At 70.1% G+C, this 112,114-nt stretch carries 113 protein-coding genes, 1 tRNA gene and 1 other RNA gene (2 of these 115 only partly in view); 76 read left to right on the top strand and 39 right to left on the bottom strand.

The features are described 5' to 3' along the window. Positions 1-47, bottom strand: partial view of a hypothetical protein gene (locus WQ56_RS00790; RefSeq protein WP_047135156.1) — the 5' portion only. The gene continues 454 nt to the left of window position 1, outside the view; only the first 47 of its 501 coding nucleotides appear in the window; its start codon is at positions 45-47; the stop codon falls past the left edge of the window. A gap of 220 nt (positions 48-267) precedes the next feature. Between WQ56_RS00790 and WQ56_RS00785 the strand changes: the two genes are divergently transcribed. Then, positions 268-756, top strand: coding sequence for a hypothetical protein (locus WQ56_RS00785; RefSeq protein WP_047135155.1), 489 nt, complete (start codon positions 268-270; stop codon positions 754-756). Positions 757-832: 76 nt separating this feature from the next. Here the strand turns inward: WQ56_RS00785 and WQ56_RS00780 are convergent, their stop codons facing one another. From WQ56_RS00780 to WQ56_RS00770, 3 genes are all read right to left on the bottom strand, one after another. After that, positions 833-1,201, bottom strand: a complete 369-nt coding sequence (locus WQ56_RS00780) for a hypothetical protein (protein WP_047135154.1) — start codon at positions 1,199-1,201, stop codon at positions 833-835. 9 nt (positions 1,202-1,210) lie between these two features. Further along, on the bottom strand, positions 1,211-1,510 hold the full coding sequence (locus WQ56_RS00775) for a hypothetical protein (RefSeq protein ID WP_047135153.1): 300 nt from the start codon (positions 1,508-1,510) through the stop codon (positions 1,211-1,213). Between the two features lie 214 nt (positions 1,511-1,724). Next, complete coding sequence (locus WQ56_RS00770; RefSeq protein WP_231583309.1) at positions 1,725-2,420, bottom strand: S24 family peptidase; 696 nt, start codon at positions 2,418-2,420, stop codon at positions 1,725-1,727. Positions 2,421-2,481: 61 nt separating this feature from the next. Here WQ56_RS00770 and WQ56_RS00765 point away from each other — a divergent pair, with 61 nt between their 5' ends. Next, positions 2,482-2,739, top strand: a complete 258-nt coding sequence (locus tag WQ56_RS00765) for a hypothetical protein (RefSeq protein ID WP_197076393.1) — start codon at positions 2,482-2,484, stop codon at positions 2,737-2,739. 74 nt (positions 2,740-2,813) lie between these two features. Here the strand turns inward: WQ56_RS00765 and WQ56_RS00760 are convergent, their stop codons facing one another. The 4 genes from WQ56_RS00760 to WQ56_RS00750 all read right to left on the bottom strand — a co-directional run bounded on the left by WQ56_RS00760 (position 2,814) and on the right by WQ56_RS00750 (position 4,589). Then, on the bottom strand, positions 2,814-3,065 hold the full coding sequence (locus WQ56_RS00760; protein ID WP_047135152.1) for a hypothetical protein: 252 nt from the start codon (positions 3,063-3,065) through the stop codon (positions 2,814-2,816). Positions 3,066-3,203: 138 nt separating this feature from the next. Beyond that, the gene (locus WQ56_RS18375; protein WP_156170158.1) at positions 3,204-3,548 is read right to left on the bottom strand and encodes a hypothetical protein; all 345 of its coding nucleotides are present in this window, start codon (positions 3,546-3,548) and stop codon (positions 3,204-3,206) included. A 76-nt stretch (positions 3,549-3,624) separates the two neighbouring features. Then, positions 3,625-4,107, bottom strand: a complete 483-nt coding sequence (locus WQ56_RS00755; RefSeq protein WP_047135151.1) for a hypothetical protein — start codon at positions 4,105-4,107, stop codon at positions 3,625-3,627. 179 nt (positions 4,108-4,286) lie between these two features. Beyond that, positions 4,287-4,589: a hypothetical protein gene (locus tag WQ56_RS00750; RefSeq protein WP_156170156.1), complete on the bottom strand. Its 303-nt coding sequence runs from the start codon at positions 4,587-4,589 to the stop codon at positions 4,287-4,289. 204 nt (positions 4,590-4,793) lie between these two features. On the opposite strand from WQ56_RS00750, the gene WQ56_RS00745 reads away from it, so the two are divergent. The 45 genes from WQ56_RS00745 (at position 4,794) to WQ56_RS00545 (ending at position 41,334) form a co-directional block, all read left to right on the top strand. Beyond that, entirely contained in the window at positions 4,794-5,405 is a 612-nt protein-coding gene (locus tag WQ56_RS00745) for a hypothetical protein (protein ID WP_052772746.1), read from the top strand. After that, positions 5,402-5,692 (top strand): MarR family transcriptional regulator, encoded by a 291-nt coding sequence (locus WQ56_RS00740; RefSeq protein ID WP_047135149.1) that lies wholly within the window; start codon positions 5,402-5,404, stop codon positions 5,690-5,692. Before WQ56_RS00745 ends, WQ56_RS00740 begins: the two co-directional genes overlap by 4 nt. Then, a complete protein-coding gene (locus WQ56_RS00735; protein WP_047135148.1) occupies positions 5,689-5,985 on the top strand; it encodes a hypothetical protein in 297 nt (98 codons plus the stop codon). Before WQ56_RS00740 ends, WQ56_RS00735 begins: the two co-directional genes overlap by 4 nt. Then, complete coding sequence (locus tag WQ56_RS17490; RefSeq protein WP_052772745.1) at positions 5,982-6,827, top strand: hypothetical protein; 846 nt, start codon at positions 5,982-5,984, stop codon at positions 6,825-6,827. The genes WQ56_RS00735 and WQ56_RS17490 overlap by 4 nt, the downstream gene beginning before the upstream one ends. A 13-nt stretch (positions 6,828-6,840) precedes the next feature. Next, entirely contained in the window at positions 6,841-7,446 is a 606-nt protein-coding gene (locus tag WQ56_RS00730) for a hypothetical protein (protein ID WP_052772744.1), read from the top strand. Beyond that, entirely contained in the window at positions 7,443-7,682 is a 240-nt protein-coding gene (locus WQ56_RS00725) for a hypothetical protein (RefSeq protein WP_047135147.1), read from the top strand. Before WQ56_RS00730 ends, WQ56_RS00725 begins: the two co-directional genes overlap by 4 nt. Next, entirely contained in the window at positions 7,679-8,203 is a 525-nt protein-coding gene (locus tag WQ56_RS00720; protein WP_047135146.1) for a hypothetical protein, read from the top strand. The genes WQ56_RS00725 and WQ56_RS00720 overlap by 4 nt, the downstream gene beginning before the upstream one ends. Next, on the top strand, positions 8,200-8,625 hold the full coding sequence (locus WQ56_RS00715; RefSeq protein WP_082132107.1) for a DUF1064 domain-containing protein: 426 nt from the start codon (positions 8,200-8,202) through the stop codon (positions 8,623-8,625). The genes WQ56_RS00720 and WQ56_RS00715 overlap by 4 nt, the downstream gene beginning before the upstream one ends. After that, positions 8,622-8,843 (top strand): hypothetical protein, encoded by a 222-nt coding sequence (locus tag WQ56_RS00710; RefSeq protein ID WP_047135145.1) that lies wholly within the window; start codon positions 8,622-8,624, stop codon positions 8,841-8,843. The genes WQ56_RS00715 and WQ56_RS00710 overlap by 4 nt, the downstream gene beginning before the upstream one ends. Continuing rightward, a complete protein-coding gene (locus WQ56_RS00705; RefSeq protein ID WP_156170154.1) occupies positions 8,836-9,273 on the top strand; it encodes a hypothetical protein in 438 nt (145 codons plus the stop codon). Before WQ56_RS00710 ends, WQ56_RS00705 begins: the two co-directional genes overlap by 8 nt. Further along, the gene (locus WQ56_RS00700; protein ID WP_052772743.1) at positions 9,266-11,251 is read left to right on the top strand and encodes a DNA cytosine methyltransferase; all 1,986 of its coding nucleotides are present in this window, start codon (positions 9,266-9,268) and stop codon (positions 11,249-11,251) included. The genes WQ56_RS00705 and WQ56_RS00700 overlap by 8 nt, the downstream gene beginning before the upstream one ends. Next, entirely contained in the window at positions 11,248-11,616 is a 369-nt protein-coding gene (locus WQ56_RS00695) for a hypothetical protein (RefSeq protein ID WP_047135143.1), read from the top strand. The genes WQ56_RS00700 and WQ56_RS00695 overlap by 4 nt, the downstream gene beginning before the upstream one ends. Beyond that, positions 11,613-13,340 (top strand): DEAD/DEAH box helicase, encoded by a 1,728-nt coding sequence (locus WQ56_RS00690; protein ID WP_047135142.1) that lies wholly within the window; start codon positions 11,613-11,615, stop codon positions 13,338-13,340. The genes WQ56_RS00695 and WQ56_RS00690 overlap by 4 nt, the downstream gene beginning before the upstream one ends. After that, positions 13,337-13,606, top strand: coding sequence for a hypothetical protein (locus WQ56_RS00685; RefSeq protein WP_047135141.1), 270 nt, complete (start codon positions 13,337-13,339; stop codon positions 13,604-13,606). Before WQ56_RS00690 ends, WQ56_RS00685 begins: the two co-directional genes overlap by 4 nt. Before the next feature lie 11 nt (positions 13,607-13,617). After that, on the top strand, positions 13,618-14,133 hold the full coding sequence (locus tag WQ56_RS00680) for a hypothetical protein (protein ID WP_156170152.1): 516 nt from the start codon (positions 13,618-13,620) through the stop codon (positions 14,131-14,133). Between the two features lie 40 nt (positions 14,134-14,173). After that, positions 14,174-15,043 (top strand): hypothetical protein, encoded by an 870-nt coding sequence (locus tag WQ56_RS18370; RefSeq protein WP_156170150.1) that lies wholly within the window; start codon positions 14,174-14,176, stop codon positions 15,041-15,043. Positions 15,044-15,174: 131 nt separating this feature from the next. Continuing rightward, positions 15,175-15,252, top strand: a tRNA-Met gene (locus WQ56_RS00675). Positions 15,253-15,550: 298 nt separating this feature from the next. After that, on the top strand, positions 15,551-16,081 hold the full coding sequence (locus WQ56_RS00670; protein ID WP_047135140.1) for a hypothetical protein: 531 nt from the start codon (positions 15,551-15,553) through the stop codon (positions 16,079-16,081). Then, positions 16,078-16,515 (top strand): hypothetical protein, encoded by a 438-nt coding sequence (locus WQ56_RS00665; protein WP_047135139.1) that lies wholly within the window; start codon positions 16,078-16,080, stop codon positions 16,513-16,515. The genes WQ56_RS00670 and WQ56_RS00665 overlap by 4 nt, the downstream gene beginning before the upstream one ends. Further along, positions 16,493-17,002, top strand: coding sequence for a hypothetical protein (locus tag WQ56_RS00660; protein ID WP_052772741.1), 510 nt, complete (start codon positions 16,493-16,495; stop codon positions 17,000-17,002). Before WQ56_RS00665 ends, WQ56_RS00660 begins: the two co-directional genes overlap by 23 nt. After that, on the top strand, positions 16,999-17,355 hold the full coding sequence (locus tag WQ56_RS00655; RefSeq protein WP_047135138.1) for a hypothetical protein: 357 nt from the start codon (positions 16,999-17,001) through the stop codon (positions 17,353-17,355). The genes WQ56_RS00660 and WQ56_RS00655 overlap by 4 nt, the downstream gene beginning before the upstream one ends. A 17-nt stretch (positions 17,356-17,372) precedes the next feature. Then, on the top strand, positions 17,373-17,546 hold the full coding sequence (locus WQ56_RS18365; protein WP_156170146.1) for a hypothetical protein: 174 nt from the start codon (positions 17,373-17,375) through the stop codon (positions 17,544-17,546). Then, on the top strand, positions 17,546-17,833 hold the full coding sequence (locus WQ56_RS00650) for a hypothetical protein (protein WP_047135137.1): 288 nt from the start codon (positions 17,546-17,548) through the stop codon (positions 17,831-17,833). Before WQ56_RS18365 ends, WQ56_RS00650 begins: the two co-directional genes overlap by 1 nt. Continuing rightward, on the top strand, positions 17,830-18,006 hold the full coding sequence (locus WQ56_RS18960) for a hypothetical protein (protein WP_197076392.1): 177 nt from the start codon (positions 17,830-17,832) through the stop codon (positions 18,004-18,006). The genes WQ56_RS00650 and WQ56_RS18960 overlap by 4 nt, the downstream gene beginning before the upstream one ends. 241 nt (positions 18,007-18,247) lie before the next feature. Next, complete coding sequence (locus WQ56_RS00645) at positions 18,248-18,766, top strand: DUF1441 family protein (RefSeq protein ID WP_047135136.1); 519 nt, start codon at positions 18,248-18,250, stop codon at positions 18,764-18,766. A gap of 22 nt (positions 18,767-18,788) precedes the next feature. After that, on the top strand, positions 18,789-20,840 hold the full coding sequence (locus WQ56_RS00640) for a terminase gpA endonuclease subunit (RefSeq protein WP_231583308.1): 2,052 nt from the start codon (positions 18,789-18,791) through the stop codon (positions 20,838-20,840). Between the two features lies 1 nt (position 20,841). Next, complete coding sequence (locus WQ56_RS00635) at positions 20,842-21,057, top strand: hypothetical protein (RefSeq protein ID WP_047135134.1); 216 nt, start codon at positions 20,842-20,844, stop codon at positions 21,055-21,057. Continuing rightward, positions 21,057-22,586, top strand: coding sequence for a phage portal protein (locus WQ56_RS00630; RefSeq protein WP_047135133.1), 1,530 nt, complete (start codon positions 21,057-21,059; stop codon positions 22,584-22,586). The genes WQ56_RS00635 and WQ56_RS00630 overlap by 1 nt, the downstream gene beginning before the upstream one ends. Positions 22,587-22,607: 21 nt before the next feature. After that, positions 22,608-24,035: a S49 family peptidase gene (locus WQ56_RS17485; RefSeq protein ID WP_197076391.1), complete on the top strand. Its 1,428-nt coding sequence runs from the start codon at positions 22,608-22,610 to the stop codon at positions 24,033-24,035. Further along, positions 24,032-24,454, top strand: a complete 423-nt coding sequence (locus WQ56_RS00620; protein ID WP_052772739.1) for a head decoration protein — start codon at positions 24,032-24,034, stop codon at positions 24,452-24,454. The genes WQ56_RS17485 and WQ56_RS00620 overlap by 4 nt, the downstream gene beginning before the upstream one ends. An 84-nt stretch (positions 24,455-24,538) precedes the next feature. Then, a complete protein-coding gene (locus WQ56_RS00615; protein ID WP_047135132.1) occupies positions 24,539-25,567 on the top strand; it encodes a major capsid protein in 1,029 nt (342 codons plus the stop codon). A gap of 40 nt (positions 25,568-25,607) precedes the next feature. Beyond that, complete coding sequence (locus WQ56_RS00610; RefSeq protein WP_047135131.1) at positions 25,608-26,372, top strand: hypothetical protein; 765 nt, start codon at positions 25,608-25,610, stop codon at positions 26,370-26,372. Then, positions 26,369-26,713, top strand: a complete 345-nt coding sequence (locus WQ56_RS00605) for a hypothetical protein (protein ID WP_047135130.1) — start codon at positions 26,369-26,371, stop codon at positions 26,711-26,713. Before WQ56_RS00610 ends, WQ56_RS00605 begins: the two co-directional genes overlap by 4 nt. 16 nt (positions 26,714-26,729) lie before the next feature. After that, positions 26,730-27,155, top strand: a complete 426-nt coding sequence (locus tag WQ56_RS00600; protein WP_052772737.1) for a hypothetical protein — start codon at positions 26,730-26,732, stop codon at positions 27,153-27,155. Between the two features lie 68 nt (positions 27,156-27,223). Beyond that, the gene (locus WQ56_RS00595; protein WP_047135128.1) at positions 27,224-27,982 is read left to right on the top strand and encodes a hypothetical protein; all 759 of its coding nucleotides are present in this window, start codon (positions 27,224-27,226) and stop codon (positions 27,980-27,982) included. A gap of 5 nt (positions 27,983-27,987) precedes the next feature. Beyond that, complete coding sequence (locus WQ56_RS00590; RefSeq protein WP_047135127.1) at positions 27,988-28,449, top strand: DUF6631 family protein; 462 nt, start codon at positions 27,988-27,990, stop codon at positions 28,447-28,449. Positions 28,450-28,613: 164 nt separating this feature from the next. Next, on the top strand, positions 28,614-31,478 hold the full coding sequence (locus tag WQ56_RS00585; RefSeq protein ID WP_156170144.1) for a tape measure protein: 2,865 nt from the start codon (positions 28,614-28,616) through the stop codon (positions 31,476-31,478). Continuing rightward, on the top strand, positions 31,475-31,831 hold the full coding sequence (locus tag WQ56_RS00580; protein WP_047135125.1) for a hypothetical protein: 357 nt from the start codon (positions 31,475-31,477) through the stop codon (positions 31,829-31,831). Before WQ56_RS00585 ends, WQ56_RS00580 begins: the two co-directional genes overlap by 4 nt. Then, the gene (locus tag WQ56_RS00575; RefSeq protein ID WP_047135124.1) at positions 31,828-32,289 is read left to right on the top strand and encodes a DUF1833 family protein; all 462 of its coding nucleotides are present in this window, start codon (positions 31,828-31,830) and stop codon (positions 32,287-32,289) included. Before WQ56_RS00580 ends, WQ56_RS00575 begins: the two co-directional genes overlap by 4 nt. A gap of 10 nt (positions 32,290-32,299) precedes the next feature. After that, positions 32,300-32,695: a hypothetical protein gene (locus WQ56_RS00570; RefSeq protein WP_047135123.1), complete on the top strand. Its 396-nt coding sequence runs from the start codon at positions 32,300-32,302 to the stop codon at positions 32,693-32,695. Next, positions 32,682-33,071, top strand: coding sequence for a hypothetical protein (locus WQ56_RS00565; RefSeq protein ID WP_047135122.1), 390 nt, complete (start codon positions 32,682-32,684; stop codon positions 33,069-33,071). The genes WQ56_RS00570 and WQ56_RS00565 overlap by 14 nt, the downstream gene beginning before the upstream one ends. A gap of 85 nt (positions 33,072-33,156) precedes the next feature. Further along, a complete protein-coding gene (locus WQ56_RS17480) occupies positions 33,157-40,080 on the top strand; it encodes a host specificity factor TipJ family phage tail protein (RefSeq protein WP_052772736.1) in 6,924 nt (2,307 codons plus the stop codon). Beyond that, positions 40,077-40,373, top strand: coding sequence for a hypothetical protein (locus WQ56_RS00555; RefSeq protein ID WP_156170142.1), 297 nt, complete (start codon positions 40,077-40,079; stop codon positions 40,371-40,373). Before WQ56_RS17480 ends, WQ56_RS00555 begins: the two co-directional genes overlap by 4 nt. Next, positions 40,373-41,059, top strand: coding sequence for a hypothetical protein (locus tag WQ56_RS00550; RefSeq protein WP_047135120.1), 687 nt, complete (start codon positions 40,373-40,375; stop codon positions 41,057-41,059). The genes WQ56_RS00555 and WQ56_RS00550 overlap by 1 nt, the downstream gene beginning before the upstream one ends. A 53-nt stretch (positions 41,060-41,112) precedes the next feature. Beyond that, positions 41,113-41,334, top strand: a complete 222-nt coding sequence (locus WQ56_RS00545; RefSeq protein WP_047135119.1) for a hypothetical protein — start codon at positions 41,113-41,115, stop codon at positions 41,332-41,334. 643 nt (positions 41,335-41,977) lie between these two features. Here the strand turns inward: WQ56_RS00545 and WQ56_RS00540 are convergent. Beyond that, positions 41,978-42,475 carry a hypothetical protein gene (locus WQ56_RS00540; protein WP_047135118.1) on the bottom strand — a complete coding sequence of 166 codons (498 nt, stop codon included), beginning with the start codon at positions 42,473-42,475 and terminating at the stop codon, positions 41,978-41,980. A gap of 107 nt (positions 42,476-42,582) precedes the next feature. After that, positions 42,583-43,173 (bottom strand): manganese efflux pump MntP, encoded by a 591-nt coding sequence (gene mntP / locus WQ56_RS00535; protein WP_047135311.1) that lies wholly within the window; start codon positions 43,171-43,173, stop codon positions 42,583-42,585. A 387-nt stretch (positions 43,174-43,560) separates the two neighbouring features. Here mntP and ssrA point away from each other — a divergent pair. Together ssrA and WQ56_RS00530 are read left to right on the top strand one after the other, a co-directional pair. Beyond that, positions 43,561-43,913, top strand: a transfer-messenger RNA (tmRNA) gene (ssrA, locus tag WQ56_RS17825). Positions 43,914-43,966: 53 nt separating this feature from the next. Next, on the top strand, positions 43,967-44,278 hold the full coding sequence (locus WQ56_RS00530; protein WP_047135310.1) for a helix-turn-helix domain-containing protein: 312 nt from the start codon (positions 43,967-43,969) through the stop codon (positions 44,276-44,278). A gap of 44 nt (positions 44,279-44,322) precedes the next feature. Here WQ56_RS00530 and WQ56_RS00525 read toward each other — a convergent pair whose 3' ends face one another. Then, the gene (locus WQ56_RS00525; protein WP_047135117.1) at positions 44,323-44,544 is read right to left on the bottom strand and encodes a hypothetical protein; all 222 of its coding nucleotides are present in this window, start codon (positions 44,542-44,544) and stop codon (positions 44,323-44,325) included. Between the two features lie 309 nt (positions 44,545-44,853). Between WQ56_RS00525 and WQ56_RS17475 the strand changes: the two genes are divergently transcribed. Then, on the top strand, positions 44,854-47,073 hold the full coding sequence (locus WQ56_RS17475) for a CHASE domain-containing protein (RefSeq protein ID WP_082132106.1): 2,220 nt from the start codon (positions 44,854-44,856) through the stop codon (positions 47,071-47,073). A 15-nt stretch (positions 47,074-47,088) separates the two neighbouring features. On the opposite strand, the gene smpB is transcribed toward WQ56_RS17475, so the two are convergent. Beyond that, the gene (smpB, locus tag WQ56_RS00515; protein WP_047135116.1) at positions 47,089-47,589 is read right to left on the bottom strand and encodes an SsrA-binding protein SmpB; all 501 of its coding nucleotides are present in this window, start codon (positions 47,587-47,589) and stop codon (positions 47,089-47,091) included. Between the two features lie 38 nt (positions 47,590-47,627). Here smpB and WQ56_RS00510 point away from each other — a divergent pair, with 38 nt between their 5' ends. Further along, on the top strand, positions 47,628-48,062 hold the full coding sequence (locus WQ56_RS00510; RefSeq protein ID WP_047135115.1) for an SRPBCC family protein: 435 nt from the start codon (positions 47,628-47,630) through the stop codon (positions 48,060-48,062). Positions 48,063-48,069: 7 nt separating this feature from the next. Then, positions 48,070-48,336 carry an RnfH family protein gene (locus tag WQ56_RS00505; protein WP_047135114.1) on the top strand — a complete coding sequence of 89 codons (267 nt, stop codon included), beginning with the start codon at positions 48,070-48,072 and terminating at the stop codon, positions 48,334-48,336. 3 nt (positions 48,337-48,339) lie between these two features. On the opposite strand, the gene bamE is transcribed toward WQ56_RS00505, so the two are convergent. Beyond that, a complete protein-coding gene (gene bamE, locus WQ56_RS00500) occupies positions 48,340-48,723 on the bottom strand; it encodes an outer membrane protein assembly factor BamE (RefSeq protein WP_047135113.1) in 384 nt (127 codons plus the stop codon). Positions 48,724-48,851: 128 nt separating this feature from the next. Here bamE and fur point away from each other — a divergent pair, with 128 nt between their 5' ends. After that, on the top strand, positions 48,852-49,256 hold the full coding sequence (gene fur / locus WQ56_RS00495; RefSeq protein ID WP_047135112.1) for a ferric iron uptake transcriptional regulator: 405 nt from the start codon (positions 48,852-48,854) through the stop codon (positions 49,254-49,256). Between the two features lie 437 nt (positions 49,257-49,693). Here fur and recN read toward each other — a convergent pair whose 3' ends face one another. Beyond that, positions 49,694-51,364: a DNA repair protein RecN gene (recN, locus tag WQ56_RS00490; RefSeq protein WP_047135111.1), complete on the bottom strand. Its 1,671-nt coding sequence runs from the start codon at positions 51,362-51,364 to the stop codon at positions 49,694-49,696. A gap of 117 nt (positions 51,365-51,481) precedes the next feature. Between recN and hrcA the strand changes: the two genes are divergently transcribed. From hrcA to WQ56_RS00415, 15 genes are all read left to right on the top strand, one after another. Continuing rightward, complete coding sequence (hrcA, locus tag WQ56_RS00485) at positions 51,482-52,567, top strand: heat-inducible transcriptional repressor HrcA (RefSeq protein ID WP_047135110.1); 1,086 nt, start codon at positions 51,482-51,484, stop codon at positions 52,565-52,567. A 111-nt stretch (positions 52,568-52,678) separates the two neighbouring features. Further along, positions 52,679-53,209: a nucleotide exchange factor GrpE gene (gene grpE / locus WQ56_RS00480; protein ID WP_082132105.1), complete on the top strand. Its 531-nt coding sequence runs from the start codon at positions 52,679-52,681 to the stop codon at positions 53,207-53,209. Between the two features lie 116 nt (positions 53,210-53,325). Continuing rightward, positions 53,326-55,254 (top strand): molecular chaperone DnaK, encoded by a 1,929-nt coding sequence (gene dnaK / locus WQ56_RS00475; RefSeq protein ID WP_047135109.1) that lies wholly within the window; start codon positions 53,326-53,328, stop codon positions 55,252-55,254. Between the two features lie 120 nt (positions 55,255-55,374). Further along, positions 55,375-56,499, top strand: a complete 1,125-nt coding sequence (gene dnaJ / locus WQ56_RS00470; protein ID WP_047135108.1) for a molecular chaperone DnaJ — start codon at positions 55,375-55,377, stop codon at positions 56,497-56,499. Between the two features lie 1,063 nt (positions 56,500-57,562). Continuing rightward, a complete protein-coding gene (gene dapB / locus WQ56_RS00465) occupies positions 57,563-58,297 on the top strand; it encodes a 4-hydroxy-tetrahydrodipicolinate reductase (RefSeq protein ID WP_082132104.1) in 735 nt (244 codons plus the stop codon). Positions 58,298-58,429: 132 nt separating this feature from the next. Beyond that, positions 58,430-59,551, top strand: coding sequence for a glutamine-hydrolyzing carbamoyl-phosphate synthase small subunit (carA, locus tag WQ56_RS00460; RefSeq protein WP_047135107.1), 1,122 nt, complete (start codon positions 58,430-58,432; stop codon positions 59,549-59,551). A 1-nt stretch (position 59,552) separates the two neighbouring features. Then, complete coding sequence (carB, locus tag WQ56_RS00455; RefSeq protein ID WP_047135106.1) at positions 59,553-62,837, top strand: carbamoyl-phosphate synthase large subunit; 3,285 nt, start codon at positions 59,553-59,555, stop codon at positions 62,835-62,837. Beyond that, complete coding sequence (greA, locus tag WQ56_RS00450; RefSeq protein ID WP_047135105.1) at positions 62,834-63,310, top strand: transcription elongation factor GreA; 477 nt, start codon at positions 62,834-62,836, stop codon at positions 63,308-63,310. Before carB ends, greA begins: the two co-directional genes overlap by 4 nt. A gap of 4 nt (positions 63,311-63,314) precedes the next feature. Next, positions 63,315-64,268 carry a hypothetical protein gene (locus tag WQ56_RS00445; RefSeq protein WP_047135104.1) on the top strand — a complete coding sequence of 318 codons (954 nt, stop codon included), beginning with the start codon at positions 63,315-63,317 and terminating at the stop codon, positions 64,266-64,268. Beyond that, positions 64,265-65,992, top strand: a complete 1,728-nt coding sequence (recJ, locus tag WQ56_RS00440) for a single-stranded-DNA-specific exonuclease RecJ (RefSeq protein ID WP_047135103.1) — start codon at positions 64,265-64,267, stop codon at positions 65,990-65,992. Before WQ56_RS00445 ends, recJ begins: the two co-directional genes overlap by 4 nt. A 139-nt stretch (positions 65,993-66,131) precedes the next feature. Further along, positions 66,132-67,466 (top strand): hypothetical protein, encoded by a 1,335-nt coding sequence (locus tag WQ56_RS00435; RefSeq protein ID WP_052772734.1) that lies wholly within the window; start codon positions 66,132-66,134, stop codon positions 67,464-67,466. Between the two features lie 105 nt (positions 67,467-67,571). Further along, a protein-coding gene (prfB, locus tag WQ56_RS00430) for a peptide chain release factor 2 (protein ID WP_156170140.1) occupies positions 67,572-68,700 on the top strand; the annotation gives its coding sequence in 2 pieces (ribosomal slippage) (positions 67,572-67,646 and positions 67,648-68,700; 1,128 coding nt in all). Between the two features lie 190 nt (positions 68,701-68,890). Further along, positions 68,891-70,411 (top strand): lysine--tRNA ligase, encoded by a 1,521-nt coding sequence (lysS, locus tag WQ56_RS00425; protein ID WP_047135101.1) that lies wholly within the window; start codon positions 68,891-68,893, stop codon positions 70,409-70,411. 163 nt (positions 70,412-70,574) lie between these two features. Continuing rightward, complete coding sequence (locus WQ56_RS00420) at positions 70,575-71,627, top strand: two-component system response regulator (RefSeq protein ID WP_047135100.1); 1,053 nt, start codon at positions 70,575-70,577, stop codon at positions 71,625-71,627. A 10-nt stretch (positions 71,628-71,637) separates the two neighbouring features. After that, positions 71,638-73,770, top strand: coding sequence for an ATP-binding protein (locus tag WQ56_RS00415; RefSeq protein ID WP_047135099.1), 2,133 nt, complete (start codon positions 71,638-71,640; stop codon positions 73,768-73,770). An 18-nt stretch (positions 73,771-73,788) separates the two neighbouring features. Here WQ56_RS00415 and WQ56_RS00410 read toward each other — a convergent pair whose 3' ends face one another. From WQ56_RS00410 to WQ56_RS00395, 4 genes are all read right to left on the bottom strand, one after another. Further along, positions 73,789-74,706: a crotonase/enoyl-CoA hydratase family protein gene (locus WQ56_RS00410; RefSeq protein WP_047135098.1), complete on the bottom strand. Its 918-nt coding sequence runs from the start codon at positions 74,704-74,706 to the stop codon at positions 73,789-73,791. A gap of 168 nt (positions 74,707-74,874) precedes the next feature. Next, positions 74,875-76,554, bottom strand: a complete 1,680-nt coding sequence (locus WQ56_RS00405; protein ID WP_047135097.1) for a long-chain fatty acid--CoA ligase — start codon at positions 76,552-76,554, stop codon at positions 74,875-74,877. A gap of 156 nt (positions 76,555-76,710) precedes the next feature. Then, entirely contained in the window at positions 76,711-79,470 is a 2,760-nt protein-coding gene (gene acnA, locus WQ56_RS00400) for an aconitate hydratase AcnA (protein WP_047135096.1), read from the bottom strand. Positions 79,471-79,601: 131 nt separating this feature from the next. After that, a complete protein-coding gene (locus tag WQ56_RS00395) occupies positions 79,602-80,546 on the bottom strand; it encodes a LysR family transcriptional regulator (protein ID WP_047135095.1) in 945 nt (314 codons plus the stop codon). A gap of 108 nt (positions 80,547-80,654) precedes the next feature. Here WQ56_RS00395 and WQ56_RS00390 point away from each other — a divergent pair, with 108 nt between their 5' ends. The 8 genes from WQ56_RS00390 to acnB all read left to right on the top strand — a co-directional run bounded on the left by WQ56_RS00390 (position 80,655) and on the right by acnB (position 89,531). Then, the gene (locus WQ56_RS00390) at positions 80,655-81,764 is read left to right on the top strand and encodes a 4-oxalomesaconate tautomerase (protein ID WP_047135094.1); all 1,110 of its coding nucleotides are present in this window, start codon (positions 80,655-80,657) and stop codon (positions 81,762-81,764) included. A gap of 55 nt (positions 81,765-81,819) precedes the next feature. Continuing rightward, positions 81,820-82,845 (top strand): ABC transporter substrate-binding protein, encoded by a 1,026-nt coding sequence (locus tag WQ56_RS00385; RefSeq protein ID WP_047135093.1) that lies wholly within the window; start codon positions 81,820-81,822, stop codon positions 82,843-82,845. Between the two features lie 14 nt (positions 82,846-82,859). Beyond that, positions 82,860-83,693: an ABC transporter ATP-binding protein gene (locus tag WQ56_RS00380; protein ID WP_047135092.1), complete on the top strand. Its 834-nt coding sequence runs from the start codon at positions 82,860-82,862 to the stop codon at positions 83,691-83,693. Continuing rightward, positions 83,677-84,453 carry an ABC transporter permease gene (locus WQ56_RS00375; RefSeq protein WP_047135091.1) on the top strand — a complete coding sequence of 259 codons (777 nt, stop codon included), beginning with the start codon at positions 83,677-83,679 and terminating at the stop codon, positions 84,451-84,453. Before WQ56_RS00380 ends, WQ56_RS00375 begins: the two co-directional genes overlap by 17 nt. Positions 84,454-84,678: 225 nt before the next feature. After that, complete coding sequence (locus tag WQ56_RS00370; RefSeq protein WP_047135090.1) at positions 84,679-86,103, top strand: porin; 1,425 nt, start codon at positions 84,679-84,681, stop codon at positions 86,101-86,103. A 142-nt stretch (positions 86,104-86,245) separates the two neighbouring features. Beyond that, positions 86,246-86,500, top strand: coding sequence for an AbrB/MazE/SpoVT family DNA-binding domain-containing protein (locus WQ56_RS00365; protein ID WP_047135089.1), 255 nt, complete (start codon positions 86,246-86,248; stop codon positions 86,498-86,500). Continuing rightward, the gene (locus WQ56_RS00360; RefSeq protein ID WP_047135088.1) at positions 86,497-86,898 is read left to right on the top strand and encodes a type II toxin-antitoxin system VapC family toxin; all 402 of its coding nucleotides are present in this window, start codon (positions 86,497-86,499) and stop codon (positions 86,896-86,898) included. The genes WQ56_RS00365 and WQ56_RS00360 overlap by 4 nt, the downstream gene beginning before the upstream one ends. Before the next feature lie 41 nt (positions 86,899-86,939). After that, positions 86,940-89,531: a bifunctional aconitate hydratase 2/2-methylisocitrate dehydratase gene (gene acnB, locus WQ56_RS00355; protein ID WP_047135087.1), complete on the top strand. Its 2,592-nt coding sequence runs from the start codon at positions 86,940-86,942 to the stop codon at positions 89,529-89,531. A gap of 126 nt (positions 89,532-89,657) precedes the next feature. Here acnB and WQ56_RS00350 read toward each other — a convergent pair whose 3' ends face one another. The 21 genes from WQ56_RS00350 to WQ56_RS00250 all read right to left on the bottom strand — a co-directional run. Continuing rightward, a complete protein-coding gene (locus WQ56_RS00350) occupies positions 89,658-90,731 on the bottom strand; it encodes a chemotaxis response regulator protein-glutamate methylesterase (protein ID WP_047135086.1) in 1,074 nt (357 codons plus the stop codon). Beyond that, entirely contained in the window at positions 90,728-91,321 is a 594-nt protein-coding gene (gene cheD / locus WQ56_RS00345; protein WP_047135085.1) for a chemoreceptor glutamine deamidase CheD, read from the bottom strand. The genes WQ56_RS00350 and cheD overlap by 4 nt, the downstream gene beginning before the upstream one ends. Further along, a complete protein-coding gene (locus tag WQ56_RS00340; protein ID WP_047135084.1) occupies positions 91,318-92,187 on the bottom strand; it encodes a CheR family methyltransferase in 870 nt (289 codons plus the stop codon). The genes cheD and WQ56_RS00340 overlap by 4 nt, the downstream gene beginning before the upstream one ends. Positions 92,188-92,361: 174 nt before the next feature. Further along, positions 92,362-94,728, bottom strand: a complete 2,367-nt coding sequence (locus WQ56_RS00335) for a methyl-accepting chemotaxis protein (protein ID WP_047135083.1) — start codon at positions 94,726-94,728, stop codon at positions 92,362-92,364. A gap of 69 nt (positions 94,729-94,797) precedes the next feature. Continuing rightward, the gene (locus tag WQ56_RS00330; RefSeq protein WP_047135082.1) at positions 94,798-95,184 is read right to left on the bottom strand and encodes a hypothetical protein; all 387 of its coding nucleotides are present in this window, start codon (positions 95,182-95,184) and stop codon (positions 94,798-94,800) included. A gap of 116 nt (positions 95,185-95,300) precedes the next feature. Next, positions 95,301-95,768, bottom strand: a complete 468-nt coding sequence (locus WQ56_RS00325; RefSeq protein WP_047135081.1) for a chemotaxis protein CheW — start codon at positions 95,766-95,768, stop codon at positions 95,301-95,303. A gap of 107 nt (positions 95,769-95,875) precedes the next feature. Beyond that, positions 95,876-96,628: a flagellar brake protein gene (locus WQ56_RS00320; RefSeq protein ID WP_052772732.1), complete on the bottom strand. Its 753-nt coding sequence runs from the start codon at positions 96,626-96,628 to the stop codon at positions 95,876-95,878. Between the two features lie 64 nt (positions 96,629-96,692). Further along, entirely contained in the window at positions 96,693-98,876 is a 2,184-nt protein-coding gene (locus WQ56_RS00315; RefSeq protein WP_047135079.1) for a methyl-accepting chemotaxis protein, read from the bottom strand. Positions 98,877-99,059: 183 nt separating this feature from the next. Further along, positions 99,060-101,303 carry a methyl-accepting chemotaxis protein gene (locus WQ56_RS19430; RefSeq protein ID WP_047135078.1) on the bottom strand — a complete coding sequence of 748 codons (2,244 nt, stop codon included), beginning with the start codon at positions 101,301-101,303 and terminating at the stop codon, positions 99,060-99,062. 286 nt (positions 101,304-101,589) lie between these two features. Next, complete coding sequence (locus tag WQ56_RS00305) at positions 101,590-103,590, bottom strand: chemotaxis protein CheA (RefSeq protein WP_047135077.1); 2,001 nt, start codon at positions 103,588-103,590, stop codon at positions 101,590-101,592. Positions 103,591-103,627: 37 nt separating this feature from the next. After that, positions 103,628-103,993, bottom strand: coding sequence for a response regulator (locus WQ56_RS00300; RefSeq protein ID WP_047135076.1), 366 nt, complete (start codon positions 103,991-103,993; stop codon positions 103,628-103,630). Beyond that, positions 103,990-104,307 carry an STAS domain-containing protein gene (locus WQ56_RS00295; RefSeq protein WP_047135075.1) on the bottom strand — a complete coding sequence of 106 codons (318 nt, stop codon included), beginning with the start codon at positions 104,305-104,307 and terminating at the stop codon, positions 103,990-103,992. Before WQ56_RS00295 ends, WQ56_RS00300 begins: the two co-directional genes overlap by 4 nt. Positions 104,308-104,775: 468 nt before the next feature. Next, on the bottom strand, positions 104,776-105,528 hold the full coding sequence (locus WQ56_RS00290) for a chemotaxis protein CheW (RefSeq protein ID WP_052772731.1): 753 nt from the start codon (positions 105,526-105,528) through the stop codon (positions 104,776-104,778). After that, positions 105,525-106,304 (bottom strand): ParA family protein, encoded by a 780-nt coding sequence (locus WQ56_RS00285; RefSeq protein ID WP_047135074.1) that lies wholly within the window; start codon positions 106,302-106,304, stop codon positions 105,525-105,527. The genes WQ56_RS00290 and WQ56_RS00285 overlap by 4 nt, the downstream gene beginning before the upstream one ends. After that, positions 106,304-107,257 carry a flagellar motor protein MotD gene (gene motD / locus WQ56_RS00280; RefSeq protein ID WP_047135073.1) on the bottom strand — a complete coding sequence of 318 codons (954 nt, stop codon included), beginning with the start codon at positions 107,255-107,257 and terminating at the stop codon, positions 106,304-106,306. The genes WQ56_RS00285 and motD overlap by 1 nt, the downstream gene beginning before the upstream one ends. A 10-nt stretch (positions 107,258-107,267) precedes the next feature. Further along, on the bottom strand, positions 107,268-108,008 hold the full coding sequence (locus WQ56_RS00275) for a flagellar motor protein (RefSeq protein WP_047135072.1): 741 nt from the start codon (positions 108,006-108,008) through the stop codon (positions 107,268-107,270). A 50-nt stretch (positions 108,009-108,058) separates the two neighbouring features. After that, complete coding sequence (locus tag WQ56_RS00270; protein WP_047135071.1) at positions 108,059-110,023, bottom strand: chemotaxis protein CheA; 1,965 nt, start codon at positions 110,021-110,023, stop codon at positions 108,059-108,061. Positions 110,024-110,026: 3 nt separating this feature from the next. Beyond that, complete coding sequence (locus tag WQ56_RS00265) at positions 110,027-110,596, bottom strand: protein phosphatase CheZ (RefSeq protein WP_156170184.1); 570 nt, start codon at positions 110,594-110,596, stop codon at positions 110,027-110,029. Positions 110,597-110,643: 47 nt separating this feature from the next. After that, a complete protein-coding gene (locus WQ56_RS00260) occupies positions 110,644-111,036 on the bottom strand; it encodes a chemotaxis response regulator CheY (RefSeq protein WP_047135069.1) in 393 nt (130 codons plus the stop codon). A 22-nt stretch (positions 111,037-111,058) separates the two neighbouring features. Beyond that, a complete protein-coding gene (locus WQ56_RS00255; RefSeq protein WP_047135068.1) occupies positions 111,059-111,814 on the bottom strand; it encodes an RNA polymerase sigma factor FliA in 756 nt (251 codons plus the stop codon). Beyond that, on the bottom strand, positions 111,811-112,114 hold the 3' portion of the coding sequence (locus WQ56_RS00250; RefSeq protein WP_047135067.1) for a MinD/ParA family protein. It continues 548 nt past the right edge of the window; the window shows 304 of its 852 coding nt (coding positions 549-852); its start codon lies off the right edge, out of view — the gene reads right to left on this strand; the stop codon is at positions 111,811-111,813. Before WQ56_RS00250 ends, WQ56_RS00255 begins: the two co-directional genes overlap by 4 nt.

The following is a 112,114-nucleotide window of genomic DNA, read 5'->3' as shown; positions in this document are numbered from 1 at the left end:
AGCGCGGTGCGGCGCTGGCTGCGACGGAATGCGGACTGCTGGGACATGGACACCCTCCGGCCGATCAGGAGGGCGGCGGCGAGTCACCTCAGGGGGAAGGTGACTCGCCGGTCGCCCGTCGCTGGCGGGAGTGCCAGTCGACGAAGCCATTAAACGCAGCGTTTAAAAATAAGTCAACACCGTGTTTATAGGGTGCCTAGTAGAATTGAACTTGCGGCCGCGGCGTCGCGCTGGAGCTCCACCATCAACGGATCGCGAGGGGGAAGGATGAAGATGAAGATCGCCGCAGTTGTGATCGCAACTGCTGCCCTGACGGCATGCGCCTCGGCACCAGGCGTACGGCCAGTTTTTCCGGAGCACGAATACGCAGGGCTCGAGGCGCGTAAAGGAACGGCCGTGGTGACGGGCCAGGTCTTCCTTCGCACGCGGATCGGCGAGGTGCGCTATGGCGCGGGAAGCGAGGTCGCTCTGAATCCGGTGACCAGCTACAGCACGTTCTGGTACGAAAACTCGTATCTGGTGAACCGTGCTCTGTCGCCGGCTGATCCGAGGCTGCCGAAGTACATCATCACGACGCAGGCTGACGGCTCCGGTAACTTCAGGTTCGAAAACGTGCCCGCTGGGGCCTACTACCTCACGTCGCAGGTTGTGTGGGAGATCCCTGGCCCCTACGTATCGTCCCAGCAAGGGGGAGTGATCTCGACACGAATTGAAGTTCCCGAGGGGGGCGAGGTACGCCAGATGCTGACGCGATAGAGCCGCATTGCTCACGGCCTCAAACGAGAAAGCCCCGCTGATGCGGGGCTTTCTTCGGAACGACTTGAATGAATTGTTAGCCGCAAGCCGCAGCGCGCGTGCGTTCCATGAACGAATCAACCGGTGGGCTAGATTCGTCTGTCCTCTGGGCAGCGCGCATCTTGGCGTCCAGTTCGCTCACGATCTGCTGCACCTCTGACCGGGCAAACCTGGTCAGGAGATCACGGATCATAGGCTGGTAGGCGATCTCATGAAACGAGGCAATGGCCTTCAAGCTATCGATCAGCGGAATCGGCAGGCGGATTGAAACGAGCTTCATCGCAAGCGCTTCGTCAAGTTGGTTGTGAAGGGCTTCCGATGCCACTACCACATGCTCGTCGCTACGCCCGTACTCGCCGTTTTCCCACTTGGCGGTGATCTTGGGATCAAGGGTGTGCGTGGTCATTGATGTTCCTCAAAAGTCGATTGGAGTCCCGTGTTTCCGATAGATGGTCATTTCGACCTCGTTCGGCGGGAAGCAGGTGCGCACGTCGAAGTCCCCATTGTTAGGGACGTAGCACACTTTGAGTAAGCGCCCCTTATTCGTAGGCGCGATGAACCATACGGTTCGTGGGTCGGTGAGGTGCTGCTCGCGGTTGTCCTCAAGAAGCTTGCCGGTCCTGTTCGCAAAGCACTGCTCAGCCTCGGCGGTGTCTACGTCATGCTTCTCTTTCAGCTTCTTCTTGACCGCGTTCGAAAACCGGATCCTGCCCATCTACAGTCGCCCTCCTGGCGAAGCCGCCCATTGTAGTGCGGTACGTTTCGTATATACAAGCCCATATCGCTCTCCATCGGGTCTCGATGCGTTCTTGCGACCCTCTGTATATACGAATATCGGTCGCATGGTGTGAAACTTCAAGAGAGATGGCAAGAAGTGCGAGCGCAGTCACTCCGGCGTTCATGAATAGGCCAGCTGACGGAGCTAGCCACTAGTTCAGACGGTCTATCCTGTTCCGAACGTAGACCTTGCCGCCAATCACGGCCCCGGGAGGAATTGGGAAGGCTGGATACAGGCTAGTGTTGGCGCTCACTACGTAGATCGAGTCGCCTCGGTCCTGCAGCCCCTTGATCTGCTGCCCGTTGCCAGAGTTGATGAGGTAGACGCCGTCTCCCTCGTATGACTGCACGCCTGTGTCCACGATGACGACGTCGCCTGGCTGGATGATCGGAATCATCGAGTCGCCGCGACCGGTGACCAGGCACAAGCGGCCGGGCGGGGGCACGAACCCAATCACGCTGCGGATGTAGGCCTCGGCGAAATCCATCGATCGGACCACCTCCGGGTAGTCCTCGTTGATCCGTCCGTCTCCCATGTCTCCCTCGCCGTCCAATTGCTGCACGCGAAGGTAGTTACCGCCAGTCTCACGAGTGGCGACCCGGTGCGCCCCCTCGACCAGCATCGGCTCTTGACCTTGACGAATCCAAACGGCGCTGATGCCGTAGCGCGACTGAGCCTCCTGCGCGCCCTCCTTCGAAACGCCACGCTTCGGCCAGTTGTTCGCCATCTGCGCTGAACCGCCCAGGGCGTTGCCGACCTCGGTAGTGCCGGTGATGTCGCGGTCGAGCACTAGAGAGAGTGCTTCGCGAAGTCTCTGATAGGACGGGTGGGGCGCGTCTTTTGACATGTCCCATTGTCCGGCAGCTAAACGCCGCGTTGTTACACGTCGCGTTGACTCCTGATTACACATGGCGTTTAATCTCGCCATGACCACTAGTCCTAGCCCCCTCTACCACGACGACGCCAGCGTGATCGAAGCGCTTGGCGGCCCTGCAGAACTGGCCAGGAAGCTGGGGTTCGAGCTTCCACGTGGCGTCCAGCGCGTCCAGAACTGGAAGTACCGCGGCATCCCGGAGATTGAGCGACTCAGGCGCCCCGACATCTTCGGCGCGGTCGTTGACGACCCGGACGCGGATCGAATCGGGCCGCCCGTGGAGGTGGCCTGATGGCCGTCTTGGAAATCCGGTCCCGGTTTCCGTGGCCGGTCCGGGTCCGCGCCGTGCGCGACGGAGACGTAATTTCAGTTTTTGTCGATGGACCTGGGGCCTCGGGGCGCGAGGTCGCCGACCTCCATCTTGATGCTGACCAGGTCTCCGGCCGGGTTGATCCCGAAGTACCCGCCCGCGGGGACGGTGAACGTGATGACTGAGCCGCCGATCGTCTCCACCCGTAGTTCCCAGTTTCCGGTGCTCCGGTTGTTGAGTTGGGTCATGACGCCCGGCTTGAGCTCGATATCCATCGAGTCGCCGTCCCCCAATATCTTCTTGACCATGTCGCCCTCCTTGCGGGCTGCTCGTGTGGAAGCAGCAGCGTATCGCAGGGAGGGCGGCGCCTTTGCCTTCGGACTCTTGAGCGACAACCCCGACGCGAACCGCATCGGCCGACCGGTTGAGGTGGCCTGACATGCGCATCAGTGCTTACTTCCGTCGGCTGGGATCGGCAGTGGCCGAACCTCTGCGTGCTCTCGTGGCGCGCCCCACGCGGTCAGCATCAGAGCTGCCGGTGGTGTTCGCTGGCGAGCTTTCTCCAGCAGCGTCGATTCGATTGCATCCAAGCCGCGCGTCTGCCCAAGCGCATGCTGCCTGGCGGCTTGCGCGGGCCCAGGCAGGAACCGTTGGCTCAGGATCAGGTTTCGGGCGAGCACGTCAGCTGCTTGCACGTCTTCTGCAAGGCAGCACACCTCCGCGGTACCGCCTTGAACCTCTTCCGTCGGCGTTGCTGGCACGACTTCGTAGTGCAGGAAAAACGCCTTCATCGACCACACCCGTCGCGCGCCAGAGCGGGGCAGGCGTAGCCGCACCGCGTCTGGAGGAAGCCTGATGTCTTGCGCATCAGAACTGCGCCTGCAGCCACTCGGCGAAGCGGGGCATCGCCTGCAGCCCGGCGTCCAGTGCGCGCTCGGTGAGTTGGCCCAGCGCGACCGCTGGCGTCGCCTTCAACTGGTCGATCAAGCGCGCCTTGACGGTGTCGGGCTCGTCGGATGCACGGACGCGGGCGATCAGCAGGTCACGCACGGTGTCGGAGTGCAGCTTGACGGTCACCGTGCCGAGGATCGCGCCGAGGCCGCCATCGTCCGCGAGGAAGTCGACGCCCTTGGCGGTGATCTTGGGCCGGGTAGCGACCTTCGCACCCCTGCCGTACTCGCCGACCTCGCAATCGACCAGTCCGTGCTCCGCCAGGTAGGCCAGGTTGACGGCGATCGCGGTTTCCCCAGCGAGGTCGCGAAGCTCAGAGCTGTACTGGGTCGCTGGATAGCTCATGTAGAGGCGCTCCAAAAGTGCCCGCTGCAGCTCGCGGTTCAAAAGCTCGGCCATTTATTTATCTCCCGTTTTCGCGGCCGCGTGCCGCATTCCGTTGCTGTGGAGGTCGTCTGATATGCGCACATGGAACCCCCGCCTGTGGCTGCGCGACTGGCTCAACAACCCCACTCGCGCCGAGCTGCGGGCCCGCCGCCCCACAGACGAAGCGATCGCCGCTCTGGCAAACGCAGTCGCTACGAGTCCGATCGTGGAGTCTCTCCGGCGGCTAGCCGAACTCGTCGGAGGTAGTGGTCCGCAAACATCGTCACTGCGCGATGCACAGCCTGACTGCCCTCGATGCTCGCGTTCAGATCGAAGCCCTCGTCCATCAGCTGATGAGTCTGTGTGCTCAGCATGTGCTCGAAGAGATCGGCGACCTGCTCCGGCATCGGGTGCGTCGCGATGAGTGTGTCGAGAAGCACATCCACGACGAACGTTCGTCCGCTCAGCTCGAGCATCGTCGCTGTGAGTCGTTCCACGCGGTCTTCCATGTCCATGCCGGTCTCCGGTGCCGGTGAGGGTGGGTCGCACCTCCGAGCCTACACCGGGCCGGCACCCGATCAGCGGCCGCCAGAGCACGGCCACGACGCACCCCAGTCCGTCCAGGGAGCTGTAGCGCCGCAGGGCGGTGAGGGTCAGTCCTTCGATCCGGGGCAGAGCGTCCATGCCGCCCACGATCACGCATCCGAGGCACCCTGCCAATGACGCAAGAACGTCAGTACCGCGAGCCACGCGCCGCGGTCATCTTCCGCTTCACCACCGATGCCATCCGCAACAGCCGGCATACCGACGCGTCGTTCGCGAGCGCGGTCGCCGAGGCCTACATGGCCCAGGTCGCCCCGGCCGAGCGCACAACGCAGTTCCACGCGGGCACAGACGCCGACAGCATCGCCAAGGCCGAGAAGCTCAACGCGAAGCTGATCGAGCGGTTCCGCAATGGCACGGTCAAGCTGCCGGCGGATCTGGAGGAGGCCTGGGTGGAGGCGTTGCCGGAGCCCTGGCGCCTCGATTGCGCACGCGAGCTCGCGCGCCGCTACGGGTTCATCGGCGCGCGGGCACCGGATGCTGGCATTGCTGGCCAGCTGCTGTGCACCGCCCGCGTCGCGATCGAATTCGGCCAGGCGCTGCAGGCGATCGCCGAGATCAACGCCGACGGCGTCGTCGACGCGCAGGACATCCCTCGCCTGCGGCGAGCGCTGAGCGAGTACCGCGCGCTCGGCGCCGAGGTGGTCACCCAGAAGGCGACCCTGCAGGCCGTGCTCGACCGCATCGAGGCAGGTCTGCGCGGTGGGCCGGTAGGGGTGGTCGCGTGAAGCTGCACTCGAACACCGGCAGCGCGTCGCGCGAACTGATCGAGGTCGCGCGCTGGCTCTACGACATCGTCCCGCCGGAGTACCGCCCCGAGCTCTGCGATCGCGTGCCTGCGTGCCGCGTCATCGACACCGCGCGCCAACTGCGCACGCCGATCAGCCCCGCCCACCTGGTCGCGCGCCTGGACTGCAGCCGCTCGACGGCGTTCCGCCTCGTGGCCATCCTCGAAGAGCTGGGCGAGAGCGTGCGCCGCCATGCGCCAGCGGCGCGCCGCGGGATTTCGCCGTGAGCACGGAGGCCACCAAGTGGGCGTTCCAGCAGCAGGTGGGCGACCCGGGCCGAAAGCTGGTGCTCCTCGCCATGGCGCAGCTGGTCGACAAGGAGAACTGCTGCTTCCCCGGCCTGGGCTATCTGGCGACGTTGACTGAGCAGAGCGCCGGCAAGGTATCCGCCGACCTGGATGCGCTCGTCGCGCTGAACCTGATCGGAGACTCGGCTCGTCGCAAGGGCCGGCGGCAGAACACGGTCGTCTGGCAGCTGGCGGTCAACGGACCGGTGCAGCACTACAGGTCGCCGGTATGAGCAATGAGGCCATCACCTGGTCGCTGCGCATCAAGCTCCCGCCGGGCAACGCGCCGGCGAAGCACCTGCTGTTCGTCCTGGCGAACCAGGCGAACGGAGACCCGGGGCGCGGCGTGCCGATGCTGAGCCATCCGTCGATCGCGTACATCGCAGACGTCACCGGTATGGACCGCAAGACCATCGTGTCCGGCCTCCAGAAGCTGCGCGACTGGGGTCTCATCACGGACACCGGTCGACGCGTCGGGCGCACCGGCCAGGTGCCCGTCTACGAGCTGCACACCGGGCCGGATCTGCTCGACCCCATCGTCGCGGGAATTTCTAACAGTCCCGAAAACGGAACTGTTCCGAAATCGGGACCGTTGCGCGCGGTAACAGTCCCAAATACGGATGGAAACAGTCCCAAATACGGGACACGGAACCCAAGGAACCTAAAAGCAGGAGAGAGAGAAGGCGCGGGCACGCGCGCCGAGCCGATCTCCCCGCCGACCGAGGCCGGCCGGGCCTGCCTGCTGATGCGCGCCGCTGGCGCCAGCCACACGAATCCGTCCCACCCCGACCTGCTCGCGGCGATCGCCGAGGGCATCACCGGGGAGGTGCTCGCCGACACCGTCGGTGAGGCACTCGATGCCAGCGTCCGCAAGCCGTTCGCCTGGGCCATCGCCACCGCTCGCGACCGACACCGATCCGGTGCCCGCCCCATCGCCTCGACCTCGTCCACCGGAAGCCCCCATGCAGCACATCGGCCAACTCGCGAATCCCGCAGTGCGCGCATCCAGCGCCGCAACGCCCAGCTCGACGCCCTCGAATCCGGAGGGAGCGATCAGTTCGAACTGGCTCCGTAGGCTCTGGGAGCGCATGGGCGTGATGTACGGCGCGGCGTGGGAGAACGACAACGGCGACGCGCCCCAGGACGACAACGGCGCGCTGACGCTGGCGGGCGAGGTCTGGCGCGAGGGGCTGGTCGGCATCACCGGGCCGCAGCTCGCCCGCGGCCTGCAGCGGTGCATCCTCAGCCATCCCGAATGGCCGCCGCGGATCGGGCAGTTCCGCGCGCTGTGCATGGACGTGCCGACGCTCACGGAGTTGCGCCTGGAGCTGCGCGCGGATGCCACCGTCCGCTCGCCGTTCGCGCGGCTCGTCTGGGAGCACCTCGACCCGTACCAGTACCGCATGACGGACGCGCGCCATGCCGATCGGCTGCTCGCCGAGGCATATGCCGTGGCCCGCGAGCACGTGCTGCGGGGCGGAGCGCTGCCCGAGCCGGCTGTGGCGGCCATCGAGGAAGCCGCCGCCCAGCCGTACTCGGCGCCCTCGGCAGACCGCCGGGCCGAGATCCTGCAGAACGCGCAGCGCATGGCGGGGCTGTTGGACAGCGCGTTGCAGCCCGCTGGTGCGGCCGAGGAAGGAGCGATTGTCGACGAGCCGGACCGGAAGCGCGCCGCCGGAGGCCCGGACGCATGAGCTACCTGTTCGAGGGTCGCGAGTTCCGCGCGCTGCAGGACATCGCAGCGGAGTTTCCTGCGTACCGCAGCCGAGGCTGTACGGATCTCATCCGCGCCGGTGCCACGACGATCGCCGAGCTCGAGCGGCGCCTCGCCGCGCGCGACGAAGCCGCGCGGCGCAGCGTCCGAGCGCAAGCGCGTCGCCTGGGCTGCGCGACCTATTCGGCCGCGCGGCCGTTCCGGAGGACGTCATGAGCGAAGACCTGCGCGAGTACCGGCGCGAGCTGGCGCTGTACTGCATCACTCGGGAGACTAGGCCGGTCAGCGCGGCCGATCTGGCCGAGACGATGGGCACCCTCGCCATGCGCGAGGGGCATCCGAAGGCCTGTTTCGCGCGCCTCGATGGCGTCGAGGTCGCCGGCATCCTGCGGGTCTTGCGGTCCACGGGCCGAGTGGTGAACACAGCGGCTATCCACTCTTCCGCTCACGCCAGATCGGTCCCTATGTGGCGAGCCGCAGATGGTGAAGAGCGCTCCCCGATGCCGCTGCCGCCGGATGACGAAGACCTGGCGCCGTCGCCGCGCGTCTCGGCGCCGGCAGTGGACCTTCGGACCGAGGCGATGCTGACGGTAGGGGACATGACCGCCGCGTTCCTGGCACAGCAGCGCGCCGACCGCGAGGCTTTCGAGCGTGAGCAGCTGCGCAAGCACATGGAGTTCACGGCGCGCGCCCGCGACACCCTCGCGCGTGCCGGCGTGGAGGTGCCATCCGCATGAGCAAGGCGCCCAGGTCGCTCCGCTACTCGAGCGCGGCCGCCATGCCGGCCGGCATGCGCGCGCTGCACGATCGTCAGCACGGATACCGACCGGCCGCGCCGGCGGCGGCAGCCTCGCGCGAGCCGAGGAACAAGTACGGCGCGGTGCCCACTGTGGTCGACGGGATCCGGTTCGACAGCAAGCGCGAGGCGACCTACTACCAGCGGCTCAAGCTGCGCGTGAAGTCCGGCGAGGTCATCTACTTCCTGCGCCAGACGCCGGTGCATCTGCCCGGCGGCACCAAGTTGGTTGTCGACTTCGTCGAGTTCCTGGCCGATGGCCGCGTGCGCTACGTCGACGTCAAGGGTCGCGAGACACCCGTGTTCCGGCTCAAGCGGCGCGAGGTCGAACATCACTACCCGATCCGGATCGAGCTCGAATGATCCGGGAGATCTTCGAGCCGATGTCGCCGGCCGACGCCAAGCGCGCCCGCGAGCTGCAGGACCGGTACCCGGTCGAGCTGCGTCCGAACCCGGGCTACGAGTACCAGCTGCCCTATGAAACGGTCGTAGATGGCGTGCTGTGCGTCTCGATCGACGCCGGCGCGGCGTCGCTGGGCGCCCCGCTCGAAAAGGCGAGGGGAGGGCGCGGCCATGGCTGACGCGCGCACATCCATGCCGCGCCGCGTGCTCGAGGCCATCCGTCGGTGCCAGCCGATCAGGGTGTCTGCGGTGGTGCGCTTCCTCGCGCAGGACGACTTGAGCGCCGCGCGCGAGGTGCGCCGCGCGCTGCGCAAGCTGCTCGACGACCAGCGCATCGAGGTCGTCCCCGGCTCAGGCCCTCGGGAGCGTCGCGTCCTGCGTGTGGCCCCGCCCCAGGCGTCGCCAGTCCTGTCGGAGGGGGCGTCCCGCGCGAGCGCCAAGAAAGCCGTCCGGCGGCAAATCGAGGTCGGGCCGTATCGCCCGCCCATGCCGCGCGACATCCCGCGCAACCGCATCCCGCCGCCGGCCCTGCACCCCGCCTGGCCGGCCATCCACACCACCGCGGTCCTCGGGCCGCGCCTCACCTGCTCAGGGGCAAACCATGGCTGACGGAAGCCGCCAGATCGAATTCAACATCCCGCGCACCATGGCGGTCTCCGCGCTCAGGAAGGGCGAGATCGTGGTGGACCTGTTCGCCGGCGGCGGCGGCGCGAGCACCGCGCTTGAGCAAGCGCTCGGGCGGCCGGTCGACATCGCGATCAACCACAACCCGTGGGCGGTCAGCTTGCATGCCGCGAATCACCCGATGACCCGCCACATGTGCGAGGACGTTTGGGAAGCGGACCCGCGCCGCGAGACCGCGGGCCGGCCGGTCGGCTGGTTGCATGCCTCTCCGGATTGCACGCATTTCAGCCAGGCCAAGGGCGGACAGCCGCGGAATGGCAAGGTGCGTGCCCTGTCCTGGGTCGTGCCGAAGTGGGCGGGCACCGTGCGGCCGCGCATCATCAGCCTGGAAAACGTGCACCAGATCCAGAAGTGGGGCCCGCTTGTCGCCAAGCGCTGCAGCAAGACCGGTCGTGTCCTGACTCTGGACCTGGTCCCGGAGGTCGATCCCGACACCGGCGCGACGCGCATGGTCAACCGAGTGGCCGACCGCGGCGAGCGGGTGCCGGTGCAGAACCAGTACCTGATCCCTGACAAGCGGCGCGAGGGGCGAACCTGGCGCCGGTTCTGCAGTGTCATGCGTGGGCTCGGCTACGTGGGCGAGGCGAAGCGCCTGCGGGCGTGCGACTACGGCGCCGGCACGAGCCGCGACCGGCTGTTCGGCCTCTGGCGCCGGGACGGCGAACCGGTCATCTGGCCGGCTCCGACGCACGGCCCTGACCGAGCGCATCCGTACGTCACTGCCGCCGACTGCATCGACTGGTCGATCGGTTGTCCGTCCATCTTCTCGCGACCGAAGCCGCTCGCCGACGCGACGCTGCGCCGCATCGCGCGAGGCATCCACCGGTACGTATTGGAGGCGGCGGAGCCATTCATCGTGGGCGTCGGCGGCCGCATGGGCCAGACGCAGGAGCGCGGGACGACTGCACCGACCCAGACGCTCACCTCCAAGGCCGACAGCGCACTGGTGTCGCCCACACTGGTCCAGTGTGCCAACGCGAGCGCAGCTGGAATCGCGCCAGCAGACACCCCGTTGGGTGTCGTCACCGCCTGGCCGAAGGGCGGCGCCCATGCGCTGGCTGCGGCGACGCTGGTGCAAACGGGCTACGGGGAGCGATCCGGGCAGGCGCCGCGCGTGCCGGGCCTGGGCAAGCCGCTCGGGACCGTGGTCGACGGACAGAAGCATGCGGCCGTGACCGCCGCGCTGGTCAAGTTCCGCGGCGGCAGCGATGGCGCCGACGTGCAGGAGCCCGCTCCGACGATCACCAGCGGTGCAGGCGCTGCTCGACCGGCCGGTGCCGCCCACGCCTTGGGCGTCCTGACCGCGTTCCTCGAGCAAGCGGCCGGCGGCCCCAACAGCAACACCTCGCGACCGCGCGCCGCTGGCGAGCCGGTATCAACAATCTCGACCAGCGGCAGTCAGCAGCGGCTCTGCACCGCCAACATGGTGACGCTGCGAGGCGACAACGTCGGCGCGGCCGCGAGCGAGCCCGTCCGCACGTTGTCGGCAGGCGGCGAACATCACGCGGTGCTGGAGTGTCAGCTGAGCCCGGAGCACGAAGCCGGTGCTCTGCAGGTCGCCGCCTTCCTGCTCCGCTACTACGGAGAGGGCGGTCAATGGGGCGGGCTGACGGAGCCGGCCCACGCGATCACGACGAAGGACCGGCTCGCGCTGGTGACGGTCACGATCCGCGGCACGCCCTACGTGATCGTCGACATCGGTCTGAGGATGCTGCAGCGCCGTGAGCTGTTCCGCGCCCAGGGCTTCCCGGCCGACTACATCATCGACCGTACCGCGGATGGTCGGGCGGTGTCGGTGAGCCGCAGCGTCGCGATGGTCGGCAACAGCGTCAGCCCGCCGCCGCTGCGCGCACTGGTTGCGGCCAACCTGGAATCGGCGAGCTCGACGAGGCTCGCAGCATGACGCCGACCGTTCCCCGTCTCCAGCTGCTGCTGGGCCAGTACCGGTACCGCTTCGCCACCGAGGTCGACCTTCAGGAGGCGGTGGCGGAGGTGCTGACCTCGGCCCGCATCGCGTTCGAGCGCGAATGGCCGGTGTCGCGCTCCGACCGCCTGGACTTCTACCTGCCGGACACGCGGGTTGCGCTCGAGATCAAGGTCGCCGGCTCCGTCGACACCGCGCGACGTCAGGTGGAGCGTTACCTCGCGCACCCCGAGATCGACGGCGCTGTGCTCGCCGCGTCCAAGGCGTGGGCCCGGGGCGTGTACCCGACGCAGCAACTCGGCGGCAAGCCGTTCGCGATCGCATTCCTGATGAGGCCTCTATGATGACGACTTTCGGTAGCATCGCCCGCGCCGACGGGCGCTGGCAGATCACCTGCGAGGCACACGTGCGCGCCCGAATCCGCCGGGTGTTCCCGCGCATTCCGCAGTCGGGGGGCGTGATCCAGCTGTCCGACACCCCAGAGAACAGCCGCGAGCTCGCCTGGTTCCTGACCCGCTACCCGATGGAGCTGGCGCCAGCCGACGCAGGTCACCTTGAGGCCCAGACGGCGCGTCACGTCGACCAGGAACTACGCCTCGCGGAGATGGTCGCCGGGCGTGCCGAGCTGCTGCCGTTCAAGCTGGCCAAGCCGCCGCGCGACTACCAGCGCGAGCCGGGCACGCTCCTCCCGGTACGGGGCGGCCTGCTGCTGGCGGACGACGTGGGTGTCGGGAAGACCGTTTCGGCCATCTGCCCCATGACCCAGCCGCAGAACGTGCCGGCGATCGTGGTGGTGCCGGCGCACCTGCCGGGGCACTGGACCGAGAAGCTCCGCGAGTTCGCGCCGGCCCTGCGCGTGCACACGATCCGCAAGAGCCGGGTGTATCCGCTTGTGCGACAGAAGGGCCAGCGGCGCACCGATCTCTGGGACACGATCCCGGACGTCATCGTGGTCAGCTACCACAAGCTGCGCGGCTGGTCGGACACGCTGGCCGAGATCGGGCGGCTGGTGATCTTCGAGGAATGCCAGCAGCTGAGGCGCGATGGGACGGAGATCTACCGGGCGTGCCGCGACCTCGCCGGCGCAGTCCAGTTGAGGCTCGGACTGTCGGCGACGCCGATCTACAACTACGGCGACGAGTTTTTCAACGTGGTGCAGGTCCTGCTGCCTGGTGCGCTGGGCGAGCGCGACGAGTTCGTGCGCGAGTGGTGCTCGGCAGCTCCCGGCCAGGCCGCTCGCCTCCGCGACCCGGAGCAGTTCGGTGCCTACCTGCGCCGCGAGGGCATCATGCTCCGGCGCACGCGCCGGGATGTCGGGCGCGAGCTGCCGCCGGTGACCATTGTGCCGCACCTGGTGGAATCGGACAGCGTGGCGCTCGAGGAGTTGGGCAGCGATGCGGTCGCGCTGGCCCAGATCGTCCTGCAGCAGGGTGAGGCCTACCGCGGCCAGAAGATGCAGGCCGCCGGCGAGTTCGATGCCATGGTCCGGCAAGCCACCGGCGTCGCGAAGGCGCCCTATGTGGCCGAGTTCGTGCGGATGCTGGTCGAGTCCGGCGAGAAGGTCGTCCTGTTCGGCTGGCACCGCGAGGTGTACCGGATCTGGATGCAGCGGATGGCGGACCTGCGGCCGGTGCTCTACAGCGGTAGCGAGTCGCTGGCCCAGAAGGCGGAGGCGAAGCGCGCATTCGTCGAAGGCGACGCGCAGGTGATGATCATGTCGCTGCGGAGCGGCGCCGGCGTGGACGGGCTGCAGCACGTGTGCCGGACGGTCGTGTTCGGCGAGTTCGACTGGTCGCCGGGTGTGCACGAGCAGTGCCTGGGCCGTGTGGATCGAGACGGTCAGGCGGACCCAGTGATGGCCTACTACCTGGAGAGCGATGAGGGCAGCGACCCGATCGTCATCGACGTGCTGGGCGTGAAGCGGCAGCAGTCGGAAGGCGTGCGCAATCCGGGAGGGCCGCTGGTCGAGCGAGCCGACCTGGGCGAGGCCGCGCTCAAGCGCGTCGCCGCGGAGTTCCTGCGCTCCAAGGGCGTAGCAGTACCAGCAGCCGTGGAGCGCGCCGCATGAGCCAGATGCGGAGGCAGGACGAGGTCGACCTCTACGCCGCTCTGCGGCTGGCCGCGGCGGACTACCGGGACGCCGACGGCAACCGGGGGAATGGCTACTGGGGCGGCGCCGCCGTCGTCACGGGCCTGCTGTGTGGGCTGGGCATCAACGAGAAGCGGGGCTATTACCTGCTGATGAAGTGGAGCGCGAAGGGGTGGATCGATTTCGGGATGTGGGCGTGGGGCGGCTGGTTCACGGCCGAGGCGCCCGAGGGGCTGTCTCGGTGACGGCGCCGGCGATGCAGCGCGCGCTGGCGCCACACACGGACGAGCGGGATCCGCTCGAGCTGGTGGCCCGCATGCTGGTGCCGGGCGGCTACCGCGTGCCGGTGGAGGGGCGCAGCTCCCGGCCGACCCTCCAGTCCGGCGACGTCGCCGCCGCGGTGGCGCTGATGCGAGACCCGCTGCAGCGAGAGGCGGCGCTCGCCGTCGCCATGCGCGCCGAGCGTGGCGACTTGGTGCGCGTGATGGCGCGAGCCTACCGCGCGGTCGTGCGCGAGGTGCTGCTGCAGCGCTCGGCTCCGCTGGACCTGCAGGCTCCGGCCGACCGCTGGCGCCTGCGCCTGGTGACCTATGACGCCGTGCAGGACCTGGTCTGGCCGGAGCGCCGCGGCTCGTACAGCGCCCAGGCGCGCCAGGCCAAGATGCGCAGGTCGAGCTACGTCGAGGTTTACCGCTGCGCCACGCATGTATTGCAGCAGGCGCTGGACGGTGCGCGCAGGGACTTTCGGCGTCGCGTGTTCGAGGATCGTTAGTTGTATTGTATTGCTCGGCAACTAACGCAACGGGGGGGGTATGAGGCTGTTTGGATGGCAGATAATTCGATCGACGAGCCAAGTTCAGGATGAGGTCGAGAAGACTGAGAAAGCAATAAATGGAGGCGCGGATAGCGTCGTTGGGCAGTGGCTTGGATTCTTCCGTGTCATTGCGGAACCGTGGACTTTACTGTTGCTTGCGATTGTCCTGGTGCTTTTTTTCGTTGCACAGCGTCCTGATTTGTCTGGCATGGGGGCTGTGGTGCAGGGCCTCATGGCCGTGATATCAGGCGTGGTCGGTGGCAGGATTGCCAACAGAATGTCTGAGATCAGTAGTATCGGGGTTCTCGTCGCAAGGGGGCGAGTTGCGGTCAGGGGTCTTAAACTAATGGTCGTTCAGACGGGTGCGTTCGAGCGACGCTTGGAAGTGTTCCTCAGTCGCCGCGACCACATCGAGAGAAACCCTGAGGTCACGATTCGGAACTACGAGGAAACGGTTGAGTTTTGTCGGAGAATTTTGGAGGAGGCCAGTAGCGCAATAGAAACCTGGGCTGACGTGGTGCCAGGTCAAGATCTCTCCACTACGATCGGTGAGATTACAGCTGTGAAAGTGGCGCACGACGCTACAAAGGCGTTGCTCGATAAAGCGCGAAACGACTTAGAAGCAAATCGGATGGACGTCGAGAAGGCGGGTAGGCTGCAGCAGAAGGTTGCGGAGTTGGAAGCAGTGAGCGACGGCCAGCAAGTGAGGATCGAGATGTTGCGTTCGCGGCTCGAGGAGCAGTCTAGGGTGGGTATGCGCACTAGGAGTACAGTACGCGGAATTATTCAAGCAGATGGCACGCGTGGAGTCCCGATAGGGGCCGCTGCAGCTGCGCTAGCGAGCACGGAGCCGCGCTCTGAGTCATGACCGCTGCACGACTGGGGGTCAACTGGGGATATCTGCGCCGCCCCAGCTGGCCCCCAGTTGCATGGGACCGATCTTGCCCGCCTAATTGCTACCGTGGCGGCGAGTTTCGATAACGCGCTGCCAGCAGCTCCAGCAGCGTAGAGAAGCCGGCCAATCTCGCGTGGCTCATAACCACGAGGTCGCCCGTTCGAATCGGGCCGCTGCTACCACACACCCCACGATGAAGCCTGCCCCGGGCAACCGGGAATCCAGCGGCGGCACTCGGCCGTTCGGTAGGGCATAGAGGGCTAGGCCCGGCAGTTCACGCTGCCGGGCCTTTTTGTTTCCACGGATCGCGGCACCCCCACCGCGCGCTGCATCGGCCCCGTCGACGAGACGCTGCCGCAGCGCACGCCGGCGTGCGCGCTGGCTGAGCAGGTCCAGCGCGCGGCAGCGGGCGAGGGTGGCGATCCACCACATCGGTACGCCCTGGCCAGCCGCCGGGGCGTTTGCATTTGAGGCCCCAGGATGAGCATCGAGCGCGCACGCAAGATCAACGAGACCGCGATCACGCCGGCGCTGGCGCTGCTGCCCACGCGCATGGATTCGCCCGCGGCACGCGTGATGCTGCTGGCGATCGCCGGCCAGGAGGCGGATTTCCGGCATCGCCGTCAGATCGTCAACGCTGTGACGCTGGGCCCGGCCAAGAGCCTGTGGCAGGGCGAGCGCGGCGGCGGGATGGTCCACGGCGTGCGTGGGCACGTGGCGACGCAGGCGCATGCGGCAGTCCTGTACCGCGCGCGCGGCGTGGAGCCGACGCTGGATGCGATCTGGAACGCTATCGAGCACGATGACGTGCTGGCGGCCGGCCTGGCGCGTCTGCTGCTGTGGAGCGACCCGCGCGCGCTGCCCGCTGTGAGCGACGTGCAGGGGGCGTGGGACCTGTACCTGCGCACGTGGCGCCCGGGCGCTTACACGCGCGGCACGCCCGCCTCGCGTCAGCGCCTGCGGGCGAAGTGGGCCGGCTACCACGCCACCGCGCGTGAGGCGCTGTCGTGACCTCGGGCCAGAAAACCGGCGCCGGGATCGGCGTGACGGTGTTGGCTGTGCTGACGCTGCTGCTGTCGTCGCAGTCGTTGCCGGTGATCCAGTGGGTGTTCGGCGAGGCCAAAGGGCTGTTCGGCCTCCCGCTGTTCGCGCCCACGGCCATCGCGATGCTGGTCGGCGCCGGCGCGCCCGCGTGGTTGCCGCACGTGCTGCCGGCGCACTGGCCGGCGCACCGCACCATGCGGGTGACCCGCCTGCTGGGGTTCGGCATCGCCTTCGTGATGGTCTTCTCTCGGTATCCCAGCGCGATCGGCGCTCAGTACGGGCTATTCGCGGGCACCGGCGCGTATGCGCTGTGGACAATGGGCTCGAGCTTCGTCTACCGGATGCGGCCGCAGATGCAGCCTCCCTCCCTGAAGGATGATGGGGCTGCCGGTGGTGACTGACCTCGACGACCAGGCGCTACAGGATGTCGAGTCGCGTGCGCATCCGCTGGCCATGGATCTGATCCGGGGCCTGTTCCCCATGCAGCCGTACCCGAAGACGGACGCGCAGGGCGTGTTGCGGCATGGGTTCGGCCGCCCCATCGAGAAGCGCGCCATGAGCGATGCGACCGCCAGCTTCGCGCTGGCCGACGACCTGCGGGCGACGCAGGCGATCCTGCGCGGTCGGGTGTTCGAACTGATCGCAGTCCACCCAGAGGCCGAGCCGCGGTTGCCGTACCTGTACGCGATCGGCGACCTGCTGGGCGCCGAGAAGCTGCGGGACTGGTCGGCCCTGTGGGAGCAGCTGCGGCGCGAGGACTGGCAGGCGGTGGCCGTGGAACTGATGACCGCGAAGTGGGACGCGTACTACGCATCGAGCCTGGACAAGCGCCGCGCGGTCATGGGCCTGGTGCTGGCGATCAGCAGTCCGGTGGGGGTGGCGGCGTGAAGCTCGTCGGATGGCTGATCACCGCGCTGGCGGTGGTGGCGGTGTGGGCGGGCATCGCGACGTACTTCTGGGCGACCGGAAGTGTTCGCTGCGACGCTCGCATGGCCGAGCAGCGCGCCGAGGATGCCCGGGCGGCGATCGAGGCGCAGGGCGCGGCCCTGGGCAAGGCGACCGAGATTTTCGGTAGCGAGCTCGCCAAGGCGCGGACCGAGGGTACCGCGGCCGCGGGCAACACCCACACACGGGAGACGCTGATCCGCGAGGTGCGCGTGACCGGCGAGTGCGTCATGCCCGTCGGTCTGCCGAGCCTTGCGCCGGCCGTAGAAGAAGCCCGCGCCGCCGCGCGTGATTGAGCAGGAGGGAGCACCGTATGCCGACGATCGGATACAGCATGGATCAGTGCGAGCGTCGCGCCACTGCGCGGCGTCGGGCCGAGCAGCAGGTGCGGGCCAAGTTCCCCGGCCTGATGCAGGGCACGCCGGGCTGGAATCGAGCGGTCGGGAATCGCTACGACCGTCTGTTGCGCTCGGGCGCGGAGGACTGATGCGCACCGCCTGCGCCCTGCTGCTGGTTGCCGCGCTGGCTGGATGCGCCGGGAAGGCCGTCCGCGCTGACGCGCCGCTGATCACCCCGTGCCTGGACGAGCCGACTGCCTACGTGCCGGACGAGCCCCAGGCGCCGGCGGAAGGGGCGGCAATCCCCGACAGCTACGTCGTGGCCCTGAAGGGCTGGGCCAACAGCCTGCTCGGCGTGGTGACGCAGGACCGCATCGCCTGGCGCGGCGAGCGCAGGTGCATCCGGCGATTCCAGGACGAGGGGCAGATCCGATGATCGACAACGCGCCCGTGCGGTCGGTCGTGTTCCGGGTGTACTTCGCATGGTGGCTGCGCTGGTACCTCGGCAGCGTGGCGCTGATGTCGGCCCTGACCGGTCTGAACCCCGACATGGACAAGGTGGGCTTCTGGGCGGGCCGCGCGGTGCGCGTGAAGGAGGTCCGCCAATGACGCTTTCGGTCGCTCGGCAGCCAAAATGTTAAGACGAGCCTTCACAAGACTGAATCGCTCAGGAGAAGATGAACGGAATGTTAAGCATACCCTTCACATCAATGAACGGGCGGGGACCCTGCGGCCAACTGGGCCCTACCGCGGGGGATTCGGGCCCCGGTTTTCGACAGATTTTCGGGCCTCCATGGCCTCACCAGCAGTTGCCGGTTGAGGCTTCAAATCAAGGAATCGCGAGGGTGTGATGGGTGAGGTGCGCGAGTTCCGGCCGGGCTGGTCGATCTCGCGCCTCGCCGAGGAATTCGGGATGGACCGCAAGACGGTCTCGAATCGAATTCGCGAGGCCGGCGTGCCGCCGACGGCGAAGCGCAGCGGCTACGACGTGTACCGCCTGGCGGACGTTGCTGCCGCGGTGCTCGGCTTCGCCCAGCCGGGTGCGGTGGGCGAGGGTGGCGTCATCGACCCGCGCGACCTACCGCCGAAGGACCGCAAGGACTACTACCAGTCCGAAAACGAGCGGCTGAAGGTCGAGGTGACCATGGGCACGCTCGTGCCGGCGGTCGAGGTCGAGGCCGACATGGCGGAACTGGTCAAGGACGTCGTGCAGTTCCTGGACACCCTGCCGGATGTTCTCGAGCGAAAGCTGGCGCTGAAGCCCGAGCAGGTGGTGAAGGTGCAGGAGCGCTGCGACGCGGTCCGGCAGCAGCTGTACGAAAAGGTCATGGCGGCGGAGAGCGATGGCGACGCACGCGACAGCGCGTAGCATCCGCAATGACGTCTGTCAGATGCTCCGGCCGCCGCGCCGGATCCTGGTGGCGGACGGTGCACGGGCGCTGCGGGTCAACGCCGGCACCGGTTCGGGCGAACCGTGGGACGCCTCGACCACGCCGTACATGGTCAAGCCGCTCAACGCGACCAAAAGCCGCGTGCATGAGGCGGTGGTGTTCATGGGCCCGGCTCGATCGGGCAAGACGCTCGCGTTGATCGAGGGTCGGTTGGCCTACACGATCACCTGCGATCCGTCGGACGTGATGATCATCCAGTCGACGCAGGACGCCGCGGCCGACTTCAGCAAGACACGAATCACGCGTGCGCTGCGCGGCAGCCCCGAGCTGTTGAAGCAACTCAGTCCGCGCGCGCACGACGACAACGTGCTGATGAAGTTCTTCCGGTCGGGCATGTCGCTGCGCCTGGGCCATCCGTCGATCTCGGTGTTGTCGGGCAAGGACCTCAAGACGGTCCTGATGACCGACGTGGACAACTTCACCGGCGACCTCGGCATCGATGAGGCCTTCGGCCTCGCGTTGAAGCGCACGCAGACCTTCATGTCCGGCGGCATGGTCGTCGCCGAGTCGAGTCCGGAGGCCGACTACGAGGACGGCCAGTGGCGGGTGAACCCGGACCGGCCGCATGAAGCGCCGCCGGCCACCGGCATCGCCGCCTTGTATAACCGCGGCGATCGGCACCGCTGGTACTGGCCCTGTCCGGAGTGCGGCGAGTTCTTCCAAGCCGCGCCCGGCTACGACTTGTTCCGGCTGCCGCCGGAACAGGAACTGCTCGAACGCGTGCAGGTCGACGACATGCTGACGATGGCGCGTCGCCTGTCGATCTGCTTCTGCCCGCACTGCCACGTGGGGCTGGAGGATCGCTGGAAAGACGGGATGAATCAGCGCGGCGACTGGGTGGGCGAAGGGCAGGTGATCCACCCGGATGGCTCGATCGACGGCGAAGCGATCGAGTCCCGCACCCGGAGCTACTACCTGGGCGGCGTGGCGGCGGCGTTTCAAAGCTGGGAATCGCTGATCGAGCGATACCTACAGGCTTTGAAGGTCTACGCCAAGACCGGCGAGGAGAAGCCGCTGAAGTCGACCTACAACGTCGACGCAGCGCTGAATTACGTGCCGATGGCGGCGCGCTCGGAGAGCAACCCGAACGCGATGCAGGGCCGGGCGGAGAGCTGGACAGCAGGCGCGGTGCCGGTCGGCGTGCACTTCCTCACGGCCACCGTGGACGGCCAGAAGAACCGGTTCGTCGTCCAGGTGATGGGCTGGGGGCCGGGCGAGAGCGGCAGCCTCGAGCGTTGGATCGTCGATCGCTACTCGCTGCGCACGTCGGAACGTTCCGACGGCGCCGGCGGATTCCTGGGCCTGGAGCCCGCGAAGTACCTCGAAGACTGGGAGCGCCTGGTCGACAAGGTCATCCAGCGCCGCTACCCGCTCGACGATGCCAGCGGCCGGACCATGCCGGTCCGCGCGGTGGGCATCGACTGGGGCGGCACGAAGGGCCATGCGCCGCGTGCGCTGGAGTTCTGGCGATCGCTGAAAGCGCGTGGTCTGCACTGGCGCGTGCGGTTGGTGAAGGGCGGCGGGAACCGGGACTACCTCTGGAAGGAGAACACGCCCGATTCCAGCAAGCGCAAGGACCGAAAGACCGGCAGCCGCGGTGACGTGCCCCAGCTGCTGATCAACGTGGACCGCATGAAAGACCTGGTGGCGGCAAACGTGGCGCGCACCGATCCGGGACCGGGCTTCTACCACTTCGCCGACTGGCTGCCGACGGTCTTCTACGAAGAGCTGACCGCGGAAACGCGTACCTCGAAGGGCTGGGAGAACCTCGGCAAGCGCCGGAACGAAGAGTTCGACCTCGCCGTCTACAACGAGACGCTGGCGCAGTGGATCAAGGCGCCAGCGATCAACTGGTCGAACCCGCCCGCCTGGGCGGCCGGCTGGGACACGAACCCCGACGTGGTGAAGGGCGACGAGCCGCCCCCGCCGCCACCCACTCCCCCGCGCACGCGCCGCCCGCGCGTGGTGCAGAGCAAGTACCTGAGGCGATGACATGGCATACACCCGCACGGACCTCGAGCAGCTGGAGGCCGCAATCAAGAGCGGCACGCTGTCGGTCCAGTACGCGGACCGCCGCGTCCAGTACCAGAGCCTCAGCGAGCTGCGCGCGGCCCGCCGCGAAATTCTGGCCGAGATCGAGCGTGCCGAACGGCCCCGTCGCGTGCGCCGCGTCATTCGAATGACGCAGACGGGCCAGGGGTTCTTCTGATGTACGGATACGCGGCGCCGAACGAGACCACGCACGGCGGCGGCTACAAGGCCGCGGGCAATGGTCGGCGCCTGATGCCGATGCGGGCGGCGAGTCTGGGTCCGAACGTCGTCACGCTGTACAGCCTGGGCGAGATCGTTGCCCGTGCGCGCAACGCCGCGCGGAACGACCCGTGGGCGGGCGCCGCCGCGGACAAGAGCGTGGCCAACGGCATCGGCACCGGTATCCAGGCCAAGGCGCAGTGGGGAACCAAGGCGTGGAGGGCGCGGGAGCAGAAGCTCTGGAAGCGCTGGGGCAAGGTCTGCGACGCCGACGGCGTGCTGAACCTCGACGGCCTGCAGGCGCTGATCTGGCGCGAGTGCGAGGAGGCCGGCGAGTGCTTCGTGCGTCTGCGCAACCGCCGCTTGAGCGATGGACTGCCGGTGCCGCTGCAACTGCAGGTGATCGAGGCCGAGCAGTGCCCGCCCCACTTCTACGGGACGGCGAGCAACGGCAACCAGATCCGCGCCGGCATCGAGTTCGACCTGATCGGCCGGCGGGTCGCGTACTGGATGTACCCGCGGCACCCCGGCGACTTCCATGCGGGCACCGACATCGACGCGACGACGCTCAAGCGCGTGCCGGCGGACGAAGTGATCCACGTCTACGAGCCGGTGCGCGCTGGCCAGATCCGAGGCATTCCGCGTGCCGCCTCGGTGCTGGTGCGGATGTTCAATCTGGACGCGCTCGATGACGCCGTCCTCGAGCGCCAGAAGATCGCCAACCTGTTCGTCGGCGTGTTCGAGGACGCCGACAAGAACGGGGAGCCGACGGACCCGATGGCCGAAAGCCTGACGGGGGACGGCACTGTCGGACCGGTCGGCATGGAGGATGAGGGCATCGCGCTTGCCGGGCTCGAACCCGCCACAACGATCGATCTCGGCGGTACCGGCCGCAAGTTCAACCAAACGAAGCCGCCGGACGCCGGCAACAACTACCCCGACTATCTCCGGCAGGGCCTGTTGGCCATCGCCGCCCGTTGGGGCGTTCCGTACGAGGTGCTCACCGGCGACCTGCGCAACGTCAGCGATCGCGCACTGCGCCTGATCCTCAACGAATTCCGCCGCTTCATCGAGATGCGGCAGTGGCTGGTCCTGATTCCGCGCTGCCTGCAGCCGATCCGCGAGGCCTACCTCGACCGGGCGGTGCTGGCGGGCGCCTTGGCCGTGCCCGGCTACGACGAACTGCGCGAGGACGTAGCCGAGACCCTCTGGGTGCCGCAGGGCTGGCCGTACAGCCACCCGGTGCAGGACGTCGATGCCGACATCAAGGCGATCCGCGGCGGGCTCGATTCGCGCAGCGCGACGATTCTCCGGAAGGGCGAGGATCCGGAGGAGGTCGCCTCGCAGCAGCAACTGGACAACGCCGACGCCGATGCGCGCGGCCTGATTCTCGATACCGACCCGCGCCGCGTCGCACGCACGGGCAGCGCCCAGTCCAAGCCCGCAGGCAACGCCGGCGGCGAGGACACCGAATCCGATCGGAGCTAACCCATGAAGAACCCGCCTGGCGTGCTCGCACGCCTGTTCGGCCGCGCCAAGCCTGCGCCGGTCGTCTCGTCGCTGGCCACGGCCGTGCTCAACCGGCCACTGCTGGCCGACCGCGCTATGGCCGAGCAGCTGGTGAATGCCTACCTCAGCGGGGAGGTGACCAGCCTCGACACCCAGCTCAGCACCGACCGCGTGCCTGGCGTTTCGCCCGCGCCCGAGGCCGAGGCGGCCGGCATGATCGGCGTGATCAACATCAGCGGCGGCCTGGTCAACCGGCCGATGCCGGGGCCGAGCGGAGGCGGGCCGGTCAGCTATACCGCGCTGCGCGAGGCATTCGACGAGCTGCTCCACGACGACGGCATCAGCGCGATCGTGCTGCGCATCGAGTCGCCCGGCGGCATGGCGTCCGGCATGTTCGACCTGACCGACCACATCTACGCCAGCCGCGGCCAGAAGCCGATTCACGCCCTGGTGGACGACTACGCCTACAGCGCCGCCTACGGCATCGCGGCGGCCTGCGACGAGATCTGGGTCAGCCGCACCGGTGGCGCCGGATCTGTGGGCGTGTGTGCCTTCCACTACGACTGGAGCGGCAACGATGCGCAGATCGGGCTCAAGGTGACGCCGATCTACGCCGGCGACCGCAAGATCGACTTCAACCCGCACTTCCCGCTGTCCGAGGAAGCCCACGCGCGCGCCCTGGAGAGCGTGGACGCGACCTACGGCCTGTTCGTCAAGTCGGTGGCCCAGTACCGCGGCATCGACGAGGCGGTCGTGCGCAGCACGCAGGCGGACGTGTACTACGGCGACCGCGCCGTGGCGGCGGGGCTCGCCACGCGCCTGGGCACGTGGGACGACCTCGTCGCCCACCTGGGTGCGCCCGGCGTCGATGCACCCGAGCAGGAGGGGGACGACGGCGAAGACGGCGCGGGAAGCGAGCTGACCGCCGCGCCGCCGGTCACCGGGGCGGAATCCGATGGCGACGCAGAGGGTGAGGGGGGCGACGCCGACGCGCCACCCGGCGACCCCAGCACGGCGGACGGCGAGGCCCCCGCACCTGATGAGGCCGCAAAGCTGGCGGCCGCCGGCTCGATCGCCAGGGCAGTCACCGCGGCAGGCCTGGCACCCGACCTCGCCGTCGCCTTGCTGGGCCACGTCCAGGAAGTAGCCGAGGTCCCGCGCGAACTGGAACGTGCGCGCGGCATTGCGGACCTGTGCCGCGCCGCTGATCTGCGCAGCCTGGCCCCCGAACTCATCTCGTCGGGCGCATCGCTCGAGCAGGTGCGGGCCCAGCTCGACGGGGCCACTGCCAGCGTCGGGGATGAACTGGTGACCGCGCAGCCGACCCAGAACACCGCAGCCGTCACCGCCGCGGTCAAGCAAGCCGAGTCTCTCGATCCCAACCGCGTCTACGCACGTCGCAACAATCCCCGAGGAGCAACGAAATGATCACTGCCACCGGCAACACCGCCGAATTCCTCCTGAGCGAGGCCCATGGCGAGCGTTCGCGCGCGCTGTTCACCCTCCCCGCCGGTCAGGGTTACCTGCGCCCGGGCACGTTCCTGACGGCCAGCGGCGTCGTCGCCACCACCAACACCGACGTCGCGGGGCTGCTCTACGGCGGCGTCGACACCGGCAGCGACAGCGCGGCGCCGGCGGTCAAGGCGACCGTGATCGATCGGGATGCCGAGGTCCACGGCGAACTGCTCCAGTGGGCCGAGACCGACACCGACGCCATGAAGAACGCCTTCGCAGGGTCGCTCGGCGACATCGGCATCCGCGTCCGCTGGACCCAGCGCCCTGCTGGCCTGGAGACCGACCAGGTCGAGGTCGAGGACGTACCCCCGTCCGGGGGTGGCGGCGGCTAATCCCGCTGCGCCCGCGCGCCACCGCTTCATCCACCCCCAAGCCCCGCACTCGCGGGGCTTTTGCTTTTCAGAGGACGCAGAACCATGGATCTCCAGCAGCTGGTCGATTCCGCCGCGCTCAGCACCCATTCGCTGACCGCCAACATCAACAACCTCCCCGATACCCCGACCCGCATCGGCGACATGGGGCTGTTCACCGAGGCCGGGGTTTCGACGACCTTCGTGCTGGTCGGCATCCAGGACCACAAGCTGTCGCTGGTGCCCGCAGTCCCGCGGGGCGCACCGTCGCAGCCCAAGGCGCTGCACGGCAGCAAGGCCAAGCCGTTCCTGATCCCGCACCTGCCCCAGCGTTCGACGGTCATGGCGGACGAGGTGCAGAACGCGCGTGCGTTCTCCCTCGCCGCGCCGCCGGAGTCGGGCGAGAACCTGCAGCTCAACAGCGCCATCACCGCGGTCACGCAGAAGGTCAGCGCGCTGCAGGCGGTGCACAAGCGGGACAACGACTACACCATCGAGTATCACCGCATGGGCGCCATCCGCGGCCAGGTCCTCGACGCCGACGGCTCGGTGCTGATCGACATCTACCGCGAGTTCGGCATCACCCAGACGACGGCGTCGCTCGGCCTCAACACCGCGACCACGAACGTGCGCAACAAGGTGCTGGAGATCAAGCGCATGGTCGAGAAGGCGCTGGGCGGCGTGCCGCACCGCGGTATCCACGTGTTCTGCAGCCCGGAGTTCTTCGACAAGCTGACCGGCCACGACAAGGTCGAGAAGGCCTTCGACCGCTGGCAGGAGGGTGCGGCGCTGCGTGACGATCTCCGTCGCGGCTTCTCGTTCGGCGGCGTCACGTTCGAGGAAGTCAGCTCTGCCGTCGGCGAGGACCGGTACATCCCCGAGGGCGAGGCGATCGCGTTCCCCCTGGGCGTGCCCGACATGTTCATCACGCGCTTCGCGCCGGCGGACTACATCGAGACCGTCAACACGGTGGGCCTGCCGTACTACTCGAAGTCGGAGGTCCAGCGCTTCGGGAAGGGCATCGACATCGAATCCCAGTCGAACGCGCTCAACCTCAACACGCGGCCCGACGTCGTCATCCGGCTGACGTTCTGACGCAGCGGGGCCGGCGGTGCGCCGGCCCCGAGAGGCCGAGATGATCAAGACCGAGGTGGATCCGGGCGACGTCTTCGGGCGGGCGTTCACGGAGCTCGAGCAGAAGAATCTGCTGTTCGCGACGGTGCAGGCAGTCAACGCGACCGCCTTCGCTACCCGCGAGCGGTGGGCGGAACTGATGCCGCGCGTATTCGACCGGCCGACGGCACTCACCCTGCGCGCGCCGCTCTACCGCAAGGCGACCAAGCAACGGCCGTACGCCGAGGTCTTCCTGCGCGACGAGGCGCACAAGGGCACGCCGCCGGCGAAGTACCTGCTGGCCCAGGTGGGCGGCGGTGCGCGCAGGATGAAGCGCTCCGAGGCGGCTCTGCGCGCAGCTGGCGTCCTGCCGGCCGGGATGCTGACCGTTCCCGGCCGCGGTGCGCAGCTCGACGCATTCGGTAACGTCCCCGGCAAGCAGGTCACGGCGATCCTCTCCGCGGTGCGCGCGCAGCGCGATCAGTACCAGAACGCAACGGACGCCAGCCGCGGCCGGCGCCGAGCCAAGAAGAAGCGGCGCGGCGGGGAGTATTTCGCCCTGAGCAGCCCGCGCGGGAAGCTGAAGCCCGGCGTGTACGAGCGCATCGATACCGGCTTCGGCAGCGGCGTGCGCAGCGTCCTGTTCTTCGTGGCCTCGGTCACCTACCGCCCGCGCTACGACGTGTTCGGCGCCGCGCAGCGGATCTACAACGAGCAACTGCCGTTCCACTTCACGCGGGAGCTGGACAAGGCAGTCGCGACCTCGAAATTCAGGGGCAAGGGATGAGCCAACGAGACTTCATGCGGGCCTTCGATGCGGCGGCCAGCCGGGCATTCCAGGCTGCTGGCATCGCCGACGGCGCGCTGTACTACGCCACGCCCGAAACACCGGTCGGCCAGCCGTGCACCGTGCTGGTCGACCGGGATGTCCGGGACTTCGACGATGCCGAGCAGATGTTGCCGGTCCCTGCGTCCTACACCCTGATCTCGTTCGAGCTGCGGGAGGTGTCGCCAGCAAAGGGCGGCGTCGTGGAACTGTTGGCCAGCGGTGAACGCTATCGCCTGCAGAAGCCAATCCGCGCCGACGAATCCCGCAGCCGATGGGTGGTCATCCATGCCAAGCAATAGCCCTCGCTCGATCCTGTTGGACGCGTTCGCCGAGTGCCTGGGGAGGATCCGGCGCGCCGACGGCTATCACACGGACGCCGGCGCCTGGGTCACCACCGAGGCCGGCATGGTGCCGGATTCCCAGGGAATCGTGATCGGGCTGGTCGTGGGCAAGCAAGAGCGGGCAACCGACCGCGCGGTCGTCCGCACGCACCGCCTGACCAGCGTGGGCGTGATCCTCAAGCTGCACGCCGACATCGACGACGCCATCGAGCAGCAGGACCGCATCCTCAGCGACCTCGATCGCGCGCTCGACCCGACCCAGAAGTTCCGCTTCCCGCGCGGCTACCAGTTCCCGGAGTTCCAGACCATGGAGCCCGCCCCAGTACAGCAGGGGGCGGGCTGGACCGGCGTCGTCGTCGTCTACAGCAGCCACATCCCAATCCATCCCGCCGCCGGCTGATCCGCGGCGCCGCCCACCGAAGCCCCGCATCCGCGGGGCTTTTTCTTTTCCAGCACGAGGAACTCGCAATGTCCCACGCACCCGATTACAGCTACCTGGGCAGCGGCATCATCCTGGTCCGCGAGTGGGGCAGCCCGCTCCCCCTGATCGAGGTCGGCAACTGCTCCGCCTTCAACGTCGCGCCGCAGACCAACCAGCTCACGCTGGCCGATCACACCCGCCCGGGCGGCGGCGTCCGCAACCGGGTCGACCGCATCAGCGACTGGCAGCTGAGCTACTCGTTCCACGATTTCAGCCCCGAGAACTTCGCCCGGGTCACTCGCGGCCAGGCCAGCACCATCGCTTCCGGGAGCGTCGCCAACGAGGAAGTCGCCGCGGCGCGCGGCGTGTACGTCCCGCTGTCGCGGATCGCGTCGGCCATCACCTCGGTCCAGCCGGTGGGCACCGGCGCGGCGTACGTCGCGGGCCAGGACTACGTCTTCGACCGCGGGATGATCTACATCCCGGTCGACAGCGAAATCCCGGTCAGCGTGAACGGTGCGCCGAACATCCGCGTCACGTACGCGCACGGTGCCCTCGGCCACGTGGAAGCCGCGGTGGTCGCGGCCCGCCAGTACGAGATGCAGTTCCACGGCGAGAACGAGGCGCTCAGCGGCCGCAAGGTCAAGCTCGTCGCGCACCGCGTCAGCGGCGGCGTGATCCAGCAGCTGGGACTTCTGGGCGAGGAGTACGGCGTCGGCGAGGTGCAGGGTTCGATCCTGGCCGACCCGTCGAAGCGGATCTCGACCAACCACAGCGCCTACTTCTACTGGCAGCAGGAGCGCTGATCGCCATGGACGACAACGCTCTGGAAGTGATCGAGCCGGCCACGGGGCCGGCGACCTACCGCGGAGAGACCCTCGATCTGCGGCCGCTGACCGTCGGCGCGACGCCCAGGATCGTCCGCCTGGCCAGGCCGGTGATCAACTCGCTGCTTGACCTCGAGGCCCTGCCGGACGAAGACGAGGGCGCCTGGATCGATCTGGCGCTCGACTTGATCGAGAAGCACGGCGACGCCGTCTTCCAGGCCGTCGCGCTGGCCGTGGGTCGCGAACCCGCCTGGATCGAGGGCGGAGACATCGCCGAGTTCGTGGACCTGTGCCGCGGGCTCTACGAGGTCAACCGCGATTTTTTCGTCCGCCGCCTGGCGCCCCTGCTGCAGGAGCGGGCAGCGGCCCGGGCAAAGGCGGCGGCAAAGCACCGTGGAACTGGGCCGACACCCTCCAGCTCCTCGCCGAGCGCGGCCACTCGCTGACCGAGATCCGCGGCTACACGTTCGGCCAGCTCCGGGCTTTCTCCGAAGCCGCCGAGCGTGCGCGGCGTCGCGATCTCCGTGACCACGCCTTCAACCTGCGCGCCGCCGCCAACTGCGATGCGCAGGAGTGGAAGACGTACCTCAATCACCTGGATTCCTGACCCTTGAACACGCCCGCAAGCCTTCGCGTGAGGATCTCGGCCGATCTGGCCGACATCAAGCAGGGCCTGGGGCTGCTGCGCGGCGAGCTGGCCAAGGTCAAGAAGGACGCGGGCGCCGCTCTGCAGAACGCGGGCAACAACGCCGCGATCCAGGGGATCAAGCGCGTTCGCCAGGAGGTCGCGGGTCTCGCTGCCGCGTGGCTCTCGCTGCGCGGCGCGTCCGTCCTGTCCGGGCTGGCCGATGAGGCCACCCAGCTGCGCGGGCGGATCCGCATGGCCAAGGGCGACTATGAGGGCCTGTTCTCGATCGCGCAGGACACGCGCACCGGGCTGACGAACACCGTCGACCTGTACGCGCGCATGGAGCGCAGCAGTCGCGGCATGCAGCTGTCGCAGGAGCGCCTGCTCGGCCTGACGCGGACCGTCAATCAGGCGATCAGGCTGTCGTTCGCGTCGGCCGCCGCCGGCGACGCGGCGATCGTGCAGTTCGGCCAGGCGCTGGCGGCCGGGCAACTGCGCGGCGAAGAGTTGAACTCCGTGCTCGAGCAGACGCCTCGCCTGGCCGAGGCGATCGCGACCGGCATGGGTATCCCGCTCGGGAAGCTCCGGGAACTGGCCAAGGAGGGCAAGCTCACCAACGAGCAGGTGCTCAAGGCGTTGGAGTCGCAGGCGTCGGCGGTCGAGAAGGAATTCGGCCAGATGCCGGTCACCATCGGCGACGCCCTGGTGCAGGTCCGGAACGCGTTCCTCGACTTCGTCGGCGACGTCGACGAAGCGGAGGGGATCAGCCGCAAGCTGGCGACCGCGCTCACCAACCTCGCCAAGGACCTGCCGCGCTATCTCGGGCCGGTGCTGACTCTGCTCCGGCTGATCATCCAGAACCTGGACGTCATCCTGGTGATCATCGGGACCCGGCTCGCGCTTGCCGCGGCGGCCGCAATCCCGGCGCTCATCGCCTACCTGGTCAGCCTGCGCGCGGCGCTGGTCGCCGCGACCGCGCAGGCAGTGACCCTGCGCGGCGCCCTGGCGCTGCTCGGTGGCCCGGTGGGTCTCGCGATCGCCGCGCTCACCGGCGCCGTCTACGCGCTCTACCAACGAACGCAGGATGCGACGCGCGCTCAGGAGGCCCACAACGCCGAGCTGGCGGCGAACCGTGACCTCGCCAAGGAGAGCGCCCAGGCCGCGCTCGCAGACGCACGCGCGAAGCGCGCCCAGGCGATCAGCACGCTGCAGGCCGCGCTTGCCGTTGCCAACGAACGCAAGGAGCGGCTGGCGGCCGAGCGCGCGCGCCAGGAGCGCCGCGGCGGACGTGGCGGCTACCTGCAGGGTGGTGTGGTCGCCGCGGTCGGTACCGGCGTCGAGGAGGCGCAGAGCCGGGTCGACCAGCTGGCGCGCATGGTCGACGACTGGAACACGCGGGTCGTGGACTTGGGGGCGGCCACGGCCGGTGCCGTCGAGGAGACGGTCTCTACCGCGGCCGCCGGTACCGGCAAGGCGATCGCGGCCTCCAACGCGCTGCTGCGCGATGCGACCGAGCGCGCGCTCAAGGAGCTGGAGCGGATCTACGGCGAGGGCCGTCTCAGCATCAAGGATTACTTCGCCGAGCGCGAGCGCCTGCAGCTTCGGGCGGTCGACCTGGCGATCCAGCAGGCCCAGGCCGAGCTGGCAGTGGCCGACAAGCTCGGCCCTCGGCGGAAGCTCGAGGAGGAAATCGCCACGCTGCAGCGGGATCGGGCCGAGATCGGCGTTCGATCCGCGCGCGAGCAGGCCCGCGCCGAGCAGGACCTCGCCGCGCAGGTCGCGGACCTCAAGCGCCAGCTGGGCGACGTGTTCGACATCGCGACCGTCGGCCAAGCCGAGCGCGCGCGCGTGCTCCGCGAGTACGAGGTGCTGTTCCGGCGCCTGGAGGCAGAGTCCGGCGCCGCCGGCGAGCAGATGGGGCAGGCGCTGGTCGAGCGGCTGGTCGCGCGCGCGCAGCAGGACGCCCTGGGCGAGGCGGCAACGAAGATCGGCGCCGCGCTGCGCTCCATCGAGACGGCCATCGGCGCTCAGGTCGGCGCCGGCACCATGGGCATGGGCGAGGGCGAGCGGCAGCTGGCCGCCGCACGTGCCAAGGCGCTGGCCGACTACCAACAACTCCGCGCTGCGGCCGTCGGAGCCATGGCGGCGCATGCGCCGGGTTCGCCGGCGCATACGGCCGCGGTTGCCGGCCTGCGCGAGCTCGACACCGAGATCGCGAACGTCATCGCTTCCCAGGACACTTGGAGGCAGAAGACTGAGGACCTGGCGGCGAACTCGCTAGGGGATGCGCTCGCCGACCTGATCACGGGTGCCAAGGGCTTCAAGGAAGCGTTCTCCGACATGGTCCGGTCCTTCGTGGCCGGCGTCGCGCGAATGATCGCTCAGGAGCTCGCGCTGCGCGCTGTGCGCGGCTTGTTCTCCGGCTTCGGGGGCGGTGCTACCGCTGACGTCCATCACCAAGGTGGGGTGGCCGGGCAAGGCGCGGTGCGCCGCTCGATCAGCCCGCTGCTGTTCGGCGCAGCGCCGCGGTACCACAACGGCGGAATCGCCGGTCTGGCGCCCGACGAGGTGCCCGCGATCCTGCGCCGCGACGAAGAAGTGGTGACCCGATCCGATCCGCGCCATCGCGCCAACGGCGGTCTCGGCAGCGGCCGCGGTGGCAACTACCGCATCGAGATCGTCAATACCGGGCCGCCGATGAGGGCCACTGAGACAACCATCACCCAGCAGCCCGACGGCACCCAGCTGATCCGCACGGTCCTCGAGGCAGTGGCCGACGACGTGGCCAACGGCGGCGTCGTCGCGGCGGCTGGCCGAGGCCGATTCGGCTGGAAGGACCAGGTATGAGCCAGCTCCCCGACTACGCGCATGTGATGCTCGCCGGCTTCGCCGAGGACCTGGACCCGTCGGTCCGAACCACGGAAATGGAGCGGGGCCCCGACAAGCTCGAGATCCTCAACTCCCAGGTCAAGATGCGCCTCAGCTTCAGCCTTTACTTCGAGACGTGGGACCTGCAGGAGCAATTCTTCGGCTGGTACATGACAGAGCTCGGCCGGATCGGCGAGTTCGACATGCCCCATCCGATCAGCGGCCGCCCGCTGCGCGTCAGCTTCGTGGGAGGCTCGATCGGGCGCGCCGAGTTGATCGACGAGCTCGGCTACGACTGCCGCCGCGCGGTGACCGTGGAGTACCTCCGGTGAGCACGTTCCTCGAGCGGCGGCAGCGGACGCGCGACCGCCACGGCACGCTCCTGTTTCTCGAGATCCGGTCGACGTCCATGCCCGAGGTGCTGCGGGTGGTCAACGACACTCAGAACTGGACCAGCAACGGAGTCGAGTACATCGGCGCGCCGTTCGGCTTCAAGGAGCCGGACGACGTCGCCGGCCAGACGCCGCGCGCGCAGTTGGTCATGGCGACCGGTGGCGCCAGCATCACCGAGGACCTCGAGGCGCTGCCGCCGGGTGAACTGCTGCTCGGCCGGCTGATGCTCAGCGATCGCGCGAACCCGCACGTCTATGCGCGCGTCTGGAATCTCCCGATGACCCACGTCTCGTCCGGCGGTGGGCAGGCGACTGCGCAGCTGGGTGTGGACTACCTCCTTCGCCAGCGGGCCGTGCGCCTGCTGTTCAACCCCTTCACGGCCCCAGGCCTTCCTTGAGAGATCCGAGATGACGAACGCGAACATGGTGATGATCCAGGTCGAAGCGACCCCGCAGCTGATCCGCGATCAGCTGTCGGCCTGGGCCGAGCGCAACCGTGCGGGCCTGGGGAGCGACCCGTTCCCCCACGCCGCCGGCGACTTCATGCGCTTCGAGCCCGGCCTGGCCGCGGCGCTCGAGGTCGACCCGCAGAACCCGGTGCTGATCATCTCGGTCGGCGAGAACGCGCCTCAGGGGCTGGTGGCGTTCTACAACCGCGACGGCCTGATCCAGTCGCTGCACGTCACCGGCCCGCAGCTGGTGCCGCTGGAGGACGCGCCCGCGCCCGAGGTGCCCGGCGACGAATCCGACGAGGTGGAGGAAGCCGCGCTGGTCGACGCGGGCGAGGCCGATGAGGCCGGCTGAGATCGAGCACCTGGTCGGCGTGCCGTACTGCGCCGAAACGCTCGACTGCGCTGATTTCGTCGTGCTGGTCCAGCGCGAGTTGTTCGGTCGCGACGTGGTCGTGCCGAACGGGCGCCCGCGCGGCGTCCGCGGCCAGCTGGCGCTCGGTGAGCTATCGCGCGCGTATGGCACACGCACCGAGAGGCCCCAGGACGGCGACCTGGTGTTGATGTTCGAGGACGGCGTGCTCGGGCACGTCGGCGTCTACTTCTTCCTGGCCCACGAGGGCTGGGTCCTGCATAGCTGCGAGAAGATCGGCGTGTCGGTCTTCCACCGCGTGCGCGAGCTCCCCGATTGGGGAGCACCGATCGAAGGTTTCTACCGATGGCGGGACTGACCCGACGACCCCTGATGCAGTTCGACCCCAACGCCCCGGAAACGGGGCGTTTTTCTTGCGTGGTCGAGGCTGGGGGCGCTGCGTGATGGGCTTGCTCGAGTGCCCCCCTGGGCATAGCCGCCTGGTCTACACGCCGCATCCGGTCACGGTTGAGGGGCAGAACGAGCTCGTCGCCCAGCTGCTGCCCGGCGAGACGCTGGGCGCCTTCCTGCGGCGGGCCGTGCCGGATTGGGCCGGCGACGCGTGGGAAGTGCGCATCAATGGCGTGCTGGTGCCCGTGGAGGTCATGGAGCGTGTCCGTCCGAAGGACCGCACCCTGATCGAAGTGCGAGGCATCGCCAAGAAGACCGCGCTCTACATCGTCGCGATGGTCGCGCTGACCTATTTCACCTTCGGTCTGGGCAGCGCCACCGCTGGCGGCTGGGGGGCGGGCGCGGCTGCCGGCGCCTTCGGCGGCGGCGTCGCCGGCGCACTGTTCGCGTCGGCCGTGTTCGTCGCCGGATCCGTGCTGATCAACAAGGTCCTCGGACCGAAGCCGCCCAGCGTCAGCCAAACGGACCAGAACACCGTCTACACCATCGGCGCCAGCCGTAATCAGGCGCGTCCGTACCAGCCGCTCGGACTGCCGTTCGGCCGCGTGAAGTACGCGCCGGACATCCTGAGCGCGCCGTACACGTGGTTCGAGGGCGACGAGCAGTACGTCGGCATGGTGCTCACGCCCGGCGTCAACGTGCACCGCGTCGAGGAGCTTTATCTCGGCGACGCGCTGCTGTCGTCGTTTCAGGGCGTGCAGGTCTACTACGCCGGCTTCCCGGGCATGCCCGAGCAGAAGATCCCGCTGTACACCGACGCGGACACGATCAACGGCGGCGAGCTGAGCGAGGACGGCACATGGGTGCAGCGCACGACGCCGCCGCGCACCGTGCGCATCCTCGTGAACCTCGCCTACGTCCTCGGCGACGCCGACAGTAAGGGGCGCCCATATCTGAACACCGAGACGGTGGAGGTCCAGTACCGTCCGGCCGGCTCCAGCACGTGGACGCCGCTGATCTCGCGCAACTTCGCGAACAGCGACTACAACCCGCATCGGGCGACGCTGCCCCGCGATGTCGCTGAAGGGCAGTACGACGTGCGCACCCGGATCCGCGGCCGAGCGGTCAACGGCGGTGGGTCGAATGGCCAATCGAAGTGGCAGTGGGAAACGATGGTCGCCGTCCAGGCCGACCCTGCCGATTACTCCGGTATCCCGCGCATCGGCATCCGGATGAAGGCCTCCGGCCAGCTGCAGAACGCGCCCGACGAGATCCGCTGCGTCGCCGTCAGCCGGCCCGTGCCTGTCTGGACCGGTACCGAGTGGGTCACGCAGGAGACCAGCAACCCGGGCGCGCACCTGCTCGCGTATGCCCGCGGGATCAACGACGAGCACGGGAACCGCATCGCCGGCATGGGGCTGCCCGAGGAGATGATCGACGTGCCGGGCCTGCAGGCGTTCATGCTGCACTGCGCGGCCGAGGGCTTCGGCTACGACTACGTCGTCAAGGACGCGCGCAACCACGACGAGATGCTCAACAGCCTGGCGCTCGCCGGGTTCGGTCAGGTGAGTTGGGCCTCCGGCCGCATGTCTCCTATCTGGGCCGCTGACGAGCAGCCGCTCAGCGGCGTCGTCGGTATGGGCACGATCAAGCGTGGCCAGTTCCAGGTGGACTACACGCTGGCCAGCGCCGCCGACGGCATCGAGTTCACGTACTACGACGCCGAGGACTGGAGCACCAAGACGCTGCGCATACCTGCGCCAGGCGTGACCACGATGCTCAACCCCACGCAGGTCACGGGCGAGGGCATCACCAGCGAGGCGCATGCGGCGATGCTCGCGCGCTGGCATCTGGCGCAGTCGCTGTACCAGTACAAGGACATCAGCTACTCGACCGACCTCGAGCACCTGTCCTACCGCCGCCTGTCGGTGCTGTCGTTGTCGCACGACCTGACGCAGTGGGGATTCAGCGGTCGCGTCGTCGCTGCGCGCGTCGATGGCGGAACGGTCACGATCGACCTGGATGAGCCGGTCCGGGCTCCGGAGACGGGCAAGGCGTACGTGGGGCTCCGCGTCCCCGGCGAGAAGACCTACCGGGTGTTCGAGGTCCGACCCTTCGAGGGGAAGTCCGCGCGCCTGCAGCTGGTCGGTGCGTGGCCGAGCGATGCGGCGCTTCCCGGCAACACGGCAGCGAACCCGGCCGTCGACACCCTGTGGTGCTACGACTTCAAGCCGACGCCCGGCTACCGGGTGCGCGTGGTCGCTCTGCAGCCCGAAAGCGGAATGAAGGGTGCCCGCGTATCCGTCGTGCCGGAAGGGCCGGAATTCTGGGAGTACGTCCGGACCGGGCACTACATCCGACCGCCGAACCAATCTCTGCTGCAGACCCGGCCCGTGGCGTCCGACCTGCTGGTCACCGAACGCCAGGTGGTGCAGGGCGACACCGTCTACACCGAGCTCGTCGCCCAGTGGGAGGTGAGCGGCCCGGTCGGCGACACGGTGGTGCAGATGGCCGACGCGAATGGGCAGCTGCAGGAAGTCGCGCGCACGACGACGCGCAGCGCCGCCTGGCGTATCCCCGGCGCCGGCACGTACCAGGTCGCGGTGCGCCCATTCGCGCCGGACGGCCGGCCGGGCATCGCAACCGGCACGATCTACAGCACGATCGGCGCCGACGCGCCGCCGGTGCTGGTCGACCTGTTCGACGTCGAGGAGCGCTCGGGCGGCGTGCGGCTCTACACCTGGGGCTGGTTCGATGGCACCACGCGGTCGGCGGATTTCGCGGGCGTCGAGATCCGCGTCACAGCCGGCAAGGTCACCGCGCCCGATTGGGACGCCATGGAACCGGTCGGCAACGCCGACGGCTACCACACGGCGCCCTTTGAAGCGGTCGTGCCGGAGAGCGGCGACTGGACTTTCGCCGCCCGATCGCGAAACACCAGCGGCACGCTGTCGACGGGCATGCGCGTGGTCGCCAAGACCCTGGGCCGGAACCTGGGCGAACAGATCGGCGGGATCGGCGACAAGGTCTCCGAGGAGATCGTGGCGCGAATCGAAGGCGACGCGAAGGTCGCGGGCGATGCCGCGGCCGACGCTGCGCGCAAGGCGACTGAGGCGCGGCAGGCGGCTGTCTCCGCGGCCGCCAGCGACGCGACGACGAAGGCCAACAACGCGCGCACGGCGGCGATCGCGGCCGCCGCCGCCGATGCCACCACCAAGGCGAACGCGGCGCGCGACGCCGCGATCCTGCGCGCCGACGCCGCACTGGCGCAGGCCGAGGCCCTGGCCGCCGAGATCGCCGAGATCGTGGGCGCCCCCGAGTGGGAGGCCGGCGCGACCTACAACGCGGGGTGGCTCGTCCGCTACGAGGGCGGCCTGTACCGCGCCCGCGCGCAGACGACCGGCCAGAACCCGGCGACGACGCCCGCGGCGTGGGAGAAGCTCGGCGACTACGAGAGCGTCGGCGAGGCCCTGGCCGCGGCGCTGGCGGCGACCACGCAGCTGGCGACCGACCTCGGCGCCGAGGTGCGCCGGCTCGACGCGGTCGTCGCTCGCCTGCCCAGCGGAAACGGCGCGCTCGCGCTCCAGGCGACCGTGACCGCCAATGCGGCCGCCAGCGTGCAGCGCGATGAGGCGCTGGCCAGCCGCCAGACCGCCGTCGAGGCGAAGGTGCCAGCGGACGGCGGCCGCGCGGCGAGCGAGGCGCGCGCGACCGCGATCGAGCAGGCTGCGGCGACAGCAGCCGCGGCCAACTCGGCCCGAAGTGCAGCAATTGAGGCGAAGCTGCCCGTCGACGGTGGGCGCGCGGCGTCGACTGCGCAGGTCACTGCCGCTGAGCTGGCAGCCGCAACGGCAAACGCGGCAACTGCGCAACGTGTCGACGAAACACGCGCCGCCCTGGCGCGCATCGGCGACGTCGCAACCTACACGGTCGTGTCGGACGCCGGGTTGGGTTCGGCGCCCAGCGGCTCCCCTCGAGCGCGCGGGGTCTACAACGCCGCCGGCGAGAGGTTGCACACGCCGAATCGTGGCTTCAACTTCTTCTCGATCAATTCCGACAGCACGCTGAACGCGGGCGTTCGGTTTGACACATACGGCGACCTCGCAGCGAGCGGCCCCGAGCTGGTCGATTACGTAGCATCCCTGCCGGAAGATCGATATGTGCTCGTTGTGACGTCCGATCATGTCGGATCGATCAGCGGCACTGGTCCCGTGTCTACCGGAGTGCGTGACGCGCTTCTTTCGCTCGGCGCCTCCCCGGGCTTTGTGCGAGACGTCACCGGTAGCACGGCCGCAATCATCGTCGGCCGGCGGAGCCTGAAGCAAGGGGGGGCGATTGAGGTCCTGCAATCTCCGACGGGGTCTAGCCGTCAAGGGCGCTGGGCCGAGTACGTGCTCCAGGTCATCGGAGGAGTTCCGCTCGGCATGGCGGATTCGCAGGGCATCGTAGCTGACAATGCGGCGACCGCATCTGCGCTGCAAGTAACAGATGCCAAGGTCGTGCAGCAAGGGCTTGATCTCCTCGCTGTCGCATCGCGCACGTCGCTCTTGGAGTCAAAATCCCCAGCCGATGGCGGCCGCTCGGCATCTGAAGCGAGGGTGGTGCAAGCGGAGCAAACGGCAGCGACCGCAGCGGCGGCGAATGCGTCCAGGATCTCGGCGCTCGAAGCGCGCAACCCGGCCGGTACCGGGCGGCTCGCGACCGAGGCGCAAGTGCTGGCCGAGCAGGCCGCGCGCGCCGCGGGGGACGAAGCGGCCGCGTCCCGTTCCCTCGTGATCGAGGCGTCGGTCGCCAGCCTGCAGCAGTCGGGCGCGAACATGGTCGCGGATGGCGGGTTCGAGCGGTATGCCCTGGGGCAAGTGCTGCCCGGCTTGCAGACGATCGTCACGGGCGCGCGTTCCGGTGCGCAGGCGCTGCAGGTGCTCAGCAGCGGCACCACCGCCAGCTCGCCGCTTGGCTCGTTCGACGTGCAAGAGGGCCGGCGCTACTACGCCGAGGCATGGACAAGGCGGATCGGCGGCACCACCGGCACTGTGACGTTGCGGTTCGCGTTGTCCGACGGCGGCGTGAACCCGATCTACCCCGGCTTCGCCTCGGCGACGATGGCGTCGCTCAGCGTCGACAGCTATTCCAAGCTCAGCGGCTACGTAACTGTCGCGGCTGGTTCGTCGCGGAACCGTGCGTTGCTGCAGCTCAATCGCGTGAGCATTCCGGCCGGCGACGGTGTTGTGCTGGACGACTTGCTGCTGATCGACGTCACCGAGGCGTCGGCCGCAGCGAACGCCGCCGATGCCGCGCTCGCGCGGATCATCGCCGAGGAGACCGTGCGCGCCGCCGAGAACGCGGCGACGGTCGCCCGCGTCGCGACGATGGAGGCGCGCGTCCCCGCAGGCGGCGGCATGCTGGCCAGTGAGGCGCGCGTGCAGGCCGCCGAGCAAGCGGCGGCGACCGCGAACGCGGCCACGGCGTCGCGCCTCGACGCGGTGCGCGCGGCGTTCACTGCCGGCGACAACCTCGTGCCGGCCGACCTGGGCGATACCGCGACCGTGGAAGACGGCGTGAGCCTGGTGACGTCGACCGCGCAGTGGTCGCCGAACACGCGGTCGTTCGATGTCACACCCGGTGAGATCCTCGACTTCGCGGCCGAGGTCCGCGCCAACGAGACGATGTCGCGGATCTCGCTCGCGGTCCGATTCGACGGCCCGGCCGGGAGCGGCGTCAGCAACGTGACGCGCCGCGTGGACCTGTCGAACCCCGCCGTCGGCACGTGGTACCCGCTTGCGATGTCGCACGCAGTCCCAGCGGGAGCCACGCGCGCCGCGGTGCGCGCGGAGGGGCCGGCGGCGGTCAGCAAGTCGCTGCGCCGGCCTCGCGCCGTGCGCCGCACCGCGGCCGACCTCGCCAACGCTGCGGCGGTCATCGATGCCGTCCAAGCGGCGGCGACGGCCAACTCGGCGACCGCTAGCCGCGTGTCGGCGGTCGAGGCGCAGATGCCGGCCGGCGGGGGCCGCGTAGCGAGCGAGGCGAGCGTCACGCAGCTGCAGACCGTGGTCACGGCGCAGGGCCAGCAACTCGCGCAGCAGATCACGACCGTCGACACCAAGGCCGGCAACGCGCAGACGACCGCGACCCAGGCGCTAGCTGCGGCAAACGGGGCGGCGTCGGCGATTCTTGATGTTCGCTCGAGCCAGACCGGCGGCGGGAACCTGCTGCAAAACGCCGACTTCGGCGGCAGTGGGTCCGGTCATCCAGGATGGTCGTGGGCAATCCTGGAATGGGGTGACCGCGGCGAAATTAACCTAGGTTCCGCAGCGCGCAAGCCGGACGGTAGCAATACCTACGGCATCCGCGGCGTGTCCAACCCGTCCGGGTCGAATTTTTGGGATAGCGACGGTGTGCCGGCAGAACCGGGAGATACGTTCATCGCGTCAGCGTACCTGTCCAATTTGCGATCGCGCGGCCGGATTGAAGTTGTCTTTGTCAATTCGGCAGGCGTCTGGTTGGCCACTTTTACAAGTCCGACCTACGGCACTACGGGAGGAAACGCCATCGCAAGCTGGCCGCGAGCTATCGCCGTAGGCACGGCCCCTGCTGGCACAACAATGGCTAGAGCGCGATGGATCACGCAAGAGCCGGGCAACGACCCGTATGCGTGGATCACGATGCCCATGCTGGAGAAAGCTGCTCCGGGGCAGACGAAGCCGTCGCCCTGGTCGCCTGGGGCCGGCGGACTCACGCAGGTGACCCAGGAGCTGCGCGCCGGCCTGGATGCGAAGTTCGGCGTTTACGTGACGAACGACGGCCTGATCTCCGGTTTCGAAAGCGTCAACGACGGCGTTCGGCCGGAGTTCAACGTGCTGGCGTCGGTCTTCCGCATCGTTGCCCCGGGCGGCGGCGCGCGCACAGAGTACAGTGACGGCAATCACCGCGTTTACGACGCCCAGGGGCGCCTGCGTGTACGCATGGGGGTGTGGTGATGCCGCAGGGTCTGCAGTGCCTCGACGAGTCCGGCCGCGTGGTGCTTGAGGTGACCGACCGGCTGACCCGCTTCGTCGCCGCGATCGACGTGCCGGCTGGCGCCAGCGGCTCGGTTCAGCTGCCCGAGGGCACGGCCTGGGTCAGCGTGATCAACAACAACTCGCCGGCGGTGCGCGGCTCCGCGTACCGGCCGAGCGTAACCGTCGACGGCAACAACGTCCTGTCCTACGGGACGAACACCGCCTACGGCACTGGCGTCACCAACTGCACGCTGCTGGTCGGGGTCTACTGATGCCCGCTGGCCTGATCGTCTACAACGACACCAACAATCTGGTCATCGACGGCGCCTACGCCAACCTCGCGCTATTCGCGAAAGGCGTCACGACCACGACGACGGCAGCTGGCGACACGAGCTACGTGTCGTTCACGATCCCCAACTGCCCGGACTGGCCGCTGATCGCGGTGCGGTCCCCGGCCGGAGCCTGGGCCGCGGTACGCGCGTTCACCAGCGGCAACGCGATCGTCGACATCGTCTGCAAGGGCGCACCTGGCGCAGTCGTCGAGTATTTCGTCTTCGCGCGCACGCCCAACGACGTCCCGGCCCAGTACCTCGAGGTGAAGAGCGAGACCGGGCAGATCGTGTTCAACGCTGCGCTCAGGTACCTGCGGATCGTCGGGGTGCACGAGCTGTTGCCATCAAGCAATGGCACGGACGGTTTCACCGTCGACTACCCCGCGGGGAAGAACTATGCGGTGTTCCAGGACGGGCCAGCCGCAAGCACCCGCGTCGTCAACCAGTCGCCGGTGCCATCGCAGCAGGATTGGTGGCTCTACACGTTCCGCGGGATGCTGGCGATCACCGGCAACACGTTCAAGCTCGTGTCGGCGAACTTCGCCTCCCAGAGGTGGGGCCCGACCACGCCCCCGAACTACTCCGTCGCCGCCGGCGCCTACGTCGTCGACGTGACTGGATACTGAGGGATGGGAGCGCGGTCGCAGGCCATGCAACGCCGCCGGCGCACGCTGTCCGCATGAGGAGATGCCGAACCCCAAGGGTCATCGACCCGGCCAGTGCCGAACGCGCGCGGCGCCGCGCCCAGGAGCTCGAGCAGCAGGCCCGAGACTTGATCGCCGCAGCGCACGGCGCGGACTGGCGCGCTCGTGCGCGTGCGGAGGAGGGCGCGAGCCACCTGCGGCGCGAGGCGTCGCGCTATCGCGCGCAGGCTGGCCCGAGCGACTGGTACTTCGACTGACCCTGGCCGGCCCGTAGGGCTTCCCCTACGGCGCGTCGCGGCGTTTCCCGACAGACTTTCGCGGGCGGCTGCGCGACGCTGACAGCGCAGCAACGCGCACCTCGCTGACTCCTGTTGGTATTCCCAGCGCGTGCCGGGCCAGCCGTGGCCCGGCGGCTGCACTGTCTCCGGTGCTGAGACGACCCGGCGTACGATCGCCGGCATGCCGAGCCGCGAACTCCCTCCCGCCTGCCGCTGGCTCGAATGCACCGATGGCGGCGTGGCGCTGCATTGGCACTACGGGTGTATCGCCTCGGTCAGCCCCGACGGGAATGTCGTGATCACGTGGGCCTGGGGCGTCCGGCTAGAGGGCAAGGCGGCAAGCATGGCGCAGGGGCGCCGCTATGTTGAGCGATGGGTCGCTGCGCGCCCTGGCCTTCCGCCAGGTCGACGCGCGATGGAAACCCGAGCACGGATGCGCGCGGCGATGGCTGAAATGGGGCTGCCCATGCGCCGGTGACGACGGAGGGGTAGCTGGATGGGTATGGGGATTCAAGCGCCGCGAACATGGCTTATTCTGCAGGCTATAGTGCAGTCGGTTGGCGGACACTCTCTCCGCCAACTCCTTGCATCAGTACAGACAGTCGCTGCTTCGCACATTCCCTTAACTCAACGCCGACGCATCCTCGTACGGCAGATGCCGCGCACCGGCGGCCTGCAGCGCAGCCTCGGCACGCGCCAGAGCCTCGCCTTCACCGTCGATGACGATCAGGATGCGGCCCGATTCGATTTCGTCCTCGAACTTGCGCCGCACCGGATCCGGGAGCGATGCGCCGACGAGCGACGAGGCCCATGTGCCGACCGCGGCACCGGCCAGCGTCGTCAGGGCCACGCCGGCGAGGGTGAGGCCGAGCGGCGGCACGGCGACGGCCACTAGCCCTGCGACCAGCCCGGTTGCGCCGCCCAAGCCGGCCCCGCGCATTGCGGCATGCTTGAAGTCGGTGGGGGCTTCCTTCTGGTGCTCGGGCACGCGTTCGAGCTCGATGTCCGAGCGGGCGATCAGCGAGATGGCGTCATCCTCGATGCCGGCATCGCGCACTTCGCGGATCGCGGTCTGCGCGGCGGGCAGGGAGTCGGTGCTGTAGACGCGGCGGACTTTCATCGAGGACGCTCCGGCTGACGATCATCGGAGCTTCGGGCAGCCTCCGTGTGGCTGCCGTGAACCGTATCGACCGCTTGCGACGCCGCCGCGCACCCCGCGCGCAGCCGCTACAGCGTCGGCAGGCCGCCACCGCCGCCGAGATGGTCGTAGAGGATCGCCGCGCCGATGCCGATCAGGATCAGCCCACCGACGACCTCGGCACGTTTGCCGGCAAGTGTGCCCAGCACACGGCCGAGCATGATGCCGGTGGTCACCATCACCAGCGTGCAGATGCCAATGACCGTTGCGACGACGGCGATGTTGACGTCGAGAAAAGCCAGGCCGACGCCCACGGCCATCGCATCGATGCTGGTCGCGAAGCCTGTCGCGGCGAGGTTCCAGAAGCCGTGGCGAGCGGGCGGCTCGGCGGCCTCGGTGTCCGGCGCCTTGCGCAGGCCGGCGTGGATCATGCGCGCGCCTAAGAGGCCCAGCAGCACGAAGGCGATCCAGTGGTCCCAGGCGGCGACGTAGGCGGCCGCGGCCAGCCCCAGTGCCCAGCCGATGACGGGCGTGAGTGCCTCGATGACGCCGAAGATCACGCCAGCGCGCAGCGCCTGGCCGAAGCGGGGACGACGCATCGCCGCGCCCTTGCCGACGGCTGCGGCGAAGGCATCGGTCGACATGGCGAAGCCGATCAGGAGGATGGAGCTCATGGACATCGGGCGCATCGATCGGGGTCGGGCGAGCACGATGACGGCGTGCCGGCGCGCCCAACCCGCGTGATGCCGGTACACCGCTGGTCTCGCCAACCTGGACTGGTCGCACGCGCCACGATCGCACTGGATCGAGTGTGTTGACGCGGGCGCTTCCGCGGAGCGGAAGCCGGCTACTCCCCAAGGGGACGCGCATGCTAACAGCGCCGATCGAACGATGCGACGTTATAGCCGATGACAAGTCTCATAGGCGGAACGATCAGCGGGCAGCTTGGCTGAAGCGGGATACGGCGCCGATGCCGATGAACCTGCGCCTGCCACGCTCGGTCCGGCGCTTGCGTGCCCGCGACACGCCCCTATACTGCGTGCATCAGCGTAAGTTCTGATCTCCTCGGGGGTGCCATGGCTTCGACGGGGGTCGCGAAATTGCCTGGTGCATGCCGAGGGGGCAGCTTTCCTCGTAAATCCAGCAGCAAACTTTTAGTTGCCAACGACGACAACTACGCTCTCGCCGCTTAAGGCGTAAGCCCCGAACCCACTTGTGCCTGTGCTCGTGGATGTAGGGTCATCATCACAGGAACCAGCCGCGGCGGCCGCCTGTCTGCCGTGGTTGAACTGACAGGCTGGTCCCGGGATGCGCTTCGCGCACCGTGCTGTTCCGGGGCGAGATCCAACGGTGCGCTAAGCATGTAGTACCGGGGATGGAGTGCCTTCGGACGCGGGTTCGACTCCCGCCACCTCCACCATCTCGATGAAAGCCGGGCCCGAACGGGCCCGGTTTTTTTTTAGGAACCTGGACATGCCGATGAATGAGAAAGCCTTGAAGGCCCGGGATGCCCGCCGTGATATCGGCGCCGAGTTGCTGGCCGCGGTACGGTCGGTCAATGCCGGCCAGTTGGGTAAGGTCAACATGGTGCCGGTGTCGATTGCCGCAGAAGCCCGGCAGCGCCTGGGCCTGTCGCAGGCGCAGTTCGCCAGCCTGCTGGGCGTGTCGGTGCGGACGTTCCAGGACTGGGAGCAGGGGCGGCGCGAGCCTTCGGGTGCGGCCAGGACGCTGTTGCGGGTGGCGGCGGTGCGCCCGGATGCGATCCACGAGGCGATGGCGGCTTGAGAACGCCCCGCGCCGTCGTGGCGTCCAGCCGCCGCGTCAGCTGCTCAGACGACGCACAAACTGAGCCCGCAGTAGCCGCGGTACTGCCAGTTGCCGTCCCAGCATTCCCACACGTGCCAACCGTTCTGGCCGGCCTCCGAGCTCCAGCTGTGCCCGATCTGACCGTCGTTCTCGCATTGTTCCGCGGGAACTGCGGTGGCACTTCCGGTCGCCATCAGCAGGCCGGCGCCGAGCACGGCCGAGAACATGCCGATCTTTCGCTTCATTGCGGATCTCCGAGCATGGATGGATGCCAGCGCGCAACAGGCGCGCCGTGGCCCGTGGAGGGGCGGGGCGGCGCGCCTGTGCGCCGGCTGGCCTGACCACCGTCGCGCTCCGTAGTGCACGGCGCAGTCGGGAAACTCTGACGACGCTGTAGGAATTGTCCGGGGCGGGCGGAACTGCGACGGGCGCTCCATTGCGCGGGCATCGATGGCGACCGGCGCCAGCATCGCCGCGTCTCGGGCCGCGTACGCCGTCCCAGGCGCAGTGCCGGCCCGGCTGCCTTCGCCCGCGAGGATCGCTATCCTGTCGCGATGGCTGGACCTGCGCCTTCCCGACGCCTCGCGCCTTCCGCGCCGCGCACCCGGCTGCGCCGGGGGCACGTGCTTGCGGTGCTGGTGCTGGTGGGGTCGCTGCTGATGGTGGCGCTGTACGCGCGCAATGCGAGCGAGCGCGAGCGGCGGCTGGCCGAGGGCAGTTTCGTGACCGAAGCCGAGCGGCTGGCCGACGCGGTGCGCCAGCGGCTGCTGCAGTACGAGCTGAGCATCCGCGGCGGGGTGGCGCTGCACAGCGCGGCGGCCGACATGCCGACCACGCGGCAGTGGCGGGGTTATGTCGAAGGGCTGGACATCGCGCGGCAGCTGCCGGGCATGGTGGGACTGGGCTACGTGGCCTACGTCGATCCGCGGGGGCTGACCGAACTGCAACTGCGCCGTCGCGCGCAGGGGGACGGGCTGTTCTCGGTGGTGCCGCGTGGCGCGCGCGACCATTACGGTGCGATCGTGTACTTCGAGCCCGAGAGCACGGTCTCGCGCGCCACGATCGGCTACGACCAGTACAGCGACCCGGGGCGGCGCGCGGCGATGGACGCCGCGCGCGATACCGGGCAGGTGCGGCTGAGCGCGCCGGTGGCGCTGCATCGGCCGGGCGGCGACGGCAAGCCGGGCGTGCTGATGTTCGCGCCGGTCTATCGCACGGCGCGGTTCCCGGAGACGCCGGTCGCGCGCGAGAACGCGCTGATCGGCTGGGTGTTCGCGCCGTTCCGTTCCGAGGAGTTCATCGACCGGGCCGGCCTTGGCGTGGGGCCGCAGACCGCGTTCCGCATCGTGGACGTGACCGGCGGTCGGCAGGTGCCGGTGCTGCAGACCGACAACTTCGACGCCGACCCGTCGGGGCGGGTGCTGCACACGCTCACGCAGACGGTCTACGGGCGCAGCTGGCGCTACGATTTCCAGCACATCGGGCCGCTGCTCTCGGGCGGCATGCGCGAGCTGCAGACCACGCTGGTGACCGGCGTGCTGGCGTCGCTGCTGCTGTTCGCTGTGGTGATGACGCTGGCGCGCACGCAGTCGCGGGCCGAGGTCCTGGCGCGCCGGCTCAGCGATTCGTACCGTCGCAGCGAGCAGCGCTTTCGCAATGCGATGCGCTATTCGGCGATCGGCATGGTGCTGCTGGACCGCAACGGCACGATCGTGGAGACCAACCCGGCGATGGCCGGCATCGCCGGCATGGACCAGGGGGCGATGACCGGCACGTTGTTCAGCGGCTACTTCGTCGACTCCCAGGACCCGGTGTCGCGGACGCAGGAGATGCAGGCGCTGCGCGAGGGCGTGCACCGCAGCACGCGACGCCTGCGGCGGTGCGACGGCGACCTCCGCGAGGTGCACCTGGCCTCGACACTGGTGCTGGGTGAGGCCGACAGCGAGATCGCGCGACTGGTACAGGTGGACGACGTGACCGAGCGGCTGCGCGCCGAGGCGCAGGTGCACGCGCTCAACCGCACGCTCGAATCGCGCGTCGAGCAGCGCACGCGCGAACTCACGCAGGCCAACCACGAGCTCGAGTCGTTCGCGTACATCGTCTCGCACGACCTGCGTGCGCCGCTGCGCAGCATCGACGGCTTCGGGCGGATCCTGGCCGAGCGCTACAGCGAGGTCATCGACGCGCAGGGCCAGGACTACCTGGCGCGGGTGCGCAACGCGGCCGCGCGCATGGACGCGCTGATCGACGCGCTGCTGAAGATGTCGCGCATCAGCCGCGGCGAGTTCAAGCGCAGCCCGCTGGATCTCAGCCGGCTGGCCGAGGAGGTGGTGGCCGAGTTGCGGCAGACCGAGCCCGAGCGTCGGGTCGAGGTCGTCGTCGCGCCGGGCCTGGCCGCCGAGGGCGACGCGGCGTTGGTGCGCAACCTGCTGCAGAACCTGCTGGGCAACGCATGGAAGTTCACTGCCGGCACCGTCGATGCGCGGATCGAGTTCGGGCGGCAGGCCGACGGCGCGTTCTTCGTGCGCGACAACGGCGCGGGTTTCAACGCCGAGTACGCGGGCAAGCTGTTCCGGCCGTTCCAGCGCCTGCACCGCGAGGACGAGTACAAGGGCCACGGCGTGGGCTTGGCGTCGGTCAAGCGGATCGTCGAGCGCCACGGCGGGACGATCTCGGCGCAGGGCGCGCCGGGGCAGGGCGCGACGTTCCGCTTCACGCTCGCGCGCGCCGCGCAGGACGCGCGGTCGGGCACGGGCGCCGCACCGGCGGGGTGAGGCCCGCGGGACGCGTCAGGCGTCCTTGTTGTGCCGGCGCAGCAGCCGCTGCTTGTCGCGCGCCCAGTCGCGCTCGCGTTCGGTCTCGCGCTTGTCGTGCTTCTGCTTGCCCTTGGCGAGCGCGATCTCGGCCTTGATCTTGTTGCCCTTCCAGTACAGCGCGGTCGGCACGACGGTGTAGCCGTCGCGCTGCACGCGCCCGACGAGCACGTCGATCTCGCGCCGGTGCAGCAGCAGCTTGCGCGTGCGGTGGGCGTCGGCGACGACGTGGGTGGAGGCCTGGATCAGCGGGGTGATCTGCGCACCGAACAGGAACAGCTCGCCGTGGCGGATGACGGCGTAGCTCTCGCCGATGTTGGCACGGCCGGCGCGGATGGCCTTCAGTTCCCAGCCCTGCAGCGCCAGTCCGGCCTCGTAGCGGTCCTCGAGGTGGTACTCGTGGCGCGCGCGCTTGTTCAGCGCGATGGTGCCGGTGCTGTTTGCTTTATCCTTGGCCTTGCCGCTTTTCTTGCTCATCCGCACATTGTCCTCGAAGCACGTCCCCCAGGCGAGTCATGCCCAAGATCGAACGTAGCGCCCTTGTCGGGCAACCGGCCGAGCGCATGTTCGCGCTGGTCAACGATATTCCCGCCTACCCGCGCCGGTTCGCGTGGTGCGAGTCGGCGCAGGTCCTGGAATCGGGCGACGACCGCATCGTCGCCCGGCTGGATCTGGGGCTGGGCGCGCTGCGGACGTGGTTCACGACCGAGAACACCCTGTCGCCGCCCGACACCATCGACATGCAGCTGCGCGACGGCCCGTTCAAGACGCTGCACGGGCGCTGGACGTTCCGTGCGCTCGACGCGGCTTCGTGCAAGGTCTCGCTGTCGCTGGCGTTCGAGCCGACCAGCCGGCTTATGCTGCCGGCGCTGACGCTGGGCTTCCGCGGGCTCGCCGACCGCATGGTCAACGACTTCATCCGGGTCGCCGAGCGCGAGCCGGTCGCCTGAGCCGACGATGCGCATCGAGGTGGTCGCCGCGCATCCGCGCGCGCATCGCAGCTGGACGCTGGAGCTGCCCGACGGGGCCGACGTCGCGACTGCGCTGGGGGCGCTGCCGGACCCCGACGCGCTGGCCGGCATCGTCGGCCACGCGGTGTTCGGGGTGCGGGTGAATACGGACGCCACGCTCGCCGACGGCGACCGGCTGGAGCTGCTGCGTGCGCTGCGGGTCGATCCGAAGGAGGCGCGCAGGCGCCGCGCGGCCAGGCGCGACGCCGGCTAGGCGTCAGCGGCGGTTGCCGCGCTCCTTGGGCAGGTTGCCGAACTTGCGCATCTCCGCGGCCAGCTCCTGGTCGCGGTTCGGGAAGTACTCGCCTTCCCAGCGTGCGAGCTGGTCGTTCTCGAAGTAGACGGTGAAGTTCTTCACCTCGGTGTGGCCGGTGCGGCCCACCCGCTGGGTGGCGGTGTAGTCCCAGCGCTGATGGTGGAACGGGTCGGCGATCGACGGCGATCCCAGCAGCGCCTCGACCTGCGGCTTGCCCATGCCGACCTGCAACTGCTCGACCGCGGACTGCTCGATCAGATTGCCCTGATAGATCGGCTGCTTGTAGACCAGGGCGCAGCCGCTGGTGGCCAGGACGAGGGCCGAGACGAGGATGACTTTCTGCATGGCGGAGGGCACGGGCCGGGGGCTGCGGGGACCGGGCCGATGATACACTGCGCGTCACGCCGCCACCGCGATTCGGGCAGCCGGCGTTCAACCGCCAGTGAATGCCGGCCTGTACTCGGAGACACTTCATGGAATCGCTCGACCTGCGCAAGGCCGGACTCAAAGTCACCCACCCGCGGATGCGGATCCTCGACCTGCTCGAGCAGCGCACGCCGCGCCAGCATCTCACCGCCGAGGACATCTACCGGCAGCTGCTCGAGCAGGGCGACGAGATCGGCCTGGCGACGGTGTACCGGGTGCTCACCCAGTTCGAGGCCGCCGGCCTGGTGCTCAAGCACAACTTCGAGGGCGGGCACGCGGTCTACGAGCTCGACCGCGGCGGCCACCACGACCACATGGTGGACGTGGACACCGGCAAGATCATCGAGTTCGAGAGCGCCGAGATCGAGAAGCTGCAGCACGAGATCGCCGAGCGCTACGGCTACCACCTCGAGGACCACTCGCTGGTGCTCTACGTGCGCAAGCGGCGCTGAGCGACGCGTGCGCGTGCGCGTCCGCGATGCAGGCGCGCCCATCCGTGTCCTCGATCCCGGTTATTTCGCATCCCGGATTCACGCCGTGCGTGCCGGATCCCCGTAGGCGCGCGCTTGCGCGCGATGGCCTGCGCACAGAACCCCATCGCGCGCGAGCGCGCTCCTACACGGGTGGCGGGGCGACTGCGCAGGCGCGGCCTGGGCCGCGTAGGCGGTCCGGTCGATCCCGACCGCGCGCCACGTCTCCGGCCGGCACGCATTCTGGATTCATGTAGGAGCGCGCTTGCGCGCGATGGCGTGCGCACAAAATCCCCTTCGCGCGCGAGCGCGCTCCTACGTGCATAGCGGAGCGACTGAAGCCGCGGCCTCGGTCGTGAAGGTGAATCCGGCGATCCCGGCGAAGCGCGCCCGCGTACCTGGGTGGCAGCGTGGCTTGGTCAGGCGTCCGCGGTGTCCAGCAGCTTCCTGGCCGCGGCGCGGGCCTCGGCGCTGACCTCCACGCCGCCGAGCATGCGCGCCAGTTCCTCGGTGCGGGCGTCGGCCTCGAGCAGGCTGACGCGGCTCTCGGTGGCGCCGCCGCTGGTGGCCTTGTGCACGCGGTAGTGCGCGTGTCCCTTGGAGGCGACCTGGGGCAGGTGGGTCACGCACAGCACCTGGCGGCTGGCGCCCAGGGCGCGCAGCTTGCGGCCCACGATGTCGGCCACCGCGCCGCCGATGCCCGAGTCGACCTCGTCGAAGACCATCGTGGGCACGGCATCGTGGCCGAGGGCCGCGACCTCGATCGCCAGCGAGATGCGCGACAGCTCGCCGCCCGAGGCCACCCGGCGCAGCGGCCGCGGCGGCTGCCCGGCATTGGCCGAGACCATGAATTCGATGCGCTCGGCGCCCTGCGGGTCGGGCCGGTCGTGCTCGACCGGTTCGAACGCGACCTCGAACGTGCCGCCGCCCATGCCCAGCTCGTGGATCAGCGCGGTCGTCGCCTTCGACAGCGCCTTGCCGGCCTTGCGGCGGGCCGCGCCCAGGCGGTCGGCGGCGGCGCGCCAGCGTGCGAGCGCCGCGTCGATCTCGCCGTCCAGGCGGGCCAGCCGCTCGCCGGCACCGTCGAGCTGTTCGAGCTCGGCAGCCAGCCGCTGGCGGACATCGCCCAGTTCCTCGGGCGTGACGCGGTGCTTGCGCGCCAGTTCGTGCAGCCGGCCCAGGCGCTGCTCGAGCAGTTCGAGCTCGGCCGGGTCGATGTCGAGGTCGTCGCGGACCTGGCCGAGCAGCCGGGTGGCCTCGTCGAGCTGGATCGCGGCGGCGTCGAGCATCGCGTCGACCTCGCCCAGCCGCGGCTCGTGGGTGCGCATCCGGCCCAGGTCGTGGCGCAGGGCGTGCAGCGCCTGCGGCAGGCCGACGGCGTCCTCGCCGCTCATCCGCGCCAGCGCCGCGTCGCAGGTCTGGATCAGGCCGGCGGCGTTGGCGTGGCGGCGGTGGGCGGCGTGCAACTCGGCGATCGCCTCGGGCTCGAGCCGCTCGCCCTCGAGTTCGTCGAGCTGGTGGCGCAGCCAGTCGCGGCGCTCGCCGACGTCGCCGATGCCGATCAGCGTCTCGCGCTCGCCCTGCAGCGTGCGCCAGTCCTGTGCGGCGCCGCGGACCGCGGCCAGCAATGCGCCGTTGCCGGCTTGGGCATCGAGCAATGCCAGCTGGCTGCCGCGCGCCAGCAGCGCTTGATGCTCGTGCTGGCCGTGGATCTCGACCAGCCGCCCGGCGAGCTCGGACAGCTGGGCGATCGTCGCCGGCCGGCCGTTGATCCACGCCCGCGAGCCACCGTCGGCACGCAGCGTGCGCCGCAGCTGGCAGGTCGCGCCTTCGTCGAGCTCGTTGTCGCGCAGCCAGCGCAGTGCCGGGGCGGCATCGTCGAGCGCGAACTCGGCATGCAGCTCGGCGCGCTCGGCGCCGTGGCGCACGATGCCGCTGTCGGCGCGCTGGCCCGACAGGAAGCCCAGCGCATCGACCAGCAGCGACTTGCCGGCGCCGGTCTCGCCGGAGATGACGGTCAGCCCCGGCCCGAACTCGAGGTCGGTGGCGGTGGCGACGGCGAAGTTGCGGATGGCGAGGTGGGTGGGCATCGGTGGAATTGTGCCTCGGCGGCCTGCGGTCGTGTAGCGGCGGCTTGATAGCCCGCGCGCGTCTCACCGGTGGAGATCGCGCTTGCATCGGTGGCGGCGGGGTCGTATACCGCCCGCATGTCGTCCGACGCCCGCCATCCGCTCGACCCGCGCGCCCGCCAGCTGCTGCGCACGCTGATCGGGCGGCACATCCGCGACGGCGAGCCGGTGGGCTCGCAAACGCTCGCCCGGCATGCCGGGCTGGACGTGAGCCCGGCGACGATCCGCAACATCCTCGCCGATCTGGAGGAGGCCGGGCTGCTGAGCTCCCCGCACACCTCGGCCGGACGCGTGCCCACGGCGCAGGGCTACCGCGTGTTCGTCGACTCGCTGCTGCAGGTCAAGCCGCTGCGCGAGCAGGAACTGGTGCGGCTGCGCGGGGAGCTGGCCGGAGGCGGCGGGCACCAGTCGCTGCTGGGCAGCGCGTCGGAGCTGGTCTCGGCGATGACGCGATTCGTCGGCGTGGTCTCGGTGCCCCGGCGCGAGCAGCTGGCGTTCCGGCACATCGACTTCGTGCCGCTCGACGGCCAGCGGGTCATGGCGATCATCGTTTTTGCCGACCACGAGGTGCAGAACCGGATCTTCCAGACCCGGCGCAGCTTCGACGGCGCCGAACTCGAGCGCGTGGCGAACTACCTCAACCAGCATTGCGCCGGGCGGCCGATGGCCGCGGTGCGGGCGACGCTGGTCGAGGAACTGCGCCACGCGCGCGACGAGATGGAGGCGCTGCTGGCGCAGACGATGGAACTGGCCGAGCAGGCGCTGGTGCCGGCCGACGAGGACATGGTGCTGGCCGGGCAGAACCGGCTGATCGGGGTGCAGGACCTGTCGGACCTGGACCGGCTGCGCGAGCTGTTCGAGGCGTTTTCCCGCAAGCGCGAGATCCTGCAGCTGCTCGAGCGCACGCTGCACGCGCCCGGCGTGCGCATCTTCATCGGCGAGGAGACCGGGCTGGCGCCGCTCGAAGGTGTGTCGCTGGTCACCGCGCCGTACGCGGCGGGCGGGCGCACGCTCGGGGTGCTGGGCGTGATCGGCCCCACGCGCATGGCCTACGACCGGGTGATCCCGGTGGTGCAGGCGACGGCCGACCTGCTCGGCGCCGCGCTCGGCGGACGTCCGGCGGGAAGCGAGACTGCGCCGGGGCGCGCGCCGGATGCGGCCTGAGCGTCGCGGTGGCGGAAAACCATCCGATTCGCCCGTCCGCGGCTTGAATCCGTGGCGGCCAGCCCCATAGCTGGGCGGGTCGGCGGCCAGACGCCCGCCCCGGAACCGGACATGACCCAGGAACAGCACGAGACGCAGCCCCCCGAATTCCCCGAGTCCGACGACCAGGCCATGCCGGTCGAGGCCCAGCTGACCGAGCAGGTCGAGCTGCTGAAGGCCGAACTCGAGCAGGTGCGCGCGCAGAGCCTGCTCGAGCGCGCCGATCTGGAGAACCAGCGCAAGCGCCTGGCGCGCGAGATCGAGACCGCGCGCCGGTTCGCCAACGAGCGCCTGCTCTCGGCGCTGGTGCCGGTGTTCGACGCGCTCGAGGCCGGGCTGGCGAGCGCGCCGGAGAACGACCCGCTGCGCGCCGGCGTGGAGCTGACGCTGCGCGAGCTGGTCAAGGCGACCGAGTCCAATGGCCTGCGCGTGGTCGCGCCGGCGGCGGGCGACCCGTTCAACCCCGAGCACCACCAGGCGATGAGCATCGTCGAAGTGCCGGGCGTGCCGCCGGGCGCGGTCGCGCAGGTGTTCCAGAAGGGCTACCTGCTCAACGAGCGTCTGCTGCGCCCGGCGATGGTCGTGGTCGCCAAGGCCGACTGACCGCGCCGCCCGCGCCATCGCGCGACGCCGCTTGAACGCTGTGTTGCGCGTCCCCAGATACCCCGCATCGACGGCGCCGCCGTCCCGCAAAACGACATCCTAGAGGAAGCACTGCAATGGCAAAGATCATCGGCATCGATCTCGGCACGACCAACTCGTGCGTGGCGATCATGGACGGCGGCAAGGCCAAGGTCATCGAGAACAGCGAGGGCGACCGCACCACGCCGTCGATCGTCGCCTACACCAAGGACGGCGAAGTGCTGGTCGGCGCCTCGGCCAAGCGCCAGGCCGTCACCAACCCCAGCAACACGTTCTTCGCGGTCAAGCGCCTGATCGGCCGCAAGTTCAAGGATGCCGAGGTCCAGAAGGACATCGGCCTGGTGCCCTACAAGATCCTCGAGCACGACAACGGCGATGCCTGGGTCGCCACCAGCGACGACAGGAAGCTGTCGGCGCAGGAGGTCTCGGCGCGCATCCTCGAGAAGATGAAGAAGACCGCCGAGGACTACCTGGGCGAGAAGGTCACCGAGGCGGTGATCACGGTGCCGGCGTACTTCAACGACAGCCAGCGGCAGGCGACCAAGGACGCCGGGCGCATCGCCGGCCTCGACGTCAAGCGCATCATCAACGAGCCGACCGCGGCCGCGCTGGCCTACGGTCTGGACAAGAGCGGCGGCGACCGCAAGGTCGCGGTCTACGACCTGGGCGGCGGCACCTTCGACGTGTCGATCATCGAGATCGCGGAAGTCGACGGCGAGAAGCAGTTCGAGGTGCTGGCCACCAACGGCGACACCTTCCTCGGCGGCGAAGACTTCGACGCGCGCGTCATTGACTACCTGGTCGAGGAGTTCCAGAAGGACCAGGGCATCGATCTGCGCAAGGATCCGCTGGCGCTGCAGCGCCTGAAGGACGCGGCCGAGCGCGCCAAGATCGAACTGTCGTCGTCGCAGCAGACCGAGGTCAATCTGCCGTACGTCACCGCCGACGCCTCGGGCCCGAAGCACCTGAACATCAAGCTGACCCGCGCCAAGCTCGAAGCGCTGGTCGAGGATCTGATCAAGCGCTCGATCGAGCCGTGCCGCATCGCGCTCAACGATGCCGGCCTGCGCGCGTCCGACGTCAACGAGGTCATCCTCGTCGGCGGCCAGACCCGCATGCCCAAGGTCCAGCAGGCCGTCGCCGACTTCTTCGGCAAGGAGCCGCGCAAGGACGTGAACCCCGACGAGGCGGTGGCGATCGGCGCGGCGGTGCAGGGCGGCGTGCTGGCCGGCGACGTCAAGGACGTGCTGCTGCTCGACGTGACCCCGCTGAGCCTGGGCATCGAAACCCTGGGCGGCGTGTTCACCAAGATCATCGAGAAGAACACCACGATCCCGACCAAGGCCTCGCAGACGTTCTCCACCGCCGACGACAACCAGTCGGCCGTGACCGTGCACGTGCTGCAGGGCGAGCGCGAGCAGGCCCGCTTCAACAAGTCGCTGGCGCGCTTCGACCTGACCGGCATCGATCCCGCGCCGCGCGGCATGCCGCAGGTGGAGGTGTCGTTCGACATCGACGCCAACGGCATCCTGCACGTGTCGGCCAAGGACAAGAAGACCAACAAGGAGCAGAAGGTCGAGATCAAGGCCGGCTCGGGCCTGTCGGACGAAGAGATCCAGCGGATGGTCGCCGACGCCGAGGCGCACCGCGAGGACGACCGCAAGTTCCAGGAGCTCGTCGCCGCGCGCAACCAGGCCGATGCGCTGGTGCACGCGACCCGCAGCGCGATCAAGGACAATGGCGACAAGGTGCCCGGCGACGTGATCGGCAATGCCGAGGCTGCGATCGCCGAGGTCGAGACCGCGATGAAGGGCGACGACAAGGGACAGATCGAGGCCAAGTCCAAGAAGCTCGAGGAAGTCTCCCAGCAGCTGTTCGCCGCCGCCGCGGCGGCCGGCCAGCAGGGGGGCGGCGATGTCGGCGGGCAGGGCGAAGCGCCCAAGTCCGACGATGTGGTCGACGCCGAGTTCACCGAGGTCAAGGACGAGAAGGGCCGGGATTCGTAATCCGGGGTTCGGAAGTCGAAAGAGCGGAGCTTCGGCTCCGCTTCTTTCGTACCGTCCCGTTCCAGATCCTGCTCGCTGCCGTCCCGAATCCCCATTCCCCAATCTCCAATCCCGGCCTCAATGAAACGCGACTATTACGAAGTCCTCGGCGTCTCCCGCAGCGCCAGCGAAGACGAGCTGAAGAAGGCGTATCGCCGCTGCGCGATGAAGCACCACCCGGACCGCAATCCGGGCGATGCGGCGGCCGAGGCCGCGTTCAAGGAGTGCAAGGAGGCCTACGAGGTGCTGTCGGACGGCGGCAAGCGCCGGATGTACGACCAGCACGGCCATGCGGCGTTCGAGCACGGCATGGGCGGCGGCAACGCCGGCCCGGGCTTCGGCCCGGACATGGGCGACATCTTCGGCGACATCTTCGGCAACATCTTCGGCGGGGGCGGGCGTGCCGGCCCGCGTCGCGGGGCCGACGTCGGCTACGTGATGGAGCTGGACCTCGAGGAAGCGGTCGCGGGCGTCGAGAAGCGCATCGAGCTGCCGACGCTGACCGGCTGCGACGACTGCAACGGCAGCGGCTCGGAGGACGGCAAGCGCGAGACCTGCTCGACCTGTGCGGGCCGTGGCCAGGTGCGCATGCAGCGCGGGCCCTTCACGATGCAGCAGGCCTGCCCGCATTGCGGCGGTCAGGGGCAGGTGATCGCCAATCCCTGCAAGACCTGCCATGGCGCCGGTCGGGTGGAGGACGAGAAGGTGCTGTCGGTGAAGATCCCGGCCGGCGTCGACTCGGGCGATCGCATCCGCCTGTCGGGCGAGGGCGAGGCGGGGCCGGCCGGTACGCCTCCGGGCGATCTGTACGTCGAGGTGCGGGTGCGTCCGCACGACATCTTCGTGCGCGACGGCGACGACCTGCATTGCGAGGTGCCGATCCGCATCTCGCAGGCCGCGCTCGGCGACACGGTGCGCGTGCCCACGCTCGGCGGCGAGGCCGAGATCCGGATTCCGGCCGAGACCCAGACCGGCAAGGTGTTCCGTCTGCGCGACAAGGGCGTCAAGTCGGTCCGCAGCCGATCGGTGGGCGACCTGTACTGCAAGATCTTTGTCGAGACGCCGGTCAACCTGACCGCCGACCAGCGCGATCTGCTGCAGCGCTTCGAGGCGACGTTCACCGGCGAGAACGCGCGGCGCCACTCGCCCAAGTCCAGCACCTTCATGGACGGCGTCAAGGGTTTTTGGGACCGCATGACGTCCTGAGCTGTCGCCCCAGCGGTCACCAGTAAGAACGCCCGGCCCTCGTGCCGGGCGTTTCTCGTTCCGCATCGCCGTCGCGCTGCCGCCGCTCGGCCGGTGATGCTTGACGCCGCGGCGCGGCGCGACTAGCGCGAGCGGTATCCACAACCGGTGTGGATGCCATGACGACCAACATGTGGATAAGCCCCCCGGGCCGCGCTGCGACCGGCCGCGGACAGGCTGGTCATTTTTTCGCCATCCGGTCCTCCGTCGTACTACGCGGCGCTTGATCCGCGCAACCGGATCTGCAGTGGCGCCCGCAGTGCGATGCGCGCCGTTGTCGGGCGCGGGGATCGCGAACTGTCGTAGGCGGCCGATGGCGCGGCATCTCGCTGCGATTCGACAGTGGCGCGGCGTCGCACACGCCGCGCGGGCCGACCGCCGCGCGGGCCACGCGCGTGTTTCGCCCTCTTGACGGCGGTGCGGTGGCGGCTCCCGCGTCGTTCATCCACAAGCGGTGTGGATCGTCTGGTCACAAAGATGTGGATAAGCGTCGCGCCGCCGCTCCGGAAGCGGGTGCATTCTAGCTGGTGAAATTTTCGCCAACGCGGCGTATCGGCCGTGGATCGGGACTTGACCTGCGCAACGACCGATGCCTGCCGCCTGACCCGGAGCGGACCCGCACACGGCGACGCGATGCCGCGACTTGACGGCGGTGCCGGGGCCGCTCCGTCGGCGGTCGTCCACAACTGGTGTGGATGGTCTGGTCACAAACATGTGGATAAGCGCGCCCAGGCCACCGCTGGCGCGACGTACAAAACGTGGTGAAAAAATCGCCAATCTCGTCGGGGTGTCGCGCACGCAGGTCTTGACCCGCGCAGCGACGCGCGTCGCATGGACCGTCGGCGGCCCCGGCGTGCCGGAACCATCGTCGTCGATGGAACGCTCAGTCCCGGAACACGTGCCGCACGGATCGCGACCGCGCACCCGGCGCGCGCCGGGGCACCGACGCTAGAATGCGGCGCATGGACATCCGACTCGCTTCCCCCGTGATTCCGGCCGCCGCGTTCCGACCGGCGGTGCGCCGATGAGCGCGCCCGTCCGGGTGCTGGTGCACGGGGCCTCCGGCCGCATGGGCCAGGCGTTGCTGCGGCTGGCCGGGCAGGACGAGCGCCTGGCCGTGGTCGCGGCCGTCTCGGGCAGCGCGCCGCGGCAGCGGGTCATCGACGGGGTGCCGTACTTCGGCGCCTCGGAGCTCGGTGGCGTGCCGGCCTTCGATGTCGCGATCGACTTCAGCCTGCCGGCGGGGTTCGATGCGCTGCTGGCGCTGTGTGCGCGTCGCCGCGCGGCGCTGGTCTCGGGCACGACCGGGCTGTCGGATGCGCAGCGTGCGGCGCTCGAGGCCGCGTCCGCGCAGGTGCCGGTGCTGTGGGCCTCGAACTTCAGTCTCGGGGTCGCCGTACTGCAGGACCTGGTCGCGCGCGCGGCGGCGATGCTGCCCGGCTGGGACTGCGACATCGTCGAGGCCCACCACACGCGCAAGCTCGATGCGCCGTCGGGCACCGCGCTGACGCTGGGCGAGGCGGCGCAGGGGCAGGGCACCCACCCGCGCTACGCGTCGATCCGCGCGGGCGACATCGTCGGCGAGCACCTGGTGCAGTTCGCGACCTGTGGCGAGCGCATCGAGCTGGTCCATCGCGCCGGCAACCGCGACATCTTCGCGGCCGGCGCGCTGCACGTGGCGGCGCGGCTGGCCGGGCGTGCACCGCGCCGCTACGGAATCGCCGAACTGCTCGGCGCCGGCGACGCGCCGGCGGGCTGAACCCGCCTGTTGCGCCGCGCTGGCGCAGCGGGACCGGCGCCGGTACAATTCTCGCTCGCCTGAACCTCTCGCCTCCGGACCGGCCGCAGCCGCTCTGGCGGTTTCCTGCAACCTGACGTAGGCGAAGACCACGTGACAGATTCCGCAATTCTCGTCCTTGAAGACGGTACCGTGTTCGAGGGCGTTTCCGTGGGCGCTCCTGGCCTGTCGGTCGGCGAAACGGTGTTCAACACCGCGATGACCGGCTACCAGGAAGTGCTCACCGATCCGTCGTATGCGCGCCAGCTGGTGACGCTGACCTATCCGCACATCGGCAACACCGGCTGCACCGACCAGGACGACGAGGCGGCGCGGGTATGGGCCGCCGGCCTGATCGTCCGCGACGTGCCGCGCCGTCCGAGCAGCTGGCGCAACCAGGTCGCGCTGCCCGAGTGGCTGCGCGCGCGCGGCATCGTCGCGATCGCCGGCATCGACACCCGCAAGCTGACGCGCCTGCTGCGCGACCGCGGCGCGTTGAACGGTGCGCTGATGGCCGGCGAAGTGGACGTGGACAAGGCGCTCGAGGCGGCGCGCAAGTTCCCGGGCCTCAAGGGCATGGACCTGGCGAAGGTCGTCAGCACGACCGAGCGCTACGCGTGGACGGACGGCCAGCTCGACCTGGACGCGAACGCGTTCGCATCGGCGCCGGCGAAGTTCAAGGTCGTGGCCTACGACTATGGCGTCAAGCACAACATCCTGCGCATGCTTGCCGAGCGCGGCTGCGAGCTGACGGTCGTCCCGGCGCAGACGCCGGCCAGCGAGGTGCTCGCGCTGGAGCCCGACGGCGTGTTCCTGTCCAACGGCCCGGGCGACCCCGCGCCGTGCGACTACGCGATCGAGGCGATCCGCACGTTCGTCGAGAAGAAGATCCCGACCTTCGGCATCTGCCTGGGCCACCAGCTGCTGGCGCTGGCCGCGGGCGCGCAGACGACGAAGATGCCGCACGGCCACCACGGCGCGAACCATCCGGTCCAGGCCGTCGACGGCGGCCGGGTGATGATCACCTCGCAGAACCACGGCTTCGCGGTCGACGAGTCGACGCTGCCGGCCAACGTGCGCGTGACCCACCGTTCGCTGTTCGACGGCACCAACCAGGGCATCGCGCTGACCGACGCGCCGGCCTTCTCGTTCCAGGGACATCCCGAGGCGTCGCCGGGGCCGCACGACGTGGCACCGCTCTTCGACCAGTTCGTAGCGCTGATGGAGGCGCGTTGACATGCCCAAGCGTTCCGACATCAAGACCATCCTGATCATCGGCGCCGGGCCGATCGTCATCGGCCAGGCCTGCGAGTTCGACTACTCCGGCGCGCAGGCGTGCAAGGCGCTGCGCGAGGAAGGTTTCCGCGTGGTGCTGGTCAACAGCAATCCCGCGACGATCATGACCGACCCGGAGACCGCGGACGCGGTCTACATCGAGCCGATCAACTGGCAGACGGTCGAGAAGATCATCGCCAAGGAGAAACCCGACGCGCTGCTGCCGACGATGGGCGGGCAGACCGCGCTCAACTGCGCGCTCGACCTCGCCGACAACGGCGTGCTGGAGAAGTACGGCGTCGAGCTGATCGGCGCCAAGCGCGAGGCCATTCGCATGGCCGAGGACCGCGAGCTGTTCCGCGTGGCGATGCAGGAGATCGGCCTGGAGTGCCCGAAGGCCGAAGTCGCGCGCACGTTCGAGCAGGCCGTCGAGATCCAGGCCAAGGTCGGCTACCCGACGATCATCCGCCCCAGCTTCACGCTCGGCGGCTCGGGCGGCGGCATCGCCTACAACCGCGAGGAGTTCGAGGAGATCATCAAGCGCGGCCTCGAGCTGTCGCCGGTCGGCGAGGTGCTGGTCGAGGAGTCGGTGCTGGGCTGGAAGGAATTCGAGATGGAGGTGGTCCGCGACACCGCGGACAACTGCATCATCGTGTGCTCGATCGAGAACCTCGATCCGATGGGCGTGCACACCGGCGACAGCATCACCGTCGCGCCGGCGCAGACACTCACCGACAAGGAGTACCAGCGGCTGCGCAACGCGTCGATCGCGGTGCTGCGCAAGATCGGCGTCGACACCGGCGGGTCGAACGTGCAGTTCGGCATCAGCCCGACGACCGGCCGCGTGGTGGTGATCGAGATGAACCCGCGCGTGTCGCGCTCCTCGGCGCTGGCGTCGAAGGCGACCGGCTTCCCGATCGCCAAGGTCGCGGCCAAGCTGGCGGTCGGCTACACGCTCGACGAGCTGAAGAACGAGATCACCGGCGGCAAGACCCCGGCCTCGTTCGAGCCGTCGATCGACTACGTGGTCACCAAGATCCCGCGCTTCGCGTTCGAGAAGTTCCCGACCGCCGATGCCCGCCTGACGACCCAGATGAAGTCGGTCGGCGAGGTCATGGCGATGGGCCGCACGTTCCAGGAGTCGATGCACAAGGCGCTGCGCGGCCTGGAGACCGGCAAGGTCGGCTTCGACCCGACCGGCCTCGACCTGCGCGACGAAGGCGACCTTGCGACGCTGCGCCGCGAGGTCCGCGAGCCGGGCCCGGAGCGGCTGTTCTACCTGGCCGACGCGTTCCGCGCCGGGCTGTCGGTCGAGGACGTGCACGGCCTGTCGTACGTCGACCCGTGGTTCCTCGACCAGATCGAGGAGATCATCGCGACCGAGGGCGAGGTCGCGGCCGGCGGCATCGACGCGCTGGACAAGCCGCGGCTGCGCGCGCTCAAGCGCATGGGCTTTTCGGACGCGCGCCTGGCGCAGCTGCTGGGCACCGACGAGCAGGCCGTGCGTGCGCTGCGCCGCGCGTTCGGCGTGCGCCCGGTCTACAAGCGCGTCGACTCGTGCGCGGCGGAGTTCGCGACCGACACCGCCTACCTGTACTCGACCTACGAGGACGAGTGCGAGGCGCAGCCGACGACGCGCGACAAGATCATGGTGCTCGGCGGCGGGCCGAACCGGATCGGGCAGGGCATCGAGTTCGACTACTGCTGCGTCCACGCCGCACTCGCGCTGCGCGAGGACGGCTTCGAGACCATCATGGTCAACTGCAACCCCGAGACCGTCTCGACCGACTACGACACCTCCGATCGCCTGTACTTCGAGCCGCTGACGCTCGAGGACGTGCTGGAGATCGTCGAGATCGAGAAGCCCAAGGGCGTGATCGTGCAGTACGGCGGGCAGACCCCGCTGAAGCTCGCACGCGCACTCGAGGCCAACGGCGTGCCGATCATCGGCACCTCGCCGGACTCGATCGACCTGGCCGAAGACCGCGAGCGGTTCCAGAAGCTGGTCGACGAACTGGGCCTCAAGCAGCCGCCCAACCGCACCGCGCGCAACCCCGAGGAGGCGCTGGTGCTGGCGCGCGAGATCGGCTACCCGCTGGTCGTGCGGCCGAGCTACGTGCTCGGCGGCCGCGCGATGGAGGTCGTGCACGCCGACGCCGACCTGGCGCGCTACATGCGCGACGCGGTCAAGGTCTCGAACGACTCGCCGGTGCTGCTCGACCGCTTCCTCGACAACGCGGTCGAGGTCGACATCGACGTGATCGCCGATCATGAAGGCAACGTCCTGATAGGCGGCGTCATGGAGCACATCGAGGAGGCCGGCGTGCACTCGGGCGACTCCTCGTGCTCGCTGCCGCCGTATTCGCTGTCGGCCGGGGTGCAGGCGCGCCTGCGCGAGCAGGTCGTGGCGCTGGCGCGCAAGCTCAAGGTGATCGGCCTGATGAACACCCAGTTCGCGGTGCAGACCGACGATGCGGGCGAGGAGACGATCTTCCTGCTCGAGGTGAACCCGCGTGCCTCGCGCACGGTGCCGTTCGTGTCCAAGGCGATCGGCCTGCCGCTGGCGAAGATCTCGGCGCGCTGCATGGCCGGCAGGACGCTGGCCGAGCAGGGCGCCACGACCGAGATCGTGCCATCGTACTACTCGGTCAAGGAGGCGATCTTCCCGTTCGCCAAGTTCCAGAACGTCGATCCGATCCTCGGGCCGGAGATGCGCTCGACCGGCGAGGTCATGGGCGTGGGCGAGAGCTTCGGCGCGGCGTTCGCGCGCGCCCAGGAGGCGGCCAGCATCCGCACGCCGCCGACCAGCGGCAAGGTGTTCGTCTCGGTCCGCGACCCGGACAAGAAGCGCGTGCTGCCGGTCGCCCGCGACCTGGCGGCCAAGGGCTACGCGATCGTCGCCACCGCCGGCACGGCCAGGTGGCTGCGCGAGCACGACATCGCCTGCGAACAGGTCAACAAGGTCGTCGAGGGGCGTCCGCACATCGTCGACCTGATCAAGAACGGCGAGATCGCCTATATCGTCAACACCACCGAGGGCAAGCAGGCGATCTCCGACTCGTTCTCGATCCGCCGCGAGGCGCTGCAGCACCGGGTCACGTACTCGACCACCGTTGCCGGCGCCCGGGCACTGCTGCACTCTCTGGACTATCGCGGCAGCGGCCCGGTCTGGGCCCTGCAGGAACTGCACGCGCAGCTCGACGGCGGCGCGGCGCCATCCACCCAGCACACAGGAGGGACGCCATGAGGGCACCCATGACCACGCGCGGCGCGCAGCGCCTGCGCGAGGAGCTCGAGGAACTGAAGTCGGTCAAGCGGCCGGCGGTCATCGACGCGATCGCCGAGGCGCGCGCGCACGGCGACCTGAAGGAGAACGCCGAGTACCACGCCGCGCGCGAGCAGCAGAGCTTCATCGAGGGCCGCATCAAGCAGCTCGAGGGCGAGCTGTCGCACGCCGACGTCATCGACGTCGCCAAGCTCAACGCCGGCGACAAGGTGGTGTTCGGCGCGACGGTGGTGATCGCCGACGCCGAGACCGACGAGGAAAAGCGCTACCAGATCGTCGGCGACCTCGAGGCCGACATCAAGCAGGGGCTGATCGCGATCTCCTCGCCGGTGGCGCGCGCGCTGATCGGCAAGCACGAGGGCGACAGCATCAGCATCGACGCGCCCGGCGGCACGCGCGACTACGACATCGTCAGCGTCGAGTACCTCGGCTGATCCGATGATCTCCGCGACGTTCCTGCTGCCCGCCGCCGCGCGCTTCGGCGCGCAGCGCTGGCAGCAGGACATCGTGCGCGCGCTCGGCCGCGCCGACAGCGCCACCGGGGCGCCGGGCCGGCGGGCCCAGCTCGCGCGGCACCTCGGGCTGCCCGCGGGCAGCTGGCCGCTGGCGGCGCTGTCGCGTCAGGTCGATGCCGGCGATGCCAGCGTGCCCGACAGCGCGTGGTTGCGCGCCGATCCGGCCTGGCTGCGACCCGACATCAACGGCGTGCGCCTGATGGGGCACGGCGACACGCTGGGCCTGGACCAGGCCGACGTCGACGCGCTGCTGCCGGCGCTGCAGCCGGTGTTCGACGAGGCGGGATTCGCGCTCGACGCGCCGTCGCCCGTGCGCTGGTACCTGCGGCTGCCGCGTGCGACCGCGCTGCCGGCGTTCGTCGATCCGTCCGAGGCGCTGGGCACCGACCTGTCCGACCATGACGACGACGGCGCCGAGGCGCGTCGCTGGCGGGCGCTGGCGACCGAGGCGCAGATCCTCCTGCACAACCATCCCCGCAACGCCGCACGGGCCGCCGCCGGCCGCCCGCCGGTCAACGCGCTGTGGTTCTGGGGCGGCGGCACGCTGCCCGATGCGCCGGTGGCGCTGCGCGGCGCGCAGGCCCGGGTGTGCACCGACGATGCGACGCTGCATGCGCTCGCCGCGACCGCCGCGGGCGTCCAGCCACTGCCGCCCGCCTGGCCGGGCCCGGATGAGGCGACGCTGTTCGACCTGGGCGGGGCGCGCGATCTGCGCCAGTTGCAGGCCGACTGGCTGCGGCCCGCGCTCGCCGCGCTGGCGGCCGGTGGGCTCGGCGCGCTGGTCCTCGACGCCGAGGACGGCGGCCTGCTGACGTTGCGGCGCCGCCACCGCCTGCGTGTCTGGCGCCGGCCCTGGGCGCCGGCGGACGCGTCGTGACGCGCCCGGCCCCGACGATCCGCCGTCGCGACGGCGCGCCCGGCGGCGACTGGCCGGCCTCGGTCCCGGCGCTGCTGCGGCGCATCTACGCCGCGCGCGGCGCGCACGACCTGCAGGCCGCGCAGCCGCGCCTGGCCGGGCTGCTGCCGCCCGACGCGCTGTCGAACATCGATGCGGCGACGGTCCTGCTCGCCGATGCGATCGTGCAGGGCGGGCGCATCCTCGTCGTCGGCGACTTCGACTGCGACGGCGCGACCGCGTGCGCGGTCGCGGTGCGCGGGCTGCGCATGCTCGGTGCGCGCGACGTCGTGCACGCCGTGCCCAACCGCATCGTCCACGGCTACGGGCTGTCGCCCGGGCTGGTCGATGCGCTGGCGCAGCTGTCGCCGCAGCTGCTGGTGACCGTCGATCACGGCATCGCCTGCCATGCGGGCGTCGCCGCGGCGAAGGCGCGCGGCTGGCAGGTGCTGGTCACCGACCACCACCTGCCGGGCGAGGCGCTGCCGCCGGCCGATGCGATCGTCAACCCGAACCTGCCCGGCGACCGCTTCCAGAGCAAGGCGCTGGCCGGCGTCGGGGTGATCTTCTACGTGCTGCTGGCGCTGCGCCGGCGGCTACGCGAGGCGGGCGCCTTCGACGGCGCCTTGCCGGACCTGTCGACGCTGCTCGACCTGGTCGCGGTCGGAACGGTCGCCGACCTCGTGCCGCTGGACGTCAACAACCGGGCGCTGGTCTCGGCCGGACTGCGCCGGCTGCGCGGCGGGCAGGGCTGCGCGGGGCTGCAGGCGCTGATCGAGGTCGCGGGCCGCCAGGCCGCGCGGCTGACCACCGGCGACATCGGCTTCGGCATCGCCCCGCGCATCAACGCCGCCGGGCGCCTGGAGGACATGGCGATCGGCATCGAGTGCCTGCTGACCGACGACGCGGCCCAGGCGCGGACGCTGGCGGCGACGCTGCACGGGATCAACGCCGAGCGCCGCGCCGTCCAGCAGTCGATGCTCGACGACGCCGAGGCCGCGGTGGCGGGGCGTCCGCCGGTCGATCCGTCGGCGATCGGGGTCTGCCTGCACGATCCGCAGTGGCATCCGGGGGTGGTCGGGCTGGTCGCCTCGAAGATGAAGGACGCGCTGCACCGGCCGGTGATCGCGTTCGCGCCGGCCGAGCCCGGCAGCCCGCAGCTGCGCGGCTCGGCGCGCTCGATTCCGGGCCTGCACATCCGCGACGTGCTGGCCGCGGTCGACGTCGCGCACCCCGGGCTGATCGAGCGCTTCGGCGGCCATGCGATGGCGGCCGGCCTGAGCCTGCGGCTGGAGGCGCTGGCCGCGTTCGAACGCGCGTTCGGGCAGGCGGTCGCGGCGCTGCTCGATCCGGCGCTGCTGCGCGCGGAGATCGTCACCGACGGCGCGCTGCGCCCAAGCGAGTTCGACATCGTGCATGCCGCCCACCTGCGCGATGCGGGGCCCTGGGGGCAGGGCTTCCCCGAGCCGCTGTTCGACGGCGAGTTCGCGGTCGTCGACTGGCGGGTCGTCGGCGGGCGGCATCTCAAGCTCAGCCTGCGGCTCGACGGCCGCCCCGCGCCGGTCGACGCGATCCACTTCGGCGCCTGGCGCGAGGTCGCGCCGGCCCCGCGCGAGCGCATCGTCTACCGGCTCGCGCCCGACGACTACCGCGGCGGCGATGCGGTGCAACTGCTGGTCGAGCACCGCGAGCCGCTGGCGGTGTGACGCCCTCCGGTCGGCGTGCGAGGCCCCGAGGCGGGGCAGGGCGCGGCGGGCGTTGCCTATGCGCCTTTTTCCCTGAACGAGTGCGAGAATGCCGCGCCGCGCCCGCGATCGCGCCGGGCGCCCCTGAAGGGAGATCCGCTTGAAGACCGTCCATACGCTTTCGCTGGCGATCGCGCTCGCCATCGCGCCGGCCCTGTCGCAGGCCGCCGACCCCGCGCCGGCCCCGTTGTCGATCGGCAGCGAGGTGCGCGGGGAGATCACCAGCCGCTCCAGCCTCAACCACCAGGACGGCTCGCGCAGCCAGCTCTACCGCGTGGACCTGCGCGAAGGCGACGTGGCGACGTTCGAGGTCGAGGGCGCGCTGCGTGCCCGGCTGTCGGCATTCCTCGACGACGCACTGGTCGGCAGCTCGCGCGAGCGCGAAGCCTCGTCGTCGCTGACGATCCGCGCGCGCCGGGCGGGCCGCTACACGATCGCGGTCAGCGGCGTCGACGCGTCGTCGTACGGCCCGTACACGCTGGTGTCCTCGCGCGTGGACACCTACGACGGGCAGCCGTTGCGCGTCGGGGCGAGCATCGGCGACTGGACCGACGGACAGCGCGAGCTGCCGCTGCAGATCGACCGGGCCGGCCTGTACACGATCGACATGATGTCCGACGACTTCGATGCGCTGCTGGCGCTCGAGGGCGAAGGCATCTCGGTCAGCAACGACGACGGCGGCGATGACAGCAACGCCCGCCTGACGCTGCGCCTGGCGCCCGGGCGCTACCGGCTGTTCGCCAGGAGCTACGGCGACGAGGGCGCCGGCGGCGCCTACCGCCTCCGCGTCGCATCGCGCACGCTCGACACCGACGAGGTGCGCGAGGGCGGCGACCTCGCCGTGGGCGCGACCGTCACCGGCCTGTACGCCGGCCGCCCGCAGGACTACCGCTTCACGCTGCCCGAGCGCCGGCTCGTGCGTCTGGACATGCGCAGCGACGAGATCGATCCGCTGATGCGGCTGTCGGGCCAGGGCGTGCAGAAGGAGGACGACGACGGCGGCGGACAGCTCAATTCGCGGATCGGTCTGATGCTCGAGGCCGGCGACTACACCGTCCAGGCCGACAGCGCGACGCCGGGCGCGGGGCCGTACACGCTGTCGCTGACCGCGAGCGAGGTGCCCGAGGGGGCCGGCGGCGGCGCGCTGGCGACCGGCCGCCCCGTCGACGCGACGCTGCTGCCGGGCATGACCGACCGCTGGACGTTCGAGGTGCGCAGTGCCGGCGACTACGCGATCGAGATGCGTTCGGGCCAGATCGACAGCTACCTGCTGCTGCGTCAGGACGAGGCCGAGGTGGCGAGCGACGACGACGGCGCGGGCGGGCTGGACGCGCGCATCGTGCAGCGCCTGGCGCCCGGCCGCTACGTGATCGAGGCCTCGGCGATCGACACCGACGCCGGCGGCCCGTACCGCCTGCTGCTCGAGCGTCGCTGAGCGCGCGTCCCGGCCGGCGCGGGCGCATGCCGCGTGCCGCGCCGACCGGGACTTGCCGGGCCCCGGCTTGCTAGAATCCCCGGTTTTCCGCGAGTCCACCGGACCATGATCGAACTCAATCCCGTTCGCCAGCGCATCGTCGACCTTCGCGGTCGGCTGGATGCGCTGAGGGGGTATCTTTGACTACGACGCCCGTCGCGAGCGTCTGGAAGAGGTCGAGCGCGAGCTCGAGGACCCGAACATCTGGAACGATCCCGAGCGCGCCCAGGCGCTGGGACGCGAGCGCGCCTCGCTCGACAAGACCGTCAACGGCATCCGCGATCTGACCGAGGGTCTGGACGGCGCGATCGAACTACTGGAACTGGCCGAATCGGAGAACGACGAGGACACCGCGCAGGCGGTGGTCGACGACGTCGAGCGCTACGCGGCCCAGGTCGACAAGCTGGAGTTCCAGCGCATGTTCTCCGGCGAGATGGACGGTGCTGCGGCGTTCGTCGACATCCAGGCCGGCGCCGGCGGCACCGAGGCCCAGGACTGGGCCGAGATGCTGCTGCGCATGTACCTGCGCTGGGCCGAGAGCCGTGGCTGGAAGGCCGAGCTGATGGAGGTCTCGGGCGGCGAGGTGGCCGGCATCAAGTCGGCGACGTTCCGCGTCGAGGGCGATTTCGCCTACGGCTGGCTCAAGACCGAGATCGGCGTGCACCGGCTGGTGCGCAAGTCGCCGTTCGACTCCGACAACCGCCGGCACACCTCGTTCACCTCGGTGTTCGTGGCCCCGGAGGTCGACGACAAGATCGACATCGAGATCAATCCCGCGGACCTGAAGACCGACGTCTACCGGTCGTCGGGCGCGGGCGGCCAGCACGTCAACAAGACCGAGTCGGCGGTGCGCATCACCCACGTGCCGACCAACACGGTCGTGGCCTGCCAGACAGAGCGCAGCCAGCACGCCAACCGCGACCGTGCGATGAAGATGCTCGCCGCCAAGCTCTACGAGCTCGAGCTGCAGAAGCGCAACGCCGAGAAGGACGCGCTGGAAGCGACCAAGTCCGACATCGGCTGGGGCAGCCAGATCCGCAACTACGTGCTCGACCAGAGCCGCATCAAGGACCTGCGCACGGGCGTGGAGCGCAGCGACACGCAGAAGGTGCTCGACGGCGACCTGGACGAGTTCGTCGAGGCCGCGCTCAAGTCCGGCCTGGAAGCCGGCGCCAAGCGCGTGGACGCCAGCTGATTTCTGTCCGCCGCCGATCCGTGCGGATCGGCGCGGATCGCAATCGACGCATGGCGCCCGTTCGTTCCCGCAGCGTTCCGCCGACGCATGGCCGGACGGGCGCGGCGGGGTGGCGTCTTCCTCGTTCTTCCGCTTTCATCCGCAGCATCCACGTCGATCCGCGGACATCCACCGCTTTCCAGAGACCCCCATGACCCAGCAGCCCGCCACTCCGCCCCCCGCCGACGAGAACGCCCTGATCGCCGAGCGTCGCGGAAAACTGGCCGCGCTGCGCGCGCAGGGCGTGGCGTTCCCGAACGACTTCCGCCGTCGCGACGAGGCCGGCGCGCTGCAGACCGTCTACGCCGACGCCGAGCGCTGGACGGGCGAGGCGCTCGAGGCCGAGGGCGTGCGGGTCGCGGTGGCCGGCCGGCTGATGGCCAAGCGGCTCATGGGCAAGGCCGCGTTCGCGCAGATCCAGGACGTGAGCGGCCGCATCCAGCTGTTCCTGCAGTCGGCGACGCTGGGCGAGCGCTACGACGCGTTCAAGGGCTGGGACGTGGGCGACATCGTCGCGGCCGAGGGCACGCTGATGCGCACCCGGACCGGCGAGCTGTCGGTCAAGGCCGACGGCTTGCGCCTGTTGACCAAGTCGCTGCGGCCGCTGCCCGACAAGTGGCACGGGCTGTCGGACGTCGAGCAGCGCTACCGCCAGCGCTACGTCGACCTGATCGTCTCGCCCGACGCGCGTGCGGTGTTCGTCAAGCGCTCGCGCATCGTCGCCGCGATCCGGCAGTGGCTCGATGCGCGCGACTTCCTCGAGGTCGAGACGCCGATGATGCATTACCTCGCCGGCGGCGCGGCGGCCAAGCCGTTCACGACCCATCACAACGCGCTGGACCTGGACCTGTACCTGCGCGTGGCGCCCGAGCTGTACCTCAAGCGCCTGGTCGTGGGCGGCTTCGAGCGCGTGTACGAGATCAACCGCAATTTCCGCAACGAGGGCGTGTCGACGCGGCACAATCCCGAGTTCACGATGCTCGAGCTCTACGAGGCCTACGTCGCCTACGAGGAGGTTATGGACCTGACCGAGGCGCTGATCCGCGACGTCGCGGTGCAGGCCGTGGGGACCACCGCGCTGGAATGGGACGGCAACGCGATCGACGTCGGCCCGGCCTTCCGCCGCTGGAAGCTCGAGGAGGCGGTGCGCGAGCTCAACCCGGAGATCACGGTCGCCGACTGCCGCGACCGCGAGGCGCTGGCCGCGCACTGCGCGCGCCTGGGTGTGCACGTCAAGGCCGGCTACGGCTGGGGCAAGCTGCTGCTGGAGATCTTCGAGAAGACCGTCGAGACCGGCCTGATCCAGCCGACCTTCATCACCCACTATCCGGTCGAGGTCTCGCCGCTGGCGCGCGAGTCCGACACCGAGGCGGGCATCACCGACCGCTTCGAGCTGTTCATCGGCGGCAAGGAGATCGCCAACGGCTTCTCCGAGCTCAACGATCCCGAGGACCAGGCCGCGCGCTTCCGCGCCCAGGTCGACGCGCGGGAGGGCGGCGACGACGAGGCGATGCACTACGACGCGGACTACATCCGCGCGCTCGAGGTCGGCCTGCCGCCGACCGGCGGGCTCGGCATCGGCATCGACCGGCTGGTGATGCTGCTGACCGGCTCGTCGTCGATCCGCGACGTGCTGCTGTTCCCGTACATGCGCCCGCAGGCCGACGGTTGACCCGGGGCCGGGCCTTCGCCGCGGTGCGTCGACGACGCGCCGCGCGACGAACGCCGATCGCGTCACATCCCCGGAACGCTGCCCAGCGGCTGCGCTCGGCTTCGCGCTAAGATCCTCGCCAGCGCGATGCCGCCGGCGGCGCGCATCGACAGGAGGGCCTGCGTTGAACATCGTGATCGTCGACGACCAGACGTCCGCGCGGACCATGTTGCGGCACATCCTCGAGGACATCAGCCCGGAGCTGGAGGTCTTCGACTTCGAGGACCCGGAGCAGGCGCTGGGCTGGTGCGACGGCCACCGCGCCGACCTGCTGTTGCTCGACTACCGGATGCCGGGCATGGATGGCCTGGAGTTCGCGCGCCGCTTCCGCAAGCTGCTCCCGCATCGCGACGTGCCGATCGTGCTGGTCACCGTCGTCGGCGACGAGCCGATCCGGCAGGCCGCGCTCGACGCCGGCGTCATCGACTTCCTGGTCAAGCCGGTGCGGCCCCGCGAGCTGCGGGCGCGCTGCCGCAACCTGCTGCAGCTGCGCCAGCAGTCCGAGTCGGTCAAGCAGCGCGCGCTGTCGCTCGAGCAGCGGCTGCTGCGCAGCATGCACGAGGTCGAGGAGCGCGAGCGCGAGACCCTGACCCGGCTGGCGCGCGCGATCGCGTACCGCGACGCCAGCACCAGCGCCAATCTCGAGCGCGTCGCCGCGGTGGCCGGCATGGTCGCCGAGGCGATGGGGCTGTTCGAGGACGAGGTGCGGATGATCGAACTGGCCGCGCCGCTGCACGACATCGGCAAGATCGCGATCCCCGACGCGATCCTGATGAAGCCCGGCCCGCTGGACGAGGCGGAGACCGAGGTGATGCGGCAGCACCCACGGATCGGCTACGAGCTGCTGAGCGACAGCCACAACCGCTTCATCCAGCTCAGCGCGACGATCGCGCTGCGCCACCAGGAGCGCTACGACGGCAGCGGCTATCCCGACGGGCTGGCCGGGGACGCCATCCCGCTCGAGGCGCGGATCGTCGCGATCGCCGACGTCTTCGATGCGCTGGTCTCGCGCCGGCCCTACAAGCGGGCCTGGACGATGGACGAGGCGCTGGCCTACATCGAGCGCAACAGCGGGCTGGCGTTCGATCCGCGGTGCGTCGACGCGCTGCTGTCGAACCGGACGCGGCTCGAGGCGATCTGCGCGCGCCTGGACCGGTCCGCGGCCCGGCTGCAGTGAGCCCGGGGACGTGAAGCGCGCGCTCGCCTGGGTCCGCGGCCGCCTGGCGGGGCGGCCCGATAGCGAGCACGGCCAGGCGACCGTCCGGCTGGTGATGCTGTGCGTGATCTACGCCTACCTGCAGCTGGTCGTGGGTCGGCATCCCGAGGTCGCGCGCGAGCTGTGGCTGTCGGAGGCGTACCTGGCGATCGAGTTCGCGGTCGCGCTGGGCATCGTCGGCTGGCTGCTGTGGCGGCCCGGCGTCTCGCACCCGCGCCGGGTGCTCGGCATGCTGGCCGACTACAGCCTGATGGGCGTGGGCCTGTACCTGCTGGGCGGGCTGCTGGCCTGGCTGTACGTGGTGATCATGTGGGTGACGGTGGGCAACGGCCTGCGCTTCGGGCCGCGCTACCTGCACGCGGCGATCGGATTCGCGGTGACGACGTTCGGAATCGCGATCGCGACGACGCCGTACTGGCAGCAGCAGAACCTGCCGCTGGCGCTGGGCCTGCTCGTCGGGCTGGTCGCGGTGCCGCTGTACCTGAGTTCGCTGCTGCGTGCGCTCACCGATGCCACCGCCGCGGCGCGGGCCGCCAGCGAGGCCAAGAGCCGCTTCCTGGCGAACATGAGCCACGAGTTCCGCACCCCGCTCAACGGCATCGTCGGCATGTCCGAACTGCTGGCGACCACGCCGCTGAGCGCCGAGCAGCGCGAGAGTGCGGTGGTCATCCAGACCTCGGCCAGGGCGCTGCAGGCGCTGGTCGACGACGTGCTGGACCTGTTCAAGATCGAGGCCGGCAAGTTCCGCCGCAACGACGCCGCGTTCCCGCTGCACGAGCTGGTGCGCGGGATCGAGGTGATGCTCGGTCCGAGCGCCCAGGCCAAGGGCCTGGCGCTGGAGCTGGGGATCGCGCCCGACGTGCCGGCCGCACTGCACGGCGACGCCAACCGGCTGCGCCAGATCCTGGTGAACCTGCTGTCGAACGCGATCAAGTTCACCGAGCAGGGCAGCGTCCGGCTCGAGGTGGCGCTGCTCGAGCGCGGACCGACGCGGGTGCGGTTGCGGTTCTCGGTCCGCGACACCGGCATCGGGGTCGCGCCCGAGGCGCTGGCGCGCATCTTCGAGGCGTTCGAACAGGTCGACTCGAGCCTGGGCCGCCGCTTCGGCGGCACCGGGCTGGGCACCACGATCGCCAAGGGCCTGGCCGAGCAGATGGACGGCACGATCCACGCCGAAAGCACGCCGGGCCGCGGCTCGCACTTCTGGGTCGAGCTGCCGTTCGGCATCGCCGAAGCCGGCGGGCGCGTTCCGACGGCCGCGGACAGCAACGTCATCGCGTTCGACGATCCGTTCGTGCGTCACCGCGCGCGCATCGCGCCGCTGCGCATCCTGGTCGCCGACGACCAGTCCGCGAACCTGATGGTGCTGCGCCGCCTGCTGGAGCGGGCCGGCCACCGTCCGCTGCTGGTCGAGGACGGCGAGGCGGTGCTCGACGCGCTCGAGCGCGAGCGCTTCGATGCGGTGATCACCGACCTGCACATGCCCGGCGCCGACGGGCTGGACATCCTCCGGCAGACCCGCGTCATCGAGGCCGGCAGCGGCCGCCGTACGCCCTTCATCGTGCTGACCGCAGACGCGACCGCCGAGGCGCAGGAGAACTGCCGGCGCGCGGGCGCGTTCGCCTACCTGACCAAGCCGGTGGTCATCGAGCGGCTGCTCGAGCAGCTCGCGCGGATCGCACTGGGCACGGAGCCTGCGCGCGTCGCGCGCGAGACCCGGGGCGCAACGGCCACGGTCTCGTCCCACATCCTCGACGAGATGCGGGAGATGGGATTCGACGAGGCGTTCGTGCAGCGCTTCCTGACCGAGTGCGCGCGCGACGCGCGCAAATGTCTGGTCGAGCTGGCGCGCGCGTCCGAAGAGGGCCGCTGGGACGAGGCGCGCGACATCTGCCACGCACTCAAGGGGGCGGCGGCCAACCTCGGCGCGACCGAGCTCGAACGCAATGCCTCGCAGGGCATGCGCATGCCGTCCGACCGACTTGCGGCGGAATGGCCGTCGCTGCTGCGTGCGCTCGATCGCCAGCTCGACCAGGCGCTGGAGGCGTTGCGGTCGCAGGGCGACCTGCCGCGGCCGGGCCGGCCCGGGTCGGAATCCATCTGACCCGGGCGCCGCGGCCGGTCAGCCGCCGGCGGCGGTCCGTCCGGCCCGTGCGTCGGCGGGCTGCAGCCGGCGCTGCGCGCGGACCAGCCGTTCCATCGTACGCAGGTGGCGGTCGTCGAGCTGCATCGCGGTGTCGACCCAGATCTCGGTGATGCGGACCAGTTCGGACAGCGCGACCGGGTGGGCGCCCTCGCGCACGCGGTGCAGCGCCAGCCGCGCGCCGGCGATCCGGCGGTGCCTGCGGATCCGTTCGTGGACCGCGGGCACGCCTTCGCCGGGCTCGACCAGTACGTCCACCAGGCCCATGCGGTGCAGCGTTTCGCTGTCGTGGAGCGTGCCGTCGAGCATCATCGCCTCGGCGACGCGCGGGCTCACGCGCTGCACCAGCAGCGAGTAGGCGCCCATGCCGGGGAACAGCCCGAACAGCGCTTCGGGAAAGCCCATCTGCACGCCGCGTTCGGCGACGATGGTGCCGCAGGCCAGCGCCAGTTCGAAGCCGCCGCCGAGCGCGTCGCCCTGGACGAGCGCGATCGTGTGCGCGTTGGGGTGCAGGCGGCCGTGCAGCAGGTGGATGTTGTCGACGCACTGCCGGGCGTAGCGGGCGAGCGCGTCGCGGTCGCGCCGGCGGATCAGCTCGACGAACAGCTGCAGGTCGCCGCCGAGGTTGAACACCGGGGCGTCGGAGGCCAACACGACGTGCGAGAGATGCCCGGGATCGGCCGCGGCGCGCGCGGCCATCCGCTCGATGCTCGACTGCGCGAACAGGCGCAGCTCGCGCAGCAGGCCGGGCGAGAAACAGGGACGGTAGTCGGGGAGGCCGGCGCCGGGGCCGGCATGCATGAAGCACCAGTGCGCGTCGCTGGACGCGTCGTGGTGCAGGCGGAGGGTGGACGGCGCGGGCGCGCCGTCACGGCGGAACGATTCGATGGTGTGCATTGAAATCCCCTGTTGCAGGGCACGGGCCGGTCGGGCGGCCGGTCCGTACCCGGATGAACGCGTGTTGCCCGATGCGCGCCTCTATGCGCGCATCGGGATCACAGGGCAATGACTTCAATGATTTGCGACGACCCTGGGACAGGTGTCGTTATATTTCCGTGACGGACGTCACGCAGCGGGCGCCTCGTCGCGCAGTTCGCGCCGCAGGATCTTGCCGACATTGGTCTTGGGCAGCTCGTTGCGGAACTCGACGATGCGCGGGTGCTTGTAGCCGGTCAGGTGCTCGCGCGCGTGGGCCTTGACCTGGTCGGCGGTCAGCGCCGGATCCTTGCGCACGATGACGACCTTGACCGCCTCGCCCGAGCGTTCGTCGGGCACGCCGATCGCGGCGACCTCGAGCACGCCGGGCATCATCGCGATCACGTCCTCGATCTCGTTGGGATACACGTTGAACCCCGAGACCAGGATCATGTCCTTCTTGCGGTCGACGATGTAGAAATAGCCGCCGGCATCCATGCGTGCCATGTCGCCGGTGTGCAGCCAGCCGTCCGCGTCGACCGCCTGGGCGGTGTCTTCGGGACGCTGCCAGTAGCCCTTCATGACCTGCGGGCCGCGGATGCACAGCTCGCCCACCTCATCGACCGGAAGCTCGGCGCCGCTCTCGTCCTTGATGCAGGCCTCGGTCGAGGGCACCGGCAGGCCGATCGAGCCGTTGTAGTCGGCCAGCGTCATCGGGTTGATGCACGCCGCCGGTGAGGTTTCGGTCAGGCCGTAGGCTTCGACCAGCGTGGTGCCGGTCACCGCCTTCCAGCGGTCGGCGACGGCGCGCTGCACCGCCATGCCGCCGCCCAGGCTCAGGTGCAGGCGCGAGAAGTCCACCTGGTCGAAGCCGGGGGTGTTGAGCAGGCCGTTGAACAGCGTGTTGACGCCGGTGATGGCGGTCATGCGGATGCCCTTGAGCTCCTTGACGAAGCCGGGCATGTCGCGCGGATTGGTGATCAGGTGGTTGTGGCCGCCGAACTCCATGAACACCAGGCAGTTCGCGGTCAGTGCGAAGATGTGATAGAGCGGCAGCGCGGTGACGATCAGTTCCTCGCCCCGCTTGGCGTTGGTGCCCAGCCAGGCCGCCGCCTGCTGCATGTTCGCGACCATGTTGCGGTGGGTGAGCATCGCGCCCTTGGCCACGCCGGTCGTGCCGCCTGTGTATTGGAGGAACGCGATGTCGTCGTGCGCGATCGAGACCTCGGGCAGGGTGTGCCGGCGGCCGCGCGCGAGTGCGTCGCGGAACCGGATCGCGCCGTGGATGGTGTAGTCGGGCACCATCTTCTTGACGTGCTTGACCACGAGATTGACGATCGCGCCCTTCGGAAAGCCGAGCAGGTCGCCCAGGCCGGTGGTCACGACCTGCTTGATGCGGGTGTCGGCGATGACGTCCTGCACCGTCTTGCCGAAGTTGTCCATCACCAGGATCGCGGCCGCGCCCGAATCGACGAGCTGGTGGCGCAGTTCGCGCGCGGTGTACATCGGGTTGGTGTTCACGACCGTCAGGCCGGCACGCAGGATGCCGAAGATCGCGATCGGGTACTGCAGGCAGTTGGGCATCATCACCGCGACGCGGTCGCCCTTCTTGAGCTTCAGCTCGCCGAGCAGATAGGCGGCGAACTCGCGGCTGGACACGTCGAGTTCGGCATAGGTGAGCGTCTTACCCATGTTGGAGAACGCGGGCTTGTCGCGGTACTTCGCGATCGCCTCGTCGAGGATCGCGGGGACCGAGCGGTACTCGTCAGGGTCGATCTCGGCGGGAATGCCCGCGGGGTAGTTCGCCAGCCACGGGCGTTGGTCGGTCATTCGGTCTTCTCCCTGATGAAGGCCGTCACTCGAAGCGGTGAGCGTACCTGCGCGATCGCGCCCGATTGGAGCATAGGGCTTCGGGGGGAGGCAAGGCGCGGCGCGGCGAAACACCGCCGCACCGCGCCGCCCCGAACGTTCGCGGCGCGGCGGCCCTCAGGCCGCCTTCTTCGCGGCGAGCTGGCGCAGCACGTAGTGCAGCAGACCGCCGTGCCTGAAGTACTCGACCTCCTTGGGCGTGAGCAGCAGCACGTGCACCTCGAACCGGACCTGCTTGCCGTCGGGCCTGGTCGCCACGACCTGGGCGCGCTTGGCGCGGCCGTCGTCGAGGCCGGTGATCTCGATGATCTCGGTGCCGTCCAGGCCCAGCGTCTGCGCGTTCTCGCCGTCCTGGAAACGGCACGGCAGCACGCCCATGCCGACGAGGTTGGAGCGGTGGATGCGCTCGAAGCTCTCGGCGATCACCGCCTTGACGCCGAGCAGGTTGGTGCCCTTGGCCGCCCAGTCGCGCGACGAGCCGGTGCCGTACTCCTTGCCGGCGAACACGACCAGCGGCACGCCGTCGGCGCGGTACTTCATCGCCGCGTCGTAGATCGCCAGCTTCTCCGGCTCGCCGTCGCCGAAGTACAGCGTGTTGCCGCCTTCTTCGCCGCCGAAGAACAGGTTCTTGATGCGGATGTTGGCGAACGTGCCGCGGACCATCACGTCGTCGTTGCCGCGGCGCGAGCCGTAGCTGTTGAAGTCGGCCGGCTGCACGCCGCGCGACTGCAGGAACCGGCCCGCCGGCGAGTCCTGCTTGATGTTGCCGGCTGGCGAGATGTGGTCGGTCGTGATCGAGTCGCCGAACACGCCCATCACCCGCGCGCCGTGGATGTCCTCGATGCGGCCCACGTCCATCGTCATGCCCTCGAAGTAGGGCGGGTTCTTGATGTAGGTCGAGGCCTCGTCCCAGGCGTAGAGGTCGCCGTCGGGCGACTCGATGGTGTTCCAGCGCGTGTCGCCCTTGAACACGTCGGCGTAGTTCTTGGCGAACATCTCCGGGCCGATCGTGCGTGCGATGAAATCGCCGATCTCCTTGTTCGACGGCCAGATGTCGCGCAGGTAGACCGGTTCGCCGTCGCGGTCGGTGCCCAGCGGGTCGCGGGTCAGGTCGATGTCGACGGTGCCGGCGATCGCGTACGCGACCACCAGCGGCGGCGAGGCCAGATAGTTCATCTTGACCTCGCCGTGGATGCGGCCCTCGAAGTTGCGGTTGCCCGACAGCACCGAGGCCACCGCGAGGTCGTTCTCGGCGATGCCCTTGGAGACGGCGTCGGGCAACGGGCCGGAGTTGCCGATGCAGGTCGTGCAGCCGTAGCCGACGACGTAGAAGCCCAGCGCCTGCAGGTCGTCGAGCAGGCCGGCCTTCTCGAGGTAGTCGGTGACGACCAGCGAGCCCGGGCCGAGCGAGGTCTTGACCCACGGCGCGGCCTTGAGCCCGCGGGCGGCCGCATTGCGCGCGAGCAGCCCCGCGCCGAGCATGACCGCGGGGTTGGAAGTGTTGGTGCACGAGGTGATCGCGGCGATCACGACCGAGCCATCAGTGAGCGTGTGCTCGCCGTCCTCCAGCGTGATGCGCGAGACCGGGCGCGCGGCCAGGCGCTCGGCCTGCGGCTGGCCGCCGCCTTCCTTCTCGAAGCGGTCGATCGGCCGGTCGTTGGCGGCGTCGCGGCGCGCGACCAGCGGGCCGACGTTCTCGCGGAAGTTCGCCTGCACGTCCTCGAGCAGCACGCGGTCCTGCGGCCGGCGCGGGCCGGCCAGCGACGGCCGCACCTGTCCCATGTCCAGCTCCAGCACACTGCTGTATTCGGCTTCCGGCGCGCCGGGCTCGTGCCACAGCTGCTGCGCGCGGGCGTACGCCTCGACGAGCGCGATCTGTTCGTCGCTGCGGCCCGACAGGCGCAGGTAGTTCAGCGATTCTGCGTCGATCGGGAAGATGCCGCAGGTCGCGCCGTACTCGGGCGCCATGTTGCCGATCGTCGCGCGGTCGGCCAGCGGCAGGTGCTGCAGCCCGTCGCCGAAGAACTCGACGAACTTGCCGACCACGCCGTGCTTGCGCAGCATCTCGGTCACGGTCAGCACCAGGTCGGTCGCGGTCGCGCCCTCGGGCAGCCGGCCGGTGAGCTTGAAGCCGACGACCTGCGGGATCAGCATCGACGAGGGCTGGCCGAGCATCGCGGCCTCGGCCTCGATGCCGCCCACGCCCCAGCCCAGCACGCCGATGCCGTTGATCATCGTGGTGTGCGAGTCGGTGCCGAACACGGTGTCCGGATAGGCCCACAACGTGCCGTCCTCGCGCTCGGCGGTCATGACCACGCGGGCCAGGTGCTCGAGGTTGACCTGGTGGACGATGCCGGTATTGGGCGGCACGACCTTGAAGTTGTCGAATGCCTTCTGGCCCCAGCGCAGGAAGCCGTAGCGCTCCTTGTTGCGTTCGAACTCGATCTTGCCGTTGAGGTCGAGCGCGTCGGGCCGTCCGAACACGTCGACCTGCACCGAGTGGTCGATGACCAGCTCCGAGGGGATCAGCGGGTTGATCTGCTCGGGCCGTCCGCCGAGCCGCACGACCGCGTCGCGCATCGCCGCCAGGTCGACCACGCAGGGCACGCCGGTGAAGTCCTGCAGCACCACGCGCGCGGGCATGAAGGCGATCTCGGTGTCGGGCTCGGCCTTCGCCTGCCAGGTCGCGACCGCCTCGATGTGCCGCGCGGTCACCGTCTCGCCATCCTCGTGGCGCAGCAGGTTCTCGAGCAGGATCTTCATCGAGTAGGGCAGGCGGGCGATGTCGAACTTCGCCGCCAGCGCCGGCAGGCTGGCATAGGCGTAGCGCCGGCCGGCGACCTCGAGGTCGGCGCGCGTGGAAAAGGAATCGGTCATGCGAAGGCTCCTGTCGCGGGTTGCTGGCGGTGACGCAGTCGGGCTGGTCGTGGCGTGCGGGCGTAGGGTCTTGCGGGGTCCGCCGGTGGACCGGCGGGGACGCGGCGCGTCACCGTTTCGATCCCTGCAGTCTAGGCGGGACGGCGTGGCGGGCGCGTCATCGCAGGACCGCCGTGGGCGGGATCCTGCCAGGTGCTCTTGAGCATCTGCAGGAACCGCTCGGCCGCCGGCGACAGCATCGCGCCGCGTCGCCGCACGATGCCGATCGTACGTGACACCACGGGGGGCGCGATCTCGCGGGTCACCAGAATGGAGTGTTCCTCCTGCGGCGTGGCCATCCGTGGCAGCACCGAGATGCCCACGCCGGCCTCGACCAGGCCCAGCGACGTCGACAGGTGCGTGACCTCGTAGAACCAGCTCAGCTTGAGGTTCTCGCGTGCGAGCGCGCCGTCGAGCAGAGTGCGGTTGCCGCTGGTGCGGTGGACGGTGATCAGCGGGTGCTGGGCGATGTCGTGCCAGGTCACGCGGCGCTTCCTCGCCAACGGGTGGTCGCGCCGGCAGGCCAGCACGAACGGGTCCTCGACGAGCACGTCGAACTCCAGCTCCGGGTCGGAGGCGCCCATGAAGTTCACGCCGAACTCGACCTCGCCGCGCTCGACCGCCTGCAGGCCCTCGGTGGCCGGGATGTCGAGGATCCGGAACCGGACGTTGGGATGGTCCTCGTGGAAGCGGGCGATGACGCTGGGCAGGAAGTAGAACGCGGCGGTCGGCAGGCAGGCGATCGTGACCTGGCTGCCGCGGCCGTCGTCGACGCCGCGCGAGGAGAACAGCGAGCCGTCGAACTCCTCGATCATCCGCCGCACCAGCGGCAGCAGGTTCTGCCCGACCGCGGTGGGCGCCACGCTGCGCGTCGTGCGTTCGAGCAGCGGCGCGCCGACCGCGTGCTCGAGCTTCTGGATGCGCCGGCTCAACGCCGGCTGCGAGACGTGCAGCGCCTCGGCGGCGCGATGGAAGCTGCGGGTGTCGGCCACGAGCAGAAACGCGCGCAGGTCGAGGATTTCGCAATTGATGCTCATATCGAATCAATCATCCGTAACAAAGCATTTCACAGATCAATTCGGCCCATGACAAGATCGGAACGAATCGAATTATTGATTCGATATACATATCAATCTGCCCAGCCCATGTCCAACGATCTCTACAGTCTTCCCTGCGTCCTGATGCGAGGCGGCAGCTCGAAAGGGCCGTTCTTCCTCGCCTCGGACCTGCCCGGCGATCCCGCCGAACGGGACCGGCTGCTGCTCGATCTGATGGGCGCCGGGCACCCGCTGCAGATCGACGGCATCGGTGGCGGCAACGCGCTCAGCAGCAAGGTCGCGATCGTCGGCCCGGCCAGCCGGGACGATGCCGACATCGACTATCTGTTTGCGCAGGTCCGGCTGGACCGGCGGATCGTCGACACCACGCCCAACTGCGGCAACATGCTGGCCGCGGTCGGCCCGTTCGCGATCGAGTCGGGCATGGTCGCTGCGTCCGATCCGCAGACCCAGGTGCGCATCCACAACGTCAACACCGGCAAGGTGGTGCTGGCGACCGTGCAGACGCCCGAGGGCCGGGTCAACTACCGGGGCGACACCGAGATCGCCGGCGCGCCGGGCACCGCGGCGCCGATCTCGCTGGCGTTTCTCGACGCGGCGGGCGCGCGGACTGGCAAACTGTTGCCCACCGGCGAGGCCAGCGAATGGATCGATGGCGTCGAGGTGAGCTGCGTCGACTGCGCCATGCCGATGGTGATGATGGCGGCGTCGGCGCTGGGCGTGACCGGCGACGAGAGCGTCGCCGCGCTCAACGCCGACACAGCACTGCTGGCCCGCATGGAGCGGATCCGGATCGAGGCCGGGCGTCGGATGGGGATCGCCGATGCCGCGGACCGGGTCATCCCCAAGCCGGTGCTGCTGCTGCCGCCGCGCGCCGGCGGCACGCTCGCGGTGCGGTACTTCATGCCGCACCAGTGCCACAGCGCGCTCGCGATCACCGGCGCGGTCGGCATCTCGACCGCGTGCGTGACCCCGGGCACGGTCGCCCGGCGCATGGCCGGCGAGGTGGCGTTGCCCGGCGACGTCGCGCTCGAACACCCCAGCGGCCGCCTGGACGTGGCGCTGCACAGACCCGGAACGGATGCCCCGATCGTCGCCAGCGTCGTGCGCACGGCGCGACGGCTGTTCGAAGGACGCGTGTTCGCGAACGCGGATCCGCGCAAGGAGACCGCGGCGCCATGGAGCTCGGCTGCATGACCTGAACCACCCGGGCGCCGCCCGGTCCGCACCATCACCATCCTGGGAGGGATCGATGTACAAGCGTTTCATTCTCGCCGCATGCGCGGCGGCGCTCGTCTGCCTGGCCGGTTGCACCGGTCGCGGCGGCGAGGGCAACGAGTCCGTCCGCATCAGCGTGGGCTCCTATAACCTCAACAACCTGCCGTTCTTCATCGCCGACGCCAACGGCTATTTCGACGAGGTCGGCCTGGACGTGCAGACCGAGAACTTCGCCCAGGGCGGCTCCAAGGTCCTGCAGGCGCTGGTCGCCGGTTCGACCGACGTCGCGGTCGGCTTCTACGACCACACGATCCAGATGCAGGCCAAGCGCAAGGACGTGGTCGGCTTCGTTCTGCTGTCGCGCAACTCCGGGCTGGTGCTGGCCGGACGCCCGGACAGCAAGTTCGACCCGGCGAACCCGGCGTCGATCCGCGGCATGAACGTCGGTATCACCGCGCCGGGCTCGTCGTCGGACTTCTTCGTGCGGCACTTCCTCGCCCAGCACGACATCCCGGTCGACGACATCTCGATCATCGGCGTGGGCTCGGGCGCGGCCGCGGTCGCCGCGCTCGACCAGGGCAAGGTCGACCTGCTGGTCAACTACGACCCGGCGGCGACGCTGATCGCCGAGCGCGGCGTGGGCAGGATCATCATCGACGCGCGCAGCGACGAGGGTGCCCGCGCGGTCTACGGCGGCATCTACCCGACCTCGGTGATGTACGCCGACCAGTCGTTCCTCGACAAGCGCCCGGAGGCCGCCGAGAAGATCGTGCGCGCCCAGCAGAAGGCGCTGGCGTTCATTGCCGACCATTCGGCCGAGGAGATCGTCGCCGCGCTGCCCGACAAGTACGTCTCGGGCGACCGCGAGGTCTACGCCAAGGCGGTCGAGGCCGCGCGCGCGATCTTCACCCGCGACGGCCGCTTCAATCCCGAGGACCTGCGCACGCCGCTGACGGTGCTGCGCGAGTTCAACACCGATGTCGCCAATGCCGACATCGACCTCGAGAAGACCTACACCAACACCTTCGTCGACCGCGCCAGCGCGGACGCGACCCAGTAACGCCAGGAGGTTCCATGGCTGTCGCCAGTGTTGCCCGGCTGCGGGAAGCAGACCCGATGCCGATCCAGAGCCGCCCGATGGTGGCGATCGACAACATCACCATGTCCTTCGGTGACTTCACCGCCGTGCGCGACGTCGACGTGCAGGTGGGCGACGGCGAGTTCCTCGCCATCGTCGGCCCCACCGGCTGCGGCAAGAGCACCATCCTCAACGCCGTCGCCGGCCTGCTGACGCCGTCGGCGGGCAGCATCCGCATCGACGACAAGCCGGTCAACGGCGTGCAGGAGAGCGTGGGCTACCTGTTCCAGCAGGATGCGCTGCTGCCGTGGAAGACCGCGCTGCAGAACGTCGAGCTGGGGCTGCGCTTCCGCGGCATGGCGCAGGCCGAGCGCGAAGAGAAGGCGCGCGCCTGGCTGACCAAGGTCGGCCTGGCCGGGTTCGAGCACCGCTATCCGCACCAGCTCTCGGGCGGCCAGCGCAAGCGCGTGCAGATGGCGCAGGCGCTGATCGTCGAGCCGAAGGTGATCCTGATGGACGAGCCGTTCTCCGCGCTCGACATCCACACCCGCCACCTGATGCAGAACGAACTGCTGCGGCTGTGGCAGGAGGACCGGCGTGCGGTGATGCTCATCACCCACGACCTGGAGGAGGCGATCGCGCTGGGCGACCGCGTGGTGGTGCTGTCGTCGGGGCCGTCGAGCCGGGTCGTCGAAAGCTTCCCCGTGCGCCTGGAGCGCCCGCGCAACGTGGCCGAGATCAAGCTCGACCAGCGTTTCACCGATCTGTACCGCGACATCTGGGCCTGCCTGCGCGGCGAAGTGGAGAAGAGCTATGCACGCCAAGACTGACCGTTTGATCCAGGTGATGCTGGTCGTCGTGGTGTTCGGCGGCTGGCAGGCCGGCGTGTCGGCCAAGGTCATCGACCCGTTCTTCTTCCCCGCGCCGCTGGACATCGTCCGCCAGATGTTCACCTGGCTGGCCGACACCAGCTTCTACACGCACGTCTACATCACCCTGACCGAGACCGCGCTGGGCTACATCATCGGCACCGCGCTCGGCGTGGCCGGCGGCGTGTGGCTGGGCCTGAGCCGGCGCGCGGCGCGGATCCTCGATCCGTTCATCAAGGGCTTCAACGCGATCCCGCGCGTGGTGCTGGCGCCGATCTTCGTGCTCTGGCTGGGCCTGGGGCTGTGGTCGAAGGTCGCGCTGGCGGTGACGCTGGTGTTCTTCATCACGTTCTTCAACGCGATGCAGGGCGTGCGCGAGGTCAACCCGGTGGTGCTGGCCAACGCCCGGATCCTGGGCGCCAATCGCAGCGCGCTGCTGCGCCACGTGTACTTCCCGGCGGCCGCGAGCTGGATCCTGTCGTCGCTGCGCACCTCGGTGGGCTTCGCGGTGGTGGGCGCGATCATCGGCGAGTACCTGGGCGCCTCGGCGGGCCTGGGCTACCTGATCGCGCAGGCCGAAGGCAACTTCAATGCCGTCGGCGTGTTCGCCGGCATCATCCTGCTCGCCGCGTTCGTGCTGATCATCGACGCCATCCTCGACGTCGCCGAGCACCGCCTGATCACCTGGCGTCCCAACGCCTCGCGCGAAGCGACCAGCTGAGCGTCGCCGCCCGGCGCCGTGCGCGCCGGGCGGTCCTGTCGACACCCGTCTCCCCACGTCCGGGTGCATCGCCGGTCGCCGCCTGCGGCGCCGGCACCTCTTCCGTCCTTCCGCCACGCCTGCCGCCCTCGCGGCAGGTCCGCCTGCGGCTGTCCGTCGGCCCGGTGGCGCCTGCCGCCGGCGACCGGCCGGCACGCCACGCCCGGAGATCGCCCGATGCGTCCCATGATCCGTCCCCGTCCCACCGTCCTGGCCGCCGCCGTGGGCCTGCTGCTCGCCACGTCGGCCGCGTCCGCGCAGTCGAACCCGGCTGCCCTGGAAGACCTCGTCCGCCAGCAGGCCGAGCAGATCCGCCAGCTCGAGGCCCGTCTGTCGGCGCTCGAGGCCGCCCCCGCATCCGGCGTCGCCGCCGTGCCGCCTGCGGCGACCGCCCCCACGGCCGGCCCCGACGCCGCACTGGCCGAGCGCGTCGCGAAGATCGAAGCCGCGCAGGCCAAGGCGCCGGCGGTGAGCTGGTCGAAGGGCGCGCCGCAGTTCGCCAGCGCCGACGGCCAGGTCACGTTCCGTCCGCGCGGCCGGGTGTTCGTCGACACGTCGAGCACGCACGGCTCCGATTTCGACGCCCGCAACATCACCGGCACGGAGATCCGGTCGGTGCGCCTGGGTTTCGAGGGCAGCTACGGCATCCTCGGCTACGCGGTCGAGGGCGACTTCGCCGACAACGGCGTGGCCTGGAAGTCGGCCTACGTGACCATCCGCCACACGCTGTTCGGCCGCGAGGCCGAGCTGACGGTCGGCAACCGCCTCAACGACCGCGGTATCGACGGCTCCAGCGGTACCGGCAACACCCCGTTCCCTGACCGCAACGTCGTCGGCACGCAGATCCTGCCGCAGCGCGGCCTGTTCGGCGTCGGCCTGACCGAGCGCGTCTACGGCGAGGACTGGCATGCGAGCGTGTCGATCGCCGGCAACGACCTCAACAACGTCGGCGACAGCGACGATTCGATGACGTTGGCCGGCCGCGTGCACTGGAACCCGGTCAAGGGCGAGGGCGGTCTGCTGCACCTGGGCGCCTGGGGCTTCTACGAGGACATCGCGCCGGGCAGCAGCGGGGTGTTCCGCAGCTCGGCGATCGCCGGTCATCTCAACGACCTGGTCAAGATCGCGCCGGGCGCGTTGGCCGGTGCCGACCATGGCAGCGGCTACGGCCTGGAGCTGCTCGGCGTGCGTGGGCCGTTCTGGGGCTACGGCGAATGGGGCCGGCGCGAAGTCGCCGGGTTCGGCGGGGCGGGGCGCTTCGACGTGGCGCACGAGGCCTGGGCATTGTCGGCCGGCTGGTTCCTGTCGGGCGCCAGCCCGTCGTTCGCGGCCAGGACCGGCACCTGGGGCCGGGTCAAGGTCGCGCGGCCGGTGACGGCCGGCGGGCCGGGCGCATGGGAGCTCAAGGCGCGCTACGAGAACGTCGACTACGGCGAGCTGCCCACCGGCGGTACCGGCGATGCGCTGACGGTCGGCGTGAACTGGTACCTCAACGATTTCAGCCGGGTCATGCTCGACGCGATCCGCTGGGAGACCGACAACCGTAGCGGCGACTACCAGGGCGAGGACCGCGGCACGACGCTCAACGCCCGCTTCCAACTGGCGTTCTGAGGGGCTGTTCCACGCGATGCCGAGCGGGCCGGGTTCGTCTGAACCCGGCCCGCTCGCGTTGGGGCGCCGGTGTGCGGCAGGGCGCGGGTAGGGTATGCGCGCCCAGGTATGTATAATGCGCGCATACTTTTCGGGGGGGCCGATGGAAGCCACCGTCGCCGAACGCGGCCAGATCACCCTGCCCAAGCCCGTGCGCGATGCGCTGGGCCTGAGCAAGGGCACGATCCTGAAGGTCGAACTGGAAGGCAGCCGGATCGTGCTGCGCAAGAGCGTCGACGACGCCGTGTCGCGCGCGCGCGGCCGGTTCAAGCTCGAGGGCTTCGAGGACACCGACGCGGCGATGCGCGCCGTGCGCGGGCAGGCGGCCGATGCCGCCGACGGAGACGCGACGCCGTGATCGCGGTCGACGCGCCGGTGCTGGTGGACCTGCTGGCCGACGGCCCGCAGGCCGATGCCGCCGAGGCCTGCCTGCGGCAGTACCTGAGTGCCGGACCGGTCGTGGTCTGCGACGTGGCGCTGGCGGAGATCTGCGGCGCGTTGCGCGACGGCGCCGAGACCATGGCCGTGCTCGAGGACATGGGCGTGCGCTTCTCGGCGATCGAGGCCAAGTCGGCGCTGCGCGCCGGCGAGATGCAGCGCCGCTCCTGGCAGCGCGGCGACACTTGCGGCCGCGCCGCGCGCGACTTCCTGGTCGGCGCGCATGCACTGCTGCAGTGCAACGGCCTGATCACGCGCGACGACGCGTTCTTCCGCACCTATTTCAAGGGTCTCAAGCTGATCGTACCGTCGGCCTGAGACCGGTTTTCCCGGTACCGCAAGACTCTGGAGTTGCCCGCATGTTGGAAGCCTACCGCCACCACGTTGCCGAGCGCGAAGCGCTGGGAATCCCGCCGCTGCCGCTCAACGCGCAGCAGACCGCCGACGTCGTCGAACTGCTCAAGGACCCGCCGGCCGGCGAGGCCGAGTTCCTGCTGGACCTGCTCACGCACCGCGTGCCGGCCGGCGTCGACGACGCCGCCAAGGTCAAGGCCTCGTACCTGGCCGCGATCGCGTTCGGCACCGAGCACAACGCGCTGATCGACCGCGCGCGCGCGACCGAGCTGCTGGGCACCATGCTCGGCGGCTACAACGTCCACCCGCTGGTCGAACTGCTCGACGACGACGGCGTCGGCGCCATCGCCGCCAATGGTCTCAAACACACCCTGCTGGTCTTCGACGCGTTCCACGACGTCGAGGAGAAGGCCAAGGCCGGCAACGCCAACGCCCAGGCCGTGCTGCGCAGCTGGGCCGAGGCCGAGTGGTTCACCAGCAAGCCCGAAGTGCCCGCGTCGATGACGCTGACGGTGTTTAAGGTGCCGGGCGAGACCAATACCGACGACCTGTCGCCGGCGCCCGACGCGACCACGCGCCCGGACATCCCGATGCACGCGCTGGCGATGCTCAAGAACAAGCGCGACGACGCCCCGTTCGTGCCCGAGGAGGACGGCAAGCGCGGTCCGATCCAGGTCATCCAGGACCTCAAGCAGAAGGGCCACCTGGTCGCCTACGTCGGCGACGTGGTCGGCACCGGCTCCTCGCGCAAGTCGGCGACCAACAGCGTGCTGTGGTGGACCGGCGACGACATCCCCTACATCCCGAACAAGCGTGCCGGCGGCGTGTGCCTGGGCGCGAAGATCGCGCCGATCTTCTACAACACGATGGAGGACGCCGGCGCGCTGCCGATCGAGCTCGACGTCTCGCAGATGGAGCAGGGCGACGTGATCGAACTGCGCCCCTATGCCGGCCAGGCGCTCAAGGACGGCAAGGTGATCGCCGAGTTCCAGGTCAAGTCCGAGGTGCTGTTCGACGAGGTGCGCGCCGGTGGCCGCATCCCGCTGATCGTCGGCCGCGGCCTGACCGCCAAGGCGCGCGAGTCGCTGGGTCTGCCGGCGACCGACCTGTTCCGCCTGCCGCAGCAGCCGGCCGACAGCGGCAAGGGCTTCTCGCTGGCGCAGAAGATGGTCGGCCGCGCGATCGGCCTGCCCGAAGGCCAGGGCGTGCGCCCGGGCACGTACTGCGAACCGAAGATGACCTCGGTCGGCTCGCAGGACACCACCGGCCCGATGACCCGCGACGAGCTCAAGGACCTGGCGTGCCTGGGCTTCTCGGCCGACCTGGTGATGCAGTCGTTCTGCCACACCGCCGCGTATCCCAAGCCGGTCGACGTCAAGACCCACCACACGCTGCCGGAGTTCATCTCCACGCGCGGTGGTATCTCGCTGCGCCCCGGCGACGGCGTGATCCACAGCTGGCTCAACCGCATGCTGCTGCCCGACACCGTCGGCACCGGTGGCGACTCGCATACCCGCTTCCCGGTCGGCATCTCGTTCCCGGCCGGCAGCGGCCTGGTCGCGTTCGCCGCGGCCACCGGCGTGATGCCGCTGGACATGCCCGAGTCGGTGCTGGTGCGCTTCAAGGGCGAGATGCAGCCGGGCGTGACGCTGCGTGACCTGGTCAACGCGATCCCGCTCTACGCGATCAAGGCCGGCCTGCTGACGGTCGCCAAGCAGGGCAAGAAGAACGTGTTCTCCGGCCGCATCCTCGAGATCGAGGGCCTGCCGGACCTGAAGGTCGAGCAGGCGTTCGAGCTGTCGGACGCGTCGGCCGAGCGTTCGGCCGCCGGCTGCACGGTGCACCTGAACAAGGAACCGATCATCGAGTACATCACCAGCAACATCACGTTGCTCAAGTGGATGATCGCGCAGGGCTACCAGGACCCGCGCTCGATCCAGCGCCGGATCGAGAAGATGGAGCAGTGGCTGGCCGACCCGCAGCTGCTGCAGGGCGACGCCGACGCCGAGTACGCGGCGGTCATCGAGATCGACCTGGCGGAGATCCACGAGCCGATCCTGGCCTGCCCGAACGACCCCGACGACGTGAAGACGCTGTCGGAAGTCGCGGGCGTGGCGATCGACGAGGTGTTCATCGGCTCGTGCATGACCAACATCGGCCACTTCCGCGCAGCGTCCAAGCTGCTGGAAGGCAAGCGCGACATCCCGACCAAGCTGTGGGTCGCGCCGCCGACCAAGATGGACGCCGCCGAGCTGACCAAGGAAGGCCATTACGGCACGTTCGGCGCGGCGGGCGCGCGGATGGAGATGCCGGGCTGCTCGCTGTGCATGGGCAACCAGGCGCAGGTGCGCGAGGGCGCGACGGTGTTCTCGACCTCGACCCGCAACTTCCCCAACCGCCTGGGCCGCAACTCCAACGTGTACCTGGGCTCGGCGGAACTGGCTGCGATCTGCTCGCGCCTGGGTCGCATCCCGACCCGCGAGGAGTACATGGACGGCGTCGGCGTGATCAACACGCAGGGCGCGGAGATCTACCGTTACATGAACTTCGACCAGATCGAGGAGTACCGCGACACGGCGTCGTCGGTCGCCGCCTGATCGGCGCGAATCGCGACACCGAAACGCCCGGCATTGCCGGGCGTTTTTTGTCGAAGAACCGGGGTCAGAGTGCAATTTCGCAAAGCGAAATTGCACTCTGTCCCCGGTTTTGAGCCGCGGGTGGCGTCAGTCGACCGACTCGCGCCGGGCCAATGTCAGCAGGCGCTGCGCGATGCGCTCCAGCGGCAGGCATTCCTGCGCCGCGCCGAGCTTCCAGGCGGCGCCGGGCATGCCCCAGACCACGCTGGAGGCCTCGTCCTGCACCAGCGTCGCCGCGCCGGCCTCGCGCAGCTCCAGCAGGCCGCGGGCGCCGTCGTCGCCCATGCCGGTGAGGATCGCCGCGACCGCGTTGGCGCCGGCCGCCTGGGCGACCGAGCGGAACAGCACGTCGACCGCCGGCCGGTGCCGGTTGACCGGCGGCCCGGGATCGAGCCGGCAGCGCCAGCGGGCGCCATCGCGGACCACGCGCAGGTGGTGGTCGCCCGGCGGCAGGTAGGCGTGCCCCGGCAGGATCGTCTCGCCGTCGCGCGCCTCGCGCACCAGCATCGCGCAGTGGCGGTCCAGGCGTTCTGCGAACGGCGTGCTGAAGCTCGCGGGGATGTGCTGGGTCAGCACGATCGCCGGCGCGTCGGGCGGCATCGCCTCGAGCACGACGCGGATCGCCTCGGTGCCGCCGGCCGAGGCGCCGATCGCGATCAGCCGGTCGGTGGTGCGGTAGCGCAGCGCGACCGGCGCGGCGGCGGCCGGTGCGGCCGGCCCGCTCGCGTGGCGCGACGCGGGGCGGGGCGCGCTGCGGACCTGCGCGCGCGCGGCCGCCTTGACCTTCGCCGCGATCTCCTGCGCGTAGTCCTCCAGTCCGTGCGCGACGTTGATCCGCGGCTTGGCGACGAAGTCGACCGCGCCCAGCGCCAGCGCCTGCAGCGTGATGTCGGCGCCGCGCTCGGTCAGCGACGACACCATCACCACCGGCATCGGCCGCAGCCGCATCAGGTTGTCGAGGAACACCAGCCCGTCCATGCGCGGCATCTCGACGTCGAGCGTCAGCACGTCCGGGGCGAGGCGTTTGATCTTCTCGCGCGCGAGCAGCGGATCGGCGGCGCTGCCGACGACCTCGATGTCCCGGTCGGCCGACAGGAGCTCGGTCAGCAGCTGGCGCACGACCGCCGAGTCGTCGACGACGAGCACGCGGACCGGCGTCACTGGAACAGCTCCACGTCGCCGGCGACCGGTGCGCGCGCCAGGCGGGCACGCACGGCCGATTCGGCCGCGGCGACCTCGGCCCCGTGCGCGTGCGGCAGCCGGTAGACCATCACCTTGCCGGTCTGCGGGAAGAACCAGACCTTGCGTGGGTGGATGCCCTGCAGGTCCTCGGCGACGACCGGGATGTTCTCCGCGTCGAGGTAGCTGCGCACGAATTCGGCGTTGCGTGTGCCGACCGGGTTGCTGGTGAAGCCCTTGAGCACGTTGGCGCCGCCGAACACCTTGGCCTCGAGCCGGCGCCGGTTGGCGCCGCGCTTGAGCAGCTCGTTGATCAGCACCTCCATCGCGTAGCTGCCGTAGCGGGCGGGCGCGCCGTCGCCGTTGCTGCCCTCGGGCAGCAGGAAATGGTTCATGCCGCCGAGCTGCAGCAAGGGGTCGCGGATGCAGGCGGCCACGCACGAGCCGAGCACGGTGACCAGGGCCGTGCCGTCGTCGACGACGAGGTACTGCGTAGGCAGCAGCTTCGCCGCCGGAACCTGGAACTGCGGGTCGCGGTAGCGCATCACCGCGTCGGCCTGCGGCAGGCTCATGCGCCGGCCTTGCCGGAGTGACGACGGTACAGCGTGCGGCCGCAGGGCTGGATCAGGTCGGCGGCGTGCAGGTAGTTCTCCGAGTGCCCGGTGTAGAGCAGGCTCGAGGCATCCATGTGCGCGACCAGGCGCGAGAGGATCGCGCGCTGGGTCGGCTTGTCGAAGTAGATCATCACGTTGCGGCAGAAGATCGAATCGAACGGGCCGCCGACGTCGTAGCGCGGCGCGAGCAGGTTCAGCGGGCGGAACTCGATCAGCGCCTGCAGCGCCGGGTGCACGCGGCACTTGCCGGCGTTGGGGCCGGTGCCGCGCTGGAAGAAGCGGCGGCGCAGGTCCTCGTCGAGCGCGGCGACGCGCTCGAGCGGGTAGACGCCCTGCTGCGCGGTCGCCAGCACCTGGGTGTCGATGTCGGTGGCGACGATCCGCACCGGCGGTCGCAGCGAGTCGAAGGCCTCGCAGGCGGTGATGGCCATCGAGTAGGGCTCCTCGCCGGTCGAGGCCGCGCACGACCACAGCGCCAGCGGCTTGCGCGCGGTGCCCAGGCCCTGCAGCTGCGTGCGCAGGGTCTCGAAGTGGTGCGGCTCGCGGAAGAACGAGGTCAGGTTGGTGGTCAGCGCGTTGGTGAACGCCTGCCATTCCTCGCCGTCCGGATCGCCTTCGAGCAACGCCAGGTAGTCACCGAAGTTTTCGAGCCCGAGCGCGCGCAGCCGTCGCGACAGCCGGCCGTAGACCATGTCGCGCTTGCTGGCGACCAGCGCGATGCCGGCGCGGTCGTGGATCAGCTGGCACACGCGACGGAAGTCGCGTTCGACGAACGTGAACTGCCGGGCGTCGCCGGGAGGATGGGGCAGGGATGCGGCACTCATGGCGACCGGTGCGTCAGGGGAGGGTCGATGGCGTTATCGACCCGGCGGGCGGAAAGTTGATCGCGGGTCGCACGCCGATCCGGCAGGCGCTGCGTATCGCGCACGGCCCGGGCCGCAACGCACGAGCCCCGGCGCGGGGCCGGGGCTCGTCGAGGCATCGCAGTGGCGGTGCGGTCAGAACTCCGCCCAGTCGGCCTCGGCCAGTGCGGGCGCCGCCGGCGTGCGCGCGGCCGGGCGCGGTGCGGCCGGTACCGGCTTGCGCGGCGCCGCGGCGACCGGGGCGCGCACGGGCTCGGCCTTCGGCGCGGTCGCCGCGCGGGCCTCGATGCGCAGCATCGAGATCGCGTCCGCGAGGCCGCCGGCCTGCTCCTCCATCGCGCGTGCGGCGGCCGAGGCCTCCTCGACCAGAGCGGCGTTCTGCTGCGTGGTCTCGTCCATCTGCACGATGGTCTGGTTGACCTGCTCGATGCCGGCGGCCTGCTCCTGCGAGGCCGCCGAGATCTCGGCCATGATGTCGGTCACGCGCTGCACCGAGGCGACCATCTCGGCCATCGTCCTGCCGGCCTGGCCGGCGAGCGCGGCGCCGCTGGCGACCTTGCCGGTGGAGTCGTCGATCAGGCCCTTGATCTCCTTGGCGGCGTTGGCGCTGCGCTGGGCGAGCGTGCGGACCTCGGAGGCGACGACCGCGAAGCCGCGGCCCTGCTCGCCGGCCCGCGCGGCCTCGACGGCGGCGTTGAGGGCGAGGATGTTGGTCTGGAACGCGATGCCGTCGATGACCGAGATGATGTCGCCGATCTTGCGCGACGACGCCTCGATGTCGGCCATCGTGGAGACGACCTGGCCGACGACCTCGCCGCCCTGGGAGGCGACGGTGGCCGCGCCCTGGGCGAGCTGGTTGGCCTGGCGGGCGTGGTCGGCGTTCTGGCGGACGGTGGAGGTCAGTTCCTCCATCGACGCGGCAGTCTCCTCGAGATTGGCGGCCTGCTGCTCGGTACGGCGCGAGAGGTCGTTGTTGCCCGACGCGATCTCGGTGGACGCGGTGCCGATCGCGGCCGAGGCGTCCTGGATGCGGGCGACGATGGCGGTGAGCTGGGCGACGGTGGCGTTGGCGTCGTCGCGCATGCGCGCGAACACGCCATGGAAATCGCCGTCCATGCGCGCGGTCAGATCGCCCGAGGCCAGCGCGTTGAGCACGTGCGAGACCTGTTCCAGGCTCGTGGCGTTGGCATCGAGCAGACCGTTGAGCTGCTGCGCCAGCTGCAGGATGAAGCCCTGCTTGCCTTCCAGCGCGACGCGATGGGCGAGATCGCCCGCGGCGGCCGCGGCGACGATCCGCGCGACTTCCTCCTCGACGCGGACCTCGCCGGTGCGGTCGCGCCATTCGGCGATCAGGCCGATGTCCTGGCCGTGCTCGTCGCGGATCGGCGAGATGATCTGCGCGATGCAGGCGTCGCGGTACAGCATCTCGCGGTGGGCGACGCCGTGCTCCTTGAGGCTGGCGAGCACGCGCTGGTCGGGCTGGCCGTCGCGCTCGAACGTCGCCAGCGAGGCGCCGACGATCGGCTGGGCCGGGTCGAAGTGCGGCAGTTCGGCGGCGATCGCCTCGGCGTTGTCGTGCATCACGGTCTGCAGCGCGGGATTGACGTAGACGATGTCGAACTTCTCGTCGGTGACGATGAGCCCGGTCGACGCACTGTCGAGAGCGGTGCGGATGCGCAGGTTCTCGCTGGCGACCTTCTGGTCGCGTTCGGTCCGCTCGCGCAGGTCGTGCTGCATGCGCTGCATCGACTTGAGCAGGTCGCCGATCTCGTCGCGGCGGGTGGTGTCGATGCGGGTGTCGAGCTTGCCGTTGGCGACGTCGTCGGCGATCGCGACCGCCGAGCGGGTGGCGCCGGCGAGGTTGCGCGCCATCAGCCACGCGATGACCAGGCCGCCGGCGATGCCCGCCACCAGCATGATCGCCATCAGGATGCTGGACCCGGCCTGCACGGCGCCGGCTTCTTCGCGCGAGGCGGTCGCCTGGCGGTCGGCCTCGGCCTGCAGCGCCTGCAGCGTGTTGGTGGCGGCCATGTGCAGGTCGCGGGTGCGGCCGATGAAGGTGTCGGTGGCATCGTCGGGCAGGTCGAGCTCGATGAGCTCGTTGACCTCGTGGTAGGAGGCCTTGGCCTCGGTCCACGACGCGGCGAACGCATCGTAGAGCTTGCGTTCCTCGGGCGAGACGATCAGCGGCGCATAGGCGGCGATGTTCGCCTCGATCTGCTCCTCCATCCGCGCGGTCCGCTCGCGTGCGTCCTGCTTGACCTGCGCGCTCGCGCGGACCAGGCCCAGGTACGACGCGGCGCGGTACTCGCCGAGCAGGGCGCGGGTCTCGCCGACCGACGTCACCGTCGGCAGGGTGTTGCCGGCCAGGTGGTCGGTGACGCGATCGAGCGCGCGCAGGCCGACGAAGCCGCCGACGCCCTGGGCGACCATCAGGAGCAGGACGACGCCGAATGCCAGCATCAGCTTCGGTGCGAGCTTGAGATTCGAGAACCAGTGCATGCGGCGATCCCCCGTAGGCGGCCGGATGGAAAGACAGCCCGGATGCATCCTGCGATCCGGGCGTGGGCGTTACTTGATGGTGGCGAGCTTGATATCGGCAGGCGAGCTGACGGCGATCTCGGCGCGGCTGGAATCGCGCTGGATCGTGCCGACCACGCACACGTCGCGGCCTTCCAGTTCCTCGGGCGAGGGCCGGAACTTGTCGCGCTGGCTGTTGGGGATGCGGGCCGAGAACGTGTGGCGCGGGAACGCGCCGCCCATGTACAGGAACGTCGGCTGGCCTTCGGTGTTCTCCGCATAGCGGGTCTTCTCGACCGTGCCGCAGACCATGCCGCTCTTGCCGACGAAGCGCACGGCCTGGTCGGGGCGGATCGCGTCCTGGGCGAGGACGGTCGAGGCGCAGCCGGCCAGCAGCAGCGCGGCCAGCAGGTGGGACGTGTGGGTACGGAAGTTCATGGTGTCTGCTCCGGAATCGGGGTGGGCACGAAGCGCGGGAACGCCTGCGTCCGCATGTATCGGCCGCGCGGGGCCCGCGCTTGAGTGAAGGCTGTGTGACGGGCGTCGCAGTTCGGTCACGCCGCCTTGGGAACGGCCAGCTCGGCGCTGTCGAGCAGGGTCTCGATGTCGAGCAGGATCAGCATGCGGTCGTCGAAGGTGCCGATGCCGGAGATGCAGCGGGTGTCGATCGCCGCGCCGAACTCCGGCGTCGGACGGATCTGGTCGCCGGCCAGCGGCACCACGTCCGACACCCCGTCGACGACGATGCCCACGACGCGGTCGTCGACGTTGAGCACGATCATCACCGTGAAGCTGTCGTAGCGCGCCTCGGCCAGGCGCAGCTTCAGTCGCAGGTCGATGACCGGCACGATCGTGCCGCGCAGGTTGATCACGCCCTTGATGTAGTCCGGCGCGTCGGGCAGGCGGGTGACCGCGTCGTAGCCGCGGATCTCCTGCACCTTGAGGATGTCGACGCCGTAGTGCTCGTCTCCCAGGGTGAAGGTGAGGTACTCGCCGGCGTTCTGGGATTCGGGTTGGCTCATCGGTGCGCTCCTGCAGGCATGCCGCGCTCGCGCGCGTCGGGATGTTCCGTCAGACATCGGCAGCGCGGCGGGCAACTTTAGGCACCGCCTGCTCGCGGTGCGGGGCGTCAGACGGCGCGACGCAGCCGCGCGTTGCGCTGGCGCTCGATCTGGAAGATGTACTGCAGGATCCGCCGCTGCGACGCCGGCGGCAGGCCGACGAAGCGGCAGCCGGCGCGCCAGCGCACGCGCGGGCCGGTCTGCTGGCAGAACACGTGCGCGATGGCGATCCCGACCGGGATCGGGTCGGCATCGGGCAGCCGCAGCAGGCAGGCGTCGAGCATGCCGCCCGGCGCGAACCGGGCGTCGGCATCGTCGGCCAGCGCCACGGCGAGGCCGCTGCCGCTCATGTCCAGCACGCGCAGGCCTGCCTCCACGCTGTCGCCGGGTGCGTCGCGCGTGCCCGGATGCAGCGTCACCGGCGCGCCGGGCGGGATCGCGACCCGGTAGAGCTCCCGGCGCTGCAGCCGCAGCAGCGCGTCGGGCCACGGCGCCACGAACGCGGTGCGGCCCTCGTGGACGCGCCGCGTGGGCGTGCGCAGCCGGAAGCGGATCTGCACCGCGTCCAGCCGGGTCTCGCAGACCAGGTGCGCGCAGGTCTCGATCCGGCGGTTGAGCGCGTCCTGCGGGCTGCCGTCGAGCAGCAGGGTGCCGTCGTCGCGCACGGCGATCAGCGCGGTCGGGCAGGGGAGGTCGCCGGGCACGAGGTTGGCGCTGATCATCGCCTGCGCCTCGACCAGGCTGCGCAGCACGCGGGCCAGTTCCGCGCCGTCGCGCAGCACGTAGCCCGACAGCGCGTCGTCGTCCAGCGGATGGGGCATGTCGTCTGCGGGAGCCATCGTCCTTGCGAGTCCGCCTTCGAAGGGCCGGCGTGCGGCGCAGGGGTCAGCGCAGCGCGTGGCCGACTGCCGGCGGCCGGGCCGCGTCCACGACCGCCTGCAGCAGCACGGTGGCGGTGTCGACACGGAACACCGCGATCGCAGCGGCGAGCCCGCCGGCCTGTTCCTCCATCGCGCGCGCGGCGGCCGAGGCCTCCTCGACCAGCGCGGCGTTCTGCTGCGTGGTCTCGTCCATCTGCACGATGGTCTGGTTGACCTGCTCGATGCCGGCGGCCTGCTCCTGCGAGGCGGCCGAGATCTCGGCCATGATGTCGGTCACCCGCTGCACCGAGGCGACCATCTCGGCCATTGTCCGGCCGGCTTGCCCCGCGAGCGCGGCGCCGCTGGCGACCTTGCCGGTGGAGTCGTCGATCAGCCCCTTGATCTCCTTGGCGGCGTTGGCGCTGCGCTGGGCGAGGGTGCGGACCTCGGAGGCGACGACGGCGAAGCCGCGGCCCTGCTCGCCGGCGCGGGCGGCCTCGACGGCGGCGTTGAGCGCCAGGATGTTGGTCTGGAACGCGATGCCGTCGATGACCGAGATGATGTCGCCGATCTTGCGCGACGCCGCCTCGATGTCGGCCATCGTGGAGACGACCTGGCCGACGACCTCGCCGCCCTGGGAGGCGACGGTGGCCGCGCCCTGGGCGAGCTGGTTGGCCTGGCGGGCGTGGTCGGCGTTCTGGCGCACGGTGGAGGTGAGTTCCTCCATCGACGCGGCGGTTTCTTCCAGGTTGGCGGCCTGCTGCTCGGTGCGGCGCGAGAGGTCGTTGTTGCCCGAGGCGATCTCGGTCGACGCGGTGCCGATCGCGGCCGAGGCGTCCTGGATGCGGGCGACGATGGCGGTGAGCTGGGCGACGGTGGCGTTGGCGTCGTCGCGCATGCGCGCGAACACGCCGTGGAAATCGCCGTCCATGCGCGCGGTCAGGTCGCCGGCGGCGATCGACTGCAGCAGCCGCGAGAGTTGGTCCAGGCTGCGGTCGCTGGCGTCCATCATCGCGTTGAGGCTCTGCACCATGCGCCGGAAGTCGTGCTGGAAGCGCGCCGCATCACCGCGCGCCGAGAAGTCGCCGCCTGCGGCCGCGGCCGCGAGGCGGTTGATCTCGCCGTTGATCGCCATCAGGCTGGCCTTGGCCGCGTCCATCGCCTCGTGCAGGACCGCGCGGCTCGCCGGCAGGCGGCGGGCGTCGCGCGACAGGTCACCGTTGGCGTATTCGTTGAGCACCTCGATCGCGTCGACGATCGCATCCAGGTGCTCGAACATCATCGTGTTGATGCCCGCCGCGAGTTGACCGTAGACGCCGGGGAAGTCCTCGGGCATGCGATGGCGCATGTCCTCGGCGGCGTGCAGGCGGATCATCTCCTGCGTCTGCGCGGAGAAGCGCTCGAGCATGTGTACCATCTCGTCGGTCGAGCGCAGCATCTGGCCGATCTCGTCCCGGCCCTGATGGCCGGTGCGGATGCTCAGATCCCCGTTCGCCACGCCGCGGATCGCGGTCAGCGCCCGGCCCAGCGGCTCGAGCACCGAGCGTCCGATCAGCCAGCCGATGCCGGCGTTGAGCAGCACCAGCAGGCCGCCGACGATCGTCATGATCGCGGTGAACACCAGCGCCTGCGACTGGATGTCGTCGAGGTAGACGCCGGTGGTCAGCACCCAGCCCCACGGCGCGTACAGCGCGGAATAGGAGGTCTTGTGCACGGGGTCTTCGCTGCCCGCCTTGGCCCAGAGGAAGTCCACGTTGCCGCCACCGGCGCGCGCGGCCGTGACGAATTCGGGATAGATCGCCTTGCCATCGGGATCGGTGATGCCCGAGACGTCCTTGCCCACGAGATCGGGGCGCAACGGATGCATCAGCAGGGTGGGCCGCTCGTCGGTGACGAAGAAGTAATCGACATCGCCTTCGGACCGCATTGCCGCGAGCGTCGCCAGCGCGTTGCGCTTGGCGTCGTCCAGCGACAGTTCGCCGGTCTTCGCACGGCGTGCGTATTCTTCGACGATGCCCAGCGCCATCTGGGTCTGGGATGCCAGGTCGTCCTTGCGGGTCTGGTTGAGGTCCACGAACTGGACCCGGGCCGCGACCACCGCGAGCAGGACGATGCCAGTGGCGACCAGCGCGGTCTGGATCAGGAACTTGCGCTGCATCGGCAGGTCGGACAGGGCGCGGAGCAGGGCGGCGACGGGTTTCATGGGCATGGCATGCGTGGGGCCTGCCACCGGTATCGGCCGCTGCGCGCCGAGGTTGAGGCGTCCCGCGGCCGGGGCGCGCCGGCGCCGTCCCAGCGGCACACGCCGACGCCCTGTGGCGCCGGGCCCGCCCCGCCAGGCGCGGTGCGCCCGGTGCCTCGGCGAATGCCGGAGGCGCCCGGGCGGGGTGGGTCAGAACTCGGCCCAGTCGGCCTCGACGACCGGCGCCGGCGCCTTGCGCGCGGGCGTGACCGGCCTGGCCAGCGCGGCAGGCTGGGGCGCGCGGACGATCGCCGGGGCCTGCGGCATCGGCGCCGGTGCGGTGCCGGGCCGGCGACCGGCCGTGTCGATGTGGAACACCGCGATTGCGTCGGCGAGCCCGCCGGCCTGTTCCTCCATCGCGCGCGCGGCGGCCGAGGCCTCCTCGACCAGAGCGGCGTTCTGCTGCGTGGTCTCGTCCATCTGCACGATGGTCTGGTTGACCTGCTCGATGCCGGCGGCCTGCTCCTGCGAGGCCGCCGAGATCTCGGCCATGATGTCGGTCACCCGCTGCACCGAGGCGACCATCTCGGCCATCGTGGCGCCGGCCTGGCCGGCGAGCGCGGCGCCGCTGGCGACCTTGCCGGTGGAGTCGTCGATCAGGCCCTTGATCTCCTTGGCGGCGTTGGCGCTGCGCTGGGCAAGCGTGCGGACCTCGGAGGCGACGACCGCGAAGCCGCGGCCCTGCTCGCCGGCGCGTGCGGCCTCGACGGCGGCGTTGAGCGCCAGGATGTTGGTCTGGAACGCGATGCCGTCGATGACCGAGATGATGTCGCCGATCTTGCGCGACGACGCCTCGATGTCGGCCATCGTGGAAACGACCTGGCCGACGACCTCGCCGCCCTGGGAAGCGACGGTGGCCGCGCCCTGGGCGAGCTGGTTGGCCTGGCGGGCGTGGTCGGCGTTCTGGCGGACGGTGGAGGTGAGTTCCTCCATCGACGCGGCGGTTTCTTCCAGGTTGGCGGCCTGCTGCTCGGTGCGGCGCGAGAGGTCGTCATTGCCCGAGGCGATCTCGGTCGACGCGGTGCCGATCGCGGCCGAGGCGTCCTGGATGCGGGCGACGATGGCGGTGAGCTGGGCGACGGTGGCGTTGGCGTCGTCGCGCATGCGGGCGAACACGCCGTGGAAGTCGCCATCCATGCGCGCGGTCAGGTCGCCGGCCGCGATCGACTGCAGCAGCCGCGAGAGCTGGTCGAGGTTGCCGTCGGCGGCGTCCATCAGCCGGTTGAGGTCCTCGATCATGCCGCGGAAGTCGTGCTGGAAGCGCGCCGCGTCGCCGCGGACGGTGAAGTCGCCGCGCGCGGCGGCGCCGGCCAGCGCCTTGACCTCGGCGTTGATCGCGCCGAGGTTGGCCTTCACCGTGGCCATGGTCTCGGTCAGCACGGCCTTCTCACCCGGGTACTGCTCCAGGTCCGGGGTCAGGTCGCCGATCGCGTACTGCCGCATCACCTCGATCAGGTGCATCTTGACGTCCACGTGCGAGCCGACGAGCGCATTGGTCTCGCGCACCATCAGGCCGTAGTCGCCGGGGAACGCGCCTTCGTCCATGCGGTGGCTGATCGTGCCGGCCTCGTGTGCGCGCGCCATGCCGCGCTGGGCGTCGATCACCGCGCGCAGCTGGCCCTGCATCCGCTGCATCGCGCCGAGCAGCTGGCCGACCTCGTCGCTGCGGTCGACGACGATGTCCGTGTCCAGCCGGCCAGCCGACACGTCGTTGGCGACCCTGACCGCGGCCCCGACCGAGCGCGAGAGCGTGCGCGAGATCGCGACGGCCATCGCTGCGGCCAGCAGCACGATGATCGCGATGCCCACGATCATCGCGAAGATGCTGCTGCGATAGATCACGTTGGCGTGCGCGATGTCGTCGGCCAGCCGCCGGCTGTTGAACTCGGCGAGCGCGGTCATCGACTCGAACAGGTCGCGACGCAGCGGGCGCGACTTGTCGTCCGATACCATCTGCGCGGTCGCGCCGTCGCCGGCGGCCAGCGCCTGCTCGATCTCGCGGCGGGCGTCGAAGTAGGTCGCCAGCCGGGCGGTGACCGCGTCGTAGAGGCCCTGTTCCTCGGCGGTCAGCGGCAGCGCCTCGTAGAGGGCGCGCTGCTCGGCGATGATCTTCTCGATCCCGGCCAGGCGCTGGTCGTAGTCGCGCACCGCCTCGGGCTCGTCGAGCCGGCTCAGCTGCGCCAGCTCGTACATCCGGTACTCGCCCAGCTGCGAACGGATCTCGCCCAGGTACTGCACGGCGGGCATGTCGTCGAGGCTGACCTTCTGCAGCTCGGCGTTGATCACGCCCAGCCGGCTCAGCGCGAAGGCGCCCAGGCCGGCGGCCAGCAACACGACCAGGGTAAAGGCGACCGCGAGCTTGCGGGCGATCGACAGGTTGTTCAACCAGCGCATGGGAGATCTCCGGTACGACGAAGGACGCGGGCAGGTGTCGGTCAACACCTGGGGCGCGTCCTTTGCTTCCACGTCTAGCGGCCCGGAGTCCGCCGACTTGACAGCCCATGCAAAGATTTTTTCAAGTGCGTGCGAGGTGATTCATGTCCCAGAAATGAACATGCACGCCACGTGAATTCTGCCCGACACGAGTACGCCGCCCGAAGGCGGCGTGGCGGGGCGATGGCCGGTTTGAATGGCATCGCGGCGGCCGGTTTCCGCCGGCCAGGCCCCCAAGGGGCCGCGATCAGGCGGCCTGCGGCAGCCGCAGCGAGCGGGCGAGGCCGCCGACGTCGACGATCAGCGCGACCCGGCCGTCGCCGAGGATCGTCGCCCCCGAGATGCCGTCCACGCGCCGGTAGTTGTTCTCCAGGTTCTTGACCACGACCTGCTGCTGGCCGATCAGTTCGTCGACCTCCAGCGCGAGCTTCTGGCCGTCGCCTTCGACGACGACGACCAGCGGGTCGTCGCCCTGCGGCTGGCCGTAGCGGTAGTGCGCGTTGAGCGAGACCAGCGGCAGGTACTCGCCGCGCACGCGCAGCACCCGGCCCTCGCCGGCGAGGCTGCGGATGTCCTCGGCCTGCGGCTGCAGCGCCTCGATCACGTAGGTCAGCGGCAGGATCAGCGTCTCCTCGCCGACCGCCACGCTCATGCCGTCGAGGATCGCGAGGGTCAGCGGCAGGCGGATCACCACGCGCGTGCCGTGGCCGGCGCGGCTCTCGAGCTGGACCTCGCCGCCGAGCGCCTGGATGTTGCGGCGGACCACGTCCATGCCCACGCCGCGGCCCGACAGGTCGGTCACCGCGTCGGCGGTCGAGAAGCCGGCCTGGAAGATCAGGTCCCAGACCTGGGCGTCGGACGGCGCGTCGGGCACGGCCAGGCCGCGCTCGGCGGCCTTGGCCAGGATGCGGTCGCGGTCGAGCCCGCGGCCGTCGTCGGCCACCTCGATGACGATGTGACCGCCCTGGTGCGAGGCGGCCAGCGTGATCGTGCCGGCCTCGTCCTTGCCGGCGGCGCGGCGCGCCTCGGGCAGTTCCAGACCGTGGTCGATCGCGTTGCGGACCAGATGCACCAGCGGGTCGGCGATCTTCTCGATCAGGCCCTTGTCCAGTTCGGTGCCTTCGCCGAGCGTGCGCAGGCGGACCTGCTTGCCCAGGCGCGTCGACAGGTCGCGCACCAGCCGCGGGAACCGGCGGAACACCGCGTCGACCGGCAGCATGCGCACGCCGATGACCGCTTCCTGCAGGTCGCGCGTGTTGCGTTCGAGCAGGTCCAGCCCAGCGAACAGGCGCTCGCTCACGGCTGGGTCGAGCGCGGCGGACACCTGCTTGAGCATCGCCTGCGTGATCACGAGCTCGCCGACCAGGTTGATCAGGCCGTCGATCTTGTCGGTGCTCACGCGGATCGAGCTCTCGGCCTCGTGCGCGGCCGGCGGCGCGGCGTTGCCAGGCGCACCGGGAGCTGCGGCGGGCGCGGCGGCAGGCGGGGGCGACACGGCCGCCTCGACCGCGGGCGCGGCGGCGCGCAGAGCAGGCTCGATGGGGCGGATGTCGAGTTCGCAGTCGTCCTCGACCCAGGCGAACACCTCGTCGACGGTACCGCGCGGCACCGCGCCGAGCAGGCCCAGGTCCCAGGCGAGGTAGGCCTCGAGCGGGTCGAGCTGGCCGAAGCCGGGCAGCCGCTCCATCCGGCAGGCGACGTCGAGCGGTGCCAGCTGATCGAGCTCGCGGATGATGCGCAGCGGGTCGTTGCCGCTCATGAACATCGACGGCGCGGGCGTGAACCCGATCCGCCAGCCCGCCGGGTCGACGGCGGCCTGCGTGGGCACCGTCGTGACCGCGACCGGCGCCGGCGCCGCGGTGCCGGCGAGCACGGCATCGAGCCGGGCCTGGACCGCGATCGCGGCCTGCGGGTCGGCCGGCTGGCCGGTCTCGGCCTCGGCGAGCAGGCCGCGCAGCACGTCGACCGACGCCAGCATCGCGTCGATGGCCGTGCCGTCGACGCTGCGCTTGCCCGCGCGCAGCTCGTCGAGCAGCGTCTCGAGCACGTGGGTCAGCGCGGCGACCGCGTCGAAGCCGAACGTCGCCGCGCCGCCCTTGATCGAGTGCGCTGCGCGGAAGATCGAATTGACCAGCTCGGGGTCCTGGTCGCCCTGCTCGAGCTGCAGCAGGCCCGCTTCCATGGCCTCCAGGCCTTCCCGGCTTTCCTCGAAGAAAGTGGCGTGGAAGCGCTGCATGTCCATGTTCATCGGGCGGCCCTGGCGTGGAGGCGGGAAGGAGCGGGCGTCAGCCCAGGACTTTCTGGACCGTGGCGACGAGCTGGTCGGGATTGAACGGCTTGACCAGCCAGCCGGTCGCGCCGGCGGCCTTGCCCTCGGCCTTCTTGTCGGCGGCCGACTCGGTGGTCAGCATCAGCATTGGCGTGAACTTGTAGTCGGGCAGGCCGCGCAGCGCGCGGATCAGCGCGATGCCGTCCATGTTGGGCATGTTGACGTCGGTGACCACGGCGTTGAACCGCTGGCCCTGCGCGCGCCCGAGGGCGACCTGGCCGTCCTCGGCCTCCTCGACCGAGAAGCCGGCCGAGGTCAGGGCGAAGGAGACCATCTGGCGCATCGAGGCCGAATCGTCCACTACCAGAATGCGTGCGCTCATGCGGGGTTCTCCACTGTGCTTGCGTTCGAATTGTTGCGTGAGATGCCGGGCAGGCCCAGCGAATCGCCGATCCCCAGCAGGCGGACGGCGTCGAGCAGCGACGGGCTGCCGTCTCGCAGCGCCGTACGGCGGCCCAGCGCGGCGCGGCTGGCGAAGAACGCGCACAGCACCTGCAGGCCAGCGGTGTGCACGCGCCGCACCTGCGCGCCGTCCAGGATCACCTCCTGGTCCTGCGCCAGATGGGGCGCGAGCAGCGCCTTGAGCGCGGCGCTGGTCTCGATGCCGAGATCCTCGCCCAGGTCCAGGGTGGTCATCGCGTCTCCGCAAATTGGGGGGTACGACGGGGTTAGCGGCAGCGATGCGGCGAGCTTTAGGTTGGTGCGTTCGGACTCTTTGCTTCTGCCCACTCAATCAGTGCGTTCGTCTTCTGCGCGCGCGTCGCGCCGGCCGGGGACTGCTCCCCGGCTCGGTCAGCCATCCTGGCTGACTCGCCGCCGCGGGCCATCCATGGCCCGCTATCGCAATCCCCGACCAGCACGACGCACTGAGGCCGACAATGCGTGACTTCTTCAAGCAGGCGACTCCGCATCCAACCGAAGTCGGGCTGCCAATGTCCGCAGCAGCGGACTGCCGGTTGGTGGCCGCGTCGAGCGCGCCATGGATGGTGCGCGCCCTCGTCAAGACAGGATGCCTTGCCGAGGGAAGAGCGGCTTCCGGCCGGCAGGCCGCTATCCATTCGAAGTGAAGCGCTTCAGGCGCGTCTTGGTTGCGGAGCGCGGCGCTCAGCGGGCGGTGTAGAGCGGCATCGACAGCAGCCGCGAGGCGTCGAGCAGCAGCATGACCGCGCCGCCGAGCCGCGCGATGCCGCGGATGCGGTGGTCGCCGACCGGCGCGAGCCGGGACGTGTGTGCGCCCTCAATCTGGGTGTCGGACACGACCGCGACGTCCTCGACCGTGGACACGCGCAGGCCGAGCGTGTCGCCGTGTTCCTCGAGCACGACGATCCGCGTCGACGGCGTGTCCTCGACCGCCGCGTCGCCCAACTGCAGGCCCAGGTCGACCACCGGTACGCCCTGGCCGCGCAGGTTCATCAGCCCGGCCAGGCACGGCGATGCGCCGCGAACCGGCAGCAGCGGCGCGGGCAGCACGACCTCGCGGATCTTCAGCAGCTCCAGGCCGTAGACCTGACCGCCGCAGCGCAGGCGCAGCCAGCGGGCGTTGCGCTCGCTGCTGCGCCGCTGCGGCGTCGGTCCCGCGTCGGGGCGCGCTGGCACGGCCGCGAGCCGAGGCGTCGGCGCAGCCGGCAGGGCGGGCGAGGCCACCGGCGGCGGGCGCATCGCCGGCGCCGGCGGGGCCGGGGGCGCGGCCCTGGCGACGGCCGTCGACGGCACAGGCCTGGTCGCCGGCGGCGCCATTGCCGCTGCGGGCGGCGGTGCAGGCGTCGGGGCGTGCACGGGTGCAGGCGCGGGTGCGGCCGCCGGCGCGGCCGACAGCAGCACGCCGAGGTAGTCGTCGACGACCTCGGCGGCGTTCATGCGGCGTGCTCCAGCGCCTGTTCCTCGGCCAGCAGCCAGTCGAGCGCGCGACCATAGGCCGACAGCGCGCGACCGGACGGCGTGCCGCTGAGGACCTGCTGGGCGAGCGCGTCGGCGTTGCTGAGCTGGGTGTCCACCGGGACCGCCTCGTCCCAGATCCGGCCGGCGTACTCGTCCTGCAGCTGCGCCAGCGTCTCGCGTCCGATTCGGGTGCGGCGGTCGTACATCGTCGGCAGCACCGAGACCGGCAGCGGCCGTTGCCGCGAGCGTTCGACCATCTCGGCCGTGCGCACCATGCCGGCCAGGCCGTAGAGCGCCAGCGGCTCGCACTGGGTCGGCACGATGACCCGGTCGGCCGCGGCCAGCGCGTTGACCATCAGCAGGCCGAGCGTGGGCGGGCAGTCGAGCAGGATCGTTTCGTGGCCGCCGGTGTGGCGCGTGATCGCCTGCGACAGCGCCAGGCCCAGGCCGGGCTGGGTCGCGCTGCGCCGCTCGAGCGTCGCCAGCGCGGTCTGCGCGCAGACGAAGTCCAGGCCCTCGGTCGGTGCGGCGCGCATCAGCGACGCCAGGCTCGAGGGCGGGGTGGCGAATAGGTCGGCCACGCCGGCCGGCGGCGGGTCGGTCGGGATGCCGAACGCGCGCGTGAGCGAGGCGTGGGGGTCGAGATCGACCAGCAGCACGCGCAGCCCGCGTGCGACCATTGCGCGGCCGAGGGCCAGCGTGGTCGTGGTCTTGCCGACGCCGCCTTTCTGGTTGGCGATCGCCCAGACGCGCATCAGGTCTCTCCTCGGGGATGGGGGGGCAGGGATGGGAGCGCCCGCTCGTCGGCGACTGCGGGCAGGGCGTCGGCGGCGACGGGGCGGGCCGGCGCGGGCGCGCCGATCGGGCGACCCTCGGTCGACTCCGGTTCGGCCAGCACCATCAGCACGACGCGGCGGTTGGCGTTGCGGCCGGCCTCGCTGGCGTTGTCGGCCTTGGGGCGCTGCTCGCCGTAGCCGACCATCACCAGCCGCTCGGGGGCCAGGCCCTCGCGCACGAACAGGTGCACCACGCTGGCCGCGCGCGCGGCCGACAGCTCCCAGTTCGACGGGAACTGCGCGGTCCGGATCGGCCGATCGTCGGTGTAGCCCTCGATGCGGATCGGGTTGGGCAGCCCGCGCAGGATCGTCGCCAGCCGCCCGAGCAGCGCCTGGGCGCCGAAGTCGAGCGTGGCCGAGCCGCTGGGGAACAGGATGTCGCTGTTGATCTCGACCTCGAGCCACAGATCGGCGCGGCGCACGGTGATCAGCCGCGCCTGCACCATCTCCGACAGCGCGTCCTCGAGCTGCAGCGCGATGCGCGCTAGCTGCCGGCGCGAAGCGTCGAGGGCGGCGCCGTCGCCGATGCGGTCGGTGCGCATCTTCGACTCGAGCATCGGCTGCAGCGGCGAGTCGAGCACCGGCGACGAGGTGCCCGGGCCGCGCCGCGCGCCGCTGGGAATCGGCACCGGTTCCTTCAGGCTCGCATCGCGGTAGGTGTTGTCGCCGACCTGGATCGGGTCGAGCGTGCGCGGCGTGCCGCTGAAGGCGTTCGCCAGCGAGCTGGCCATCACCCGGTACTTGCCCTCGTTGAGCGAGGACACCGCGTACATGACGACGAAGAAAGCGAGCAGCAGCGTCATCAGGTCGGCGTAGGGGATCGCCCAGGCCTCGTGATTGGCGTGTTCCTCGTGGTGTCTGCGTCGTGCCATCGCCGAAGGGTCAGTGCAGGAAGCCGGCCAGCCGGGCCTCGATGTTGCGCGGGTTCTCGCCCTGGGCGATCGCGATCAGGCCCTCGATCGCCAGCTCGCGCTCGCCGCTGCGCCTGCCGATCACGCTCTTGAGCTTGGAGGCGACCGGCAGGAAGAACAGGTTGGCCGAGGCGATGCCGTAGATCGTCGCGGTGAACGCGGCGGCGATGCCGTGACCGAGCTTGGACGGGTCGGCCAGGTTCTTCATCACCGCGATCAGGCCGAGCACGGCACCGACGATGCCCAGCGTCGGCGCATAGATGCCCATGCCCTCGAACACCTTGGCCGCGGCCAGGTCCTGCTGCTCCTCGCCCTGCAGCTCGATCTCGAGCATGTGCCGGATCGCCTCGGGCTCGACGCCGTCGACGAGCATCTGCAGGCCCTTGCGCAGGAACGGGTCGCTCTGCGACTCGACGTAGGTCTCCAGGCCCAGCAGGCCCTGCTTGCGCGAGACGTTGCTCCATTCGAGCAGTTGCGCGACCAGCGCGCCACGGTCGGCGGTCGGCGGTCGGATCGTCCAGCGCACGATCCGCAGTGCCCGCTTGAACACGCTCGGCGGTGTGTGCAGCAGGATCGAGGCGAATGTGCCGACGATGACGATGACGAAGGCCGCCGGCGACCACAGCGCGCCCAGCCCGGCACCCTTGAGGATGCTGCCGCCGACGAGGGCGAGCAGGGCGAGCACGAGACCGACGACACTGAAGATGTCCATGATCGCGATATCGGCGCGGTCCGCGGCGACTTGAGTCGCGGCCCCTGCGCTCAGGGCCCGCGCAGCGCGTCGACGTCGAGGATCAGCGCGAGCCGCCCGTCGCCGATCAGCGTTGCGCCGGCGTAGCCGGGCAGTCCGCGCAGCGCCCGCGGCAGCGGCTTGATGACCACCTCCTCGCGGCCGCGCACTTCGTCGACGACCAGCCCGAAGCGGCTGTCCCCGCGCTGCAGCACGACGATGGTCAGCAGGGCGGCCTCGAGCGCGGGCCGGTCGAGCCAGTGGCGCAGGTCCAGCAGCGAGAGCGTGTGCGAGCGGCGGTCGAGCGCGGCGCGTCCGTCGAACCAGTTGACCGTGTGCGCCGGCGCGTGCAGCACTTCCTGCACCCGCGCCAGCGGCAGCGCGTAGGCATCGCCCGCGGCATGCACCAGCAGGGTCGGCAGGATCGCCAGCGTCAGCGGTACGCGCAGCGTGAAGCGGCTGCCACGGCCGAGCTCGGACTGCACCTGGATCTGTCCGCCGAGCTCGCGGATGCGCGACTGCACCACGTCCATGCCGACGCCGCGGCCGGAGATGTCGCTGACCTCGTTGCGGGTCGACAGGCCGGCCAGGAAGATCAGGTGCAGGCATTCCTCGGCATTGAGGCGCGCGGCCGACTCGGCGTCGATCAGGCCCTTCTCGCGGGCCTTGGCGCGCAGGCGCTCGGGGTCGATGCCGGCGCCGTCGTCCTGGACCTCGATCCCGACGTAGTCGCCCTGCTGCTGGGCGATCAGCCGGACCTTGCCGGCGCGCGGCTTGCCGGTCGCCTCGCGCAGCTCCGGCGTCTCGACGCCATGGTCGATCGCGTTGCGCACCAGGTGGATCAGCGGATCGGCCAGCGCCTCGACGAGGTTGCGGTCGAGCTCGGTGTCGGCGCCGACCAGCTCCAGGTCCACTTCCTTGTCGAGCGCGCGCGCCACGTCGCGGGCGACCTTCGGAAAGCGCGAGAACACCTTGCCGACCGGCTGCATGCGCGTGCGCATGACCGCGCCCTGCAGGCGGGCAGTGGCGTTGTCGAGCGTGGCGACGGCGCGGTCGAGGTCCTCGTCGCGCAGCCGTGCGCGCAGCGTCTTGAGGCGGTTGCGGGCCAGCACCAGTTCGCCGACGAGGTCGACGATCGCGTCGAGCCGGCGGGTGTCGACGCGGACCGTCTGCTCGCGCTCGGCCGGTGCCGGCGCAGCGCCGGCGGGTTTTGCAGCGGCGGGCGGCGCGGCGCGGGGTGCGGGGACCGGCGCTGCGGGAACCGCCACCGGCGTCTGCGCCGCGACCGGCTGCGCGCCGGGTGCGTGCGCACCGTGCAGTTGGTCGAGCAGCGCCTCGAATTCGTCGTCGTCGATCGTGTCGGCGTTGCCGGGCGCGGCGCCTGCGCCCGGCGCGGCCGTGCCGTGCAGGCGGTCGAGCAGTGCCTCGAACTCGGCGTCGTCGATCGGATCGTCCGGCCCGGGGGCAGGCGCGGGCACGGATGTCCCCGGCGCGGCGGCGCCGTGCAACTGGTCGAGCAGCGCCTCGAACTCGTCGTCGTCGATCATGTCGCCGCCGGTAGTGGCGGGCACCGCGGCCACCGGCGCGGCGCGGGGCACGGTGGCCGGCGCCGCGCGCGGGGCGGCGTCCAGCGCGAAGCCGGCGATCAGCTCGGGCGGGGCATGCGGCACGTCGGTGCCGGCCTCGACCGCGTCGACCATCGCCTGCAGCCAGTCCAGCGACTGCTGCGCGGCGTCGAAGTGCCGCGGCAGCAGCGTTGCCGTGCCCGAGCGCGCGGCGCCCAGGGTCTCCTCGGCGGCGTGGCACAGCGTCACCAGCGCGGTCGCGCCGAGGAAACCGGCGCCGCCCTTGAGCGTGTGGAACGCGCGGAAGACCGCGTTGAGCTGCTCGCGGTCGTCGGGCGTCTGCTCCAGCTCGACCAGCTGCCCGCCCAGGTCGACGAGGAGCTCGCGCGCCTCGAGCACGAAATCCGCGGCGATGTCGGGCGGGAACTGCATGGCTCAGAGTCCCAGGCGCGAGAGCAGGTCGTCGGCGTCGTCCTGGCCGACGGTGCCGCCGTCGAGTCCGGCGACGGCCGGGCCGGAGGCGCGCAGGCGATCCTCCTGCGGATCGGATGGCGGCAGGCCGAGCGCGCCGAAGCCTTCGTGCACGCCGCGTACGATGCCGGCCACGCGGCGGATGATCTGGCCGCCCAGGTCCTGGTGGCTCTGCGCCAGCGCCATCTCGCGCAGGTTGTCACGCAACGCGTCGATCGTCGCGATCTGTGCGGCATCGAGCGCGCCGGCGCGCAGTGCGCCGACCCGGGCGCGGCTGTCCTCGATCAGGTCCAGCGTGCGGTGCGTGGCCTGCTCGGTCATCGTCACCACGTGGTCCAGACGGGCGCAGGCATCGTCCAGGCCGCCGTCGGCGGGCGCAGCAGGCAGGGTGTCGAGCGCCTGCGCCAGCTCGCGCGCCAGCCGGCCCAGGCCGTCGACGGGCGTGCGCGCGCGGGCGGCGGCGAGCGCATCGACCTGCCGGCGCCAGCCGGCCTCGTCGCCGCGCTCGAGCGCTTCGAGCGCGTCGTGCAGCAGACCGGCGAGCTGGCCGCGGTCGACGGCGACCGTCGCAGCGGTCGCGGTCACGCCGCGTTCCCCAGGCGCTCGAAGATCTTGCCGAGCTTCTCGGCCAGCGTCTGCGCGGTGAACGGCTTGATGATGTAGCCGTTCACGCCGCTCTGCGCGGCCTCGATGATCTGCTCGCGCTTGGCCTCGGCGGTGACCATCATCACCGGCAGGGCGCGGAACTTGGCGTCGGCGCGGATCGCGCGCAGCAGCTCGATGCCGGTCATGCCGGGCATGTTCCAGTCGGTGATGACCAGATCGACCGCATCCTGGCGGAGCACCGCCATCGCGCTGTTGCCGTCCTCGGCCTCGACCGTGTTGTTGAAGCCCAGGTCCGACAGCAGGTTCTTGACGATACGGCGCATCGTCGAGAAGTCGTCGACCACGAGGATACGGATGTTCTTGTTCAAAGCGGGCTCCACGGGTGGGGCATCAGTCGGCGTCGCCGATGCCGGTGTCTGCGAGTTCGAAGGCGGACAGGCGGCCGCGCAGGCGGACCACGGCCTGGCCGTGGATCTGGCACACGCGCGATTCGCTCACGCCCAGCACCGCCCCGATCTCCTTGAGGTTGAGTTCCTGTTCGTAGTAGAGCGACAGCACCAGGCGCTCGCGCTCGGGCAGCAGATCGATCGCGGCGACCAGTTCGCGGCCGAACTCGCTGCGCACCAGCTGCTCCTGCGGCGTCGGGCCGCCGTCGCGGTTGGCCGGCTCGACCTCGCCGTGGTCCTCGACGTGCGAGTCCAGGCTCAGGACCTGGCCGCGCGCGGCGTCCTCGAGCAGGCGCTGGTAGTCGGCGAGCGGCATCTGCAGCTTGGCGGCCACCTCCTGCGCGCTGGCGGCGCGGCCGCTGGCCTGCTCGATCTCGCGGATCGCGGCCGCGGCCTCGCGGGCCCGGCGGTGCACCGAACGCGGCACCCAGTCGCCGCGGCGGATCTCGTCGATCATCGCGCCGCGGATGCGGATCGAGGCGTAGGTCTCGAACGAGGCGCCCTGTTCGGCGTCGTAGCTGCGCGAGGCCTCGAGCAGGCCGATCATGCCGGCCTGGATCAGGTCGTCGATCTCGACGCTCGCCGGCAGGCGCGCGGCGATGTGGTGGGCGATGCGGCGCACCAGTTCGGCGTGCACCACGACCGGGTCCGGTGCGCTGGTGCGCTGGACCGCCTGGTACTGGCGGGCGGCGGCGTTCATGCCGCCGCTCCCTGGCGCAGCAGCCGGTCGACGAAGAATTCGACGTGGCCGCGCGGCGCGGTCGGCGCCTGCCAGCGGGCGACGCGGCGCGCGATCTCCACCAGCGCCTGCGACGACGGGCTGCCCGGGTAGGCGCGCACCACGGCCTGCTGGCGCTGCACCGCCGTGCGCAGCCATTCGCACTGCGGCACCGCGCCCAGGTAGTTCAGCGAGACGCCGCCGATGAAGCGCTCGCACACGCGCGCGAGCTTGTCGTAGAGCGCGCGACCCTCCTGCGGGCTGCGGACCATGTTCGCGACC

Origin of the sequence: Luteimonas sp. FCS-9 (genome assembly GCF_001014645.1) — a bacterium.
In the GTDB taxonomy this organism is placed as follows: domain Bacteria; phylum Pseudomonadota; class Gammaproteobacteria; order Xanthomonadales; family Xanthomonadaceae; genus Luteimonas.
The sequence above is the reverse complement of the archived record's forward strand: the minus strand, read 5'-3'. Positions and strand labels throughout refer to the sequence as shown.

Coding starts and splice junctions, on each gene's coding strand:
- WQ56_RS00705 (WP_156170154.1), top strand. CDS start 8,836: ATGGCTGACGCGCGCACATCCATGCCGCGCCGCGTGCTCGAGGCCATC.
- WQ56_RS00305 (WP_047135077.1), bottom strand. CDS start 103,590: ATGAACATGGACATGCAGCGCTTCCACGCCACTTTCTTCGAGGAAAGC.
- WQ56_RS00580 (WP_047135125.1), top strand. CDS start 31,475: ATGAGCCAGCTCCCCGACTACGCGCATGTGATGCTCGCCGGCTTCGCC.
- WQ56_RS00725 (WP_047135147.1), top strand. CDS start 7,443: ATGAGCTACCTGTTCGAGGGTCGCGAGTTCCGCGCGCTGCAGGACATC.
- acnA (WP_047135096.1), bottom strand. CDS start 79,470: ATGACCGATTCCTTTTCCACGCGCGCCGACCTCGAGGTCGCCGGCCGG.
- WQ56_RS00715 (WP_082132107.1), top strand. CDS start 8,200: ATGAGCAAGGCGCCCAGGTCGCTCCGCTACTCGAGCGCGGCCGCCATG.
- acnB (WP_047135087.1), top strand. CDS start 86,940: ATGTTGGAAGCCTACCGCCACCACGTTGCCGAGCGCGAAGCGCTGGGA.
- WQ56_RS00540 (WP_047135118.1), bottom strand. CDS start 42,475: ATGAAAGTCCGCCGCGTCTACAGCACCGACTCCCTGCCCGCCGCGCAG.
- WQ56_RS00755 (WP_047135151.1), bottom strand. CDS start 4,107: ATGGCCGAGCTTTTGAACCGCGAGCTGCAGCGGGCACTTTTGGAGCGC.
- WQ56_RS00285 (WP_047135074.1), bottom strand. CDS start 106,304: ATGCGCGTCTGGGCGATCGCCAACCAGAAAGGCGGCGTCGGCAAGACC.
- WQ56_RS00380 (WP_047135092.1), top strand. CDS start 82,860: ATGGCTGTCGCCAGTGTTGCCCGGCTGCGGGAAGCAGACCCGATGCCG.
- WQ56_RS00365 (WP_047135089.1), top strand. CDS start 86,246: ATGGAAGCCACCGTCGCCGAACGCGGCCAGATCACCCTGCCCAAGCCC.
- WQ56_RS00695 (WP_047135143.1), top strand. CDS start 11,248: ATGACGCCGACCGTTCCCCGTCTCCAGCTGCTGCTGGGCCAGTACCGG.
- WQ56_RS00635 (WP_047135134.1), top strand. CDS start 20,842: ATGGCATACACCCGCACGGACCTCGAGCAGCTGGAGGCCGCAATCAAG.
- WQ56_RS17480 (WP_052772736.1), top strand. CDS start 33,157: ATGGGCTTGCTCGAGTGCCCCCCTGGGCATAGCCGCCTGGTCTACACG.
- WQ56_RS00630 (WP_047135133.1), top strand. CDS start 21,057: ATGTACGGATACGCGGCGCCGAACGAGACCACGCACGGCGGCGGCTAC.
- WQ56_RS00690 (WP_047135142.1), top strand. CDS start 11,613: ATGATGACGACTTTCGGTAGCATCGCCCGCGCCGACGGGCGCTGGCAG.
- hrcA (WP_047135110.1), top strand. CDS start 51,482: ATGTCGTCCGACGCCCGCCATCCGCTCGACCCGCGCGCCCGCCAGCTG.
- WQ56_RS00545 (WP_047135119.1), top strand. CDS start 41,113: ATGAGGAGATGCCGAACCCCAAGGGTCATCGACCCGGCCAGTGCCGAA.
- WQ56_RS00335 (WP_047135083.1), bottom strand. CDS start 94,728: ATGCACTGGTTCTCGAATCTCAAGCTCGCACCGAAGCTGATGCTGGCA.
- dapB (WP_082132104.1), top strand. CDS start 57,563: ATGAGCGCGCCCGTCCGGGTGCTGGTGCACGGGGCCTCCGGCCGCATG.
- bamE (WP_047135113.1), bottom strand. CDS start 48,723: ATGCAGAAAGTCATCCTCGTCTCGGCCCTCGTCCTGGCCACCAGCGGC.
- WQ56_RS00375 (WP_047135091.1), top strand. CDS start 83,677: ATGCACGCCAAGACTGACCGTTTGATCCAGGTGATGCTGGTCGTCGTG.
- WQ56_RS18960 (WP_197076392.1), top strand. CDS start 17,830: ATGATCGACAACGCGCCCGTGCGGTCGGTCGTGTTCCGGGTGTACTTC.
- WQ56_RS00640 (WP_231583308.1), top strand. CDS start 18,789: ATGCTCCGGCCGCCGCGCCGGATCCTGGTGGCGGACGGTGCACGGGCG.
- WQ56_RS00320 (WP_052772732.1), bottom strand. CDS start 96,628: ATGCCCCATCCGCTGGACGACGACGCGCTGTCGGGCTACGTGCTGCGC.
- WQ56_RS18365 (WP_156170146.1), top strand. CDS start 17,373: ATGCCGACGATCGGATACAGCATGGATCAGTGCGAGCGTCGCGCCACT.
- WQ56_RS00595 (WP_047135128.1), top strand. CDS start 27,224: ATGTCCCACGCACCCGATTACAGCTACCTGGGCAGCGGCATCATCCTG.
- WQ56_RS00290 (WP_052772731.1), bottom strand. CDS start 105,528: ATGAACGCCGCCGAGGTCGTCGACGACTACCTCGGCGTGCTGCTGTCG.
- WQ56_RS00330 (WP_047135082.1), bottom strand. CDS start 95,184: ATGAACTTCCGTACCCACACGTCCCACCTGCTGGCCGCGCTGCTGCTG.
- WQ56_RS00370 (WP_047135090.1), top strand. CDS start 84,679: ATGATCCGTCCCCGTCCCACCGTCCTGGCCGCCGCCGTGGGCCTGCTG.
- cheD (WP_047135085.1), bottom strand. CDS start 91,321: ATGAGCCTGCCGCAGGCCGACGCGGTGATGCGCTACCGCGACCCGCAG.
- smpB (WP_047135116.1), bottom strand. CDS start 47,589: ATGAGCAAGAAAAGCGGCAAGGCCAAGGATAAAGCAAACAGCACCGGC.
- WQ56_RS00410 (WP_047135098.1), bottom strand. CDS start 74,706: ATGCACACCATCGAATCGTTCCGCCGTGACGGCGCGCCCGCGCCGTCC.
- WQ56_RS00720 (WP_047135146.1), top strand. CDS start 7,679: ATGAGCGAAGACCTGCGCGAGTACCGGCGCGAGCTGGCGCTGTACTGC.
- lysS (WP_047135101.1), top strand. CDS start 68,891: ATGACCCAGCAGCCCGCCACTCCGCCCCCCGCCGACGAGAACGCCCTG.
- WQ56_RS00300 (WP_047135076.1), bottom strand. CDS start 103,993: ATGAGCGCACGCATTCTGGTAGTGGACGATTCGGCCTCGATGCGCCAG.
- dnaJ (WP_047135108.1), top strand. CDS start 55,375: ATGAAACGCGACTATTACGAAGTCCTCGGCGTCTCCCGCAGCGCCAGC.
- WQ56_RS00340 (WP_047135084.1), bottom strand. CDS start 92,187: ATGAGTGCCGCATCCCTGCCCCATCCTCCCGGCGACGCCCGGCAGTTC.
- WQ56_RS00315 (WP_047135079.1), bottom strand. CDS start 98,876: ATGCCCATGAAACCCGTCGCCGCCCTGCTCCGCGCCCTGTCCGACCTG.
- WQ56_RS00605 (WP_047135130.1), top strand. CDS start 26,369: ATGAGCCAACGAGACTTCATGCGGGCCTTCGATGCGGCGGCCAGCCGG.
- mntP (WP_047135311.1), bottom strand. CDS start 43,173: ATGTCCATGAGCTCCATCCTCCTGATCGGCTTCGCCATGTCGACCGAT.
- WQ56_RS17475 (WP_082132106.1), top strand. CDS start 44,854: ATGGCTGGACCTGCGCCTTCCCGACGCCTCGCGCCTTCCGCGCCGCGC.
- WQ56_RS00445 (WP_047135104.1), top strand. CDS start 63,315: ATGATCTCCGCGACGTTCCTGCTGCCCGCCGCCGCGCGCTTCGGCGCG.
- WQ56_RS18370 (WP_156170150.1), top strand. CDS start 14,174: ATGAGGCTGTTTGGATGGCAGATAATTCGATCGACGAGCCAAGTTCAG.
- WQ56_RS00750 (WP_156170156.1), bottom strand. CDS start 4,589: ATGGACATGGAAGACCGCGTGGAACGACTCACAGCGACGATGCTCGAG.
- WQ56_RS00395 (WP_047135095.1), bottom strand. CDS start 80,546: ATGAGCATCAATTGCGAAATCCTCGACCTGCGCGCGTTTCTGCTCGTG.
- WQ56_RS00650 (WP_047135137.1), top strand. CDS start 17,546: ATGCGCACCGCCTGCGCCCTGCTGCTGGTTGCCGCGCTGGCTGGATGC.
- WQ56_RS00685 (WP_047135141.1), top strand. CDS start 13,337: ATGAGCCAGATGCGGAGGCAGGACGAGGTCGACCTCTACGCCGCTCTG.
- WQ56_RS00505 (WP_047135114.1), top strand. CDS start 48,070: ATGCGCATCGAGGTGGTCGCCGCGCATCCGCGCGCGCATCGCAGCTGG.
- WQ56_RS00745 (WP_052772746.1), top strand. CDS start 4,794: ATGACGCAAGAACGTCAGTACCGCGAGCCACGCGCCGCGGTCATCTTC.
- WQ56_RS00390 (WP_047135094.1), top strand. CDS start 80,655: ATGTCCAACGATCTCTACAGTCTTCCCTGCGTCCTGATGCGAGGCGGC.
- WQ56_RS00530 (WP_047135310.1), top strand. CDS start 43,967: ATGCCGATGAATGAGAAAGCCTTGAAGGCCCGGGATGCCCGCCGTGAT.
- WQ56_RS00275 (WP_047135072.1), bottom strand. CDS start 108,008: ATGGACATCTTCAGTGTCGTCGGTCTCGTGCTCGCCCTGCTCGCCCTC.
- WQ56_RS00645 (WP_047135136.1), top strand. CDS start 18,248: ATGGGTGAGGTGCGCGAGTTCCGGCCGGGCTGGTCGATCTCGCGCCTC.
- WQ56_RS00670 (WP_047135140.1), top strand. CDS start 15,551: ATGAGCATCGAGCGCGCACGCAAGATCAACGAGACCGCGATCACGCCG.
- WQ56_RS00620 (WP_052772739.1), top strand. CDS start 24,032: ATGATCACTGCCACCGGCAACACCGCCGAATTCCTCCTGAGCGAGGCC.
- greA (WP_047135105.1), top strand. CDS start 62,834: ATGAGGGCACCCATGACCACGCGCGGCGCGCAGCGCCTGCGCGAGGAG.
- WQ56_RS00730 (WP_052772744.1), top strand. CDS start 6,841: ATGGGCGTGATGTACGGCGCGGCGTGGGAGAACGACAACGGCGACGCG.
- WQ56_RS00255 (WP_047135068.1), bottom strand. CDS start 111,814: ATGAACGCCGCCGCCCGCCAGTACCAGGCGGTCCAGCGCACCAGCGCA.
- WQ56_RS00700 (WP_052772743.1), top strand. CDS start 9,266: ATGGCTGACGGAAGCCGCCAGATCGAATTCAACATCCCGCGCACCATG.
- WQ56_RS00775 (WP_047135153.1), bottom strand. CDS start 1,510: ATGGGCAGGATCCGGTTTTCGAACGCGGTCAAGAAGAAGCTGAAAGAG.
- WQ56_RS00760 (WP_047135152.1), bottom strand. CDS start 3,065: ATGGTCAAGAAGATATTGGGGGACGGCGACTCGATGGATATCGAGCTC.
- WQ56_RS00570 (WP_047135123.1), top strand. CDS start 32,300: ATGACGAACGCGAACATGGTGATGATCCAGGTCGAAGCGACCCCGCAG.
- WQ56_RS00780 (WP_047135154.1), bottom strand. CDS start 1,201: ATGACCACGCACACCCTTGATCCCAAGATCACCGCCAAGTGGGAAAAC.
- WQ56_RS19430 (WP_047135078.1), bottom strand. CDS start 101,303: ATGCGCTGGTTGAACAACCTGTCGATCGCCCGCAAGCTCGCGGTCGCC.
- carB (WP_047135106.1), top strand. CDS start 59,553: ATGCCCAAGCGTTCCGACATCAAGACCATCCTGATCATCGGCGCCGGG.
- WQ56_RS00565 (WP_047135122.1), top strand. CDS start 32,682: ATGAGGCCGGCTGAGATCGAGCACCTGGTCGGCGTGCCGTACTGCGCC.
- WQ56_RS00405 (WP_047135097.1), bottom strand. CDS start 76,554: ATGACCGACCAACGCCCGTGGCTGGCGAACTACCCCGCGGGCATTCCC.
- WQ56_RS00765 (WP_197076393.1), top strand. CDS start 2,482: ATGGCGTTTAATCTCGCCATGACCACTAGTCCTAGCCCCCTCTACCAC.
- WQ56_RS00550 (WP_047135120.1), top strand. CDS start 40,373: ATGCCCGCTGGCCTGATCGTCTACAACGACACCAACAATCTGGTCATC.
- WQ56_RS00770 (WP_231583309.1), bottom strand. CDS start 2,420: ATGTCAAAAGACGCGCCCCACCCGTCCTATCAGAGACTTCGCGAAGCA.
- WQ56_RS00680 (WP_156170152.1), top strand. CDS start 13,618: ATGCAGCGCGCGCTGGCGCCACACACGGACGAGCGGGATCCGCTCGAG.
- WQ56_RS00610 (WP_047135131.1), top strand. CDS start 25,608: ATGATCAAGACCGAGGTGGATCCGGGCGACGTCTTCGGGCGGGCGTTC.
- WQ56_RS00660 (WP_052772741.1), top strand. CDS start 16,493: ATGGGGCTGCCGGTGGTGACTGACCTCGACGACCAGGCGCTACAGGAT.
- dnaK (WP_047135109.1), top strand. CDS start 53,326: ATGGCAAAGATCATCGGCATCGATCTCGGCACGACCAACTCGTGCGTG.
- WQ56_RS00590 (WP_047135127.1), top strand. CDS start 27,988: ATGGACGACAACGCTCTGGAAGTGATCGAGCCGGCCACGGGGCCGGCG.
- grpE (WP_082132105.1), top strand. CDS start 52,679: ATGACCCAGGAACAGCACGAGACGCAGCCCCCCGAATTCCCCGAGTCC.
- WQ56_RS00710 (WP_047135145.1), top strand. CDS start 8,622: ATGATCCGGGAGATCTTCGAGCCGATGTCGCCGGCCGACGCCAAGCGC.
- WQ56_RS18375 (WP_156170158.1), bottom strand. CDS start 3,548: ATGAAGGCGTTTTTCCTGCACTACGAAGTCGTGCCAGCAACGCCGACG.
- WQ56_RS00325 (WP_047135081.1), bottom strand. CDS start 95,768: ATGAGCCAACCCGAATCCCAGAACGCCGGCGAGTACCTCACCTTCACC.
- WQ56_RS00785 (WP_047135155.1), top strand. CDS start 268: ATGAAGATGAAGATCGCCGCAGTTGTGATCGCAACTGCTGCCCTGACG.
- fur (WP_047135112.1), top strand. CDS start 48,852: ATGGAATCGCTCGACCTGCGCAAGGCCGGACTCAAAGTCACCCACCCG.
- WQ56_RS00525 (WP_047135117.1), bottom strand. CDS start 44,544: ATGAAGCGAAAGATCGGCATGTTCTCGGCCGTGCTCGGCGCCGGCCTG.
- WQ56_RS00615 (WP_047135132.1), top strand. CDS start 24,539: ATGGATCTCCAGCAGCTGGTCGATTCCGCCGCGCTCAGCACCCATTCG.
- WQ56_RS00385 (WP_047135093.1), top strand. CDS start 81,820: ATGTACAAGCGTTTCATTCTCGCCGCATGCGCGGCGGCGCTCGTCTGC.
- WQ56_RS00510 (WP_047135115.1), top strand. CDS start 47,628: ATGCCCAAGATCGAACGTAGCGCCCTTGTCGGGCAACCGGCCGAGCGC.
- WQ56_RS00295 (WP_047135075.1), bottom strand. CDS start 104,307: ATGACCACCCTGGACCTGGGCGAGGATCTCGGCATCGAGACCAGCGCC.
- motD (WP_047135073.1), bottom strand. CDS start 107,257: ATGGCACGACGCAGACACCACGAGGAACACGCCAATCACGAGGCCTGG.
- recN (WP_047135111.1), bottom strand. CDS start 51,364: ATGCCCACCCACCTCGCCATCCGCAACTTCGCCGTCGCCACCGCCACC.
- WQ56_RS17490 (WP_052772745.1), top strand. CDS start 5,982: ATGAGCAATGAGGCCATCACCTGGTCGCTGCGCATCAAGCTCCCGCCG.
- WQ56_RS00270 (WP_047135071.1), bottom strand. CDS start 110,023: ATGCAGTTCCCGCCCGACATCGCCGCGGATTTCGTGCTCGAGGCGCGC.